Raw genomic sequence first — 112,118 nt, 5'->3', positions numbered from 1 at the left:
ACACGGCCTAGAAGCCGGGCGGCTCCGTGTAGACGCCCCACTCGTCGCGCAGCACATTGCAGATCTCGCCGAGCGTGGCCTCGGCGCGCACCGCGTCGAGCATCGCCGGGATCATGTTCGACCCGTCGCGGGCGGCGGCCAGCATCGCGTCCAGCGAGGACTTCACCCTCGCGTCGTCGCGCCGCTCCTTGCGCGCGGCCAGGTGCTCCACCTGTACGCGCTCCACCTCGTGGCTGACGCGCAGGATCTCCAGGTCCCCGGTCACGGAACCGTGGTGCACGTTGACGCCGACGACCCGCTTGTCGCCCTTCTCCAGGGAGCGCTGGTACTGGAAGGCCGACTCGGCGATCTCGCCGGTGAACCAGCCGTCCTCGATGCCGCGCAGGATGCCCGAGGTGATCGGCCCGATCGGGTGCTGACCGTCCGGGTGGGCGCGCAGGCCGCGCTCCTTGATCTGGTCGAAGATCTTCTCGGCGTCGGCCTCGATGCGGTCGGTGAGCTGCTCCACGTACCAGGAACCGCCCAGCGGGTCGGCCACGTTGGCCACCCCGGTCTCCTCCATCAGGACCTGCTGCGTGCGCAGCGCGATCTCGGCCGCCTGCTCGCTGGGCAGCGCGAGGGTCTCGTCGAGGGCGTTGGTGTGCAGCGAGTTGGTGCCGCCGAGGACGGCCGCGAGGGCCTCGACGGCAGTGCGGACGACGTTGTTGTAGGGCTGCTGCGCGGTCAGCGAGACACCGGCCGTCTGGGTGTGGAAGCGCAGCCACATCGACTTCTCGTTCTGCGCCCCGTACACCTCCTTCATCCAGCGGGCCCAGATCCGGCGGGCGGCGCGGAACTTTGCGATCTCCTCGAAGAAGTCGAGGTGCGCGTCGAAGAAGAAGGAGAGGCCCGACGCGAAGTGGTCCACGTCCAGCCCGCGGGACAGGCCCAGCTCCACGTACCCGAACCCGTCGGCGAGGGTGTACGCGAGCTCCTGCGCGGCCGTCGCCCCGGCCTCGCGGATGTGGTAGCCCGAGACGGACAGCGGCTTGTACGCCGGGATGCCCTTCGCGCAGTACTCCATGAGGTCGCCGATGAGGCGCAGGTGCGGCTCGGGTTCGAAGAGCCACTCCTTCTGGGCGATGTACTCCTTGAAGATGTCCGTCTGGAGCGTGCCGTTGAGGACGGCCGGGTCCACGCCCTGCCGTTCGGCGGCGACCAGGTACATGCAGAAGGCGGGAACGGCCGGCCCCGAGATCGTCATCGAGGTGGTCACGTCGCCCAGCGGGATGTCCTTGAACAGGACTTCCATGTCGGCGGCGGAGTCTATGGCGACGCCGCAGTGGCCGACCTCGCCGAGGGAGCGCGGGTCGTCGGAGTCGCGTCCCATCAAGGTCGGCATGTCGAAGGCCACGGAGAGCCCGCCGCCGCCGGCGGCCAGGATCATCTTGTAGCGCTCGTTGGTCTGCTCGGCGTTGCCGAAGCCGGCGAACTGACGGATGGTCCAGGTCCGGCCGCGGTACCCGGTGGCGTGCAGGCCGCGGGTGTACGGGTACTCCCCCGGCCATCCGATGCGTTCGAATCCCTCGTACGCGTCACCGGGCCGGGGGCCGTAGACGGGATCGACGTCATCCCCGGAGAGCGTGGTGAAGTCGGCCTCGCGCTTGCGGGCCTTGTCATAACGGGCCTGCCAGCGGCGGCGGCCCTCCTCGATGGCGTCTGCGTCCATACCCACGAATTTACTAGGACGTCCTAGTAAATGTCGATGGGAAACCCCGGGGAGTCTCCCCGGGGTTCCTCGGGACGGTCCGGCTCAGGCGTCGCTCTAGGCGTCGACGGTGGCCGCGGCCCCGGCGTCGGCGACGAGCGGCTCGACCTCGGCGCGGACTCCGCGCTCCACGAAGAAGGCGGCCAGCGGGATCGTGCCGGAGACGAGCACCCAGAGCAGCTTCGGGAACGGCCACCGGGCCTTGGAGCCCAGGTCGAAGGCGAACACCAGGTAGATCATGAACAGCACGCCGTGGATCTGCGAGACCGCCAGGGTCAGGTCGGCGCCGGTGTCGAAGCCGTACTTGAAAACCATGCAGGTGCAGAGGATCAACAGCATGACCGCGGTCAGGTAGGCCATGACGCGGTAGCGGGTCAGCACGCTTCGTTTCATGCACACGAGCGTAACCATCCGTTTTGCGCGATCTTGACGGGGGCCCGCGGGTGGCGGCGGGCGCTGCCCCCGGCTACTGCTCCTCGAAGTCCGCCGCGGCGACCCGCAGCGGGCGCAGCAGCGCGAAGATCTCCTGGCACTCCTCGGCGTCGTACGCGCGGAGCCCGAAGTCGATCGCCATCAGGTCCTTCGTCGCCGCCTCGACGACCTCGCGGCCCTTGTCCGTGATGGACGCGAGCGTGCCGCGGCCGTCGTTCGGGTTCGGCCGCTTGGCGACGAGCCCGGAGCGCACCAGCCGGTCCACCGTGTTCGTCACCGACGTCGGGTGGACCATCAGCCTCTCGCCGATCTTCGACATCGGCAGCTCGCCGGCCTTGGAGAAGGTGAGCAGGACCAGCGCCTCGTAGCGGGCGAAGGTCAGACCGTACGGCTTGACCACGGCGTCGACCTCGCCGAGCAGGATCTGCTGCGCGCGCATGATCGAGGTGATGGCTGCCATCGAGGGCACCGGTCCCCAGCGGCGCTGCCAGAGCTCGTCGGCGCGGGCGATGGGGTCGAAGGGGAGGCTGAGCGGCTTGGACACGCATCCGACCCTACCGGGCGGTCATTTGGTGGCGGGGCCCGTCTCATTCTTCGGTCGGCGGCCGGCGGCGGGCGGCGGACGGCACAGGGGGCAGGGGGCAGGGGGCCGCGGACTTCAGTTCGGCGAGGAGGAGCAGGACCACCGTCGTGCCGAGCACCGCGGCGCCGGTGACGACCAGGTGCACCGGCGCGAACTCGGCGGCGAGCCCGGCCAGGGCCATGCCGACGCCCTGGAGGGTCATCAGGCCGGTGCTGAGCAGGGTCATCGCCCGGCCGCGCAGCTCGCCGGGGACGGCCTCGACGTACCACTGGTCGAGACCGAGGGTGTAGGCGTGCGCCAGACCGGCGAGCAGCAGGGCGACGAGGACGGCCGCCACCCCGGGCCGGGCGGCGTACACGAGCAGCGGCAGCATCCCGGCGGCCGCGAGCGGGGCGACGAGCCGGGACCGGGTACGGGGGCCGAGTGCCGAGCCGGCCCACAGTTCACCCGCGATGGTGCCGACGGGCAGGGCGCACATCATCACCCCCAGCGCGACGGTCCCGGCGCCGATGCCGTCGGCGTACGGGGCGAGCAGCGCCTCGGGGGCGATGACGAAGACGGGCGGCAGCCAGAACAGCAGGGTGAGCGCGCGCAGCCGGCGGTCACCGAGGACGGCGCGCAGCCCGGCGAGCGGGGAGGTGCGTGCGGCGGCGGCCCGGGCGGGCCGGGCCGCCGTGCCGAAGCGCAGCAGCAGGGCCGAGCAGAGGAACCCGGCTGCGGTCAGGGCGATGGCCGCGCGCGGGGCGAGGACGGTGAGCAGCAGTCCGCCGAGCCCGAAGCCGATGAGCTGGGCGCTCTGGGCCACCATGCGCATCAGCGAGCGGCCGAGGACGAAGACGTCGCCGGGGCCGAGGATGTCGGCGAGGGAGGCGTTGCGGGTTCCCTGGAACAGCGGGGCGACGAAGGCCATCGCGCAGCGCAGGATGAGGAGCCCGGCGACGGGGGTGCCGGGCAGGACCATGGCCGCGGCGCAGGCGGCGCAGACGAGGTCGCAGCCGACGAGGACCCGGCGGGCGGGCCGGCGGTCGGCGACCCCGGCGAGGAGGGTCCCGCCGAGTGCGTATGGGAGGAAGCCGAGGGCGAAGGTGAGCGCGCTCATCAGGGGCGAGCCGGTGGCGCGGAAGACGAGGACGGTGAGGGCGATCTCGGCGACGACGAGGCCGAGGACGGACAGCAGGTGGGCGGCGAAGACGGCCCGGAACTCCCGGACCCGGAAGACGGAGCGGTAACCGCCGCCGGGACCGGCCGGGGCGGAGACGGCCTGAGGCGCACTGGACATGCGGACACCCTGCGGGGCTACGGTGACCGAACGGCAGTGATTCGCCCTGCACCGAATCACTCCCGCGGCGACGGCGCGGCGGACGGCTGCACGCCGGACGGCGACGCGGCCAGGCCCAACGCGGCGGACGGCTGCACGTCGGCAGTGCTGCGCCGGCGCGGCAGCGCGGTCACGCGGCGCCGAGCGGCGCGGCGGCGCAGGCACGGCCGACGCTGGCGGACGGCTGCATGTCCTCTGCGGGGCCGGCGCGGCAGCGCGGTCACGCGGCGCGCGCCGGTGCGAACCCGGCCGACTCTGGCGGACGGCTGCACGTCGGCAGTGCTGCGCCGGCGCGGCAGCGTGGTCACGCGGCGCGGCGGCGCGGCGGCGCGGGCACGGTCGGCGCGGCAGCGGCGGCGCGGCTCAGGCGGCGGGCGGCGGGCGGTTGCGGCGTTGGTGGGCCGGCGTGGTGGGGCGGGCATGCGGCGTGCCGGGGTGGGGGCTCGGCGCCTGGTGGGGTGGGGTCGCCGGGGCAGGGGGCGGGTGGATCGGTGACAGGAGGATGCGGGTGGCGTTCCACTTTCGGTTCGGGGACGGGGACCTGCTGCGGTGCCGGTTCTCGGTCTCGCCGCGCTGGGAGACGCAGGAGGCGGTGCGGACCCTGTTGCAGCCGGACCGGCAGGCGTACCACCTGCCCTGGCTGCGGCAGATCCGGGCGGCCGCCGCCGGGCTGGACCTGCGGCCGTTGTGGCTGCTGATGCCGCGGGCCGGCCACAACCCGGACTTCCTGAGCCCGCCGCCGGCCGGTCCGTCCGTCACCTTCGAGGAGGAGGTGGCGCGGGTCCGGTCCGCGGCCGCCGATCCGGAGGCGGTGCGGGAGGACCTGCGGCGCGCGCTCCTGTGCACCCCGGGCGCCGCGGGGAGCGACCTCGGGCGGCGGATGCTCGCGGATCCGGCCCGGGCGGTACGGGAGCTGGCCGATCTGTACGAGCAGGCCTGGGCCGCGCTGGTCGCCCCGCACTGGCCGCGGCTGCGCGCCCTGCTGGAGGCGGACGTGCTCTTCCACTCGCGGCGGCTGGCGGCGGGCGGCCTGGAGGCGCTGTTCGAGGGCCTCCACCCGGATCTGCGGTGGTCGGACGGGACGCTCACGATCGACCGCCGCAACCACCATGACCGCTCCCTGGACGGGCAGGGCCTGCTCCTGATGCCGAGCGCGTTCGTGTGGCCCGAGGTGGTCGGCGGGTACGACCCGCCCTGGCAGCCGACGCTGGTGTACCCGGCGCGCGGCATCGGCGCGCTGTGGACGGCGGCGACGCCGGGTGCCACCCCGCGGGCGCTGGCGCGGCTGCTGGGCCGGGGCCGGGCGGACGTGCTGTGCGCGCTCGACGAGCCGGCCTCCACGACCGATCTGGCCCGCCGGCTCGGTCTGGCGCCGGCCACGGTCTCGGCCCACCTGAAGGCCCTGCACGGGGCGGGCCTGCTGATCTCGGCCCGCCACGGCCATCGGATCCTGTACGAGCGCACCCCGCTCGCCATCGCCCTGACGACGGGTCAACCGCCGTAGCCCCCCGGCCGCGCCGCAGCGCCGCAGGACGGACCCGTCTCCCCTCATGCCACGGTGCGCCGGTCTGCGACTGCGCACTCCCGCGCACCGACCCGTCAAAACGTCATATCGGTGACCCGCGCCGCGACGGCTGCCCGCGAAAGCCCGGCCGCTGCGCGGGGGCCCGGTGCCGCGAGGAGGGCGGCGCGCATTCGGGTGCGGAGCTCCTCGCCCGACGGTCGAACGGGCTCCGCCGAACGGGGGTTCCGCGCGGCCGTCCCCGGACAGGGCCGGACAGGGCCGTCCGGGGACGGCCGGGGCCGGATCAGGCCAGGTGCCGCTCCACCGTCTCGACCTTCGACGTCAGCCCGTCGGCCACCCCGGGGCGGATGTCGGCCTTGAGGACCAGCGACACCCGCGGCGCCCGCTCCTCCACGGCCGCCACCGCGCGCTTGACCACGTCCATCACCTCGTCCCACTCCCCCTCGACCGAGGTGAACATGGCGTCCGTGCGGTTCGGCAGCCCCGACTCCCGTACGACGCGCACCGCGTCGGCCACGTACTCGCCGACCTCTTCACCGACCCCCAGCGGGGTCACCGAGAACGCGACGATCATGCGGCGTTCGCCGCCTCGCGCCGGGCGCGGGCCGCCATCACGCTGTCGGCCTCCTCGCGCTTGAGCAGCTTGTCGCCGTACAGGCCGCCGAACGGCAGCAGCGCCAGCAGGAAGAACAGGGCGACCCTCTTGACCGGCCACTTCGCCTTGTTCCACACGTCCAGCAGGAAGACCGCGTAGATGACGAACAGGATCCCGTGCAGGATGCCGAGCGGCATCATCAGGTAGTCGATGTCGGAGATCCGGCTCAGCACCGATCCGAAGATCAGCAGGGCCGGGAACGACAGGGCCTCCGGGACGGAGATGAGGCGCAGCCGGTGCAGGGCGGAGGCGGTCTTGATGTCCACGTGTCAGCCTTCGGGGTGGTGGCCTGGGGGTCCGTCCCAGTGTCTCAGCCGCTTTGCGGGATCTTGACCGGGGGTGTCCGCGACGGTGTGGGAGAGGCCGCAGTCGCCGGATATCGGCCACCGGGCTCTGTTCGCCCCCGCCCGCTGCCGATAACGTCATCCCGTGGCTCAGTTCCGACTCCAAGGCAGCAAGGTGCTCGCCGTCGACCTGACCGGGGATGCCGTGAAAGCGAAGAACGGCTCCATGGTGGCGTACGACGGCCAGATGGCCTTCAAGAAGATGACCGGCGGCGGCGAAGGCCTGCGCGGCATGGTGACCCGTCGGCTGACGGGTGAACAGATGACCGTGATGGAAGTGCAGGGCCACGGCACCTGCTTCTTCGCCGACCGCGCGAGCGAGATCAATCTGGTCAACCTGCGCGGCGAGAAGCTGTACGTGGAGTCCAGCAACCTCCTGTGCACCGACGCCGGCCTGCGCACCGGCACCACCTTCACCGGCCTGCGCGGCGGGGCGACGGGCAACGGCCTGTTCACCACGACCGTCGAGGGCAACGGGCAGGCGGCGATCATGTCCGACGGCCCGGCGGTGGTGCTGCGCGTCAGCGCCCAGTACCCGCTCTCGGTCGACCCGGGGGCGTACATCGCGCACACCGGCAACCTCCAGCAGTCCTTCCAGTCGGGGGTCACCTTCCGCACCCTGATCGGCGAGGGCTCGGGCGAGGCGTTCCAGATCCGCTTCGAGGGCGAGGGCCTGGTCTACGTGCAGCCCAGCGAGCGCAACACCATCGGGGGCGACATCTGATGCCGTTCCGCGAGATCAACTCGAAGATGGTCGAGGCCCAGGTGATCCCGGGGCAGAGGATGTACAGCCAGCGCGGCGCGATGCTCGCGTACCGCGGCGAGGTCTCCTTCACCCCGAGCCTGACGGGCGGTCAGGGCGGGGTGATGGGCATGATCGGGCGCCGGGTGGCGAACGAGCAGACCCCGCTGATGTCGGTCGAGGGCAGCGGCACCGTGATGTTCGGTCACGGCGGCCACCACATCCAGGTGATCAACCTGACCGGCGAGACCCTGTACGTGGAGGCCGACCGGCTGCTCGCCTTCGACGGCACCCTCCAGCAGGGCACGATGTTCATGGGCTCGCAAGGCGGTGTCATGGGCATGGTCCGCGGCCAGGTGACCGGCCAGGGCCTGTTCACCACCACCCTCAAGGGGCACGGCTCGGTCGCCGTGATGGCCCACGGCGGGGTCATCGAGCTCCCCATCACCCCGAACCGGCCGGTCCACGTCGACCCGCAGGCGTACGTGGCCCACCACGGGGACGTCAGGAACAAGCTCTCCACCGCGCTCGGCTGGCGGGACATGGTGGGGCGCGGCTCGGGCGAGGCGTTCCAGCTGGAGCTGTCGGGCCAGGGTGCCGTGTACGTGCAGGCGTCGGAGGAGAAGCTGTGAACTTTGGTCCCGTGACCGGCGGACCCGGCGGTCCGACGGTCTTCGACCCGCACACCCTGCCCTCCGACGACAACGTGAACGCGTACACCTTCTGCGTGGAGCTCAAGGGGAGCCAGTGGTTCCTGCAGAAGGGCAAGATGATCGCCTACTACGGGCGCATGGAGTTCAACGGCATCGGCAACGGCCGCTTCGACCGGCTCCTGCGCACGAGCTTCCACTCGCCGCTGCACGCCAGCGACTGGGTGGTGGCCGAGGGCCAGGGCAAGATGCTGCTGGCCGACCGTGCTTTCGACGTGAACTCGTACGACCTGGACAATGGGAACCTGACCATCCGGTCGGGCAACCTGCTGGCCTACCAGCCCTCGCTCGCCCTCAAGCAGTCGATCGTGCCGGGGTTCCTGACCCTGATCGGCACGGGGAAGTTCGTGGCGGCCTCCAACGGCCCGGTGGTGTTCATGGAGCCGCCGCTGCGGGTGGACCCGCAGGCGCTGGTGGGCTGGGCGGACTGCCCGTCCCCCTGCCACCACTACGACCACGGCTACATGTCCGGCGTCATCGGCGGGCTGCGCTCGCTGACGGGCATCGGCGGCAGCTCCGGCGAGGAGCACCAGTTCGAGTTCGTCGGGGCGGGAACGGTGCTGTTGCAGTCGTCGGAGATGCTGATGGCGGAGCAGGCGGTCGGGGGCGTCGGTGCCGGCGCGGAGTCGGCGGGTGTGCCCGGGGCCGGGTACGGCGGCGGACACGGGCAGCAGGGTCCGCTCGGGCAGCTGGGCGTGCCGCGGATGCCGGGGCAGCTGGGTGATCTCCAGCGGCGCCTCGGACTGTGATCTTCAGCTTTCCGTTTTTGTACGTAATTCAACTTCTTAGGTAGAGTTCACTCATGGAGACCATGGAGACCGAGACGGCCACCCTCCCCCAGACTCCGTCCGGGGGGACGCCCTGGCTGACCGACGCCGAGCAGTGCGCCTGGCGCACCCACCTGGACGTCAGCAGACTGCTGATGCACCAGCTGGAAAAGGATCTCCAGCCCTTCGGACTCACCAACAACGACTACGAGATCCTCGTGAACCTCTCGGAGTCCGCGGACCACCGGATGCGGATGAGCGACCTCGCCACGTCGACGCTCCAGTCCAAGAGCCGGCTGTCCCACCAGATCACCCGGATGGAGACGGCCGGCCTGGTCGTCCGCGTGAACTGCGAGTCCGACCGCCGGGGCCTGTACGCCGTACTCACCGACGAGGGCATGGAGCTCATGCGGAAGGTCGCCCCGCACCACGTGGCGTCCGTCCGCCGGCACTTCATCGACCTGCTGCCCCCGGAGGCCCTGACGGCGCTGCGCACCTCGCTGGAGCCGGTCGCGAACCACCTGCGCGACCAGCGCGGCAAGGCCTGACACCGCAGGCGGCATCCCCTCCGGGGTGCCGTCCCGCGCGGCGGCCGCGGCCGTGGTCCTGCCGGTCGGGGGGCCCGGCGGCGGCCGCCGTCGCACATCCGGCCGACGCGGCGCGGACGGCCCCCGCGGCCGCCCCGGCGCGCGCCTCCGCGGTTCTGGCGCGCGCCTCCGCGGTTCTGATGCGGACGGCAGCGGGCACCCCTAGACTGGCGAGCGCCCGGATTACCCCGATCTTCGAGGGAGTGGCGTCATGGCCAAGCGCGGCAACAAGAAGCGAGCACGCAAGAAGAAGAAGGCGAACCACGGCAAGCGTCCCAACGCCTGACCGTCCGCCCCGCAGACACACGAGAGCCGCGCCCCGCTGACCGGGGCGCGGCTCTCGCGTACGGTCGGCCCTACGCCTCGGTCAGCGTGGCCAGGAGAGTGTCCGCGGCCGCGTACGGGTCCAGCTCGCCGGCCGCGACGCGGGCCGCGAGGGCGTCCAGGTGCGCGTCCCCGCGCACGTCCGCCATCCGGGCCCGCAGCGCTGTCACGGCGATGGTCTCCACCTCGCGCGCGGCCCTGGCCGTACGGCGCTCGGCCAGCACCCCGCGCTCGTCCATCCACGCCCGGTGCTTCTCCAGGGCCTCGACCAGCTCGTCGATGCCCTGGCCGCGGGCCGCGACCGTCTTGACGATCGGCGGCCGCCAGTCGCCCGCGCCCCGGGACTCGCCCAGGCCCAGCATGTGGTTCAGCTCGCGGGCGGTCGCGTCCGCGCCGTCCCGGTCCGCCTTGTTCACCACGTACACGTCGCCGATCTCCAGGATGCCCGCCTTGGCGGCCTGGATGCCGTCGCCCATCCCGGGCGCCAGCAGCACCACGGAGGTGTCGGCCTGCGAGGCGATCTCCACCTCCGACTGGCCCACGCCCACGGTCTCGACCAGGATCACGTCGCAGCCGGCCGCGTCGAGCACCCGGATGGCCTGCGGCGCGGCCCAGGCCAGGCCGCCCAGGTGGCCGCGGGTGGCCATGGAGCGGATGTAGACCCCCGGGTCGGAGGCGTGGTCCGACATCCGTACCCGGTCGCCGAGCAGCGCACCGCCGGAGAACGGCGAGGACGGGTCGACGGCGAGGACGCCGACCCGCTTGCCGGCCTTGCGGTACGCGGAGACCAGCGCCGAGGTGGACGTGGACTTGCCGACGCCCGGGGATCCGGTCAGGCCCACCACGTACGCCCCGCCCGTCAGCGGGGCCAGGGCCGCCATCACCTCGCGCAGCTGCGGGGACGCCCCCTCGACCAGCGAGATCAGCCGGGCCACCGCTCTCGGCCTGCCGTCACGCGCCTGGGCCACCAGCTGGGGGACGTCCACCGTCATGCGTGCTGCGCTCCTCGGTTCTCGCTGTCGGTACGGCTTCGGGTACGGATACGGGGCGGTCCTGCCTCTTCGGACCGAGCCGCTCAGGGCACGCGGATGATCAGGGCGTCGCCCTGGCCGCCGCCACCGCACAGCGCGGCCGCGCCGACCCCGCCGCCACGGCGCTTGAGCTCCAGCGCCAGGTGCAGCACGACGCGGGCGCCGGACATGCCGATCGGGTGGCCCAGGGCAATGGCGCCACCGTTGACGTTCACCCTTTCCGGGGTGACGCCGAGGTCCTTCATTGACTGCACGGCGACCGCCGCGAAGGCCTCGTTGATCTCGATGAGGTCCAGGTCGGAGACCTCCAGGCCCTCCTTCGACAGGGCGTGCAGGATCGCGTTCGAGGGCTGCGACTGGAGGGAATTGTCCGGACCCGCCACGTTGCCGTGGGCGCCGATCTCTGCGATCCACTCCAGGCCCAGCTCCTCGGCCTTCGCCTTGCTCATCACGACGACGGCGGCGGCGCCGTCGCTGATCTGCGAGGAGGTGCCCGCGGTGATCGTGCCGTCCTTGGCGAAGGCGGGGCGCAGCTTGCCGAGGGACTCCACCGTGGTCTCCGGGCGGATGCCCTCGTCCTGGGAGAAGATCACCGGGTCGCCCTTGCGCTGCGGGATCTCGACCGGGGTGATCTCGGCCTCGAAGACGCCGTTCTTCTGCGCGGCGGCGGCCCGCTGGTGCGAGGCGGCGGCGAACTCGTCCTGCGGGGCGCGCTCGATGCCCAGGCGGGTGTTGTGCTTCTCGGTGGACTCGCCCATCGCGATGTTCTCGAAGGCGTCGGTGAGGCCGTCGTAGGCCATCGCGTCCAGCATCTCGATCGCGCCGTACTTGAATCCCTCTCGGGACTTCGGCAGCAGGTGCGGGGCGTTGGTCATGGACTCCTGGCCGCCGGCGACGACGACGTCGAACTCGCCGGCGCGGATCAGCTGGTCGGCGAGGGCGATCGCGTCGAGGCCGGAGAGGCACACCTTGTTGATGGTGAGCGCCGGGACGTTCATCGGGATGCCGGCCTTGACGGCGGCCTGGCGGGCGGGGATCTGGCCCGCGCCGGCCTGCAGCACCTGGCCCATGATCACGTATTGCACCTGGTCACCGGCGATGCCGGCCCGGTCCAGCGCGGACTTGATGGCGAAGCCGCCGAGGTCGGCGCCCGAGAAGGACTTCAGCGAGCCGAGCAGCCGCCCCATGGGCGTGCGGGCCCCGGCGACGATCACTGACGTGGTGTTGTTCGTTCCGGACATGGAGCACAGCCCCTTGAGGATGAGGAGTGAACGAGGGTTTACCTGAATGTACTGAGCGGTACCCGCGCCGTCACCGGGCAGTCGGTGTGATCGCTGGCACGTTGCGTGACCACCCTCCTCGGCGGTGCACTGGTCCCATGCTGACAAGAATCGACCACATCGGGATCGCCTGCTTCGACCTGGACAAGACCGTCGAGTTCTACCGTGCCACGTACGGCTTCGAGGTGTTCCACTCCGAGGTCAACGAGGAGCAGGGCGTCCTCGAGGCCATGCTCAAGATCAACGGGACCTCCGACGGCGGCGCCTCCTACCTCCAGCTCCTCGAACCCACCCGGGAGGACTCCGCGGTGGGCAAGTGGCTGGCCAAGAACGGCGAGGGCGTGCACCACATCGCCTTCGGCACCGAGGACGTCCTGGGCGACTCGGAGGCCATCCGCGGCAAGGGCGTCCGGGTCCTCTACGACCAGCCCCGCACGGGTTCGATGGGCTCCTCCATCACCTTCCTGCACCCCAAGGACTGCCACGGAGTCCTCACCGAACTGGTCACCTCCAACCCCGACCATTGATGGACCACTGATGGCCCGATTCCCCGGCCGGTAGAGTGGCCATGGCTCGGCCGGGGTTCGGTGCGGAGACGGGGTCGGGGCCTGTGACCCCTGCCCCGGTATCTGACACCATTCCCCCGGGGGCGTCGTTCAGCGGGCGAGCGATGCTCAATTGGGAGTGAGCTTGCGACCAGGGGACGGATGGGACCGCGCTGTGCGGGGCTACGAAAGCCAGGAGAGCCATCAGGCTGAAGCCGACCACCTCTCGCGCTTCGAAGCCGAGATGGAGCGGCTGAAGAAGGAGCGCGGGAAGGCCGTCCAGCACGCCGAAGACCTCGGCTACCAGGTCGAGGTGCTGCGCGCCAAGCTCCACGAGGTACGCCGCAACCTGGCGTCCCGGCCCGCCTACGACGGCGCGGACATGGGCTACCAGGCGGAGCAGCTGCTCCGCAACGCCCAGATCCAGGCCGACCAGATGCGCTCGGACGCCGAGCGCGAACTGCGCGACGCCCGGGCGCAGACCCAGCGCATCCTGCAGGAGCACGCCGAGCACCAGGCGCGCCTCCAGGCCGAGCTGCACGCCGAGGCCGTCAACCGCCGCCAGCGGCTGGACCAGGAGCTCAACGAGCGCCGCCAGACCGTCGAGGCGCACGTCAACGAGAACGTCGCCTGGGCCGAGCAGCTGCGCGCCCGTACCGAGGCCCAGGCCCGCCGGCTCATGGACGAGTCCCGCGCCGAGGCCGAGCAGGCCCTGAACGCCGCGCGCGCCGAGGCGGCGCGCGTCGCCGAGGAGACCCGGCGCCGGCTGGCCGCCGACGCCGAGGCCGCCCGTGCGGAGACCGAGGCGACCCTGCTGCGCGCCCGCAAGGAGGCCGAGCGGCTGCTGACCGCCGCCTCCGCGCAGGCCCAGGAGGCCACCGAGCACGCCGAGCGGCTGCGCAGCAGCACCACCGCCGAGGCCGAGCAGACCCGGCAGCAGACCCTCGACCTCGGCCGGGTGGCCGAGCAGCGGGTCCAGGAGGCCGACGGCGCCCTGCGCGCCGCGCGCGCCGAGGCCGAGAAGCTCCTCGCGGACGCCAAGGAGAGCGCGTCCCGGCAGCTGGCGTCGGCGGAGTCCGTCAACGAGCAGCGCACCCGCACCGCCAAGGAACAGGTCGCCCGGCTGGTCGGCGAGGCCACGAAGGAGGCCGAGGCCCTCAAGGCCGAGGCCGAGCAGACCCTCGCCGACGCCCGCGCCGGCGTCGAGCGGCTGCGCGCGGAGGCCGCGGAGCAGGCCCGCGCGGCGGCGGCCGAGGACACGGCCGCGCAGCTGGCGAAGGCCGCCCGCACGGCCGAGGACGTGCTGAACAAGGCCTCGGAGGACGCGCGGGCCACCACCCGTGCTGCGTCCGAGGAGGCTGAGCGGATCCGCCGCGAGGCCGAGGCCGAGGCGGAGCGGCTGCGCGCCCAGGCGGCGGCCACGGCCGACGAGCTCAAGGGCGCGGCGAAGGACGACACCGAGGAGTACCGGGCCCGGACCGTCGAACTCCAGGAGGAGGCCCGGCGGCTGCGCGGCGAGGCGGAGCAGCTGCGCGCCGAGGCCGTCGCCGAGGGCGAGCGGATCCGCGGCGAGGCGCGCCGCGAGGCGGTCCAGCAGATCGAGGAGGCGGCCCGGACCGCCGAGGAGCTGCTCGGCAAGGCCAAGTCGGACGCGGACGAACTGCGCGGCGGGGCCAGGGCCGAGAGCGAGCGGGTCCGCGCCGAGGCCGTCGAGCGGGCCACCACGCTGCGCAAGCAGGCCGAGGAGACGCTGGAGCGGACGCGCGCCGAGGCCGAGCGGCTGCGCGCCGAGGCCGAGGAACAGGCGGAGGCCGTCCGGGCCGAGGCCGACGCGGCGGCGCGTGCGCGGCGCGAGGAGACGGAAGAGGCCCTCGCGGCGAAGCGGGCGGAGGCCGACGAGGAGCTCGTCCGCCTGCACACGGAGGCCGAGGACCGGCTGGGCACGGCCGAGCAGACGCTGCGCGATGCGCGCGGGGCGGCGGAGGGCATCCGCCGGGAGACCGCCGAGGAGGCCGACCGGCTGCGCGCCGAGTCGGCGGAGCGGATCCGCGCCCTCCAGGCGCAGGCTGAGGCGGAGGCCGAGCAGCTGCGCACGGAGGCGGCGCAGGACGCCGGGCGGGTACGCGCGGAGGCCGAGCAGGTCGCCGTACGGCTGCGCAGCGAGGCGGAGTCCGAGGCGGAGCGGGTGCGTTCCGAGGCGCAGGAGACCGCGGACCGGCTGCGCGCGGAGGCGAAGGCCGCCGCCGAGCGGGTCGCCGCGGAGGCCGCGGAGGCGCTGGCCGCCGCGCAGGAGGAGGCCGCCCGGCGCCGCCGGGAGGCCGAGGAGACCCTGGCGTCGGCCCGGACGGACGCCGACAGCGAGCGGGCCCAGGCCCGCGAGCAGAGCGAGGAACTGCTGGCCGCGGCCCGCAAGCGCTCCGAGGAGGCGCAGGCCGAGGCGGCCCGCCTGACCGAGGAGGCGGAGCGGCGCGCCGCGGAGCTGGTGTCGGCGGCCGAGGCCACCGCCCAGCAGGTGCGGGACTCCGTCGCCGGTCTGCACGAGCAGGCCGAGGAGGAGATCGCCGGGCTGCGCAGCGCCGCCGAGCACGTGGCGGAGCGTACGAAGACGGAGGCCGAGGAGGAGGCTTCGCGGGTCCGCGCGGACGCCTACGCCGAGCGCGAGCGGGCCTCCGAGGACGCCAACCGGATCCGCAGCGAGGCGCGGGCCGAGACGGACGCGGCGAAGGCGCTGGCGGAGCGCACGGTCGGCGATGCGATCGCCGAGGCCGAGCAGCTGCGCAGTGACACCGCCGAGTACGCGCAGCGGGTGCGCACGGAGGCGACGGACGCGCTGGCCGCCGCCGAGCGCGACGCGTCCCGTACCCGGGCCGACGCCCGTGCCGATGCGAACCGGATCCGCGGCGAGGCGGCGGAGTCCCTGGAGTCCTCGCGTGCCGAGGGTGCCCGGATCGTCGCCGAGGCGACGGCGGAGGCCGAGCGGGTCACCGAGGAGACCCGGGCGGCGAACGCGGCGACCGTCGGCGAGGCCACCGCGGAGGCGGAGCGGATCACCGCCGAGGCGGCCGAGGCCGCGGAAGCCACCCGGACCGAGGCGGCGGGCACGCTGGACGAGGCCCGCGTGGAGGCGGGCCGGCTGCGCACGGAGGCCGCCGAGCAGGCGGACCGGCTCGTCACCGAGGCCGTGTCCGAGGCGGAGCGGCTCACCGAGGAGACGCGCGCCGCGAACGAGACCGCGGTCGGCGAGGCGACGGCGAAGGCCGAGCGGCTCACCCGGCAGGCGACCGACATGCTGGCGGCGGCGGAGCGCGACGCGACCCGGATCCTGGTCGACGCTCGCAACGAGGGCGACCGGCTGGTCGACGAGACGCGCGCGGCGAACGAGGCCACGGTCGGCGAGGCCGCGGCGGAGGCCGAGCGGCTGCGCCGGGAGGCGGCGCAGACCCTGGAGGACGCCCGTGCGGAGGGCGGCCGGATCATCGGCGAGGCCACCGCGGAGGCGGACCGGGTCACGGTCGCGGCGAACGAGACGCTGGCCGCTGCGGAGCGCGAGTCGGAGCAGACGCTCGACGAGGCGCGCGCGGAGGCGAACCGGCTGCGCAGCGAGGCCGCCGAGCAGGCGGACCGGCTCATCACGGAGGCGGCGTCCGAGGCGGACAAGCTCACCGAGCAGACCCGCAAGGACAACGAGCGCACGGTCGGCGAGGCGCAGGCCGAGGCCGAGCGGCTGCGCGCGGAGGCCTCGGAGGCCCTGGCGTCGGCGCAGGAGCACGCCTCCCGTACCCGTTCGGAGGCCGAGCGGGTCAAGGCCGAGGCGGCGAGGGAGGCGGAGCGCACCCGTACGGAGGCCCGCGAGGAGACCGAGCGGCTGCTGGACGAGGCCCGCGAGGAGGCCAACAAGCGGCGCAGCGAGGCCGCGGAGCAGGTGGACCGGCTCATCACCGAGGCCGCCACGGAGGCGGACCGGCTCACCGCCGACGCGCAGGCCCAGGCGCTGGCCGCCACGACGGCGGCCGAGGAGCAGGCCGACGCGATGGTCGACGCGGCCCGCAAGGAGGCCGCGCGGATCTCCTCGGAGGCGACCGTCGAGGGCAACTCCCTGGTGGAGAAGGCCCGTACGGACGCGGACGAGCTGCTGGTCGGCGCGCGCAGCGACGCGGCCGCCATAAGGGAGCGGGCGGAGGAGCTGCGCTCGCGCGTCGAAAGCGAGGTCGAGGAGCTGCACGAGCGGGCCCGCCGGGAGTCCGCCGAGCAGATGAAGTCGGCCGGCGAGCGCGTGGACAAGCTGGTGCGGGCGGCGACCGAGCAGAGCGTCGAGGCCGAGGCGAAGGCCAAGGCGCTGGTGTCGGACGCGAGCAGCGAGGCGAGCAAGGTCCGCATCGCGGCGGTGCGCAAGGCGGAGGCGCTGCTCAAGGAGGCCGAGCAGAAGAAGGCCGAGGTGGCCCGGGAGGCCGACAGGGCCCTCTCGGAGGCGAAGGCGGAGGCCGAGCGCCTCGTCGACGAGGGCCGCCGTGAGCTGGAGGTCCTGGTGCGCAGGCGCGAGGACATCCAGGCGGAGATCTCCCGTGTCCAGGACGTTCTTGAGGCGTTGGAATCATTCGAGGCGCCTTCGGGCGGCGGAAAGCCGGCGGTCGGCGGTCAGGGCGCGGGGGGCGTGAAGGCCGGAGCCGCTGCCGGCTCCACTCGTTCGGGTGGCAAGGCGTCGGAGGGCTAGCAATCGCTCAAGATGTGTGTTCCTGATGAAGGTTCAGCCGAACGGGTGACAAGCATTCTGTCGTCTTGCCACTCAAAAGGGGTGTCATTGTCCAGATCAAACGTGGATTGACTCGATGACACGCCGGTTCGGCGCCTAGGATTCTCCTAACACCTCACGTAGCACCTCATCGGTCTCATTCGACAGGAACCCCATGAGCGACACTTCCTCCCCCTTCGGCTTCGAGCTCGTGCGGCGTGGTTACGACCGCGGTCAGGTGGACGACCGCATTACCAAGCTGGTCTCCGACCGCGACAGCGCCCTTGGACGTATCAACTCTCTGGAAAAGCGGATCGAGGAGCTGCACCTCGAAACGCAGAACGCCCAGGCCCAGGTGAGCGACGCCGAGCCGTCGTACGCCGGCCTCGGTGCCCGGGTCGAGAAGATCCTGCGCCTGGCCGAGGAGGAGGCGAAGGACCTGCGCGAGGAGGCCCGTCGCGCGGCCGAGCAGCACCGTGAGCTCGCCGAGTCGGCTGCCCAGCAGGTGCGCAACGACGCCGAGTCGTTCGCGGCCGACCGCAAGTCGAAGGCGGAGGACGAGGGCGTCCGCATCGTCGAGAAGGCCAAGGGCGACGCCTCCACCCTGCGTGCCGAGGCCCAGAAGGACGCCGCCTCCAAGCGCGAGGAGGCCGACGCGCTGTTCGAGGAGACGCGCGCCAAGGCCGCCCAGGCCGCCGCGGACTTCGAGACCAACCTGGCCAAGCGCCGCGAGCAGTCCGAGCGCGACCTGGCCTCGCGTCAGGCGAAGGCCGAGAAGCGCCTCGCGGAGATCGAGCACCGCGCCGAGCAGCTGCGCCTGGAGGCCGAGAAGCTGCGCACGGACGCCGAACGCCGCGCCCGCCAGACGGTGGAGACCGCGCAGCGCCAGGCCGAGGACATCGTCGCCGACGCCAACGCCAAGGCGGACCGCATCCGCAGCGAGTCCGAGCGCGAGCTGGCCGCACTCACCAACCGCCGCGACTCGATCAACGCCCAGCTGACCAACGTCCGCGAGATGCTGGCGACGCTGACCGGCGCGGCCGTCGCGGCGGCCAACCCGATCGTCGACGACGAGCCGGTCACCCGCGGCGTTCCGGCGCAGCAGAGCCGCTAGTACGCACGGCAGTTCACCGGCCGTCGACCGGTCGGACCGCCGCCGTCTACCGGCTCGTGGACGAATGTCCTGCCCGAGGGCCCTATGTCACCCTTTTGAGGTGGCGTGGGGCCCTCGGGCGTTCTAGCGTGAACGCCATGATCGAGCTTGAGGGCCTTACGAAACGATTCGGCGCGAAGACCGCCGTGGACCACCTCAGCTTCCAGGTCAGACCGGGGGTGGTGACCGGCTTCCTCGGCCCCAACGGGGCGGGGAAGTCCACGACCATGCGCATGATGCTCGACCTCGACAACCCGACCAGCGGTACGGTCCGGATCGACGGCAAGCACTACCGGGACCTGCCGGAACCGCTGAAGCACATCGGGGCGCTGCTGGACGCCAAAGCCATGAACGGCGGCCGCAGCGCTTACAACAACCTTCTCTGCCTTGCCCAGTCGAACCGGATCCCGGAGAGCCGGGTCGCGGAGGTGCTGGATCTCGTCGGACTGACGCCCGTGGCGAAGAAGAAGTCGAAAGGATTTTCGCTGGGCATGGGCCAGCGGCTGGGAATCGCCTCCGCGCTGCTGGGCGACCCGGAGATCCTCATGTTCGACGAGCCCGTCAATGGTCTGGACCCGGAGGGAATTCTCTGGATCAGGAATCTTATGAAGGGGCTGGCGTCGGAAGGAAGGACGATCTTCGTCTCGTCCCACCTGATGAGCGAAATGGCGCTGACGGCAGACCATTTGATCGTCATCGGCCAGGGAAAGCTGTTGGCTGATATGTCCATGGCTGATTTCATTCACAAGAACTCGCGCAGCTACGTCCGGCTGCGCTCACCGCAGCAGGAGCGGCTCAAGGACGTCCTGCACGAAGCCGGGATCGACGCCATCAGCGTCCCGGCCACGGGCACGCTGGAGATCGACGGGGTGGCCGCGGAGCAGCTCGGCGAGCTGGCCGCCCAGCACCAGATCGTGCTGCACGAGCTCAGCCCGCAACGGGCTTCACTGGAGGAAGCGTTCATGCGCATGACGGCGGACTCCGTCGAGTACCACGCCCACGCACCGGGAGAACCGGGGCTACCCCCGGGACCCGGCCCGGCCGTCGACGCCCCCGCCTGGGGCGCCGGCTACGAGGCGACGCGCAAGGGCGGGCAGTGACCATGTCCTCCTTCCCCGCCGTTCTCCGGTCCGAGTGGACCAAGATCCGCACCGTCGCCTCCACGATCTGGACCCTGGTCGCGGCGCTGGTGGTCACGGTCGGCGTCAGCGCCGGCCTGTGCGCCGTCTTCAGCGCCACCTTCGACGACATGCCGAAGGAGCAGCAGATCACCTTCGACCCGACGCTGGCCAGCTTCGCGGGCATGACCCTCGGCCAGCTCGCCATGATCGTCTTCGGTGTGCTGGTGGTCGGCACCGAGTACAGCTCGGGCATGATCCGCACCTCGCTGGCCGCCGTGCCGCGCCGTGCGAACTTCCTGGCCGGCAAGCTCATCGTGGCCACCGGCCTCGCGCTGGCCGTGGGCCTCGTCACCAGCTTCCTGTCCTTCTTCCTGGGACAGGCCATCCTGGGCGACCGCAGCATCGGCATCGACGCGCCGAACGTGCTGCGCGCCGTGATCGGCGCCGGCCTCTACATGGCCATGATCGCGCTGTTCTCGATGGGCGTGGCGACGATCCTGCGCAGCTCGATGCTGTCCCTCGGCATCCTGATGCCGTTCTTCTTCCTGGTCTCGACGATCCTCGGGGCGGTCAGCGCCACCCGGAAGGTCGCCCAGTACTTCCCGGACCAGGCGGGCTCCAAGATCATGCAGGTGGTCCCGGGCGCGATGGACAGCGGCGAGGCCCCCTACGGCCCGTGGGGCGGCTTCGGGATCATGGCGCTGTGGGTACTGGCCTCGGTACTCGGGGGCTACCTGGTGCTGAAGAAGCGCGACGCCTGACGGACGCACGTGGGCGGACGTCCCTCCTGTGACGGACGTCACCCGGGGTGGACGTCCCTCCTGTGACGGACGCCCCCTGTACTACGGGTCATCCCGGGGTCGGAGTCAGGGACAGCTCAGGGATCCGGTCCGGGATGGAACCGTAGGCGACTCGATATCCTCTTAACCCTTACTCGGACGAAAGCCGTCCGGTCCTGGCAAGGGGCAGAGCAATGATCGAGGCAGTCGGCCTGACCAAGCGCTACGGCGCCAAGACCGCCGTCGACCAGCTGTCCTTCCAGGTCAGGCCGGGTCACGTGACGGGATTCCTGGGGCCCAACGGCTCCGGGAAGTCCACCACCATGCGCATGATCCTCGGCCTGGACCGGCCCACCGCCGGCACCGTGACGATCAACGGCGCGCCCTTCCGGCAGCTGGTCAACGCCCAGCGGCACGTCGGGGCCCTGCTCGACGCGAAGGCCGTGCACGGCGGCCGCCGGGCCCGCAGGCACCTGCTGTCCCTCGCCCAGCTCTCCGGCATCCCCGAGAAGCGGGTGGACGAGGTCCTGGCCGTCGTCGGCCTCCAGGACGTGGCCAAGCAGCGCACGAAGGGCTTCTCGCTCGGCATGGGGCAGCGGCTCGGCATCGCCGCCGCGCTCCTCGGCGACCCCCAGGTGCTGCTCTTCGACGAGCCGGTCAACGGGCTCGACCCCGAGGGCATCCTCTGGGTCCGCACCCTCATGCGCCGGCTCGCCGCCGAGGGCCGCACCGTGTTCGTCTCCTCGCACCTGATGAGCGAGATGGCGCTGACCGCCGACCACCTCATCGTGATCGGCCGCGGCCGACTGCTGGCCGACATGGGCACCCAGGAGTTCATCGCGCACAACTCGGCCGGATTCGCGCGGGTGCGCGTGGCCGCCGGGGGTGCCCACGGACGAAGTCCGGGGGGCGATCAAGATGGCCGGGATGCACTGGGCAAGGCCCTGACCGGAGCGGGCGGCCGGGTGCTCCAGGAGCCCGACGGGGCACTGCGCGTGACCGGCCTGGAGCTGCCCCGGATCTCCGACCTCGCGCACGAGGCCGGCGTACGGCTGTGGGAGCTGTCCCCGCACCGGGCCTCGCTGGAGGAGGCCTACATGCGGATGACCCAGCCCTCCGTGGAGTTCGGCTCCACCGAGGACCCGCGCAACGAACTCTGGGAACCGGATCCGCTGGCCCTGCCCGCCTGGGAGGAGGAGCTCCCCGCGCCCGAGGTGCCGCAGAGCGGCTTCTTCGCTCCCCCGCCGCCCGGCGCGGGCGGGCAGCCCTTCCTGATGCCCGCCAGCCCCGGCGAGCTCGCCGGCAGCGCGCAGACCACCCCGACGGACCCCCGCGAGGACACCCGATGACCGGCCCCACGAACACCGCGGACCAGCCGAAGAACTACAGCTCGCCCCTGCCGACGCCCCGCCCGCACCTCGGGCACGCCGTGGCCTCGGAGTGGACGAAGATGATCTCGGTGCGCTCCACCGTGTGGACGCTCGGCTCGATGGTGCTGCTCGTCGTCGGCATCGGGGTGCTGGCCGTCTCCGAGACCCGGACCACCGACTACCAGGAGGTGCCGCTCACGGCGCCCGCGCTGTTCGGGCTGCTGATCGGGCAGATCTCCGTGATGGTGCTCGGCGTCCTGACGATCACTTCCGAGTACGGCACCGGCATGATCCGTACGACGTTCACCGCCGCCCCCGACCGGGCCCGGGTGCTGACCGCGAAGTACCTCGTCTTCGCCGCCGTCGCGTTCCTGGCCGTCGCGGGCTCGGTGGCCGTGGTGGGGCTGTCCTCCGCGATCCTGCGCGGCGGCACCGCGTCCGGGCATCACGGCAGCGGTGAGTGGCTCCGCGCGCTGACCGGCTGCCTCTACGTCACCGTGCTGGGAGTGCTCGCACTGGCGGTCGGGGCGATGCTGCGGCACTCCGCCGGGGCGATCGCCGTGATGCTGGGCCTGGTCACGCTGCCGCCCGTGATAGGGGGCATGCTCAGCATGTGGGAGAGCATGGCCCCGCTCGGCCGCGCCATCCTGCGGTACAACGCCCCGGTCGCCCTGATGCAGCTGTTCGGCCTGCCGGACGCCGACACCGGGAGCGCGCCCGGCGGCGCCACCCAGCTGCTGCTGCTCCTGCTGGTGACGGGCGCAGCGGTGGCGGGCTCGTACGTGCTGGTCGGCCGCCGCGACGTCTGATCCCGCCTGATCCGCAAGACCGGCGCCGGTACCGAAGACCGGCTCTAGTACTTGGGGGCGTTCCTGGACCGCTGCACCCGCGAGGTGCGGCGGTCCTTCGCGTTCCAGCAGGCCTTGTGCCAGTGCCGGCGGTCGTCCACGCCGCCGTACTCCGGCCAGGCCACCAGGTGCGGGGTGCCCGAGGGGATCTCCTGGTCGCAGCCCGGGCAGCGGTAGCGCTTGCCCGCCGCGCTCGCGCCCGCGACGTGCCGGACCCTCCACTCCTCGCCCTGGTACTCCTCGGTCCGTTCCAGACCGAACCGGTCCAGGCCCCCCGAACCGGTGCCCGAGCCGGGTTCCGGACGATCGGCTGGATTCCCGCCGCCCCTGGGGCGGTTGTGGCGCGGTGACACGTATACCTCACGGATGGGCGGACGGCAGTGACTTTCTCCCAAGACTACGCGCAGCGAGGCCGGGTACCCGCAGGGTGGCTGACAGAGGCCGGCTGACGGAGCCGACGCCGACGCCGTGGCGTCGACTGGCCCGACTATCCCAATAACTTTCCTGTCAGGCCGTGCCTTTGGCACGTGTCAGACGTTGTTGCCAACAGAGGAAACCGGTCCACCTGGGGGAGGCCGCGTCAGCCAAGAGGAGGGTAAAGGCGATGCGCGTAGGAGCGTTTGTACTGGCGGCCCAGTTCCCGGGCCAGGGACAGGGGGAGGCGCTGCACCGGGCGGTGCGGACGGCCGAGGTGGCCGAGGAGTCCGGGCTCGACTCGGCATGGATCGCCGAACACCATTTCGTGCCGTACGGGGTCTGCCCGTCGGCGGTGACCCTGGCGGCCCTGCTGCTGGGACGGACCCGGCGGCTGCGGGTGGGCACGGCGGTGAGCGTGCTGCCGAGCACGCACCCGGTGGCCCTCGGCGAGCAGGCGGCGCTGCTGCACCTGACCTCGGGCGGCCGGTTCACCCTGGGGGTCGGCCGGGGCGGGCCCTGGGTGGACCTGGAGGTGTTCGGCGGGGGCCTGGACGCGTACGAGAAGGAGTTCCCGGAGGGCCTGGACCTGCTGCGGCGCTGGCTCACCGAGCCGCGGGTGGCGGCCGCCGGCGAGCGGTACGGGTTCCGCGAGGTGGCCGTCGTACCGCGCCCGTCGGAGGCGCTGGACGGGGACGGATCAGGGCCGGAAGTGATCGTCGCCTGCACCTCTCCCGCGTCGGTCCGGCTGGCCGCGGAGCGGGGGCTGCCGATGCTGCTGGGCATGCACTGCGGGGACGAGGACAAGGCGGAGATGGTCGCCCTGTACCGGCGTACGGCCGCGGCGGCGGGCCACAGCCCGGACGCCCCGCACGTATCGGCGGGCGTGTGCCAGCTGGCGGACCGTACGGCGGACGCCCGGGAGGCCCTGATGAAGGCGATGCCGGGCTGGCTGAAGCAGGGTCTGGACGCGCACGTGACGGTGGACGGCCGGGAACGCACGATGCGGGACCCCGTCGCCTACACGGAGCTGCTCTGCGATCTGCACCCCGTGGGCACCCCGCGGCTCGCGGCGGACCGGCTGGCGGCCACGGCGGAGCGGACGGGCATCACGCGCTTCGCCCTGCTGGCGGAGGGGTCCGGGGATCTCGCCGCGACGGAGGAGAACGTACGGCGCCTCGGCGCCGAGGTCCTGCCCCGCCTCGGCTGAGGCTGCCGCTCCGGTATCAGTGGCACACACCTCCCGCGATACGGAGCGGCAGCGGAGTACGGTCGTGCGGGCTGGGCCTTTTCATGCAGGACGTACGCGGTCGTACCGGCCTTGCTGGTCGTACGGGTGCTGCTGGTCGTGCGGGTGCTGCCGGTATGACGGGTGCTGCTGGCCGTACGGGTCGTACGGTCAGCAGTCCCGGAGCTCGGGCGACTGGTTGAGCAGCTGGCCGCGGATCGAAGTGAACTTGGCGAGCCGGTCGTCCGAGGAGGGATCCAGGGGGAACACGGCCACTCGGTGGCAGTTCTGGAACGCCAGGCGCACCCCGAAGTGCCGCTGCAGCGCACCCCTTATCGCGTCACTCGCAAGGGCACGCAGCAGCTGGCCACGCGCCTGCTCGTCGGGCGGCGGCGTCTGGTTGTCGGCGAACTCTCCGCCGTCCACCTTCAGCTGGGCCACCAGCGAGCTGATCATCTCCCACGCGAAGGGCAGGGAGGTCCGGACGCAGTCGACGAAAGCGGCTTCGTCGACCTCGCCTCGCTCGGCCTGTTCGAGTAGGGCCGGTGAGACGTCGAGCGACATGGGTTCTCCTCTCGCGACCCCGGCCGATTGGGTTGCCGGAGTCTTACGGGCAGGGAAGGAGGCCGCGACGCAGAGTGCACGCTCCGCCACCTCCCGCTCACCACGGTAGGCGCCCCGTGGGTGGCGCACCAGGAGAATGCGCATACAACGCGCCATCGGCGAACGGGGCTTTCGGGGGCGAATCGCGTGGAGGGCCGTCGGTCGAGTAGCGTTGCCGACCATGCGTCTCGTCATTGCCCGCTGCTCCGTCGACTACGCGGGCCGGCTCACCGCCCACCTGCCCTCGGCACCCCGTCTGATCCTCGTGAAGGCCGACGGCAGTGTCTCGATCCACGCAGACGACCGGGCGTACAAACCGCTCAACTGGATGTCGCCCCCGTGCACCCTCAAGGAGGGGAGCGGCGATGAGGCCGGCGTCTGGACGGTCATCAACAAGGCGGGCGAGAAGCTCATCATCACCATGGAGGAAGTCCTCCACGACTCCTCCCACGAGCTCGGCGTCGACCCCGGTCTGATCAAGGACGGCGTCGAGGCACACCTGCAGGAACTGCTGGCCGACCGGATCGAAACGCTCGGCGACGGCTACACGCTGATCCGGCGCGAGTACATGACGGCGATCGGGCCGGTGGACATCCTGTGCAGGGACGCCTCCGGCGCGACGGTGGCGGTGGAGATCAAGCGGCGCGGCGAGATCGACGGCGTCGAGCAGCTGACCCGCTACCTGGAGCTCCTGAACCGCGACCCGCACCTGGCCCCGGTCCGGGGTGTGTTCGCGGCCCAGGAGATCAAGCCGCAGGCGCGCGTTCTGGCCACGGACCGCGGCATGGACTGCGTGGTCCTGGACTACGACGCCCTCCGCGGCATCGAGGACGACAAGCTCCGCCTGTTCTGACCGGAGGCGACCACGGGGCTCCCGCACGAGCCCCATCGTCCCGCCCCACCGCCCCGCCGCCCCGAACGCCGCGGGGCTCCCCTATGTGCTCGACGGGCTGCCGGCCGGGCTCGCCGTGGGGGTGGGGGTCGGCGTGGGCGTCGGCGTCGAGGGGGGCGTCGGCGTGGGGGGTGTCGGGTCGGGGCCCGGGGACGACGGCTTCGGGTTCGGGCCCGGGTTCGGGTCCGACGTCGGCGGAGTGTGCCCCGGCGAGGTCTGCGGCCTGCGCGTCGGCGTACGGGAGGGCTGGTTCGGGTCCGGGCTGACGCCCCGTTCCGGGGTGTCGGAAGCCGAGGCATCGGGCGCGGTCGTCCCCGGATCCGGTGCAGGATCGTTCCCGCTGGTTCCTGCCACGCCCGTCTCGGGCGTCGGCGTCGACGACACCGCCGGGCCGGTACCGCCCGCGGGGACCTCGGGGTCGTCCGAGCCCGTCATCGTCAGGGCGACCACCGTGCCCAGCACCGCCACCGTCAGCGCTCCCGCCGCCGCCAGCAGCACCGGCTTCCGGCGTGCCTGCGCACGTGCACGCGCCGCAGCGGCGGAGGGGCGCGCGGGCGAGGGCGAAGGCGCAGCCGGCGTCGGCTTCGCGTCGAGGGGGAAGGCGTCCTCGAACACGTCCGACAGGCTCGTCGGCGCCACCGCCGGCCGTCCGATCACCGGCACGACGGGGGCCATCGGGGTCGTGACCGACGCGGACGTCACGGGCGACGCGGGCGACGCGGGCGACGCGGGCGTCGTCGCGGCCGGCAACAGGGTCGTCACCGCCTCCGGCGCGACCGCGGGCGTGGGAGTCGCCGGGGCCGCGGCCACCGGCGCCTCCAGCCGCAGCGGCGGCGACACCTCCACGCCCGCCTTCTCGCGGTCCGTGACGAGGGCGAGTGCCCGACGGCCCGCCACCGTGCCCCGCTTGTCGGCGAGCGCGCCCCGCAGGCCGATGGACGCTTCGAGCTCGGCCCGGGCCCGGTCCAGGCGTCCCTCGCACAGGGCGAGCACGCCGAGTTCGTGGTGGAAGTACGCCTGTTCCGCGACCTCTCCCGCCTTGCGCGCGGCCTCCGCCCCGGAGCGCAGCACCCGCTCCCAGGCCTCCCAGTGCCGGGAGGCCGCGAACGCCGGTGCCGCGGTCCGGGCCAGCAGTACGGCGGCCACGACGTCGGCCCCGGCCAGCGCGGCCAGCACCGCGTCGGCTTCCGCCGCGACCCGCTCCGGGGTCACCGAGGCGTGTCCGGTCCACCAGGCGTAGTGGCGGGCGGCCGTGCGGGCCTCCTCGTCCGCGGTGTCGTCGAACCCGGCCTCCTCCAGCTGCCGTGCGACCCCGGCGGCCAGCCGGAAGCGGCTGCCCACCGGGGTGAGCAGTCCGCAGCCGAGCAGTTCGGCGACGGCCGCGTCGGCGTGGGTGTCCCCCACGAGGGCGGGCAGGTGGGCGTGGTGCGGCAGTTCACCGCCGAGCGCGCACGCGATCCGCAGCGCCGCCCGGGCCGACTCGCTGACCCGGGAGGCCAGCAGCTCGGCGGGGGCGGCGCCCTCCGCCAGGGTCGGGAGGGGGATGAACGCGGCGTCCCGCTGCCGCTCTTCGAAGACGCCGGGTTCCTCGTCCTCGTCGCCGGACGCGGTGAGGTTGCGTTCGTCGCGCTGGCGCAGCAGTGCGGCCGCCTGGACGAAGCGCAGCGGCAGCCCCTCGGACGCGAACCGCAGGTCTCCCGCCCAGGCGGTCTCCTCCTCGGTCAGGGCCCTTCCGATGCCGGTTTCGAGGAGTTCCAGGCACTCGGCCCGGCCGAGTCCGCCGAGGAAGACCTCTTCCAGGTGCGAGTCGTCGGAGGGGGCGCGGGTGTCGGGGGTGGCCGCCAGCAGGTAGGCGCATTCGGGGGTGGCGCGGAGCAGCTCGTCGAGCGGGGCGCCGCCCATCTCCAGGTCGTCGAGAAGCACGATCGCGCCGATGTCCCGTACACGGGTGAGGAGTTGGGTCCGCTCGGGGCGTTCCCGGGAGGCCTCGTACACGGTGGCGTACAGCGCGTGCAGCAGTTCGCCGGGCTGCTGGTGCCCGTATCCGCTGAGCCGTACGACGCCGTCGGGTGCCAGGCCCGCGCAGTCGGCGGCGACCGCGTCGAGGAGGGCCGTGCGTCCGGATCCGGCGGGTCCGGTCAGCCGTATGGAGCGGCCGCGGCTCAGCAGCCGTACGAGCCGCGCCCGTTCCTCCTCGCGCGCGAGGAGCGGCAGGACCGGGGCCGCGGGGCCGGGCAGGGCGGGCGGCCGCGCGGCGGCGTCACGGGCGCTGCGGCCGGCGGCGTCCCGCTTGACGGGGGCGGTGCCGCCCGTGCCGGGCCGGCGCGGTTCGATCTCGCTGCCGTCGACGGGGTTCACGGTCAGGGTGAAGTCCCCGGCGGTGAGGGTCACGATCCGCGCGACGGGGCCGGGAGCGGGAGCGGGGGCCGGGACGGCAGGTACGGAGCCGGCCGGGCTCCCGGACGCCGCAGGAGCCCCGGACGCCCCGGACGTCTCCGCGGGGGGCACGGGCGCCACCGCGGGCCGCTCCACCGGTTCGGACTGCCCCTGCGTGCGGTCCATGTGTTGGTCCCCCCGATCGCGCTCTGCGCCGTCGCCGTCGTGTCGTACCGTCCGGCCTTCGCACATTCCGCTGTCGCTACGGGTCCGGTTACCGCCCGAACCCTAGACGGTGCCCGGTCGCACGGGGAACCGCAGGGGTGCCATCACCACCGGACCGTTACGTTTGCGCAGGAAGCGTGGGCGGTGGACCGCTTCAGACCCGCGGGAGGGATTCCGCTTCCAGGCCGCCCTCGATCGCGAGGATACGGTGCAGCCGGGTGGCGACGAGGAGGCGCTGCATCTGCGGCGGCACTCCGCGCAGGACGAGGCGGCGGCCGGTCCGGCCGGCCCGCCGGTGGGCTCCCATGATCACGCCGAGTCCGGTCGCGTCCCAGGAGTCGAGCCCGGTGAGGTCCAGCACGAGGTCGCCGTGGCCGTCGTCGAGGGCGGAGTGGAGGGCCGTACGGGCGTCCGCCGCGCTGCGCACGTCGAGGCGGCCCCCGACAGCGAGTTCGGCGTGGTCGCCCCTGATGTGCATATGTGCTCCCGGCAGTCCTGGGTATGTGGGGATCCGAGGGAAGGGATCCGACTGGTCCGTGGTCGGCAACTCTCACTGCAACTGACTGCCGCGCGGGCGGGGAAGTTGCCGACCGTGAGCGAACCGATACCTAATTCACCCGTGCGGGTGCAGGTATTCGAACAGGCGCCCGGTGGCCGGGCGCGGTTCGCGGCTCGGCGGCTCAGTGCTTGTAGAAGCCCTGCCCGCTCTTGCGGCCGAAGTCGCCGGCGTCCACCATGCGGCGCATGAGCTCCGGCGGCGCGAACTTCTCGTCCTGGGATTCGGTGTAGATGTTGCTGGTGGCGTGCAGCAGGATGTCGACGCCGGTGAGGTCGGCGGTGGCGAGCGGACCCATGGCGTGGCCGAAGCCGAGCTTGCAGGCGATGTCGATGTCCTCGGCCGAGGCCACGCCCGATTCGTACAGCTTCGCGGCTTCCACGACCAGGGCGGAAATCAGACGGGTCGTCACGAAACCGGCGACGTCGCGGTTGACGACGATGCAGGTCTTGCCGACCGACTCGGCGAACGCCCGCGTGGCCGCGAGGGTCTCGTCGCTCGTCTTGTAACCGCGGACGAGCTCGCAGAGCTGCATCATCGGGACGGGCGAGAAGAAGTGCGCCCCGACGACCCGCTCCGGACGCTCCGTCACGGCCGCGATCTTGGTGATCGGGATGGCGGAGGTGTTGGACGCGAGGATCGCGTCGTCCCGTACAAGCTTGTCGAGCGCGCGGAAGATCTCGTGCTTGACCTCGAGCTTCTCGAAGACGGCCTCGACGACGATGTCGACGTCGGCGACCGCGTCCAGGTCGGTGGTCGTCTTGATGCGGGCGAGCGCGGCCTCGGCGTCCTCGGCCGTCATCCTCCCCTTGGAGACGAACTTGTCGTACGAGGCCTTGATGCCGTCGGTGCCGCGGGTCAGAGCGGCGTCGGTGACATCACGCAGAACGACGTCCCACCCCGCCTGAGCGGAGACCTGAGCGATTCCGGAACCCATAAGTCCGGCACCGATGACGGCGAGCTTCCCAGCCACTGCACACCCCACGTTCTTCCATCCGGCCCAGCTTCGTAGCCTCTCCGGCGGAGACTAGCGCTCGCGGAGGTTCGTGTGACCGCGAAGTAACACGCGTCACGTCTCAACTGACGGACATCACACCGGTACGGCTCAGCCGTCCGCTTGCGCCAACCGGCCCCCGGCGGCCCGCAGTCGCGCCGCCCCGCGGGCGTCCGGACAGGGGAAGCCCGCCAAGCCGTCGATCCGCCCGGCCAGTTCGGCCTGCTGCCAGATTTCGGACATCTCGGTCGAGACATCACCTCTCCACCCGCCTGGGCTCATTTCGGGGCCCGCTGCGGACGGCGCCGGGGACGGGAGCGCCTGCGCGTGCGATTCTCCGGCGGGCCTCACTACGCTGGCCACATGGTGAACCTCACGCGCATCTACACCCGCACCGGCGACAAGGGCACGACCGCGCTCGGCGACATGAGCCGCACGGCCAAGACCGATCTGCGGATCTCCGCCTACGCCGACGCCAACGAGGCCAACGCGGCCATCGGCACGGCGATCGCCCTCGGCAGCCTGCCGGAGGATGTCGTGAAGGTCCTGGTACGGGTGCAGAACGACCTGTTCGACGTCGGCGCCGACCTGTGCACCCCGGTCGTCGAGAACCCCGAGTACCCGCCGCTGCGCGTCGAACAGTTCTACGTCGACAAGCTCGAAGCGGACTGCGACCTCTTCAACGAGCGGCTGGAGAAGCTGCGCAGCTTCATCCTCCCCGGCGGCGCCCCCGGCGCGGCCCTGCTGCACCAGGCGTGCACGGTGGTCAGGCGTGCCGAGCGCTCCACCTGGGCGGCGCTGGAGGTGCACGGCGAGGTGATGAACCCGCTGACCGCCACCTACCTGAACCGCCTCTCCGACCTCCTCTTCATCCTGGCCCGTACGGCCAACAAGGAGGTCGGCGACGTCCTCTGGGTGCCCGGCGGCGAGCGCTAGACGCCCTCCCCCCGCGCCGCAGGGGCCTTGCGCGGCCAGATCGTGTACGTGGCGGCGACGACGGCGTGGATGCCGAGGACCCGCAGGACGGCGAACTGCCAGCCCTGCAGGCCGGCGGTGTCGGCCGCGTCGCCCACGTACCAGATCGCGGCCTGGAGCAGGGCGAGCGCGACGGCCGCGCCGGCCAGGGTGCGGGCCCACAGCTTCCACTCGTGGACGGCCCTGGCCCTCCCGTAGGCCGGGCCCGGCGGTTTCGGGCCGCCGCCGAAGCGGTATGCCGCGTGCCGGTCGAGCCATTGCACCGTGTAGTGGCCGTAGCCGACGGTGTAGCCGATGTACAGCGCGGCCAGGCCGTGCGTCCAGCCCGGTTCTCCCCCGTTCCTGAGGTCCAGGGTGGTGACCACGAGCAGGACGAGCTCCAGCAGCGGCTCGCACAGCAGGACCGCCGCCCCGAGCCGGGGCATCCCGCCGAGGTAGCGCAGCGCCAGTCCGCCGGCCAGCAGCACCCAGAAGCCGATCTCGCAGGTGACGATCAGGGCGACGAGCACCTGGTTCTCCCTTCCGCTCCAGCGGCCGGCGACGGCCGACGACCACTGCCTCCAGGCTCCCCTCCGGTGCGGGCCGCTTCGTCGTCGCCGGTGACGAAGCGTGACTGCATCCTTCGGTGTAGCGCGGGCCGTGCGTCTCCGCCCCGGCGCCGACGAAGCGGACCTGCCGCACCCTGTTGGATGGAACCGTGACCCCGACCCCGACCCCGCCCCGGACCCCGACCGGGCCCCCGGGCACGCCGGAGCCCGTGCCCGTGCCCGCGCCCGCGCCCGCGCCCGGCCGGATCTTCCGCCCCCACCGCGACGACGTCCTGCTCGCGGTGGTCAGCTTGCTCGCGGGCCTGCTGCTCTGGTCGCTCGGCATCTACATGAACGACCGGCACCTCCTCCCCGCCTGGGCGGCCCTGGTCCCGCTCCTGGCGCTCGGCCCGATGGAACTGCTGCGCCGGACCGCGCCCAACACCACGCTGGCCGTCGGCACCGTGGGGGTGATCGCCGACCAGTTCACCGTGGGAAATCTGGCCACCGTCGTGATCTTCACGGACCTGATGTACGCGGCCGTCGTCTACGGCAAACCCGCCATGGCCCGCCGGCTGCCGGTCACCACGGGCCTGATCACCATCGCCGTCACCGTCACCTTCGTGGCCTGGCTGCGCACCCCGCAGTCCCTGATGATCGGCGTGCTCACCGGCATCGTGTGCTTCGGCCCGGCCCTGACCGGCGCCACCCTGCGCAACCACCGCGAGGCCGCCGAGGCCGCCCGGCTGCGCGCCGAGCAGACGGCGCTGCTGGCCGAGATGGACCGCAGTCAGGCCGTGGCCGCCGAGCGGGCCCGGATGGCCCGCGAGCTGCACGACATGGTGGCCAACCACCTGTCCGCCATCGCCATCCACTCCACGGCCGCACTGTCGATCGACTCCCCCGCGACGAGCCGGGAGGCCCTCGGGGTGATCCGGGAGAACAGCGTGCAGGGGCTGGCCGAAATGCGCCGCCTGATCGGGCTGCTGCGGGACGCGGGCGCGGAGCAGGAGGCGGTCGCCACGCCCTCCCTCGACGGGCTCGACGCCCTCCTGGGCCAGGCCCGCGTCAACGGCGCCGCGAGCGGGCTGGATTTCGTACTCCTCGACGAGCGGCCGCCCGGGGAACCGTTGCCGGCCCCGGTGGAGCTGGCCGCGTACCGGATCGTCCAGGAGTCGCTGACGAACGCCCTCAAGCACGCCGTCCCGGGCACGGTCCGGGTCCGCGTGGCGCGCGCGGACGGGCTGCTGACCGTACGGGTGGACTCCCCCTACGGGGACCGGCCGGGCCCCCGCGCCCCCGGCTCGGGAGCCGGGCTGGTCGGCATGCAGGAGCGGACGGAGCTGCTGGGCGGGGAGTTCTCGGCGGGCCGGGCGGGATCGGTTTGGCAGGTGCGGGCGCAGCTGCCCGCCGAGGAGAGGGCGGTGGCCGGATGAGCATCCGGGTCGTGGTGGCCGAGGACCAGAGCGCGGTACGGGCCGGTCTGGTGCTGATCCTGCGCAGCGCGGGCGACATCGAGGTCGTGGGCGAGGCGGCGGACGGCGAGGAGGCGGTGCGGGCGGCCCGGGAGCTGCGGCCGGATCTCGTCCTCATGGACGTGCAGATGCCGCGGCTCGACGGGGTGTCGGCGACCCGCCAGGTGGTGGCGGAGGGACTGGCCGACGTGCTGGTGCTGACCACCTTCGACCTGGACGAGTACGTGTTCGGCGCCCTGCGTGCGGGGGCGGCGGGCTTCCTGCTGAAGGACGCGGACGCGGCGGAGCTGATCGCTGCGGTACGGACGGTCGCCCGCGGGGAGGGCCTGATCGCGCCGGCGGTGACCCGGCGGCTGATCGCCGAGTTCGCGGCTCCGCGGCCGGTGAAGGCCTCGGTGGCGCCGGAGACGGCCGCGGCGGTGGCCTCGCTGACGCGCCGGGAGCGGGAGGTGCTCGGGTGTCTGGGTGAGGGGCTGTCGAACGCGGAGATCGCGGTGCGGCTGGAGATGGCGGAGGCGACGGTGAAGACCCACGTCAGCAGGTTGCTGGGGAAGCTGGAGCTGCGCAGTCGCCTCCAAGCGGCGGTGCTGGCACAGGAGTTGGGCCTCTAGCGGCCCGCTGGAGCGGGGCTGCTGCGCGGGCCGGGGTGAAGGTCTGGACCTCTTGACGGTTGGTCCAGACCTTTCTACGCTCGCGGCAACTGTGGTGAGCGTGCCATGACAAGCGTGCTCACGGGCGGCGCAGGTCCCACCCCCATGTCGCAGCCGGCCCCACGGCGGCGACGGACCTCCGGAGGAGCACCCTTGAGCACAGCACCCCCACCCCGCATCCGTCTGTTCAGAAGGCTCGCCGCGGCCGTGGCCGCCTTCGCCCTGCCCGTCGCCGGGCTCGTGGCCCTGGCCGGGCCCGCCCAGGCCGCCGCCTCCGCGACGGCCACGTACACGAAGGTCTCCGACTGGGGGACCGGCTTCGAGGGCAAGTGGACGGTGAAGAACACCGGCACCACCACCCTCACCGGCTGGACCGTGGAGTGGGACTACCCCTCCGGCACCACGGTCACCTCGGCCTGGGACGCCACCGTCACCAGCTCCGGCACGCACTGGACCGGCAAGAACGTCGGCTGGAACGGCACCCTCGCCCCCGGTGCCACGATCAGCTTCGGCTTCAACGGCGCCGGCCCGGGCGCCCCCAGCGGCTGCAAGGTCAACGGCGGCTCCTGCGACGGCGGCACGAACCCCACCGACAGCCCGCCGTCCGCCCCCGGCACCCCCACCGCGAGCGGGGTCACGGACACCTCGCTGACCCTCGGCTGGGCCGCCGCCACCGACGACAAGGGCGTCAAGAACTACGACGTCTACCGCGGCGGCGCGAAGGTCGCGACCGTCACCGGCACCAGCTGGACCGACTCCGGCCTGACCAAGGGCACGACGTACACGTACAGCGTCACCGCCCGCGACACCGCCGACCAGAGCGGCCCGGCCTCCGGCTCCGTCTCGGTCACCACGACCGGCGGCGGCACCACTCCCCCGGACCCGGGCGGCAAGGTCAAGCTCGGCTACTTCACCGACTGGGGCGTCTACCAGCGCAACTACCACGTGAAGAACCTGGTCACCTCGGGCTCCGCCGCGAAGATCACCCACATCAACTACGCCTTCGGCAACGTCCAGGGCGGCAAGTGCACCGTCGGTGACGCCTACGCCGACTACGACAAGGCCTACACGGCCGACCAGAGCGTCGACGGCGTCGCCGACACCTGGGACCAGCCGCTGCGCGGCAACTTCAACCAGCTGCGCAAGCTCAAGGCCAAGTACCCGAACGTCAAGGTGCTGTGGTCCTTCGGCGGCTGGACCTGGTCCGGCGGCTTCGGCCAGGCCGCCGCCAACCCGGCCGCCTTCGCCGACTCCTGCTACAGCCTGGTCGAGGACCCGCGCTGGGCGGACGTCTTCGACGGCATCGACATCGACTGGGAGTACCCGAACGCCTGCGGCCTGTCCTGCGACACCAGCGGCGCCGCCTCCCTGAAGAACGTTGTGTCCGCGCTGCGCACCAAGTTCGGCGGCAGCAACCTGGTGACCGCCGCGATCTCCGCGGACGGCTCCAACGGCGGCAAGCTCGACCTGGCCGACTACGCGGGCGCCTCCCAGTACGTCGACTTCTACAACGTCATGACGTACGACTTCTTCGGCGCGTGGGACGCCAAGGGCCCGACCGCCCCGCACTCCCCGCTCACCTCGTACGCCGGCATCCCGATCGCCGGATTCAACTCCGAGGCCGCGATCACCAAGCTCAAGGGCAAGGGCGTCCCCGGCTCCAAGCTCAACCTCGGCATCGGCTTCTACGGCCGCGGCTGGACCGGCGTAACCCAGGACGCCCCCGGCGGCGCAGCCACCGGGCCGGCCCCGGGCACGTACGAGCAGGGCATCGAGGACTACAAGGTGCTCAAGGGCAGCTGCCCGGCCACCGGCACCGTCGCCGGCACGGCCTACGCCAAGTGCGGCGGCAACTGGTGGAGCTACGACACCCCGGCCACCATCGCCGGGAAGATGAGCTGGACCAAGCAGCAGGGCCTCAGGGGCGCCTTCTTCTGGGAGTTCAGCGGCGACACCGCGAACGGCGAGCTCGCGGCCGCGATCCACACCGGTCTCCAGTAGCCCCCACGCACTGGACCGGTGAACGACGAAGCCGGGGAGACGGGGTCCGCCCCCCGTCTCCCCGGCTTCCCGGTGTCCTGCGTCCCGCGTCCCGCGTCAGGCCACGTTCACCCTCTGCCCCGGAGGCGCGGCCTCCAGCCAGGCCAGGAAACCGGTCAGCGCGTCCTCGCTCATCGCCAGCTCCAGGCGGGTCCCGCGGTGGAGACAGCAGAGCACGACGGCGTCGGACAGCAGGGCCAGCTCCTCCTCGCCCTCGGGGGCGCGGCGGGCGACCACCTCGATGGAGGCACGCTCCAGCAGTCGGCGCGGCCTCGGGGAGTAGGAGAAGACGCGGAACCACTCGATCCGGTCACCGCTGTAGCGGGCGACCCCGTACACCCAGCCCTTGCCGGAGATGTCGGGTTCCTCGGACACCCCCCACCGCAGACTGCAGTCGAAGGTGCCGCCGGAACGCTGGATCAGTCTGCGGCGCAGCCCGAACACAAACAGCCCGATCACCACCAGGGCTACGACCAGGCCGCTCACAAGCAGAGCGAGGAGCATCTTCACCGACCTCCTCGCTCATCGAATACCTCAAACGAAAAACGACCTGCATCGCCTCAGCCGCGACCCGGTCTGGAAAATTCCAGACCGGACCGCGGCTGAGGTCTCAAACCTGTTCGGTACGGGGCTCAGTGCCCCGTGACCGCGCGCAGCCGGACATCGGCGCGACGCTCGGCGGCCGCATCGGCCTCCGACTTCGCGCGCTCCAGTGCCCGCTCCGCCCGCTGGACGTCAATCTCGTCGGCGAGCTCGGCGATCTCGGCCAGCAGGGACAGCTTGTTGTCCGCGAACGAGATGAATCCGCCGTGCACCGCGGCGACGACAGTGTTGCCCTCGCTGGTACGGATGGTCACCGGGCCCGATTCCAGCACACCGAGAAGCGGCTGGTGACCGGGCATGACGCCGATGTCGCCGGACGTGGTGCGGGCGACGACCAGGGTGGCCTCGCCGGACCAGACATTGCGGTCCGCCGCGACCAGCTCGACGTGCAGCTCAGCAGCCAAGGTGGCTCCTCGGGTCACCACCCGGCGGGTCAGCCGGGTGTTGGGTCAAATTCTAATGGGCGTGGGGAGAGGGACGGGACACACCCGCCCCTCTCCGACGAGACACCAGCCGGCGAACCGGCGGGCCTTCGAACCGGATGCGCTCCGTGCGGAGCGCGCCGGATCAGGAGACGCCCAGCTCCTTGGCGTTGGCCTTGAGGTCCTCAATGCCACCGCACATGAAGAACGCCTGCTCGGGGAAGTGGTCGTAGTCACCGTCGCAGATCGCGTTGAACGCGGTGATCGACTCGTCGAGCGGAACGTCCGAACCGTCCACGCCGGTGAACTGCTTGGCGACGTGGGTGTTCTGCGACAGGAAGCGCTCGACGCGACGGGCACGGTGGACGACGAGCTTGTCCTCCTCGCCCAGCTCGTCGATACCGAGGATCGCGATGATGTCCTGGAGGTCCTTGTACTTCTGGAGGATCCCCTTGACACGCATGGCGGCCGCGTAGTGGTCCGCCGCGATGTACCGCGGGTCGAGGATGCGGGACGTCGAGTCCAGCGGGTCCACGGCCGGGTAGATGCCCTTCTCGGAGATCGGACGGGAGAGAACCGTCGTCGCGTCGAGGTGGGCGAACGTGGTGGCCGGCGCCGGGTCGGTCAGGTCGTCCGCGGGGACGTAGATCGCCTGCATCGAGGTGATCGAGTGACCGCGGGTCGAGGTGATGCGCTCCTGCAGCAGACCCATCTCGTCAGCCAGGTTCGGCTGGTAACCCACGGCGGACGGCATGCGGCCCAGAAGGGTCGACACCTCCGAACCGGCCTGGGTGTAACGGAAGATGTTGTCGATGAAGAAGAGCACGTCCTGCTTCTGAACATCGCGGAAGTACTCCGCCATGGTCAGACCGGCGAGCGCGACGCGAAGACGGGTGCCCGGCGGCTCGTCCATCTGGCCGAAGACGAGGGCCGTCTTGTCGATGACGCCCGAGTCGCCCATTTCCTCGATGAGGTCGTTGCCCTCACGGGTACGCTCACCGACGCCCGCGAACACCGACACACCGTCGTGGTTGTTGGCGACGCGGTAGATCATTTCCTGGATCAGAACGGTCTTGCCGACACCGGCACCACCGAACAGACCGATCTTTCCACCCTTGACGTACGGGGTGAGAAGGTCGATGACCTTGACGCCGGTCTCGAACATCTCGGTCTTCGACTCGAGCTCGTCGAAGGAGGGCGCCTTGCGGTGGATGGGCCAGCGCTCGGTGACCTCGGCGTTCGCCTCGGGGTAGTTGAGCACCTCACCCAGGGTGTTGAACACCTTGCCCTTGGTGAAGTCACCGACGGGGACGGTGATGCCCTCGCCCGTGTCGGTCACCGGGGCCTGGCGGACCAGACCGTCGGTGGGCTGCATGGAGATGGTGCGGACCAGGCCGTCACCCAGGTGCTGGGCGACTTCCAGGGTCAGCGTCTTCAGCTTGCCGTCCTCGGCCGGGTCGGCGACCTGGACCTTGAGGGCGTTGTAGATCTCGGGCATGGCGTCGACGGGGAACTCCACGTCGACGACCGGGCCGATGACCCGGGCGACGCGGCCCGTGGCGGCGGCCGTCTCAACAGTGGTCGTCATTACTTGTCACTCCCCGCGGTCGCGTCAGCCATGGCGCTCGCGCCACCGACGATCTCGCTGATTTCCTGGGTGATTTCGGCCTGGCGGGCCGCGTTGGCAAGCCGGGAGAGGCTCTTGATGAGGTCTCCGGCGTTGTCGGTCGCCGACTTCATCGCGCGGCGACGGGCGGCGTGCTCGGAAGCGGCCGACTGCAGCAGTGCGTTGTAGATGCGGCTCTCGACGTAGCGCGGCAGCAGGGCGTCGAGGACGTCCTCCGCCGACGGCTCGAAGTCGAACAGCGGAAGGATCTCGCCCTTCGTGCCGGTCTCTTCCTGAGCCTTGTCGAGGCTGAGCGGCAGCATCCGGCCGTCCACCGCGTTCTGCGTCATCATCGACACGAATTCCGTGTAGACGATGTGCAGCTCGTCGACGCCGCCCTCGGCCGTTTCCTTCTGGATGGCCTCGATCAGCGGCGCCGCGACGCGCTTGGCGTCGGCGTAGGCCGGGCTGTCGGTGAAGCCGGTCCACGAGTCCGCGACCTTGCGCTCGCGGAAGCCGTAGTAGGCGACACCCTTGCGGCCGACGATGTAGGCATCGACGTCCTTGCCCTCAGCGCGCAGCCGCTCGGTGAGCCGGTCCGCCTGCTTGATGGCGTTCGAGGAGTAGCCGCCGGCCAGACCGCGGTCGCTCGTGATGAGCAGGACCGCGGCGCGGGTCGGCGCCTCGACCTCGGTGGTCAGGGCGTGCTTGGTGTTCGAGCCGGTCGCCACCGCGGTCACCGCACGGGTGAGCTCGGTCGCGTACGGCATCGATGCCGCCACCTTGCGCTGCGCCTTGACGATGCGCGAGGCGGCGATCATCTCCATCGCCTTGGTGATCTTCTTGGTCGCCGTGACGGCACGGATGCGACGCTTGTAGACCCGGAGCTGCGCTCCCATGAGTCAGGTCCCTTCCGTCGTCACTTGGAGACGTTGACGGCCGGAGCGTCCTCGCCCAGGAGCTTGCCGTCAGAGGTCTCGAACTGCTGCTTGAAGGCAGCGATGGCGTCCGCGACCGACGTCAGGGTGTCGTCCGACATCTTGCCGCCCTCCGCGATGGAGGTGAGGAGGTCCTTGCGCTCGCGGCGCAGGTGCTCCAGCAGCTCCGACTCGAAGCGGCGGATGTCGTTGACGGGGACGTCGTCCATCTTGCCGGTGGTGCCGGCCCAGACGGAGACGACCTGCTCCTCGACGGGCATCGGCTGGTACTGGCCCTGCTTCAGCAGCTCGACCATGCGCTTGCCGCGCTCCAGCGAAGCCTTCGACGCGGCGTCCAGGTCGGAACCGAAGGCGGCGAACGCCTCCAGCTCGCGGTACTGGGCGAGGTCCACGCGCAGACGGCCGGAAACCTGCTTCATGGCCTTGTGCTGCGCGGAGCCACCGACGCGGGAGACCGAGATACCGACGTTCAGCGCCGGGCGCTGGCCCGCGTTGAACAGGTCGGACTCCAGGAAGCACTGGCCGTCGGTGATGGAGATGACGTTGGTCGGGATGAACGCCGACACGTCGTTCGCCTTGGTCTCGACGATCGGCAGACCGGTCATCGAACCGGCACCCATCTCGTCGGAGAGCTTGGCGCAGCGCTCCAGCAGACGCGAGTGCAGGTAGAAGACGTCACCCGGGTAGGCCTCACGGCCCGGCGGGCGGCGCAGCAGCAGCGACACGGCGCGGTAGGCGTCGGCCTGCTTCGACAGGTCGTCGAAGATGATCAGGACGTGCTTGCCGGCGTACATCCAGTGCTGGCCGATGGCGGAACCGGTGTACGGCGCCAGGTACTTGAAGCCGGCCGGGTCGGACGCCGGGGCGGCGACGATCGTCGTGTACTCGAGCGCGCCGGCCTCTTCCAGGGCGCCGCGAACGGACGCGATGGTCGAGCCCTTCTGGCCGATGGCGACGTAGATGCAGCGGACCTGCTTGTTCACGTCGCCGGAGCGCCAGTTGTCGCGCTGGTTGATGATCGTGTCGACGGCCAGAGCGGTCTTGCCGGTCTGACGGTCACCAATGATCAGCTGACGCTGGCCACGGCCGATCGGCACCATCGCGTCGACGGCCTTGTAGCCGGTCTGCATGGGCTCGTGCACCGACTTACGGACCATGACGCCCGGGGCCTGCAGCTCGAGGGCGCGGCGGCCTTCGGTCGCGATCTCGCCGAGGCCGTCGATCGGGTTGCCGAGCGGGTCGACAACGCGGCCGAGGTAGCCCTCGCCGACACCTACGGAGAGAACCTCACCGGTGCGCTGCACCGGCTGGCCCTCCTCGATACCGCTGAACTCGCCGAGGACGATCGCACCGATCTCGCGCTCCTCGAGGTTGAGGGCGAGACCGAGGGTGCCGTCCTCGAACTTCAGCAGCTCGTTCGCCATGGCGGAGGGCAGGCCCTCCACCTTCGCGATGCCGTCGCCGGCAACGCTGACCGTTCCGACCTCCTCGCGCGAGGCCGCGTCCGGCTGGTACGACTGGACAAAGTTCTCCAGTGCGTCCCGGATCTCCTCCGGCCGGATCGTGAGCTCCGCCATCTGGGTTCCCTGCTCTCCTTGTTGGGCCTGAAGCTTCTTAGGGGTCTGGGGGCGACCCCCAGGAATCTTCTGCAAGTTCTGCACGGCCCAACCGGGCCGCTAGGAATGCGTTGTTCTATTGGTGGCTGGTCAGCCGGCCATGCGGCGGGACGCCTCGGCGAGGCGGTCCGCGATGGTGCCGTCGATGACCTCGTCGCCGACCCGCACCGAGATCCCGCCGAGGACCGCGGGGTCCACGTCGAGGTTCAGGTGCATCTGGCGGCCGTACAGCTTGGCAAGCACCGCGCCGAGACGCTGCTTCTGCACGTCGCTGAGCGGAACCGCGCTGGTCACGGTGGCGACCATGCGGTCACGGCGCTCGGCGGCGAGCTTGGAGAGGGACTCCAGTCCCGCTTCCAGGCTACGTCCACGCGGGTGCGTGACGAGACGCGTGACCAGACGCTCGGTGACGGCGTTCGCCTTGCCGCCGAGCAGGCTGCGCAGCAGCGTGCTCTTGGCGGAGGCGGTGGCCGCCCGGTCGGTCAGCGCGGCCCGCAGCTCGGTGTTCGAGGCGACGATCCGGCCGAAGCGGAACAGCTCGTCCTCGACGTCGTCCAGCGCGCCGGCCTGCTGGGCCGCCGTGAGGTCGGCGGTGGCCGCCAGCTCCTCCAGCGAGTCCACCAGGTCGCGGGACTGCGACCAGCGGGACCGGGCCATGCCCGACACCAGGTCGAGGGTCTCCCCGCTGACCTGGGCGCCCAGCAGTCGACCCACCAGCTCGGCCTTGGCCTCGCCGGACTGCGCCGGGTCCGTGATGACCCGACGCAGCGAGACCTCACGGTCGAGCAGCGCGGTGACGGCTGCCAGCTCACCGGCGAGCTTCGCCGCGTCGACGGACGTGTTGTCCGTCAGCGCGTCGAGACGCTCGCGCGCGGAGGCCAGCGCCTCGCGGCTCGCTCCGTTCATCGGGCCGCCTCGGCCTTCTCCTCAAGCTCGCTGAGGAAGCGGTCGATCGTGCGGCTCTGCCGGGCGGCGTCCTCGAGGGACTCGCCGACGAGCTTTCCGGCCAGGTCGGTGGCGAGCTTGCCCACGTCCTGGCGCAGCGCCTGAGAGGCGGCCTTGCGGTCGGCCGCGATCTGGGCGTGGCCGGCAGCGATGATCTCCTCACGCTGCCGCTGGCCCTCTGCGCGCAGTTCTTCCTTCAGCGCAGTGCCCTGCTCCAGCGCTTCCTGGCGCAGGCGCGCGGCCTCGTGCCGGGCTTCGGCGAGCTGGGCCTTGTACTGCTCCAGCACGCTCTGGGCCTCGGTCTGAGCGGCCTCAGCCTTCTCGATACCGCCCTCGATCTGCTCGCGGCGCTCGTCCAGAACCTTGTTGATGTTCGGGAGGAGCTTCTTCGCGAGGAAACCGAAGACGATGACGAAGGCGATCAGACCGATGACGAGCTCGGGGATCGGCGGGACGAGCGGGTTTTCCGTCTCGGCCGCGAGAACCAGGAGGTTCACATCAGTGCCTTTCGTCTAATCGGACTAGTGGTCGCGGTTCGTCAGCTGTAGACGAACGGCATGACCAGACCGATGAGGGCGAGCGCCTCACAGAAGGCGAAGCCGAGGATCTGGTTGGCGCGGATCAGACCGGCAGCCTCGGGCTGACGGGCGAGAGCCTGCGTGCCGTTACCGAAGATGATGCCGACGCCGACACCCGGGCCGATGGCCGCGAGACCGTAACCAACGGAGCTGAGGGAGCCGGTGACGCCATCGGCGGCAGCGAGGATCTGGGACATGCCAGTTCTTCCTTCTCTTTCACGGACCGGTGGGGGTTGGCCACCGGACGACAGGGGGTTTGGGGAGGGCCGGACTCAGTGGTGCTCGGCGAGCGCGCCCTGGATGAAGCTGCAGGCCAGGAGGACGAAGACGTAGGCCTGGACAGCCTGGATGAAGAGCTCGAAGGCCGTCATCACGATGACCATGACGAACGAGACGCCCGCGTAGGCGATCCCGATCCCGTTCAGCAGGTACCAGCTGGCGATGGTGAACAGCAGCAGCAGGGTGTGACCGGCGAACATGTTCGCGAACAGTCGGACTGCGTGGGTGAACGGGCGCACCAGGACGTTCGAGAAGAACTCGATGACCATGACGAGGGGCAGGACGCCGCCGAGCGACTTGTCGTAGCCGGTCAGGTTCTTGAGTCCGCCGACGAAGCCGTGACGCTTGAACGTCACCGACATCCAGATGAAGTAGACGATCGCCGCGAGGGCCGCCGGGTACGCGATGATCGCGGTCACCGGGAACTGCGCCACGGGGACGATCGACCAGACGTTGAGGACCCAGACGAAGAAGAACAGCGACACCATGAAGGGGACGTACTTCTCGCCCTCCTTCTTGCCCAGCGTCTCGTACACGATGCCGCGGCGCACGAAGTCGTAGCCGGCCTCGGCGACCATCTGGAGCTTGCCCGGTACGACCTTCGGCTTCCGGAACGCTGCCCAGAAGAAGCCGACGATGATCAGCGAGCCCAGCAGAGCCAGCAGCATCGGCTTGTTGAAGTACACACTGGTGGTGCCGGGCTCGCCCCACAGCGGCTCGAAGAGGAACGAGTGCAGGCCCGGACCGGGGAAGCCACATCCGTCGAAGATGTGACAGTCGGTCTCGAAAGCGAGCACCTGCGTCAGGTCAGCACTCACCGCGGGCTCCTTCAGCGTGGCGCATAGGTACGGCAACCTCGTTGTGTCGGCGCGGCGCACAGCCGCTGTTCGGCACTGGACTGGTGTTACGGGTGTGGGGGCGGCGATCAGGCATCGAGCCTCGCGATGGAACAGGCGTCAGCTCAGATGCCCGCGCCCGCAATGCCGCAGTTGGAACCGGACGATAGCAGCATCTCGAACGCTCGCTTATCCCGGCCCTACCCCTCACGACTTCGGCCCCGGATTTTCGGGCTTGTCGCCCTTGGTCGAGTCCGGTTCGACGTACAGGATCTTGGCCTTCATGTGAGCACGCGTCTGAGCGCCGATCCACACCAGGGTGGTGGCGACGAGCGTGATCGCGAATGCACGGGGGTTGAACAGCGTCGTGTTCTTGAACACGGCGAGAAAGACGAAGAGCAGCAGGATCTGGGCCGTGTAGAGCATCAGCCCCATGGCCTGGAACAAGTGCGGCAGCGATTTCGCGGTGCGTTGCAGAACGACGAATCCGATGCCCATGAACAGCATCACCAGCAGCGTGGCGATGACGGCCCCGAGAGCCCCCTTGCCGCCTGCGACCACGGCGCTGATGACGGCGGCGAGAGCGCCGGCGACAGCTGTGGGTACAGCGGCGTGCAGAAGGGATCGGACGTCATCAGACCGCATGGCGGGTTGCTCCGCGTGGTGGTGGGGGCACGGACTCGTACGGGACTCGTACTACGGGGACTCGTACGGGACGAGCGTAAGCCCGGTCCGAGAGCGAGCCTCGGGCCGATGGACCGTCGCACTACGGTCCTTCGGCTCTGTCGCCGGGTTTAGTGAACGGTATCACAAACTATTTGATGAGAGCTTTACCTGGTGGGTGTGCCGACTGTCACACATGAGAGTGAACCCGCCCGTGTGTGCGCGACAGCCCGTCGTTGTGTGTGCTAAAGGCACGCCATGTCCGACATGCACCGCGGCCGTCAGCGCGTCGACTCGGCCTTACGCCGGTCGGGGAAGCGCGAACGGGGGCCTACGGCGGTCGCTCCGTTGACGCCCGAGACACCGACCCTGATCGGTCCGGCGGGCTCCGGCTCGCGGCCCGAGGCGTCCAGGGCGGCCGCCTCGGCGGCGCGCTCGGCGTGCCGGTAGCGCGGCGGGACCAGACCCTCGGCCCAGCGCGGGGCGCGCGGGGTGAAGCGCGGCAGGAGCAGCAGGACCAGCCCCACCGCGCTCAGGGCGACGATGGCGAGCACGATCCACATCGAGGCGGAGTGCACCGAGTACGCCACCGCGCCGAACGCGATCAGGCCCGACCAGAAGTACATGATCAGGACCGCGCGGCTGTGCGAATGCCCGAGTTCCAGCAGCCGGTGGTGCAGGTGCCCCCGGTCGGCCGCGAAGGGCGACTGGCCCTTCCAGGTGCGCCGCACGATGGCCAGGATCAGGTCCGCCATCGGGATCGCAATGATCGTCAGCGGGAGCAGAAGCGGAATGAAGACCGGCAGCATTGCGTGCGTCGCATTCCGCTCACCGCCGGCGAACAGCGCCATGGTGTCCGGGTCCACCTGCCCGGTGATGGAAATCGCGGAGGCGGCGAGCACCAGGCCGATGAGCATCGATCCGGAATCGCCCATGAAGATCCGCGCCGGATGCATGTTGTGCGGCAGGAAACCGAGGCACATGCCCATCAGGATCGCGGCGAACAGGGTCGCCGGCGCCGCGGCCTCGATGCCGTAGCCGAACCAGATCCGGTACGAGTAGAGGAAGAACGCCGTGGCGGCGATGCAGACCATGCCGGCGGCCAGGCCGTCGAGCCCGTCCACGAAGTTCACCGCGTTGATGGTGATCACGACCAGGGCCACGGTGAGGAGGTTGCCCTGCCACTGGGTCAATGCGACCGTCCCGATGCCCGGGACGGGGATCCACAGCATGGTCAGGCCCTGCATGACCATCACACCGGCGGCGATCATCTGCGCACCGAGCTTGATCAGGGCGTCGATCTCGAACTTGTCGTCGAGCACGCCGATCAGCCAGATCAGGGCGGCTCCGGAGAGCAGCGCCCGCGGTTCGTTCGACAGCTCGAAGACGCCGTTGAGGTTGCGCAGGTGGTCGGCGACCAGCAGTCCCGCGCACAGTCCGCCGAACATGGCGATGCCGCCGAGCCGCGGGGTGGGCTCGCGGTGCACGTCGCGGGCGCGGATCTCCGGCATGGCACCGGCCGCGATCGCGAACTTCCGCACGGGCCCGGTGAGCAGATAGGTCACCGCGACCGTGACGCAAAGCGTCAGCAGATATTCACGCACGGGCTGCCCCAGATGTATCGCCGGCCATCTCAGCCCCACACATTAGCTGCGATGTACCCCTCACCGAGGACGCGAGGGGGCGCTACCCCGGTTGCGGTACGCCCTGTTTGTCCTGATTACTCACCGTACGGGGGAAATCCGCGCGTCAGCTCGGCCACTTCTGCGCGGATACCCGTCCTCGCCCCGCGCAGTACCGCGGTGAACAGCTCGGCGATCCGGGCCATCTCGGGCTCCCGCATGCCCTGGGTCGTTACGGCGGCCGTGCCGAGCCGGATCCCGCGCTGGTCCCCGTACGGGAGGGCGCAGGTGTCCAGCACGATGCCGGCGGCGGCGAGGCGGCCACGGGCCGCCGGGCCGTCGATGCCGAGCGGGGCCGGGTCGGCGGTGATCAGGTGGGTGTCGGTGCCGCCCGTCGTGACCGCGAAACCGTGGGCCTCCAGCTCACCGGCCAGCGCCCGCGCATTGGCCACCACCCGATGGGTGTACGTGGTGAACGCCGGTGCCGCGGCCTCGCCGAAGGCCACCGCCTTGGCGGCGATGGTGTGCATCTGCGCGCCGCCCTGGGTGAAGGGGAACACCGCCCGGTCGATCCGCTCGGCGAACTCGGAGCCGCACAGCACCATCCCGCCGCGCGGGCCGCGCAGCACCTTGTGGGTCGTCGCACAGACGATGTCGGCGTACGGGACGGGGCTGGGCGCCGCCCCGCCGGCGACGAGCCCGATGGGATGCGCGGCGTCCGCGATGAGGTACGCCCCGACCTCGTCGGCGATCTCCCGGAACACCGAGTACTCGGGATGCCGCGGGTACGAGATCGACCCGCAGACGATCGCCTTGGGCCGGTGCATCCGTGCCAGCTCCTGCACCTGCCGGTAGTCGATCAGGCCGCTCTCGGCGTCGACCCCGTACCCGACGAAGTCGAACCACCGCCCGGAGAAGTTGGCGGGCGAGCCGTGCGTGAGGTGCCCCCCGTACGGGAGCCCCATCGCCAGCACGGTGTCCCCGGGCCGCAGCAGCGCGGCGTACGCGGCCAGTACGGCGGCGGAACCGGAATGCGGCTGCACGTTGGCGTGCTCGACGCCGAAGAGCGCCCGGGCCCGCTCGGCGGCCAGCCCCTCGGCGAGGTCGGCGTACTCGCAGCCGCCGTGGTAGCGCGCACCGGGGTAGCCCTCGGCGTACTTGTTGGCCAGTGCCGAGCCGAGCGCCGCGAGCACGGCGGGCGAGGTGAAGTTCTCGGCGGCGATCAGCTGCAGTGTCGTGGCCTGACGCTGCGCCTCGCCCGCGAGCACGTCGGCCATCTGCGGATCCTGCTGCCGCAGCAGGTCCGGCGGCGGGGTGATGACGCTCATGGCGTGACTCCAGTGGGCTGTCCCGGTACTCGCCACTGTAGGCCCGCCCCCCGGATCCCGCCCGCCGGTCCCTCCCGACGGGGTGCGGGTCGCGTCAACGGGAAGCGGTGACGCCCGTCAGGGCCGTGACGACCGGGTCCAGCGCCTGGTTGATCTCGTCGCCGATGGAGCGGAAGAAGGTGATCGGCGCCCCGTACGGGTCGTAGACCTCGTCCGCGTCGGGAGAGGGGGCCAGCAGCCAGCCGCGCAGTGCCGCCGCGGCCCGCACCAAAGCCCGCGCCCGCTCGGCCACCCCGCCGTCCAGCGGCGGCAAAGTGGCCGGATCTATGGCTCGGACCAGTCGGGTGAACTCCTTCAGCGTGAAGGTCCGCAGGCCCGCCGAGTGCCCCATCGAGATGACCTGGGCCCGGTGGTCGCGGGTGGCCGTCAGGACCAGGTCCGCCCGTATGACGTGCTCGTCGAGCAGCTCCCGGCCGGTGAACCCGGAGGCGTCCGCGCCGAAGTCCGCGAGCACGGCCGCCGCGTTCGCCTCCATCGGCGCACCCTCGTGGCCCCAGGTCCCCGCGCTCTCCACGATGAGGTCGCCGGCCGGAATGCCGCCGAGCCGGTGCACCAGCGCATGCCGGGTCAGCCGCTCGGTGATCGGCGAGCGGCAGACGTTGCCGGTGCTGACGTGGAGGATGCGGAACGTGTCCCCTCCGGCGTCCGCCGGGGAGTGCCCGCTTGCTATGCCACGCCCCTCAGGGCTCACGGAGCCACCTCAAGGTCGGGTACGACCTCCCGCAGCTGCTCCGCGGTCAGCGCCCCCTCGCGCAGCAGGACGGGAACCTTCCCGGTGACGTCGACGATCGACGACGGCAACGTGCTCGGGGTCGGCCCGCCGTCCAGGTACACGGACACCGAGTCGCCGAGCATCTCGCGGGCCGCGTCGCAGTCCTCCGGCGCCGGGTGCCCGGTCAGGTTGGCCGAGGACACGGCCATCGGCCCGACCTCGGTGAGCAGCTCGATCGCGACGGGGTGCAGGGGCATGCGGACGGCCACGGTCCCGCGGGTCTCCCCCAGGTCCCACGCCAGCGAGGGCTGGTGCTTGGCGACGAGGGTCAGGCCGCCCGGCCAGAAGGCGTCGACGAGTTCCCAGGCCTGCTCGGAGAAGTCCGTGACGAGGCCGTGGAGGGTGTTCGGGGAGCCGATGAGCACCGGGGTCGGCATGTTGCGGCCGCGCCCCTTGGCGGCGAGCAGGTCGCCGACGGCCTCCGCGCTGAAGGCGTCCGCACCGATCCCGTAGAGCGTGTCGGTGGGCAGCACGACGAGTTCGCCGCGGCGCACGGCGGATGCGGCTTCACGCAGGCCCGTCTTGCGGTCCGTCGCGTCGTTGCAGTCGTATCGCCGGGCCATCAGCGTGACTCCTCGTGCAGCAGGGGGGTGGAGGGGTGGGTCGCGCCCGTCACGGCAGAGCCTTGCGGGCCGTGGCGAAGCGCGGGCGGTTGTTGAGGTCGGGGTGGTCGGCGGCGTCGGCCCAGCCCCGCTCCTCGGCGAAGATCCACGGGACCTGGCCGCCCTGGGTGTCGGCGTGTTCGATGACGACGATGCCGCCGGGCCGCAGCAGCCGGTGCGCGGTGCGCTCGATGCCGCGGATGGTGTCGAGGCCGTCCTCGCCGGAGAACAGGGCCATCTCGGGGTCGTGGTCGCGGGCCTCGGGGGCGACGTACTCCCACTCGGTGAGCGGGATGTACGGCGGGTTCGAGATCACCAGGTCGACCTGGCCGTCCAGCTCGGGCAGGGCGCTCAGCGCGTCGCCCTGGTGGACGGTGACCCGGGAGCCCTCGGCGTTCTTCCGGGTCCACCGCAGGGCCTCCTCGGACAGCTCGACCGCGTGCACGCGCGAGCGCGGCACCTCCTGCGCCATGGCCAGCGCGATGGCGCCGGAGCCCGTGCACAGGTCCACGATCAGCGGCTCGACGACGTCCATCGCCCGGACGGCGTGTATGGCCCAGTCCACGACCGATTCGGTCTCGGGACGGGGCACGAACACCCCGGGTCCGACCTGGAGCTCCAGGTACCGGAAGAAGGCGCGGCCGGTGATGTGCTGGAGCGGCTCGCGCGCCTCGCGGCGGGCGACGGCCTCCCAGTAGCGGGCGTCGAAGTCCGCGTCCTTGACGTGGTGCAGTTCCCCCCGCTTGACGCCGTGCACGAAGGCCGCGAGCTCCTCCGCGTCGAAGCGCGGTGAGGGCACGCCGGCGGCGGCCAGCCGCTGGGTGGCCTGGGCCACCTCGGCAAGCAGCAAGTTCACGCTGGTCCTCCGGGCTGCTGTCGTACGGGGGGTCGAGCAGGGGTCGTACAGGTGCTGCGGGGCGCGCGTCAGGTCGCGGACGCGAGCTTGGCGGCCGAGTCCGCGTCGACGCAGGCCTGGATCATCGGATCGAGGTCGCCGTCGAGCACCTGGTCCAAGTTGTACGCCTTGAAACCGGTCCGGTGGTCCGAGATGCGGTTTTCCGGGAAGTTGTACGTACGGATCTTCTCGGAGCGGTCCACGGAGCGCACCTGGCTGCGGCGCACGTCGGAGGCCTCCTGCTCGGCGGCCTCCTGGGCCGCGGCCAGCAGGCGCGACCGGAGGATGCGCATCGCCTGCTCCTTGTTCTGGAGCTGACTCTTCTCGTTCTGGCAGGAGGCGACCACACCGGTCGGGATGTGCGTGATGCGCACGGCCGAGTCGGTGGTGTTGACGGACTGGCCGCCGGGGCCCGACGAGCGGTACACGTCGATGCGCAGGTCGTTCGGGTTGATCTCGACCTCGACCTCCTCGGCCTCCGGGGTGACGAGCACGCCCGCGGCGGAGGTGTGGATGCGGCCCTGGGACTCGGTGGCCGGAACGCGCTGCACGCGGTGCACGCCGCCCTCGTACTTCAGGCGGGCCCAGACGCCCTGACCGGGCTCGGTGGCACCGTTGCCGCCCTTGGTGCGGACGGAGACCTGGACGTCCTTGTAGCCGCCGAGCTCGGACTCGGTGGCGTCGATGATCTCGGTCTTCCAGCCCACGCGCTCGGCGTAGCGCAGGTACATGCGCAGCAGGTCCCCGGCGAACAGGGCCGACTCGTCGCCGCCCGCGCCCGCCTTGACCTCCAGGAGCACGTCCTTGTCGTCGCTGGGGTCGCGCGGGACGAGCAGCAGGCGCAGCTTCTCGGTGAGCTCCTCGCGCTGCGCGGTGAGCTCCTTCACCTCCGCGGCGAAGTCCGGGTCGTCGGCCGCGAACTCCTTCGCCGTCTCGATGTCCTCGGCGGACTGCTTCCAGGCACGGAAGGTCGCGACGATCGGGGTCAGCTCCGCGTAGCGCTTGTTGAGCTTGCGCGCGTTGGCCTGATCCGAGTGGACCGAAGGGTCGGCGAGCTTCTTCTCAAGGTCGGCGTGCTCGCCGACCAGTTCCTCGACCGCCTCGAACATCGGGGGCTCCTGAAGTGAAAAGTGTGAAAAAGGGCTGCGGGACGACAAAGGCGCCGGTCCGGCTGCCCCCGTGTGGACAGGGTGCAGCCGGGGTCCGGCGCCGGTGGCTCGCTACTTCGAGCCGGCAGCCTTGCCGAAGCGGGCCTCGAAGCGGGCGACGCGGCCACCGGTGTCGAGGATCTTCTGCTTGCCCGTGTAGAACGGGTGGCACTCGGAGCAGACCTCGGCACGGATGGTGCCTTCGGTCAGGGTGCTACGGGTGGTGAACGACGCGCCACAGGTGCAGCTGACCTGGGTCTCGACGTACTCGGGGTGAACATCGCGCTTCAAGGTGTCTCCTAGATTCGGGAGGGCGCCGGGTCGCAGGAGCCGAATTGCGCACTGCGTGAACCGGGGCCGACAGACCAGTCTGCCAGGACCGGGCTGCCTGTCAAAATTCTGAGGACGCCTCCCTCAACGGGGCAGGAGCGGCATCTATTCCGCGTCCGTGCGGCACGCCCCTGAGCAGGCCTTTCACGGACGGCCTGGGCCGCCGGCCCGGCTACGGCTGCTGGACGATCGAGCCGGCCGTGCCCTTGTCGCCCATCGAGTCCTTGGTGGCCTCGGCGGGGACGGGCTGGTCGGCCAGGAGGGCGTCCCAGACCATCTTGCACTCCTTGGTCAGCGGGGCGACCCGGTCTGCGTCGCGGGCGTCCGGGCCCACGGGCAGGGTGATCATCTTCATGTCCTGGGCGTCGATGCCCTGGAGGCTCTGGGCGAAGCCCATCAGGGACTTCACGTCACCGAGCGACTTGTCGGTGGTGAGGGCCTTGGTGCCGGTGTCGGCGAGGTCGAGCAGCCGCTTGGGGTTGTCGAAGACGCCGATGCCCTTGACCTGCTTGATCAGGGCCTTCATGAACGCCTGCTGGAGCTGTATTCGGCCCAGGTCGGAGCCGTCGCCGACGCTCTTGCGGGTGCGTACGAGGCCCAGGGACTGCTCGCCGTTCAGCTTGTTGCGGCCGGCCGGGAGGTCGAGGTGGCTCGATCCGTCCTTGATCGGCTTGCTGGTGGTCAGCTCGACGCCGCCGAGGTTGTCGATGATCTTCTTGAAGCCCGTGAAGTCGACCTCGATGTAGTGGTCCATGCGGATCCCCGACATCTTCTCGACGGTCTTGACCGCGCAGGCGGCCCCGCCGATGGTGAACGACTCGTTGAACTGGGAGCGCGAGCTGCCGCGGTCGGTCTTGCCGTTGCCCAGCGTGCACGGCGGCCGGTTGACCATGGTGTCGCGCGGGATCGACACGACGGTGGCCTTCTTGTGGCCCTCGTACAGGTGGACGATCATCGCCGTGTCGGAGCGCGCCGAGCCGCCGTCGTCGCGGCCGTACTCGGAGTTGGCGCCGCCGCGGGAGTCGGAGCCGAGGACGAGGATGTCCATCGAGCCGTTGTCCACGTTCTGCGGGCGGTCGGTGCCGAGCGCCTGGTCGATGTCGACCGTCTTGAGGTTCCCGTTGAGGTGGAAGTAGAACCAGCCGAGGCCCGCCCCGCCCAGCAGGACCACGCCGGCGGCGCTCCACGCGGCGACGGCCAGGGCCTTGCGGCGCTTCGCGGGTTTCCGTCGGCGCCGGCCCGCGGCACGCCTGCCGCCGCCCCTGCTCTCGTCGCTCATGCTCTCCTCAGTCCTCAGTACGTTTCCGGCCGGGCCCCGGCCCGGTGGCCTCCCGCACCGCCCTCTGACACAGACGGCCGAACGGCCCCCAGGGTTCCACGGCCGGCGGGGCGCCCGGACCGGGCCGCCGCCGCTGCCCGGACGGGAGATGGGCGCCGTGACACGGCGCCCACCTGCGGTTTCCCCGGGGGACGCACGGCGCGCCCGGAAGGTTCACGAAAACGGCAACTGTGGTGAAGCTCGCACGCAAAACGCGTGACCGCCCCCGCCGCGGATGCGGCGGGGGCGGTCACGGTGATGCGCGGCGCGGACGTCAGTCGTCGTTCTTGCCCGACGGGGTCGTCTTGGCGATCTGCATCAGGAACTCGGCGTTCGACTTCGTCTGCTTCATCTTGTCGAGCAGCAGCTCGATGGCCTGCTGCGAGTCGAGCGCGTGCAGCACCCGGCGCAGCTTCCAGACGATGGCGAGCTCCTCGCTGTTGAGGAGGATCTCCTCCTTGCGGGTGCCCGACGGGTCGACGTCGACGGCCGGGAAGATGCGCTTGTCGGCGAGCTTCCGGTCGAGCTTGAGCTCCATGTTGCCGGTGCCCTTGAACTCCTCGAAGATCACCTCGTCCATGCGCGAGCCGGTGTCGACGAGCGCGGTGGCCAGGATGGTCAGCGAGCCGCCGTCCTCGATGTTGCGCGCGGCACCGAAGAAGCGCTTCGGCGGGTACAGCGCGGTCGAGTCGACACCACCGGACAGGATGCGGCCGGAGGCGGGCGCCGCGAGGTTGTACGCGCGGCCCAGACGGGTGATGGAGTCCAGCAGGACGACCACGTCGTGACCCAGCTCGACGAGGCGCTTGGCGCGCTCGATGGCCAGCTCGGCGACGGTGGTGTGGTCCTCGGCCGGGCGGTCGAAGGTCGAGGAGATGACCTCGCCCTTGACCGACCGCTGCATGTCGGTGACCTCTTCCGGACGCTCGTCGACCAGGACGACCATCAGGTGGCACTCGGGGTTGTTCGTGGTGATCGCGTTGGCGATCGCCTGCATGATCATGGTCTTGCCGGTCTTCGGCGGGGCCACGATCAGGCCGCGCTGGCCCTTTCCGATCGGCGACACGAGGTCGATGATGCGGGTCGTCAGCACGCCCGGGTCGGTCTCCAGGCGGAGCCGGTCCTGCGGGTACAGCGGGGTGAGCTTCTGGAACTCCGGGCGTCCGCGGCCGGATTCGGGCGCCATGCCGTTCACCGAGTCCAGACGCACGAGGGCGTTGAACTTCTCGCGGCGCTCGCCGTCCTTGGGCTGGCGCACCGCACCGGTGGTGTGGTCGCCCTTGCGCAGACCCGCCTTGCGGACCTGGGCGAGGGAGACGTACACGTCGTTCGGGCCGGGCAGGTAGCCCGAGGTCCGGATGAACGCGTAGTTGTCGAGGATGTCCAGGATGCCCGCGACGGGGATCAGGACGTCGTCGTCGGCGACCTGCGGCTCGTTCGGCGCGAACTCGTCGCGGCCGCGGCGGCCGCGGCGGTCGCGGTAACGGCCCCGGCGGCCACGGCGGCCGCCCTCGTCGTCGAAGTCGTCCTGCGGGCCGTTGTCCTGGCGGTCCTGGCGACCCTGCTGGCCCTGCTGCTGACGGTCCTGACGGCCGCCCTGCTGCTGGCGGTCCTGACGGCCGCCGCCCTGGCCGCCCTGCCCCTGGCCGCCCTGGCCCTGACCCTGGGCGCCCTGGCCCTGGTCGTCGGCCTTGGCACCCCGGTCACGGCGGTCACGGCGGCCCTCGCCGCGCTCGGCGCGGTCACCGCGGTCGCGGCGGTCACGACGGCCGCGGCCCTCGCCCTCCTGGGCGGGCGCGGAGACGGCGGTGGCGGCCTCGGCCTTGGTCTCGGCCGGAGCGGTCGCGGTGGCGGTCTCGGTCTTCGCCTCGACCTGCACGGCGGCGGGGGCCGCGGACTCCGGGCTGCCGGAGGGGGCCGTGGCCCGACGGCGCCGGCGCTCGCCGGCCGGGGCGTCGTCTGCCCCGCTCTCGACCGCGCTGGTGCGGGAGGGGCCGCCTGCCGGCTGGCCCGGGATCTCGATCTGCGCCTGCGCGGCCGGCTTCTCGGCGGGCGCCTCGGCGGCGGCCTCTCCCGTGCGGGCCTTGCTGGTGGCGCGGCGCTTCGGCTTGGCCTCGGCGGCGTCCGCGGCGGGAGCCGCGGCCTTGGGGGCGCTGCTGCCCGCCTGCGCCTCCTTGATGACCTCGATCAGCTGGCTCTTGCGCATCCGCGCGGTGCCCCTGATGCCGAGGCCCGACGCGACCTGCTGCAGCTCGGCCAGGACCATGCCGTCGAGGCCGGTACCGGAGCGGCGGCGCTTGGGCGCGGCTGCCGCGGCGGGGGCACTGGTGTCGACATTGGTGTCGGCAGCGCCCATCAGATCGGTGGTGTCGCTCACGAAGGGTCCTTCCCTGGAGCGGACGTCGGCCTGTCTGGCTCGGCGACCGGTTGTGCTGTCCGACGGCAGTCCATGACCTGACGGGTTACGGACCGCAGCCGGGGCGGTGGTCCGCCGATAGAAATACGGCGGAGAGAAACGTGCATGGGTGGTTCCGGCGAGAAGCCCCCGAGCTGGAAGCGTGGGAATGTCACGCCGATTCCGGAGCGTGCTCGAAACTGCTGGCAGCGATCAAAGCAGTCGGGGAGGCTCCCGGAAGAAAGGTGGTCCCGAATGGGGACACTGAGCACCGAGCCATGGCGGCTTCGGCTGCGCACTTGAGACTAACACTACCGGATCCAACAGATATTCCCCCTCTCAATCACCGGCAATCGCGCCTTCCGCGCGGGCGGCCTGCCCCGGCCGCCCGCCCCTGGCGGGTGTGCCCGTACGGCCTAGCCGCCCTGGGTGCCCAGCGGAAGCACGCTCGCGCCCGCGGCGTCGAGGGCGAGCCGGTTCGCCGCCCACCCTTCGCCCGCGAGCTGCGCGACCTTGTCGGCCGCGCCGTTGTCGACCAGCGTGAGGACCGTGGGGCCCGCGCCGGAGATGACCGCGGGGATGCCGTCCGCCCGCAGCCGGTTGACGAGTGCGACGCTCTCCGGCATCGCCGGGGACCGGTACTCCTGGTGGAGCCGGTCTTCGGTGGCCGGCAGCAACAACTCGGGACGCCTGGTCAGGGCTTCGACGAGCAGGGCCGCCCGGCCCGCGTTCACGGCCGCGTCCACGTGCGGGACGTTGCGCGGCAGCAGGCCGCGCGCGGTCTCGGTCAGGACCGGCTTGGACGGGACGAAGACCACCGGAACGATGGAATCGGCGGGCTCCATACGGATCGCCCTGGCGCTGCCGCCGTCCATCCACGCGAGGGTGAAGCCGCCGAGGAGACAGGCGGCGACGTTGTCGGGGTGGCCCTCGATCTCGGTGGCCAGTTCGAGCAGCGCCGCGTCGTCGAGCTTCGCCTCGCCGCCTATGGTCACGGCGCGGGCGGCGACGATGCCGGCGCAGATGGCGGCGGAGGAGGACCCGAGGCCGCGGCCGTGCGGGATGCGGTTGGCGCAGACGACCTCGAGGCCGCGCGGCTGCCCGCCCAGCAGGTCGAAGGCGGTGCGCATGGACCGTACGAGCAGGTGGCTCTCGTCCCGCGGGAGGGTGTCGGCACCCTCGCCCGCGATGTCGATGTTCAGCCCCGAGTCGGCCACCCGGACGACGACGTCGTCGTAGAGCCCCAGGGCCAGACCGAGGGCGTCGAAGCCCGGGCCGAGGTTGGCGCTGCTGGCGGGGACGCGCACCCGTACGGCGGCGGCGCGGAAGGCTGGACCGGCCATCGTCCGATGACACTCCTTGTGACTGTGCGAGACGAGATCTTCGCTGGCTCGCTGTGAATGTACTGGAGAACGTACGACACCCGAAGGCCCTCTGGGCAGCACCACGGTCATATGCGCGGTGGCGGATGTAAGTACAGCCTATCGAAGGAAGGTTCTCTCGCGACATAGGGCGCACAGGAGGCGCACGATGCGTGTCGGTGTCTTCCGCTGGGTTCCGCTGAATGCCCTTGCTTTTTGTGCCGTACGACCTGAGTTGCCGGGTTCCGCAGGCGCTGCGGAGCCCGGCAACCCAGGGGTGCTGCTTCCAGGGCCGGCGCCCGGGGCCGGGGCCCCGGGGCCGACGGCCCGGAGGGGGTCAGACCAGGCCGAGCCGGACGGCCGCGGCCTCCGCGTCCACCGGGACGGTGACCGGCTGCGGAGCGCCGGCGACCGCCCAGTCGGGGTCCTTGAGGCCGTTGCCCGTGACGGTGCACACGATCTTCTGGCCCGGGTCGACCAGGCCCAACTCGGCGGCCTTGAGCAGACCGGCCACCGACGCCGCCGAGGCGGGCTCGACGAAGACGCCCTCCTGTGCGGCCAACAGGCGGTAGGCGGCCAGGATCTGGCGGTCCGTCACCTCGTCGATGAAGCCGCCCGACTCGTCGCGCGCGGCGAGCGCGTAGTCCCAGGAGGCCGGGTTGCCGATGCGGATCGCGGTGGCGATGGTGTGCGGCTCCTTGACGACCTCGCCGCGCACGATCGGCGCGGAGCCGGAGGCCTGGAAACCCCACACGCGGGGCGTACGGGAGGCCAGACCGTCGGCCTTGTACTCCTTGAAGCCCTTCCAGTACGCGGTGATGTTGCCGGCGTTGCCGACGGGCAGCACGTGGATGTCGGGAGCGTCGCCCAGCGCGTCGACGATCTCGAACGCGGCCGTCTTCTGGCCCTCGATGCGCACCGGGTTGACGGAATTGACCAGCGCGACCGGGTAGTTGTCGGACAGCGCGCGGGCGAGGTCGAGGCAGTCGTCGAAGTTGCCGTCCACCTGGAGGATCTTGGCGCCGTGCACGAGGGCCTGGCCCATCTTGCCGAGCGCGATCTTGCCGCGGGGCACGAGGACGGCCGAGACCATCCCGGCGCGCACCGCGTACGCGGCGGCCGACGCCGAGGTGTTGCCCGTGGAGGCGCAGATGACGGCCTTGGCGCCGTCCTCCTTGGCCTTGGTGATCGCCATGGTCATGCCGCGGTCCTTGAAGGACCCCGTGGGGTTCGCGCCCTCGACCTTGAGGTGGACCTCGCAGCCGGTGCGCTCGGAGAGCACCTGCGCGGGGACGAGGGGAGTGCCGCCCTCGCGGAGCGTGACCACGGGAGTGGCGTCCGTGACCGGCAGGCGGTCCCGGTACTCCTCGATGATGCCGCGCCACTGGTGGGTGCGATTGCTGCTCATGGGTCCTTACTCCCCTTCAACACGCATGATGCTGGCGACACCGCGCACGGTGTCCAGCTTCCGCAGCGCCTCGACGGTCCCGGACAGGGCGGCGTCGGGTGCGCGGTGGGTGACGACGACGAGGGAGGCTTCGTTGCCCACCCCGTCCGGACGTCCTTGCTGACGTACGGTATCGATCGAGACACCGTGCTCCGCGAACGTCGTCGCCACCTGGGCGAGCACGCCCGGCTTGTCGGCCACATCGAGGCTGATGTGGTACCGCGTGACGACGTCGCCCATGGGGCTGACCGGCAGCTGGGTGTACGCCGACTCACCGGGCCCCGTTGCCTCGGCGAGCTTGTTGCGGCATACGGCGACGAGGTCGCCCAGGACCGCCGACGCGGTCGGCGAACCGCCCGCGCCGGGACCGTAGAACATGAGCCGCCCGGCGGCCTCCGCCTCGACGAAGACGGCGTTGTACGCCTCGCGGACGGAGGCGAGCGGGTGGCTGAGCGGGATCATCGCCGGGTGCACGCGGGCGGTGACGGACTCCCCGTCGGCGGCGCGCTCCAGGATCGCGAGGAGCTTGATGGTGCAGCCCATGCGCTTGGCGGAGGCGAAGTCCGCGGCGCTGACCTCGGTCATGCCCTCGCGGTACACGTCGTCGAGGCGCACCCGGGTGTGGAACGCGATGCCGGCCAGGATCGCGGCCTTGGCTGCGGCGTCGTAGCCCTCGACGTCGGCGGTCGGGTCGGCCTCGGCGTACCCGAGGGCGGTGGCCTCGTCGAGGGCCTCCTGGTACCCGGCGCCGGTGGAGTCCATCTTGTCGAGGATGAAGTTCGTCGTTCCGTTGACGATGCCCATCACGCGGTTGATCTTGTCGCCGGCGAGGGACTCGCGCATCGGGCGGACCAGCGGGATGGCGCCGGCGACGGCGGCCTCGTAGTACAGGTCCAGCCCGTGCTGCTCGGCCGCGGCGTGCAGGGCCGCGCCGTCCTGCGCGAGCAGCGCCTTGTTCGCGGAGACGACGGAGATGCCGTGCTCGAAGGCGGTGGTGATGAGGGTGCGGGCGGGCTCGATGCCGCCGATGACCTCGATGGCCACGTCGATGTCGCCGCGTTTGAGGAGGGCGGTCGCATCGGTGGTGACCAGGGCCGGGTCGATGCCCTCGCGCACCTTGGAGGGGCGGCGCACGGCCACGCCGGCGAGCTCGACGGGCGCGCCGATCCTGGCCGTCAGGTCATCGGCGTGCGTCGTCATGATGCGCGCCACCTCTGAGCCGACCACTCCACAGCCCAGCAGCGCCACCTTCAGCGGACGCGTACGCATCATTCGACCTACGCCTTTCGATCTTCCATCACCGCCCGGCGCGCGGTATTGCGCGCCAGGGTCTCAACCAGTCTCACTCAATGGACAGCACTTTCCATCCCCGGTCCATTGAGTGAGACACGCGTGGGCACCCGGTCACCCGGCGACATCCATTTTGGGGGTCCGGGGGCTTTCCGCAGAAATATGTGGATCATCCCAGGTCGAGGCGCAGGAGATCTTCTTCCGTTTCGCGCCGCACGATCACACGGGCCTGACCGTCGCGCACGGCCACGACGGGCGGGCGCAGCGCGTGGTTGTAGTTGCTGGCCATGGAGCGGCAGTACGCCCCGGTCGCGGGTACGGCCAGGAGGTCCCCGGGGGCCAGGTCGGCCGGCAGGAAGGCGTCCTTCACCACGATGTCGCCGCTCTCGCAGTGCTTGCCGACGACGCGGACGAGCATGGGCTCGGCGTCGGAGACGCGGGAGACGAGGGTGACCGCGTACTCGGCGTCGTAGAGGGCGGTGCGGATGTTGTCGGACATGCCGCCGTCGACGGAGACGTACGTGCGCAGCCCTTCGAGGGGCTTGATCGTCCCGACCTCGTAGAGCGTGAAGGCGGTGGGCCCGACGATGGCCCGGCCCGGCTCGACGGAGATCCGGGGCGCGCGCAGTCCGGCGGACTCGCACTCCCGGGCGACGATCTCGTGCAGGGCCTTGGCGATCTCGTGGGGCTCGCGCGGGTCGTCGGAGGAGGTGTACGCGATGCCGAGGCCGCCGCCGAGGTCGATCTCGGGCAGCTCGACGCCGTGCTCGTCGCGTACGGCGGCCAGCAGCTGCACCACCCGCCTGGCGGACACCTCGAAGCCGGCCATGTCGAAGATCTGCGAGCCGATGTGGGAGTGGACGCCGAGCAGCTCGAGGCTGTCGTGCCCGAGGGCGCGGCGTACGGCCTCGGCGGCCGAGCCGTCGGCGACGGCGATGCCGAACTTCTGGTCCTCGTGCGCGGTGGCGATGAACTCGTGGGTGTGCGCCTCGACGCCCACGGTCACCCGGATCTGCACGGGCTGGCGTACACCCAGCTCGCGGGCGATGTGCGCGACGCGGGCGATCTCCTGGAAGGAGTCGAGCACGATCCGCCCCACGCCGGCGGTGACGGCGCGGCGGATCTCGCCCTCCGACTTGTTGTTCCCGTGGAAGGCGATCCGCTCGGCGGGCATCCCGGCGGCGAGGGCGGTGGCCAGCTCGCCGCCGGAGCACACGTCGAGGTTGAGGCCCTCTTCCCTGAGCCACTTCACGACGGCCTTGGAGAGGAAGGCCTTCCCGGCGTAGAACACGTCCGCGTCGGGCCCGAAAGCGAGCGCCCAGGCCCGGCAGCGCGCCCGGAAGTCCTCTTCGTCCATGAAGTAGGCGGGCGTCCCGAACTCCTCGGCCAGGGCGGTGACGGCGATGCCTCCGACGGTGGCCACCCCGTCGGCGTTCCGGCGTACGGTCCGGGACCAGACCTTCTCGTCGAGCTCGTTGAGGTCGGCGGGCGGCGGGGAGTAGTGCCCCTCGGGCAGGACATCGGCGTGACGGGGCCCGGCGGGGTGCGCGGAACGGCTCATCGGTATCTCTCTTCGCAGATCACAGGCAGTCGGGTGCGGCTATGCCGAGCAGGTCCAGGCCGCCGGCCAGCACCGTCCCGGCGGCTTCGGCAAGTGCCAGCCGGGCGCGGTGGGCGGCCGAGGGTTTCTCGTCGCCCTTGGGCAGGACGCGGTAGTGGAAGGCGAGCAGCTCGTCGGCGGCGCGGACGAGGTAGCGGACGACCTGCTCCGGCGCCCGGTGGTGCGCGGCGGACTCCAGGACGAGGGGGTAGTCGGCGAGGACCTGCGCGAGCGGGCCGCCGTCCGGGACCTCGCCGGGCTCGCTCCCGAACCCCAGCCGGGCGGCGTTGCGTACGAGCGCGCGGCTCCTGGCGTGGGCGTAGCGCACCCGGAAGAACTCGTTGGACTCGTCCTGCACGAGCAGGCGGCCGGAGAACGCGGGGCTCTCGTGCGGTGCCACGCAGAGCATGGCCCAGCGGGCGGCGTCGTTCCCGTACAGACGGACGACGTCGCCGTCGCGCCTGGCGACGGGGGCGGTGTCCGGGACGGGTTCGCCGATGCTCATGCCCTGACCGGCCCGGATGCGCAGCACGGCCTCGGCGACGACGAGCGCACGCGGCCCCAGGTCACCGTCGCCGGACCCGTACGCCGTCCCCCGTTCCCGCACCTCGCGTACGACGCTCTCGACGGAAACGGGGTCCATCACGAAGTTGAGGAACCCGGGACCGGTCACCTCGACCCGCTCGACCCCGGGGACGGAGCCCAGCCGGCGGGCCAGTACCGCGGCGACGTCGCGGGGCGGGAGTCCGACGCTCTTGGCGACGTGGAAGGCCGCCGGAGTGGCGTAGTCGCCCACTCCCCCGGGCCGGGTCCGCTCAACGACGACCCGCGCGGGCACGCCCGCCCCGGCGGGCAGCTCCCCGTCCTCGACGGCGCAGCGCACGGCGCGCACGACGGTACGGGAGAGGTCGGCGGGGGTCACGGGACCAGCCTAGGGGAGAAGCCCACCCATCCCGCGAACGGTTTCGCCATATGAACAGCGGCCGCCGCCACCCCCGCCCGCGGCCGGCGGGGGAACCGCCGCTACCCCCTTCCGCGCCCGGCGGGGGTGCCGCCCTTCCACTCGTGGCCCGGCCGGGGCGCCGCCGCTACCCCCGCCCGCGGCCGGCCGGGGCGCCGCCGCTACCCCCGCCCGCGCCCGGCGGGGGTGCCGCCCTTCCACTCGCGCCGGTCCTTGCGCTCGACGAGCCGGCGTACGACCTGCACGAGCTCGGCGGGCTCGAAGGGCTTGGCGAGGAACGCCTCGACCCCGGCCTCGATCCCGGCCTCCACCTCGTGCTGCGTGCAGGCGCTGACGATGGCGACGGGCACGTGCCGCGTCCGCGGATCGGCGCGCAGCTGCGCGACGGTCCCGAACCCGTCCAGGCGGGGCATGACCACATCAAGGGTGATCACGTCGGGCCGCACGCGGTGCACGACGTCCAGGCATTCGGCACCATCGTTCGCGGTCACTACCTCGAAGCCCTCCAGCTCGAGATTGACCTTGATCAGCTGCCGGATGACCTTGTTGTCGTCGACAACAAGCACCCGGCCCGAGGCGCCTGGCACAACTCGAGAGTAGGTCCGCCTAAGCCCCCGCGTCCGGGTTTTTGCCACTTCCACCCCCTCCGAGCGACCCGGTTCCCCCGGCCCCGCAATCCGTTCCTGATCACCACCCGGAAGCTGGTAGTGTTCAACCCGTCGCCGCAACGCGAACGACACGCCCCCGTAGCTCAGGGGATAGAGCAACGGCCTCCGGAGCCGTGTGCGCAGGTTCGAATCCTGCCGGGGGCACTCCAGCTAGACAGTGTGTAAGTGTCGCTGACCAGCTGAAGTGCCAAGCATGAAGACCTGGACCCAGTCCCACTGAGTCCAGGTCTTTGTCGTTGTTACCCCGTGGTCGCGATAGAGCTGCGATCGCTTGGGGCAGCGTCCTGCTGCGCCAGACCCTCCGGTACCGGGTACCGCTGGTAGCCCACGGGCCGCTCGCGTCCCGTGGCCGTCCGCCGCCCGTGTCCTCCAGGCCCGCCTTCCTCCCCGTTCGCCCCTCACCACGCGCTGCCGTCTGCTGCGGCCAGCCTGTAGACGTATAAGGAACCGTCAGCGCGGCTGGTCCGGCCGGGGCGTGCGATGACAAGGTCATGCCGGTGGCTTGTCGATGGGGGCGTCGCTGCCGGCCCAGAGGTAGATGCGGGTGGTACCGGGCTGGAACTCGTGTGCGTAGATGTCCGTGCAGAACTGGACTGCCTGCCCCTCGGGCGTCTTGGTGTCACCACGGCAGAGGCCGCCGATGCGCATGCCATCGACGAATGTCTCTGGCTCGGGCAGGCCCAGGTGGCTGAAGCCGTCACTGCGGGTGTACCCCGGCGCCTTGGGATGGGTGTTGCGGACCAATTGCGTGCCCTCCGGCTGCAGCGGCTTGAGGAATCGGTCCGCCTCCCTAGTCGTCACGGTGAAGGCGAGCAGCGCGACATCGTACTGAGCGTTGGTGTGGAGCCCGGCTCGCCGGTCAGTGGCCGTCTCCGGTAGCTGGAAGCCCATCGTCTTCGCCATCCACTCGGGCGTGGCGTTCTGCTCCCAGCAGCACTTCTTCGCGTCTTCGGAGGGGTAACGCATTCCCCACGCGAGCATCAGGACCGCGCCCAGGACGGCGAGAGCGCACAAGCCCGAGAACACCCAGGCGGCGGCGAGGCGCCGCCCCCTGGGCCACTTCCGCTTCCCGGGCGCAGGGGGAGCCGCTGAACCGCTCATCGGTCTATCTCCCCGCCGCCGTCTCGAGCGTGGCGCCCCGGGTCACTTCGCTCCCCGGCCCGTCCGGGATCGTCGTCGTCGTTCGTGTGGGCTGCTTGGAGTAGTCGAGGTGGTTGGAGATGTGCGCGTACATCTGCAGCACCGTTTTGACCTGCGCGTCCCAGGTGGAGAGGGTCGCCCACAGCTCCGACCCCATGGCCAGGTTCTTGGCGGAGCACTCGGCCGCGGCCCGGCTGGTCGCCCCTGCGCCGGCAATGTCCGACTTCTTGCGCAGGTCGCCGTGGATGACGAACGCCTCGTGCCCGACCGCCCCCAAGTCGTCCTGGGTGACGACCAGGTCGAACGACGGACCGCCCGCCGTGGCGGTGCTGTGTTTGCGGCTGCCCATTCCTCGTCGAAGGTCACCGAAGCCCTCCCCCAGGTGTACGAATCGGAAGGATCACCCTAACAACGCACGCGTGAAGGGTCGTTGAGTGTGGCAGACCCACTCGGGCGGCGACGGTCTTGCCGACCGGGACCCTGCTGCGGACCTCCCATCGGGCCACGACCCGCCAGGAGGAGGAGCAGCAGCAGACCGCGTCCGACCTCGGTGAGCGGCGGGGGCGCCGCGATCACGCCGGCGTCCGGCGGCCGGCGCTCGCCCCTGGTGTCGGAGACTCTGTCGGGAGCGCGTCCCCGCCGAGCGTGAGCGCTGGTGAGCAGTCCCGGCCCGTTACCCGGCCGTGGGTGACGGCATTGGCGGTGAGCTCGGTGACGACCAGCGCGGCGGCTTCGGAGAGGTTGGTCGGCCTCGTGGAGCTGATCCGTCTGACCGCCCTGGGCACCTGGGCGGTACGCGATCGGCTGTTCGGGGGCCTCGGGCACCGGGTTTCCGTCGAGGCGCAGAGGAGGGGTTCGTCCGTCGGTGAGATCGGAGCATCGCTTGCGCGGCCTCGCGCTGGCTCTCCGGGCGCATCGGGGCGCCGGCCGCTCGAGGGGGGGACGAGTGGGGGTCTACCGGGGTGTGTCATGGTCCGGTCCGCTTATCGGCGTTGACGAGGAGGCGGGATGGTTACGGGGACCGGGCTCGTGGAGCGGGCGGCGGCGTTGGCCCAGCTGGGGCGGCGGCGGGCGCGTGATGCGGAGGAGCAGCGGCGGCTGACTCCCGATGTGGTGGCGCGGATGCTGGAGGCGGGGTTCGCGCGGCACTTCGTGCCGGCCGCGCAGGGCGGTGTGGAGGGTACGTTCGCGGAGTTCGGCGCGGCGGTCGCCGCCGTCGCCGAGGGCTGCGCGGCCACCGCGTGGTGTGCTTCTGTCGCGTCGAGCCTGGCCCGGGTGGCCGCCTGTCTGCCGGCGGACGGGCGCGCGCAGGTGTGGGCCGAGGGGCCCGACGCGTTCGTCGTGGGCTCGCTCTCCCCGCTCGGCAAGGCCACCCCGGCGCCGGGCGGCTGGCGCGTGTCCGGTTCCTGGGCGTACATCAGCGGCGTCGACTACTCCGACTGGGCCGTGGTGTGCGCGATGCTGCCCGGCGACGGGGGTGCGCGGCTGTTCGCGCTGCCGCGCGCCGAGTACGCGATCAAGGACACCTGGACCGGGTCCGGGATGCGCGGGACCGGGAGCAATACGGTCATCGTCGACGACGTGTTCGTGCCCGAGGCGCGCAGCATCAGCCGGCAGTCCCTCTTCGAGGGCCGGCCGGCGGATTCGTCGGCGGCCTGCCACACCGTGCCGGTCCAGGCCGTCAACGGGCTGTCGTGCGCGCCCGCCGCCCTCGGTGCCGCGCGCGGCGCGCTCGGACTGTGGACCGCCGACACCGCGCAGCGGCTGGCGCGGGGCGCCGGCCGGCCGGGGGTTCCCGGCCCTGCCCGGAGCACCTACGAGGCGGTCCTGACCCGCAGCGCCGGTGAGATCGACGCCGCGATGCTGCTGCTGGAGCGGGCCGCGGCCGTCGCGGACCAGGGTGCGGGGATCACGGAGGAGGAGACGGCCCGCAACGTACGCGACTACGCGCTGGCCACCGAGCACCTCGTGAACGCCGTCAACCGGATGTTCGCCACCGCCGGGACCTCCGGGCACACCACGGAGAGCCCGCTGCAGCGCGCCTGGCGCGACGTCAACTCCATCGCGACGCACATCGCGCTGACGTTCGATCCGGCCGCGACGCTCTTCGCGTCCCGGTCGTTCACCCCCTGACCGGTCACGACCCGATCCAGACGAAATACTTCCGTTTGCCTTGGAGTGCACTCCAGCACCTAGCGTCGTGGGCAGACGGTCCCCAGCCCAGGAGGCAGCAGCATGACCAACGTCCCCACCCGGTACTTAGGCGAACTCGCGGTCTCCGCGCAGGGCCTGGGATGCATGGGCATGAGCCACGGGTACGGAGCCACGGACGACACGGAGTCGATCGCGACCCTGCACCGCGCCCTCGACCTCGGGGTGACCTTCCTGGACACCTCCGACTTCTACGGCAGCGGCCACAACGAGGAGCTGATCGGGCGGGCCGTCGCCGGGCGCCGCGACGAAGTCGTGATCGCCACGAAGTTCGGCTTCGCCAACCGTCTCGGCGACCCCACCCTGGTCCGCGGTGACGCCGCATACGTACGGGAGGCGTGCGAGGCGTCGCTGCGCCGCCTCGGGGTCGACCACATCGACCTCTACTACCAGCACCGCGTCGATCCGAAGGTGCCGATCGAGGAGACCGTCGGTGCGATGGCCGAGCTGGTGCAGGCCGGCAAGGTGCGCCACCTCGGCCTGTCGGAGGCCGGCGCGCAGACCATCCGGCGGGCGCACGCCGTGCACCCGATCGCCGCGCTGCAGAGCGAGTGGTCGCTGTGGTCGCGCGACGTGGAGGCGGAGGTCATCCCGGTGTGCCGCGAGCTCGGGGTCGGCGTCGTCCCGTACGCGCCGCTCGGGCGCGGCTTCCTGACCGGCCAGTACCGCTCGGTCGAGGGGCTGGCGGAGACCGACGTACGGCGGGGTCACCCGCGTTTCGCCGACGGCAACCGCGAGCGGAACCTGGCGATCGTCGCGAAGCTGGACGAACTGGCGGCGGCGAAGGGGGTCAAGGCCGGTCAGCTCGCACTGGCCTGGGTGCAGCACCGGGGTGACCACGTGGTGCCGATCCCCGGCACCCGGCGCCAGAGCTATCTCGAGGAGAACCTCGCGGCCTTGGCCGTCGAGCTGTCCCCCGGGGACCTCGCCGCGATCGAGGCCGCCGCTCCGCCGGAGCAGATCGCCGGCACCCGTTACGACGCGACCGGCCTCACCTTCGTGAACGGCTGAGCCGTCACCCGCGCCTCCTCATCGGCGCCCCGTCACCGGCGCCCCGTCACCGGCGCTGCACCACCGGCCCGCCCGTCTGCCTCCGAGCAGGCGGGCGGGCCTGCGTGTATGAGATCTTCATGTCCGCTCGTGCCGCCGTCACTGGTGACTCGCGTGACGGTACTGCGAAGCTGGATTCATGGAATTCGGAGTTCTCGGACCACTCGATGCCCGCATGAACGGCATGTCCATCGTGCCGACCGCCGGAAAACCCCGGCAGATCCTCTCGCTGCTCGCCATTCGCGCGGGTCGCGTCGTACAAGTGGAAACGCTGATGGCCGAGTTGTGGGGCAACGCCATTCCCCGCAGCGCAGCCACGACCCTTCAGACCTACATTCTGCAACTGCGCCGGAAACTGACCCAGGCCGGAGTGCAGCAGCAAACCGGGCGGAGCGCCAAGGATGTTCTGGCGACCTGTTACGGCGGCTACCGGCTCGCCCCCGAGGAGTTCTCCCTCGACCTGCTGAAGTTCCAGCAGCTGGTGCGCGTCGGCGGCCGGACCCTGGCCGAGAACGACCCCCGGACGGCGTCCGATCAGCTCGGCCGCGCCCTGGACCTGTGGCGCGGGCCCGCCCTCACCGACGTCCCCGTCGGAGAGGTCCTCAGCACCGAGGTCATCGGCATGCAGGAGGAACGCGACTGGGCGCTCGAGATGCGTCTGGAGGCCGACCTCAGCCTCGGCCGGCACGCCGAGATCATCGGCGAGCTGCGCATGCTCGTGAGCCAACAGCCCCTGCACGAGACCCTGTCCGCGCAGCTGATGACCGCCCTGTACCGGGCCGGGCACCCCTGGCGCGCACTCGACGCCTTCCAGGCGCTGCGCCACGCGCTCATCAAGGAGCTGGGGGTCGAACCGTCGCCGCGGCTGCAGCGGCTGCACCAGGCCATCCTGGCCAACGACAGCGGACTGCAGGTCCCCTCCCCCACCCTGCATGCCCTCTCCGCCTAGCCGGCGCCCCCCACACCGGCGGGCCGCGCCGTACGGCCACCCCGGCCCTGCGGGCGGCGCGGGCCCTGCGAAACGACGAAGCTCCCGGCAGACACCGCGTCTGCCAGGAGCTTCGTCCGTTGTACGGGGCCGGCCCACAGGCCCCACCGCCCGACCCCGGCCCGCCACCGGCCCTCACCGGCCTGGCCCCGGACCCGTCGGCCCCGCCCCGCCATCGGCCCGCCATCGCCCGGCGCCCGCGTCGCAATCGGGCTCGGTACGGGCTCGGTACGGGCTCGGTGCGGGGTCAGTGCTGGACGGCCAGTCTGCGGCCCGGCTCCCAGGTACCGAACTCGCCCTTGCGGTAGAGGGCGGCCGTGCCCGGGAAGAGCTCGCTCTCCTCCACGCGCCCGATCAGCAGCAGGTGGTCGTCCGCGTCCACGGTCCGTACGAGCGTGCAGCCGGCGTAGGCCACCGCCGCCTCGGTGAGCACCGGGACGCCCGCCAGTCCGCCGCGCCAGGCCACGCCGTCGAACTTGCGCGCCGCCTTCCCGGCGAACAGCCGGGCCGTGTCCTGGCCCTGGTCGGCCACGAAGTTCATCCCGAACGCCCCGGCGGAAAGTATCGCGGGCAGGGTCCGGGACCCCTTGCCCACGCAAAGCAGGAGGTGGGGCGGCTCCGCCGATACGGCGGAGAAGGCATTGCAGGTGAATCCGGTCGGTTCGCCGTCTTCTCCGAGTACGGTGACGATCGCGACAGGGGTCGGAAACGAACCGAAAACCTTACGGAAGGTATCCGCGTCCAGCATGGTGTCCACTCCGTCGAGTCAGTTACGGGACTTTCCCGCTGCATGGGCGGCACTATCGGGGCAGTGGCTAGAAACTGCCTGGAAGGGAACTCGGCCGGTGGACCAGCCGCCCTCGAGCCGGTGCGTCCCCGACGACCGGAGCCAGGTCGTCCGCCGACCGCCCCGTGCCGGCCGCTCCGCTCGCCCGGTCGCCCGGGCGGAGGCGGAGCTGGTGCCTGCGGCCGCCGCCGGACACGTCCGCCCTGGTCAGACTGCCGCTGCCGCCGGCACCGGCTTCCGGCGCGCGGCCGTGCGAGGTCTGCGGCGGGCTTGCGGGACGGATCCGCTACGCCGGCTCGTCGGCCGGAGTGACCAGTCCGGCGGCCGCCAGATATCCGATGATGTCCTCGGTCATCTGGGGCGGCAGCGGCAATGCGGCCGAAACCGCTGTGAGCGTTGTCGGCCACGCGAGCGTCATCGCGACCCATGCCGCCTCCTGCCGGTGCAGGACGACGCGGTGGGGCGACTGGTCGGACTCCAGTACGCATCCGATGCCGGACTCCGGCACGGTGAAGGCCACGTGCCGCGGCAGGCACACCCGCCTCTCTCCGGCCGGGCGGATCAGGACGAACGACGCCGCCGACGACAGCGGAACCACGGACAGCAGCGGCCCCTTCAGGTCGTCCACGCCGAGGGTGCGCACCACGAGGTGTGACAGCTTGCTGAGCGCCGGCAGCGTGAACGGGCACTGGTCCTCGGGTCCGCTCAGGGCGTTGGCCAGCAGTACCGGCCCGAGTTCCATCCTCCGCAGCACCTCGCGCACCGCCGGGCTGGGCCGGTCGAGCCGGTCCTGGCCCCAGCGGCTGGTGAGGAGCAGGACATCCCCGCCCGGCCCCTGGTCGATCATCACGTCCTCGGACAGCGACCAGAGATGGAAGGTCTGGACACCCCCGGTCGTTTGCCGCATGTTGCACCTCTCTTGCCGGGCGGAGGGATTCGTCGAGTATGGACACGGGCCCCGGCCCGGCGACATACGGTGTGCCGGACGGTCACCTGGAATTCCTCACGCCGCCTCTGGAACGCTCCGGGTGGCTCTCGGTCAAGGACGGGCGGGCCGCTCCGCCCCTCCCCCGCTGCGGCCGAAGACCGCGGTCACCAGCATCGCGGCGAGCGCGAAGGCACCGGCCACGGCCATCGCGAGACGGGGCCCGGAGGCGTCGATGATCAGACCGCCGATGAACGAGCCGACGCCGATGGCGCCGTTGAAGGCGGCCACGTACAGCGAGGAGGCGGCCTCGCTCTCCTCGGGGACGAGCCGCATGACCCAGGTCTGCAGGGCGACGGGCAGCGCCGCGTAGAGCACGCCCCAGCACACCAGCATGGTGATGACCAGCGGGCCGCCGGTCCCGCCCGCGTACATGATCAGCATGACGACGGCCAGCAGTCCGGTGCAGCCGATGATGCTCGTCCGCAGGGCCCGGCCGACGACGGCGCCGGCCGCGAAGTTCCCCGCCAGCCCGGCCGCGCCGAAGACCAGCAGCAGCGCACCGATGAGGGACGGGCGGACGACGGTCACCTCCTGGAGGAAGGGGGCCACGTACGTGAAGGCGAGGAAGTGCCCGCTCATGATCAGTGCGGTGACGCCGACCGCGACGCGCAGCGCGCGGTGGCGCAGGACGTGCAGCAGCGCGGACAGGCTGCCGCTGCCGCGGGCGGGCAGGGCGGGCATGAACAGCAGGCTCGCGCCCAGGACGAGGAAGCCGAGGAAGCCGACGCAGACGAAGGCCGCGTGCCAGCCCGCTGACTGGCCGACGGCGGTGCCCAGCGGGGTGCCCGCCACGGAGGCGAGGGAGATGCCGCCGAGGACCACCGAGGTCGCGCGGACGGCGTGCCGCTCGGGGACGAGCCGTACGGCGATCGACACGGCGATGGACCAGAACACCCCGTGGGCCAGGGCGACGATGAGGCGCGCGACCAGCAGCAGTGCGTAGCCGTCGACGACGGCGGCCATGAGGTTGCCGGCGATGTAGAGGACCATCAGGGCGACGAGCAGCCACTTGCGGTCCACGCGCCCGGTGAGCGCGGTCAGGGGCGCGGCGGTCACCGCGGCCAGCGCCGCGAAGCCGGTGACGAGGAAGCCGGCCGTGCCCAGGGAGACCGAGGTGCCGTCCGCGATGGAGGGGAGCAGGCCGATCGGCAGGGTCTCGGTGGTGACGAAGGAGAAGACGCCGAGGGCCAGTCCAACGACGGCCAGCCAGGCGCGCAGGACCGAGCCGGGCGCGGCGGCCTCGGGTCCGCCGGCGGTGGCGGGGGTGGCCGCGGCGGAGGCGGCCGCGGGGGCAGCCGCCGGGGGGCCGGCCTCGGATGCTCCGGCCCGGGTCGGCGCGGAGGGCGGCCCGGGGGCCGGATCCGTGCCTGCGGACCGCTTGCCGCTCTGACGGGTGACACTGGGGGACATCGTTGCTCCCGGGTTGATGGTCCGGCGGGGAAAGGGACGGAAATCCTGTTCGCGGGAATCCCGACGACGCGGAGAATGCGCAGGACAACGCTTCTCGAAAAAGTCCGTCGGTGAATCATCCCGCGCCCGCCCGCGCGGAGGAAGTGCGTACGGGTCGTGGTGGTGAGACCACCAGTCACCGATCAGCCGACTCCCCTGACCTGCTGAAACCCCCGCTGAAACCCGCCTGTTGGCACCCGTGGTGGTGGCGGCACCACCCGGACCGAACAGCCCAGGCAATTCGGCCGCACGTCCGGTAGCTTTCTCGGCATCCCCCACCGCGCACCGCATGTTCGCATCGCAATTCGCTCGCGGATTCCCCCTCTTTCGAAGGAGCAGAAAACGTGTCGACGGACAGAATGCGTACCCGGGTGACCCGACTCGACACGCTGACCGGGTTACGCTTCCCCGCCGCCTTCGTGGTGTTCCTGTACCACGCGGCGCTGCTGGCCTTCCTGGGCGTGCCCTGGCTGAGCAGCAGCTCGGCCGTGACCACGTACTACGACGCGGTCGCCCACGCCGGCGCCCTCGGCGTCACGTTCTTCTTCGTGCTCAGCGGCTTCGTGCTGACCTGGTCGGCCCGGGACACCGACACGGCGCCGCGTTTCTGGCGGCGCCGCTTCCTCAAGATCGCCCCCAACTACGTGGTGGTCTGGGCGCTGGCCATGCTGGTGTTCGCCGCCCCGCTGACGGATATGACGACCGGGCTGCTCAACCTGTTCATGGTGCAGGTCTGGTACCCGGACTTCGCGATCAACTTCGGGGTCAACCCGGCGGGTTGGTCCCTGGGTGTCGAGGCGGTCTTCTACCTCCTCTTCCCGGTCCTGATCCACTGGATCAGGAAGATCCCGGCCCACCGGCTGAACCTGTGGGTCCTGGGCGTGATCGCCGGGATCGTCGCGACGCCGCTGCTCTCGACCCTGCTGGTGCCGGCCGGGGCGATGATGCCCACGGAGCCCGACACGTCGATCAACCAGTACTTCTTCTCGTACATCCTGCCGCTGCCCCGCGTGCTGGACTTCGCGCTCGGCATCCTCGTGGCCCGTTCGGTGATGGCGGGGCGCTGGCGCGACATCGGCATGGTCTGGTCGGGCGTCCTGCTCGCCGCGAGCTACGTGCTGGGCTACTTCACCCCGCCGATCTATGCGACGCGGGCGGTCTGCGTCATCCCGGCGGCCCTGCTGATCGCCGCCGGTGCCATCGCGGACGACGAGGGCCGGTTCACGCTCTTCCGCAACCGCGTCATGGTCTGGCTCGGCGACATCTCGTTCGCCTTCTACCTGGTGCACTACACCGTGATGGTCGGGGTGTGGAAGCTGCTCGGCGGCCACTCGTACTCGGTACCGGGGGCCGTCGGCCTGATGGTGCTGTGCATGGGCGTGGCGATCCTGGCGTCCTGGGCGCTGTACGCCCTGATCGAGCGGCCGATCACCCGGCGCTGGTCGAACCCGAGGAAGAGGCTGGCGGCGGCCGCGGCTCCCGTGGCCCGGCCCCGTCCGGCGACGCAGGAGCTCCCCCTCGCGGCCCGGGGCGCGGGCGAGAAGATCGGCTCCGTTCCCGCCCCGTGACCGGGGGCGCGACGAAGGGGGCCGCCTGCCCCGTCCGGCTCCGGCCGGGTGGGGCAGGCGGCCCCCTTCGTCGTACCGGCGTCCAGGCCGGCGGCCGTGGCGACTTCCGTCAGAGGGCGGCCGCGGCGCGCAGGCCCGCGGGTGTGGAGACGTACCCGAAGAGGACGCCGCCGGGATCCAGGGGGGCCGATTCCCTCAGGCCGCCGAGGTGGACCGGTACGAATCCGGCGTCGTGCACCAGCCGCTCCGTGACCTCCCGGGCGGCGGGGTCGTCGGAGGCGGTGCCCATGCCCCAGAAGTGCCGCTGCTGCGTGCCGCGCGACCACAGCAGTTCGTCGGGGAAGTGGGTGAACGCACGGGCCACGCAGGCGTCCGGCAGCCGTTCGGCGGTCCGGCTGCCCCGGGTGACGCCCGGTCCGAGGAGGGAGACGAAGAGTCCGTCCTCCGAGACGCCGATCGGGCTGGTGGCGTCGATGACGGTCTTGCCGGCCAGCGGGGCCGCGAGCCGGTCCAGCAGTTCGTCGAGGGCCGGGTGCGGTACGGACAGCAGGACGACGTCGCTCGCTCCGACGGCCTCGGCGTACGTGGCGGCCCGCGCCCGGTCGCCCAGCGGTTCGACGAAGGAGGCGAGCCGGCCCGGGTCCCGGGAGCCGAAGGTCACGCGGTGCCCGGCCGCCAGCCAGTGCCGGCCGAGCGGGCGGCCTATGTTGCCCGCGCCCAGGACGCCGATGGCCAGCGGCTCGGCAGGCCGGGGGGTGGTCGTTTCGGTCATGGGGGATCTCCTCGGGTCACACGGACGACGGCCGCCGGTCACACTGACCGGCGGCCGTCCGAAGGGGTGGATGCGGATGTGTCAGTACGCGGCGACGTCGGGCCACACCAGAGCGGTCGAACCCCAGGTCACGCCGCCGCCGAAAGCGCTCATCAGCACGCGGTCGCCCGGCGTGATCCGGCCGGCGGCCACGGCATCGGAGAGGGCCAGCGGAATGGAGGCGGCGGAGGTGTTGCCGACGCGGTCGAGGTTGACGACCGTGCGGTCCCTGGGCATGCCGAGCTGATCGGCCACGGCGTGCAGGATCCGTACGTTCGCCTGGTGGCCCACGAACCAGTCCACCGAGTCCGCCTCCCAGCCGGCCCGGTCGAGCATGGCCTGGGACGAGGCCGCCATCCGGGTCACGGCGTGCCGGAACACCGGCTTGCCCTGCATGCTGAAGTACGCGTCGGCGGGGTCCGGTTCGGGCGCGCCGGGCGCGGCCGCGGCGGAACGCTGCCGTGAGCCGCCGCCCGGGACGATGATGAGGTCCTTCAACGAGCCGTCGCTGCCCAGGTCGTGCCCCAGCAGCGCGCCGGGCTCGGTGGCGTCGCCGGCCCGCAGCACCACGGCTCCGGCGCCGTCGCCGAAGATGACCGAGGTGGTGCGGTCGTCCGGGTTGAGGATCGTGGAGTACGTCTCCGCGCCGATGACCAGTACGCGGTCGGCGATGCCGGCGGCTATGGCGCCCGCGGCGGATGCGAGCCCGTAGACGAATCCGCTGCACACGGCGGCGATGTCGTAGGCGGCCGCGTTCTGCAGGCCCAGCCGGGAGGCGACCTCGGGGGCCGTCGCCGGGCAGGGGTGGTCCGGAGTGGTCGTGGCGAGGACCACCAGGTCGACGGCTTCGGACCCGGCCGACTTCAGCGCCCGCTCGCCGGCCGCCACGGCGAGGTCGCCGGTGGCGGTCCCCGGGTCGGCCCAGTGCCGCTGGGTGATGCCCGTCCGGGTGCGGATCCACTCGTCCGAGGTGTCCATCGTCAGGGACAGGTCCTCGTTGGTGACGACGCGGGGCGGGACGAACGTCCCGAGTCCGGCGAGGACCGCAGCTCGGCCAGGGGGCAACGCATGAGTCAAGGGGGGCCTCCATAGTTGCCGGTGCGGGACGCCGCTACCGGGACACGGTGGAACGGGCCGCTCTCCGCTCGGGGGCGGGCCACCCGACGATTGTCCGGCGGCCGGCGGAGCCCTTCCAGACCGTGCCGACACCATGCGTGCCGCTGGTGGTGGTGGGACCACCACCCTCGGGGGGCGAGGGGCCCGCGGTCTACGGCCAGGCGGCCTCGGGCCCGGAGACGCCCGGCGGCAGGTACACCAGGAGCCGGGTGCGGGCGGCTTCGTCCAGGTCCATGGTGAACAGCACGAACGGGACGGGCCCCTCCTCCGGGTGGTCCAGCTCGACGGTGATCGGCCCGAACTCCTCGACCTCGTGGCGCTCCCACAGCTCGGCGAACCGGGTGTCACCGGCGGCCAGCCGGTCCGCCATCTCCTCGTACCGGGCGTCGTCGGCGCCGTACGAGGACTGGAGGCGGAACCTGGCCGTCATCCGGCGGGCCACCTCGGCCCGGTTCAGGTACCGCTCACCGTGGGAACCGGTGAACAGGCTGGTGAGGAAGTTGCCGTTGCCCTCCCGGCCCAGGCTCAGCACTTCGGCCGCCGGTTCGTTGACCGCGAGGACCTCCCAGTAGCGGTCGATGACGCAGGCGGGGCCCAGCAGCTGGGTGTCGACCATCCGCTGGAACAGGCCCGAGTCCGGCAGGTCCGGATCGGAGAGCGGCAGCGGGGGGTTGGCGTCCGCGAGCCGGTACAGGTGCACCCGTTCGGGTTCGCCGAGGCGCAGGGCGCGGCTGATCGCGTCGAGTATCCCGTCCGAGACCTTGATGGGGCGGCCCTGTTCCAGCCACGCGTACCAGGACGCGCTCACTCCGGCGAGGACCGCGACCTCCTCGCGGCGGAGCCCGACCCGGGCGCGCCGGGCGGAGGTCACCAGTCCGACGTCCTCCGGGGAGAGCGCTGCGCGGCGGCTGCGCAGGAAGTGCGCCAGCTCCGTGCGCTTCTTCTTCGTACGGTCGGTCCGGTCGGTCCCTAAGGGCATGGCGTCCATACCGCCCGAACGTAGGTCACACCGGCACCCGGTGTCAGCGGCGGGAATCACACGCCGGCCCGTTCGGAGGTCGTATACCCGGCCGCCGCGGCAGGTGCACGTACGCCCGTTCACTTCTCCACCGCCCCGAGGATGCTTCCCAACTCGGCGAAGAACAGGTCCTTGTGCTCGCGGTTGAAGAAGTGGCCGCCGGGGAGGGAGCGGAACGAGAAGTGCGCGCTCGTGTGCGAGCGCCACGCCTCGGCGTCCGCCGCGGGGACCAGCGGGTCGTGGCTGCCCAGCAGCACGTGGACCGGGCAGGGCAGGGGGAGCTGGCCCGCCTCCGGATGCCGGTAGGTGCCGCAGACCCGCAGGTCCTCGCGGAGCCGTTCGACGACGGCCTTCATGCGCGCGGGGTTCTCCCGCAGCAGGCGTCCGGCTCCACCCAGGCCCAACAACAGCTCGAGGGACGCTCTATCCGATAGCCCTACGGTCAGGTCGGGCGCAGCCTGGACATGCGGCGCGCGGTGGGCCCCGGCCACGAAACAGGCGGGCGGGCGCCGTCCCGCGGCGATGTGCCGTTGCGCCACGCCGTAGGAGACCAGCGCTCCCATGCTGTGTCCGTAGAACGCGTAGGGCTCGTCGAGGAAGGGGGTCAGCTGCCTTGTCACCTCACGCACCAGGGCGTCCATCGTGCTGACGGCACCGGGGACGCCGGCCGTGGGCACCGACCTGGGGGGCATGGACACGGGCACCACCTCCACGCCGCGGCCGAGCCACTGCCCCCAGCCCGAGAAGGACCAGGCGCTGCCGCCCGCGTGATGGAAACAGAACAGGCGCAGCCGGGCCGCCTCGTTCCTCGCCGGGCCGCTCTTCGCCGTACCCGCCGTCGTGCCTGCCGGGATGTTCGCCGCTGTGTGGAACATGCCGCCAGTGTGGCGCCGGATTCCGGCGGGAGGGAGTGTCTGTCGAACGGGGTGGTGCCACCACCACCGGTGGGCCTGCCGGTCGGGCTTGCTTCGGAAAAATTTCTTCAGTTGGAAAGAGGTCGAGGAATGCAGACGACTGCATCCCCCCCGGAGTCCGGACTTCTACGGCGGGCGCGGCTGCGGCATTTCCTGCGGGCGCGCAGGGAGCGGATCACCCCGGAGGAAGTCGGACTGGTGAACGTGGAGCGCCGGCGCACCCCGGGGCTGCGGCGCGAGGAGGTCGCGGCCCTCGCCGGGGTCGGGGTGTCCTGGTACACCTGGCTCGAACAGGGGCGGGACATCAACGTCTCCGAGGGGATCGTGAACGCGGTCAGCAACGCCCTGCGGCTCGGGGACGTGGAGCGCGACTACTTCTACCGGCTGGCCGGCCACAATCCGCCGCAGCGCATGCAGGGCCACCGCTGGGACAGCGAGTACGCGCGGATGCACGCGCTCGTCGAGGGGTGGTCGCGCAATCCGGCGTACATCACGGACCGGTACGGGCGGATCGAACTGGCCAGCCGTTCGGCCCGCTCCCTGTTCCGCATCGAGGAGCGCGGCGACAACTGCGTGCTGAAGTTCTTCACCGAGCCGTCCACGCGCGAGAAGTATCCGGAGGCGGACGAGGTGGGGCGGGGGCTGGTCGCCCAGTTCCGGGCGCAGTCGGCGCGTTTCCCGGAGGACCGCGAATTCGGCCGGATCGCCGAGCGGCTCGCCGAACGCAGCCCGCGCTTCGCCGCCCTGTGGGACTGTCACGAGGTGGTCGGCCCGAACCAGAGCAGACGCACGATCGCACTTCCGCAGGCCGGGGTGCGGGTCTTCGACCGCGTGGTGATGAGCGTGCCGGAGAGTCCCGAATCGCTGCTGACCCTTTACATTCCGCGGCCCCGGGCGGAGTCGGCCGAGCGGTCGCACGAACTGGCCGGCAGCCGCGCCGAAGCCGCCTGACCGACGGGCCGCCACCGGGTTTCCGCATCCCGTTCTCCACGCCGGTGGTGTTCGCACCACCATGATCAGGAGACACTTCCTCCGCCGGTTCCCGGGATCCATGATGAATCACGTGGGACGGCGAGGAATTCGATCCGCTGAATTCACCCGCTCCGATCCCGCACCGCGAAAGTCGGCGTTCCCAGTGATTCACGGAGGAATCTCATGGATAATTCGATCGTCAGTCGGATGGTCACGGTTCTGGGCGAACTGGACGTGCCGACAGCGGATGTCACCCCGGACACCACGTTCGAGGCGATGGAGATCGACTCGCTGCTGCTGGAGGAACTGGCCCTGCGGCTGCAGAAGACCTTCGGCGTCGAGATCGAGATGGGTGAGCTCGTTCCGGAGCAGACCGTCGCGGAGGCTGCCGCGGTGATCGCTTCCAAGGGCGTCACCGTAGCCTGACGCATTTCCCTCACAGCCGCATTTCCCCCTCTTTCCCCCGCGCTTTCCCCACACCCCCCACTTCTTTTCCGCGACCGGCATTCCGCCGCTCGCGCGGTCCGTCACGCTTTGTCCGAGAGGAAATACCCATGTCTTCCACCCTGCTCGTCCTCAACGAAGTCACCGTGGCCCCCGGCCGGGTGGACCAGGTCCTGGCCGAGTGGAGCCGGCTGAACCAGAAGGAGCCGGTGGCCGGCCGCGCCCTGTACGTCAGCGTGGACGACGGCAACGTCCTGGAGATCACGCCGGTTGAGGACGTCGCGGAGCTGAACGGCCTGAACGCGGGCTGGCACCGGCTCTGGGAGAGCGTTTCCGACGACCTCGTCACCGACTTCCGCCGCCACCTCCTGGAGTTCGTCGAGGCGCCGAAGGACACCGCCGACCCGGTGCCGCAGACGCCGTACGTGCAGCTGCGGTACATCGAGGTGAAGCCCCGCGAGTACGCCGCGTACCGCGAGTGGCGCGAGAACACCATCTTCGACGTCGTCCGCCGCGCGGACGAGGTGAAGACGTTCCTGGCGTACCACTCGCTGATCAGCTCCCAGCCGGGCGTGATGTTCGTGTCCGGTTTCGACTGCGAGCCGGCGGACTACCAGGCGGTCTTCACCTCCCCCGAGTACCAGGAGATCGTCCGGCAGGCCGGCGACCGCTACATCGTGGGCGGCGAGAGCGGCCTGTACACCCGCGTCTACAAGCGCGCCGATGTCTGAGACCGGTACGGCGACCCGCCCGGCGGCGCTCCCGACCCCGGGGCGCAGGCAGACGTACGAGCTCGCGCTCACGACCCAGGGTCCTCTGTACCCGCCGAGCGAGGTCATGGACGCGGACGGCAACTTCGTGGTGGTGGGCCTGATCAACCGGCCCACCGCCGCGGGCGGGGCCGTGCCCGAGTGGGGCGCGGCCGTGGTCTCGCCCGACTCCGAGGTCCCCGAGTTCGGGCGGCTCGCCCCGTACTCGGTGGTGCGCGAGCTGGACGCGGACCCGGACGGGGCGGACCGGGACGTGGTCCTCCACACGCTGCCGCTGCCCCTGCCGTGCAACAACTACCCCATGCTGTTCGCGCCGGAGCAGCTGCCCGACGCCGCCCTGGTCGAGCGGCCGAGCCACGCCTTCCACGAGGTCCCCATCCCGGACCTGCGGGCGCAGGACGGTCCCAAGGTCGTCACGCCGGTGACGTTCGGCCAGTGGATGCGGGCGAGCGGCACCCTGGAGGTCGCCGTCACCGAGGACGGCGGCTCCGGGACGTTCGACTTCGAGTTCTCCCGGCTCGTACCGCACAGCGTCTACACGGTGATGTCGCTGCGTGCCCGGGACCTGGATCCGGCGGGGCCCACCCGGCCGGGCCCGCTCGGGGTGCCGAACGTCTTCGTCACGGACGCGGACGGCTCCGGCCGCTACCACGCCACGATGCCCGACCCGTTCCCGGACCCGGAGCTTCCCGGGGCCAACCGGATCATCAACGTGGTCGTGCTGTGGATGAGCTACCAGCGCAGTTACGGCGGCGCCATCGGCGAGTTCGGGCTCGGCGGCGACATCCACGCCCATCTCAAGCTGCGCGGCCCCTCGTTCCAGGAGCTGCGGACCACCGGGGCCCGCCCCGCGCAGCCCTGACCGCGCCCGCGCACCCGGGCAGTTCACGCAGCGCGTGCGCCCGCACCCGGCAGTTCACGCGGCGCGCCGGCCGGCCGCCGCGGAGGATCCAGACAGACCCGGAGAGGTCCCATGCCCATCATCTCCGTCACCACCTGGGACGGCCAGGACGACACCCAGTGCCAGGAACTCATGGAGGAGCTGACCCGGACCGTCAGGAAGGTCACGGGAGCGCCCCTGGACAAGATCACGGTCTACATCCAGGAGGTGCCGCGCAACCGCTGGGCGGAGGGCGGCTCCCTGGGCAGTGACCCGATGTTCCCGGAGCTGAGCCGCCGCCTGACCGAATGACCCGCCCCCCACCCCCCTCCGAACAGGAAAGGCCGACAGCCATGTCCCATGAATCACCCCAGGTCGACGATGCCAGGCCCGGCACGCTGTTCCTCGTGGGCGATGTGTTCGCCGAGTTCGCCCACCACGAGGGCGTGTTCACCGTCTCCCAGCTGGCCCGCCAGATCAGGAACGGAGGGTTCCCGGACGGCGCCGGCGAGGTCCGCGTGAGCGTGGGGCAGGGCGTCTCCCTGTTCGACGTCCAGTTCGTACGGGACACCCTGGCCCGGCGCGGGCTCTCGGACCTGGTCGTCATCGACGACCAGGCGCTGCACACCCGCGCCGGACGGGAGATCGCGCACAAGCACCGCCCGGAGAACGTGCTGATCTCCCAGCCGCGGCCGGTCGGCGGCGACTGGTACGAGGCGGACCTGCTGGTGGACGGCGACAACGAGGTGATGACCGACCACGTCACCGGCCAGCACATGCAGGGCATGCTGGCCACGGAGGCGGGCCGGCAGATGTTCATCGCGGTGGCCGAGCAGTACTACCTGCCGCCCGAGGCGGTCGGCAGCAGCTACTTCGTCATCGACTCCTTCGCGACCCGGTACCGCAACTTCCTCTTCCCGCTGCCGGCGGTGGTGCGCTGCCACGTGCTGGCCCACCGCACCCCGCACCGCACCCGCATGACGTTCCACTGCGAACTGTCCGTGAGCCAGGGCGGGTCGGAGACGGCGGGCATGGAGGTCCGGTTCACCGCCTTCGACACCCAGGTCTCCCACGCCAAGGAGACGAAGGCCGCGCAGCGTTCGCTCCAGGACGGTGTGGCGCTGGCCGCCGCGGCCGCCGCCGCGGAGGCGGCGGCCCCGGTGCGGACGGAGGTCCGTACGTCATGACCGTCCGCCTGCCGGAGCCGGGCCGGCCCCGCATCGTCTTCAGCGACGTCGACGAGACGCTGATCACGGTCAAGAGCATGTTCGACTTCCTCCACTACCAGCTGGTGCGCCGGCACGGCGCGGCCGGCGAGGAGGAGTACGAGCGGATCATGGCGGTGATCCGCCGGCGCGCCGGTGACGGAACGCCCCGCGAGGACATCAACCGCTTCTACTACAGCCAGTACGCGGGCGAGTCCGTGGACACGGTCCGGCGGCTGGCGGACGACTGGTTCACCGAGCGGACCGCCTCCACCCGGGGTTTCTACATCGACTCCACGCGTGAGGCCCTGCGGGAGCACCGGGCGGCCGGCGCGAGCGTGGTCCTGGTCTCCGGATCGTTCCCGCCCCTGCTGGAGCCGCTGGCGCGCGAGCTGGGGGCCGACGCGGTCCTGTGCACGCGCCCGCTGTCCGCGGACGGCGTCTACACCGGCGAGGTCGCCACCCCGGTCATCGGCGAGGGCAAGCGTGCCGCGGTGCTCGCCCATCTGGCCTCGCGGCCCGATGTGGACCCGCGGGACTGCCACGCCTACGGGGACCACGTCTCCGACCTGCCGATGCTGGAGCTCGTGGGGCACCCGGTGGTCGTGGGCGACGACGCCGAGCTGCGCGAGCGCCTGACGCGGGGCTCCGTCACGGTCGCCGTCCGATGAGCGGGCGTCGGTTCCACGTCCTGCTGGGCCCCGACGGGGCCGGCAAGTCCTCGGTCATGCGACGTCTGGTGACGATGCTGCCCGAGTGGCGGATGGTGTCGACGGACAGCGCGTTCGTCGCACCCGAGCACGCCCTGATCCCGCGGCTGCGGCAGGACGTGCACGACCACCTGCTGCCGGGACTGGGCACCGCGTACTCGGTGGACTTCATGGCCAGCGTGCTGCAGACGGCGGTGGTCCACCTCCGGGACCAGGTGCGGGAGACGGACCCCCGGGTGCCGGTGCTCGTGGACTCGTACTACTACAAGATCCTGGCGAAATGCCGGATGGCCGGGGTCGAGGACAGCCGGATGTACTCCTGGTGGCGTTCGTTCCCGCAGCCGGCCGGGGTGGTCTTCCTCGACGTCTCGGCCGGGTCCGCCTGGCGCCGCAGGGGAGACGGCGCACGGCTCAACGCCCTGGAGTACGACGGGGAGGACGGCACCTGGCCCGAGTTCGAGAGCTATCAGAGGAACCTGCGGAAGATGCTGCTGGAGGAGGTGCGGGAGGTGCCGGTGACGATGCTGGACGAGCAGCCCGACGCCGCCCGCGCGGCCGAGGCCGTACGGGAGGTGCTCACCGCATGAACGTTTCCTCCGTCTGGCACACGCCCGGCCACACCGGCCGCTACCGCGAGCGCGTGTTCGCCGCCCGCGACCGGCTGGCCGCCGAGCACACCGATCTGCGGGGCGTGCAGCAGCGCGTCCTGACCGACCTGGTGGGCTTCAACGCCTCCACCGGCTTCGGCAGGCGCCACGGCCTCGGCCGCGTCCTCACGGTGGACGACTTCCGCGAGTCCGTGCCGGTGCGGACGTACGCCGACCACGCCCCGCTGATCGAGCGGACCGCCGCCGGCGAGCGGAACCTGCTGTCGGCCGACGCGCCCGCGGTCTACTTCACCAGCAGCGGCAGCACCGGGGCGCACAAGAAGGTGCCCGTCACCCCGCGCTTCATGAGCACGACCTTCATGCCGTTCTACTTCGCGGCGTGGGCGCCCCTGATCGAGCACTTCCCGGAGGTGCTGCAGCGGCCCGACGCCGTCCTCAACCTGAAGCACGATCCGCTCGCCGCCCCGCCCGTCACGGGCGACGGCCGGCCCCATGTGGGCGCCAGCCAGGTGGACTTCGGCGCCCGGTTCGGCGAACCCCTCTCCGCCGAGCCCGGCACGGGCGCACCGTGGGCGACGCTCGCGGTGCCCACCGAGCCCGGAGACCACCTGGAGCGGGCGTACCTGCGGCTGAGGCTGGCGGTGCAGAGCGATCTGCGGGCGCTGATCGGCATCAACCCGGCGATGGTCGCCGCCGTCCCGTACCAGCTGAACCTCTGGTGGTCGCGGATCGTGAAGGAGGTGCGGGACGGCACCCTCGGCGGTCTGCCGTACCGGGCGCCGGACCCCGAGCGGGCCGCCGAACTCGAACGGCTCGCGGAGTACTTCGGCACCGTACGGCCAGCGCACGTGTGGCCCCGGCTGCGCGCGCTGTTCTGCTGGACGACCGGCGTGGCCTCGCTGTACCTGCCCGCCCTGCGGGAGGAGTTCGGCCCGGGGGTCGCCGTGCTGCCGGCGCCGGTGGCCGCCTCGGAGGGTCCGGTGGGGGTGGCGCTGGACCGGCACGCGTCGGCCGGCAGCCTCGTCGCGTCGGCGTCGGTGTACGAGTTCGTGCCCGCCGATCAGGACCTCGCCCCCGACAGCGCCACCCTGCTGCCGCACGAGCTCGAAGCGGGCCATGACTACCACGTGATCTTCAGCCACGTTGGCGGGCTGTACCGGTACGCCGTCGGCGACGTGGTCCGGGTCGTGGACACCGTCGGCGGAGTCCCGCGGATGGAGTACGCGGGCCGGGGCGGCCGCTCCGACGCGGCGGGCGAGCGGCTGCGCGACGCGGAGGTGGTCAGGGCCCTGCACATGGCGCTGGACTCCGGCGGCCTCGCGCTGCGCAACGTCGCGTGCCGGGTCGAGCCGGCCGCGGCTCCTGCCGGTGCACCCGCCTCCGCCGCCGCTTCCGCCGCCGGGCGCCCCGCGGCGGCGCCCGCCGCGCCGCGCTACGTCTTCGCGATCGCCCCCCGCACCCCCTGGCACGAGCGCGAGAGCGCCCGTTTCACGGCCGCCCTGGACGGCTCCCTCGCGGCGCAGTCCCCCGGCTACGCACGGGCCCGGTCGGCCGGCCGGCTGGGCGCCCCCGCCGTGCGCCTGCTCGACGCCGAGGCGTTCGACCGCGACTGGCACGAGGCGGTCGCCACGGGCATCCGCCCGACCCAGGTCAAGGACCGCCTCTTCCGGCAGGACGACGCCCTCTGGGACCGCCTGACCACGGCGCCGCGCGGCTGAACTCCCCCACCCGCGACTCTCCCGCCCGCACCCCCCGTCGACCGCCCGGCACCCGCACCCTCCCCCCACCCCAAGGAGCAGCCTTCCATGCCCGTGCTCAACCCCGTCGAACGGACCGCCCTGCTCACCGCGGCGCTGCGGGCCGCCGAGACCCGCCGCGAGGACCGGCTCTACGAGGACCCGTACGCCGCCGGACTGGTCGGTGAGGCCGGGCCGGAGCTGCTGGCCGAGATCCGGGCGGCGACGTTCCCGCCCGACCGGCCGCGGACCCTGCCCAGCACCCCCGACTACAACGCCATCCGCACCCGGTTCTTCGACGACCTGCTCCAGGGGGCGGCCCAGGACCCGGCGACCCCGCAGATCGTGCTGGCCCCGGCGGGCATGGACTCACGGGCCTACCGGCTGACGTGGCCCGGGCACGTCCGCTACTTCGAGGTCGACCGGCCGGCCGTGCTCGACTTCAAGGCCGGGCGGCTGCAGGGCGTCCGGCCCCGCGTCGACCACCGCACGGTCGCCGTCGACCTGACCGCCGACGACTGGGAGGAGCGCCTCGTCGCGTCCGGCTACGACCCCGCCGTGCCCTCGGCCTGGCTGCTGGAAGGGCTCCTCTACTACATCCCCGAGGCCGACGCGCACCGGATGCTGGAACGGGTCGCCGCGATCTGCGCGCCGGGCAGCAGGATCGCCGCCGACATCGTCAACCGGGCCGCCCTGACCCTTCCGCACATGCGCGGTCTGCTGGACGTCTTCGCGGGCTGGGGGTGCCCCTGGGTGTTCGGCACGGACGAGCCGGAGGCCCTGTTCGACGGGTACGGGTTCGACGTGCGCGCCGTCCAGCCGGGCGAGCCCGACGCCGACTACGGGCGGTGGCCCGACCCGGTGCCGCCGCGCGAGGTGAAGGACGTACGGCGGGTGTTCTTCGTGCACGGCAGGCGTCGCTGACCATGACGAGCACCGTGATCGCGGGGGGCGGCACCGCCGGTCTCGCCCTGGCCCTGGCGCTCGGCGCGCGCGGCCACCGGGTGCGGGTCCTGGAGAGCAGCGGCCCGCCACCGCAGGGGCCGGTCGTCAAGAGCGCCGAGCTGTGGGAGCGGCCGACGGTGCCCCAGGCCGCCCACGACCACATCCTGAACGCGCTGGGCGTGCGCATGCTCCGCTCCCACGCGCCGGCCGTCCTCGACGCCGCACTGGCCGAGGGGGCGCGGCTCGCCGACCTCACCGCCGCGGCGCCCCCCGGCCCGGGGTCCGCCGGCCCGGGTCCCGCCGGCTCCGGCCGGGAGCCGGGCGACGAGGAGCTCGTCACGCTGCTCGTCCGCCGGCCCGTGCTGGACCTCGTACTGCACCGGGCCGTCGCGGCCCTGCCCGGGGTGAGCATCCGCCACCGCACCACCGTCGCCGGCCTGCTGACCGCCCCGGCCGGGCGGGCCGGGCACCGGGTGACCGGAGTCGTGACGGCGGACGGCGAGCGGATCCCCGCGCGCCTCGTGGTGGACGCGTCCGGCCGCAGGTCCGCGTCCCGGTCCTGGCTCGCCGCGGCGGGCATTCCGGTGCCGGCCGACCTGACGGGCCCCAGCCGGCTGCACGCCTTCGGCCGCTTCTACCGGCTGCGCAGCCCCTGGGGCCCGCCGCCGGGCCCGCTCAACCGGGGCAACGCGGCCGGCGGCATCTGGGACCACTACTCGGCGGTGCTGCACCCGGCGGACAACGACGTCTTCGCCATCACGTTCGGCGCGCTGCCCGGGGACCGCGCGATGGCGGCGCTGCGGGCACCCGCCGCCTTCACCGCGGCCTGCCGCCTCTCGCCGTTCCTGTCCCCCTGGGTCGAGGAGGACGCGGCGGAACCGCTCGGCCCGGTACGGGCGATCGCCATGCCGCCGAACGTCCTGCGCGGCGCCGCCGGCGGCGGGCAGCGCCCGGTGGCCGGACTCCTGCGGGCCGGGGACGCCGCCTGCGTCACCGATCCGATGTTCGGCCGCGGCATGTCCCTCGCGCTCGCGCACGCCTTCCTGCTCGCGGACCTGATCGGGGAACACCCGGCCGCGGACGACCGGCTGGCCCTGGCCGCGGCGGATCTCGCCGACCGCCTGCTGCGCCCCTGGTTCGAGCTGGGCGTGCACGATTCCCGGTCCCGCGCCGAACGGTGGCGGGCCGCGGCCGGAGCGCCGCCGGCCGGCCCGGGGGCGCCCGAGCCGGCCCTGCCGGCGCCGCCCGTTCCCGGGCCGCTGCGGGCGGCCGCACTCGCGGCGGCGGCCGGCGACCGCACCGTGTGGCGGGGCCTCACCCGGATGGGGACGAGCCTGAGCACGCCCGCGGAGGTCTTCGCCGACGAGGACTTCCTGGCCCGCGTACGGGCGTCGGCCGCCGGCGCCCCCGGGCCCGCCGGGGCGGCCGGGCCGCCCGGCCCCCGCCCGCCCGCACCCGCCGCACTCCGGCACGCCCTCGCCGCCCTGGAGAAAGGATGACGGTGCTCCCCCGCAAGAACGTCCTGCTGGCACCGGTCACGGTCACCCCCACCAAGCCGCTGACCCCCAGCCACCTCAAGGGCCTGCTGTGGACCGACGTGATGTTCCGGGCCACCGCGCCGCTCGCCGCCGTGACCTACCGCTACAGCCACACCACCTACCACGTCACCGAACAGACGGTCGGCTTCTGGGAGTACCTCGACCGCACCCACGGCGCGGCCGACTACGCCCGGCTCTCCGAGGAGGAGATCGGGGACCTCTACGTGCGCTACCGCGCCGACGGGCAGCGCCAGGGCGCCGACGTCCTGCGCCCCTACCGTGACGCCGTCGAGCACGGCGGCTGGGTCCATCCCGCGAGCGAGCGGATGCTGCGGCTGTGGGCGGGGCACTACGAGCGCCTCGGCATGCACGACCCCGGCCTGCGGGAGCACCAGCCCCCCGGCCTCGGGCTGGAGGAGATGCTGGAGCGGCTGGCCGCCGAGGGCCTGGTCCTGGACCAGCGGCACTGCGGAGGCCCCGTCTACCTGGACCTCACCCGGTACGGGATGCCGCTGCGCCGGATCGTCACGGCGGACGGCCGCCCCAACTACCTGGCCTGCGCCCTGCGTGAACTGCTGCCGCTGGTCCCCCGGTACGACGAGGTCGTCCTGCTCTACGACCGCGAACTCGACGCGGACTACCAGCTGCTGAACCGGGTGCTCACCCGGCTGGGGCCGACGGTGCGCCGCGTGCCGATCGGCCGGGTCCCCATCGACGGCAAGATCACCTCGGCCCGGCACGGCGGCTGGCACGACCACACGGCCGGCGCGCTGCTGCGGGCCTCGGCCGAGGCCTGCGGGGACGCCGGCGAGGACGCCGAGGGTGCGCTGCGGCTCGGCATGCGCCTGTACTTCATCGCGACGCTCGGCCCGGGACAGCAGCAGTCCTTCCGCCACGACCTGCTGCGGCACTGCCTGACGGTGGCCGTCCGGCTCCTCAGGCGGTCGGCGGCCGCCGCCACGTCCGGTGCGGGCGGGCTGGCCGCCGCGCTGGAGCGGCACCGGCGGGACCACACGTACGTCGACCCCTACCGGCTGGCCTGTTCGCTGCTGGGCAGGGGCCGGCCCGCTCCCGATCCCGGACTGCTCTCGGCGGTGTTCCTGTGACCGGCTCCCCGGACCTCGTGGCGGCCGCGGCCCTCGCACCGCACCCGCCCTCCTTCCCGCTGTCCTCCGCGGCCCTGCTCGCATCGGCCGCGGACCGCGTGCGCTCGGCTCGCCCGGAGCTCGCGGACCGGCTCGACCTGTCCAGCGCCCAGGCGCTGCGCGCCGTCCGGGCCGCGTTCCACGGCGGGCGTCCCGGTGAGGGCGACGAGCTGCTGGCCGTGGTCGTCGTCGGCCGGCTCGACCTGCCGCGGTGGGTCAGCGAGACGTGCGCCTTCGCCCTCGGCGTGGAACCCGGGGCGCGGGACGCGTGGCGGCGCTCGTTCACCCGTACCGTCTACCTGGCCGGCAGCCCGGCCAACCTGCGGGACCGCTTCGCCTTCGACCACGTCGCCGACGACGGCTCGGCCGCCTGGGCGGGCCCGGCGCCCGCCGCGGCGACGGCCACGCTGCGCCGGCTGCTGAAGTCCTTCGAGGCCCCGCACGAGCTGGCCGGCCGGCCGCCGGCGACGGTGACCGTGCCCGGCCGTCCGGGGCCGCGGACCCCGGTCCACCGCGAGCTGTTCATCGCCACCGCCCGGGTGACGGTCACCGACGCGCTCGTGCACCTCAACCACCTGCTGGCCGAGGCCGTCCTGGACGGTCTGATCGGTCCCGGGGACCGGCTGACGCTGCGGTTCGTGCCGCGCCTGACCGGCCCGGGCGCCCGGCTCGCGCTGCTCCGCGTCGACACCGACGTCCACCGCCCGGACGAACTCCAGGCCTATGCCGCCCTGACCACGGAGGTCTGACATGCCGTCCCCCCGCACCACCACCGCGCTGCGCCCCGTCCGTCTCGGCGTGCACGGCTCCACGCACCTGGCCTCGCGCCTCGTCGAGGCCGCCGGATACCCGCCGACGGCGGTGGAGTACGTCCCCTACGAGGTCACCGAGCCGTTCGGCCCGCTGCGCGCCGGACAGATGGACATCATGATCGTCAAGTACGACCCGCTGGAGCCGGACATCGCCGTGAGCGATCCCGTCGGCTTCGACGGGCGGGCCGTCCTCGTCGCGGACCACCACCCGCTGGCCGGCCGCGCCTCGGTGTCGGTCGAGGAGGTCGCCGCGTACGAGGGCTTCGGGTGCCCCGGCGACTTCCCGCCGCACGTCTGGGACCTGGTGGTGCCGCCCCGGACCCCCGGGGGCCGGACGATCCGCCGGGTCCACCCGATGACGACGCTCACCGCGATGGCCGACCTGCTCCGGAGCACCTCCGCGGTCCACGTGTCGTTCCGGTCCCTGGACGCGGTCGTCCCGCCGGACATCAAGGTGGTCCCGGTGCACGACCTGCCGCCCTCGCCGGTGGCGTTCGGCCGGTTGCGCGCCGCCGAACCGGCGGAGCACGTACGGCGGTTCGTCGCCGATGCGGAACGGGCGGCGCGACGATGAGCGCGCACCGGGCCCCGGCCCGGGTCCCGGACCCCGGCGCCGGCCCCCGCCCGCACGACGCCTCGGGCCCCGCGCACCACGCCTCGGGCCCCGGTCCGCACCGCGGCCCGGACCCCGACGACGGCCGGCTCCCGGTCGTCCTGCTGCACGCCCTGCCCCTCGACTCGTCCATGTGGGAGGGGACGGCCCGGGAGCTGCGTGCCCGCGGCCACCGGGTCCTCACCCCCGACCAGTGCGGTTTCGGCGCCGCGCCGCTCCCGGACCGCGCCCCCTCGCTCGACCTCGTGGCCGACGACCTGGCCCGGGAGCTCGACCGGCAGGGCATCGGCGCCGTCGCCCTCGCCGGCTGCTCGATGGGCGGCTACGCGGCCATGGCCTTCCTGCGCCGCCACCCCCACCGGGTCCGGGCGCTGGCCCTGCTGGCGGCCAGGAGCACGGCCGACACCCCGGAGGCGGCCGCGCAGCGCCTGCGCTTCGCCGGCGCGGTCCTCGACGACGCCGCGCGCGGCCCGCTCGTCACCGCGACCACGCCCTCGCTGCTGGGCGCCACCAGCCGCGCCCGGCGGCCGGGGCTGACGGCCCGGCTCACCGAGCTGGCGCTGGCGGCCCCGCCGCGGGCGGTCGCCTGGGCGCAGCGGGCCATCGCGGCCCGTCCGGACTCCGCCGCCGTCCTGCGCGCGGCCGCGGTGCCCGCCGTGGTCGTCATCGGCGCCGAGGACGAGCTCGTCTCCCTCGACGAGGCCTGCGCGACGGCCGGGGAGCTGCCGGAAGGCCGGCTCGTGGCCCTTCCGGGGGTCGGCCACCTCGCTCCCCTGGAGGCGCCCCGGGCGACGGCGGAGGTCCTCGCGGGCCTGCTCGCCCAGGCGGAGATCACGACGGGGGCGGGGGTGGCGGCATGCTGACGGCGGATCACTCCGCGTGGGGGTACACGACGTCCACCGGGCTGCCCTTCACCCACGAGGAGATCGTGGACCCGCACTTCGAGGCGTGTGCCGCCCACTACCGGGAGGCGCTGGACGGCGTCGGGATCCGGCCCGGCTGGCACGTGCTGGACGCGGGCTGCGGCAGCGGCGCGTTCCTTCCGCTGATCGCGGAGCGCGTCGGCGCCCGGGGCCGGGTCTCGGCCGTCGACCTGGCCCCGGAGAGCGCGGAGCGCGCCGCCGCCCGGATGCGGGAGCATCCCGCGGCCGCACGGGTGGAGGTGCGCCACGGCAGCGTCCTCGACCTGCCGTACGCGGACGGCACGTTCGATGCCGTCTGGTGTGCGAACACGACGCAGTACCTCGACGACGGGGAGCTGGCGCGGGCGCTGGCGGAGCTGCGCCGGGTCACCCGCCCGGGCGGGCTCGTCGCGGTCAAGGACGTGGACGGCACGCTGAGCACCGTGTGCCCGGCGGACCCGTTCCTGATCACCGATTTCCTCCGGGCGTCCGCCGGGGCGCCCGGGTACGCCCGCCAGTTGCTCAGGGGCCGTGAGCTGTACCGCCGGCTGCGCGCGGCCGGGCTGACCGCGGTCCGCCAGCGCACGATCCTCATGGAGCACCACGCTCCGCTGGCGCCGTCCGCCCTGCGGTTCTACGGGAACGCGTGCGCGCGTTTCGCCCGGCAGGCGGCGGCGGAGGGCATCGCGGGGGACTGGGCGCCCTTCCTGGACCCCGAGGGTCCGGCCCACCCGTTGCGCGACCCGGACGGATACATCAGCGAGGGCAATGTCATCGCGGTCGGCACGGTGCCCGCGGGCCCGTGCCCCGCACCTTTCGAATCGACGGACACCAACGGACAGGAACCGGGACGGACACCATGAAGGAAGCACGAAGCACCGCCGAGATGACCCGCCGCGCCACGCTGACCGGGGGCGCCCTCGTCGGCATCGGCCTCGCGGAGGGCCTGCTGACCTCGTCGCCGGTGGCCGCCGCGGCCGTCACCGGCGACGACGCCCGCTACGAGAGGGGACTGGCCGTCCTGCACGAGACCTCGGGCGACCGCGGGGCGGCCGTGATCGAGTCGCTGCGGGACATCGCCCCGGACCTCGGCCGCTACGTCGTCGAGTTCGCGTACGGCGACGTCTACGCCCGGCCGGGACTCGATCTGCGGGAGCGGGAGCTGTCGACGGTCGCCGCACTGACCGCGCAGGGCGACACCGCGCCGCAGCTGAACTTCCACATCGACGCGGCGCTGCACGTCGGCGTGCGCCCCGAGGAGGTCGTCGAGGCCCTGATCCACCTCGTGCCCTTCATGGGCTTCCCCCGCGCGCTCAACGCGGTCGGCGTCGCCCGTACGGTCTTCGCCGACCGGGGCGTCACCTTCGAGCCGCCGGTCGCGAACGACTCCCGCGACCGCTACCAGCGGGGAACCGAGAAGCTGGTGGAGATCGACGGTCACCACGGCCTGGAGGTGATCGAGTCGCTGGGGGACATCGCCCCGGACCTCGGCCGGTACATCGTCGAGTTCACCTTCGGTGACGTCTACCAGCGGCCGTGGCTGACGCCGAGGCGCCGTCAGCTCGTCACCGTCGCCGCACTGACGGCGTTCGGTGACACCGCCCCCCAGCTGCGCGTGCACATCGGGGCCGCCCTGAACGTCGGCCTGAGTCCGGCGCAGGTCGTGGAGACGCTGATCCACGTGGTGCCGTACGTCGGATTCCCGCGGGCCCTGAACGCCATCGCGGTGGCCCGGGAGGTGTTCGAGAAGCGGCGGACGTCGGCGCGCTAGGAGGGACCGTCCGCAACCGTCGAGAGGAATGCAGTCACTGTGGGAACGGACATCGCGTCGGACGTCGTCGTGGACTTCGGGGCGCTCGGGGTGGAATTCACCAGGAATCCCCATCCGGTGTACGCCGCGCTCCGCGCCCGGGGCCCGGTGCACCGGGTCCGGGTGCCCGAGGGCGCCGAGGCCTGGCTGGTCGTCGGCCACGAGGCGTGCCGGGCGGCGCTCACCGAGCCCACCCTGTCGAAGTCCTGGAGGGACGCCTCGCCCGCGCTGCCGCTGGCCCGGCTCTCCGCGGGCGAGAACCTGCTGAGCTCCAACCCGCCGGACCACACCCGGCTGCGGCGGCTCGTGGCGAGGGAGTTCACGCCCCGCCGGGTCGAGGCGCTCGCGCCGAGGGTGCGGGCGCTGACCGGCGAGCTCCTCGACGCCATGCTCGCCCGGCCGGCCGGGGAGGCCGATCTCGTCGAGGCCTTGGCGTTCCCGCTGGCCATGGGCATCATCTGTGAGCTCCTCGGGGTGCCCGCCCTGGACCGCGCCGCGTTCCGCGGCTGGGCCGAAGAGGCGCTGAGCAGCGCGGACCGGGAGACCCGGACGGCCGCGACGGAGGCGATGACCCGGTACCTCGTCGGCATGGTGGACGAGGTGCGCGGGCGGGCGGGCGACGACCTGCTGAGCGCCCTGGTCCGCACCACCGACGAGGACGGGGACCGGCTCTCCCCCGACGAGCTCATCGGTATGGCCTGGCTCCTGCTCGTCACCGGTTTCGAGACCACCGCGCACCTCATCGCGACGGGTGTCCTGGCCCTGCTGCGGCACCCCGGGCAGCTCGCCGCCCTGCGCGCCGACCCCTCGCTCATCGACAACGCGGTGGAGGAGATGCTGCGTTGGGAGGGGCCGGTCGAGACCACCACGTACCGCTTCACCACCGGGCCGGTCGAGATCGCCGGCGCGGTGATCCCGGGGGGCGGCGAGCTGGTGCTGGTCGCCCTGGCCGACGCCGACCGGGATCCGGCGCGCTTCCCGGATCCGGACCGCTTCGACATCCGGCGCCCGGCGGGCGGTCACATCGCGTTCGGCCACGGCATCCACTACTGCCTGGGTGCGCCGCTGGCCCGGCTCCAGACCCGTACGGCGATCACCGCGCTCCTGGAGCGGTGCCCGGCCCTGTGGTTGGCCGGCCACCCCGCAGACCTCTCCTGGCGCACGGGTCTGCTCATCCGGGGCCCCCGGAGCCTGCCGGTCCGGTGGCTGCCGTGAGTCCCGCAAGGTGGGGGAGGCACCGGACCATGTGAAATCTTCACCTTCCGGTGGTGACCGGGGCACTGTCCTGCGATCACCGGATCCTCGCAGAATCGTCGTGAACGGATCGAACCCGCGCCACGACGACGCAGAGGGAACTTCACCGCCATGACCAGCATTTCGGCCAACGCCCGTATCAGCCCCGGCACCGGCCCGGCGCCGCTGCCCGCCCGCTCCTCGAAGCCGGGCCTGGTGATCGAGAACCTCGACGCCCTGCCCGACACCGCGTACGCCCTGTTCACCGTCTGCAGCCAGACGCAGATCGCGGGCCCGGCGGCGCCGATCGCCGGGCGGCTGGGAGCATGAGCGCTGCCGAGCTCGAACGGCCGGCCGCGCTGGTGGGTTTCAAGTCCCATCTGCGGCCGACCGTCGTCCCCGGCGACGCCGCCTACCTGGTGTCCCGACGCGGGGTGACCGCGCTGAGCGGAAGCGAGGCGGAGGTCCTCGTACCGCTGCTCGACGGGACGCGGACCGTCGGGGCGGTCCGGCAGGAGGCCGCCCGGATCCTGGGCGTCCAGGACACCGAGGCGGCCCTGCGCTCCCTGGCCGACGCCGGGCTGATCCGCTCCGCCGCCCCGGCGCCCGCGCCCGCGGCGTCCGGGGCGGCGCTCTCCCTCGGCGCCGGCACCGAGGCGGAGGCGTACTGGGACCTGGCCGGGCTCGACGGCGGACTGGCCGCCGCCGGCCTGGCCCGGGCCCGCATGGCGATCGAGGCGCTCCCCGGGCTGGACCCGGCGCCGGTGGCCGAGGCCTGCCGGGCGTCCGGGATCCCGCTCTCCGGGGACCTGCGGACCGCCGACCTGGTGCTCGTGCTGTGCGACGACTACCTCTCCCCCGAGCTGGCCTCCGTGGACGCCGCCCACCGCGCCGCCGGCCGGCCGTGGGTCCTCGCCAAGCTGTGCGGGACGGACCCCTGGGTGGGCCCGTTCTTCCGGCCCGGCACCGGCCCCTGCTGGCACTGCCTGGCCGTGCGGCTGCGCGGCCACCGCCACTCCGAGGTGCCGGTGCGGCGCGCGCTCGGCCTGGACGGCCCGGTGCCGCGGCCGCCCGCCGGGCTGGCGGCCGGGACGGCGCTCGCGGTGAACCTCGCCGTGCTGGAGAGCGCGAAGTGGCTGGCCGGGCTCCGCGATCCGGAGCAGGGGAACGTCCACACCTTCGACACCCTGCGCCTGCGCACCGCCAGCCACCCGGTGGCCCGGCGCCCGCAGTGCCCGGCCTGCGGGGACCCCGGGCTGGTGGCCCGCCGGGTCCGGGCACCGTTCGTCCCCGTGTCCCGGCCCAAGACGGCGGCGACCGGCGGCGGGGACCGCGCCCTGACGGCGTCGCAGATGCTGCGGACGCACGGGCACCTCGTGGACCCGGTGACCGGGGTGGTCAAGGAGATCCGCAGGGCCCCGGGCGCCCCCGGCTTCGTCCACGCCTTCACCTCCGGGCACAACCTGGCCATGGAGTCGGCGTCCTTCGCGGGCCTGCGCTGCGGTCTGCGGGCGCTCAGCGGCGGAAAGGGCCGCACCGAGGAGGAGGCGCGCACCAGCGCCCTGTGCGAGGCGGTCGAGCGCTACAGCGGTACGCGGCACGGCGACGAGCCGGTGGTCCGCGACTCCCTGCGGGGCCTGGGCAAGGACGCCGTGCACCCCAACGACTGCCAGCTGTACGGCGCGCGCCAGTACGCGGAGCGGGAGCAGTGGAACGCCCGGCACTCCCGGTTCCACCACGTGTCCGCGCCGTTCGACGAGGACCGTCCCATCGAGTGGACGCCGGTGTGGTCGCTCACCGGGGGCGTCCAGCGGCTGCTGCCGACCTCGATGCTGTACTTCGGGCGGGGCGCCGGCTCCCCCGACGAGCCGTGGGCCGACTCCAACGGCAACGCGGCGGGCAGCAGCCCCGAGGACGCGCTGGTGCAGGGCTTCCTGGAGCTGGTGGAGCGGGACGCGGTGGCCCTGTGGTGGTACAACCGCACCCGTCAGCCCGGGGTGGACCTGGCGTCCTTCGGGGACGAGTGGATCGAGCGGTTCCGGCACGGGCTGCGCCGGGCGAACCGCGAGGTGTGGGCGCTGGACGTCAGCTCCGACCTGGGCGTCCCGGTCTTCGCGGCGCTGTCGCGGCGCACCGACAAGCCCGACGAGGACATCGTCTTCGGCTTCGGGGCGCACTTCGACCCCCGGGTGGCGCTGTGCCGGGCCCTGGCGGAGATGGGGCAGCTGCTGCCCGCCGTCGGCGACGTACGGGCCGACGGCACCGGTTACCGGATCACCGACCCGGAGCCGCTGTCGTGGTGGCGCGGGGCCACCGTCGCCAACCAGCCATATCTGGCGCCCGATCCCATGGCGGAGTCCCGGACGGCGGCCCACTGGCCGTCGGTCCGCACCCCGGATCTGCTGGACGACGTCCAAATGATCACGGAGATGGTCCGGACCAAGGGCATGGATCTGCTGGTGCTCGACCAGAGCCGACCTGACCTCAATATTCCCGTGACGAAAGTGGTCGTACCGGGACTGCGGCACTTCTGGGCGCGGTTCGCCCCCGGCCGGCTCTTCGACGTCCCGGTGCGCCTCGGGCGGCTGTCCGAGGCCACTCCGTACGACCAGCTCAACCCCATTCCGCTGTTCGTGTGAGCGATCGATTCACGCCCCCCGGTCACACCCCTCGCCTATGCTCACACCTGGCATGTAACACGGAAACACCAAAGGGGGATTGACATGCCTGGCCGCCTCAAGTCCTCGGATGGACCGTCGGAGGCGGTCCTGGTCGAGGGCATTCTGCGACGGAGCCGGGACTTACCCGCGCCCCGGATGGCCCAGGTCATCCTGATCGCCGCGCTCCTGTGCTATGTCGGCATCACCGCCCTGAACATCCTCAGCGCCGGAGTCGAAGGACCCGCCCTGGCCGCCGCCCTGGGCTGCCTGGGCGCGGTCTTCGCCCTCCAGCTCCTGCACTCCCGGACGAGCACCCAGCACGTGCCCGCGACCCGCCGGGCCCTGACGCTGGGGGCCCAGGCCGCGTTCACCTATCTGCCGCTGTTCGCCCTGAAATCGCAGTGGGGCGCGATGGCCGGCTTCCTCGCCGGCTCCCTGCTGCTGCTCCTGCCCCCGCGCCTGGGCTGGATCCTGTACGGGTGCGTGGGCGTCAGCATGCTCGTGCCCCCGCTGCAGGAGGGGCGGCCCGTGCTCGACAGCATCTACCTCGTGCAGACCACCCTGCTGACCGGGCTGGTGACGTTCGGCCTGACCCGGCTCTCGGAGCTGGTCCGCGTCCTGCACGAGAGCCGCGGCGAACTCACCCGCGCCGCGGTGACCCGCGAACGCCTGCGCTTCGCACGGGACTTGCACGACCTGCTCGGGTACAGCCTGTCCGCGATCCAGCTCAAGGGCGAACTCATCCACCGCCTGATCCCGGCCCATCCGGCCCGGGCCATGGGCGAGATCGAGGACGTCCTGGCCATCTCCCGCCAGTCGCTGGCCGACGTGCGCCGGGTGGCGAGCGGGTACCGGGACATGTCGCTGGAGGAGGAGATCGCCTCGGCCCGGTCGGTCCTGGGCGCCGCCGAGGTCGAAGCGGTGACCGACATCCGCATGGGCGAGGTCAGTTCACCCGTGGACACGGTGCTGGCCACCGTGCTCAGGGAGGCCGTCACGAACGTGCTGCGCCACAGCCGCGCCGCGCACTGCGAGATCACCGCCGTCGAGGAGGGCGGACTGATGACGCTGTCGGTCACCAACGACGGCGTCACCGAGGGGTACCGGGACAGCTCGCCGCACAGCGGCAGCGGCCTGGGCAACCTGGGGCTGCGCGTGCGGGCGGTGGGCGGGGAGCTGACGGTCGACCGGGGCCCCGGCAATGTGTTCCGCCTGGTCGCACGGGTCCCCGCGCACGGGGACGTCGACCCCGACCTGGACGAATCGCCCGAGGGCGAACGCAGCTGGCTCGTGGCCTGAACCGACGGGGCGCCGGGCCGTCCCGGCTCCGGAACCGGGCAGGTTGCTATGATCTGTTGAAAGATCGACCGCGCGAACGGGGGGCTCGTCACGGTGATCAGGATCCTGTTGGCCGAAGACATGAACATGGTGCGCGGAGCGCTCGTCGCCCTGCTCGACCTGGAAGACGACCTGGAGGTCGTCAGCGAACTCTCGCGCGGCGACGAGATCCTGGCCGCGGCCCTGGACGTCCGGCCGGACATCGCGATCATCGACATAGACCTGCCCGGGCTCGACGGGCTGAGCGCCGCCATGCAGATCCACGAGCACCTCCCGGAATGCCGGACGCTGATGCTCACCAGCCTCGGCCGCCCCGGCACCCTGCGCAGGGCCCTGGCGGCCCAGGTCTCCGGCTACCTCCTCAAGGACGACTCCCCCAAGGAACTGGCCACCGCCATCCGCCGGGTGGTGGCCGGCCAGCGGGTCATCGACTCCAAGCTGGCCGTGGCCGCCTGGAACGGCCTGGAGAGTCCGCTGACCGACCGCGAGACCGAGGTGCTGCGCATGGCGGCCCAGGGTTCGGAGGCCACCGAGATCGCCGGGGAACTCCACCTGTCCACCGGGACCGTGCGCAACTACCTGACGACCGTGGTGATGAAGCTCAAGGCACGCAACCGGGTCGACGCCATCCGCATCGCCCGCGACGCGGGCTGGCTGGTCTGACGCCCGCTCTCAGGCCGGGCCGGACGCCGGCCCGTGCGCGGTGAACCACTGTTCGGCGAGCACGGAGACCGCTTCGAGCGTTCCGGGTTCCTCGAAGAGGTGGGTGGCCCCCTCGACGACCTCCAGCCGGTTCTCGCAGCGCAGCCTGGCCTGCGCCTCGCGGTTGAGGGTGAGCACGAGGTGGTCCTCGGAGCCGACGATCAGGAGCGTCGGGGCGCGGACCGCCGGAAGGCGGGGGCCCGCCAGGTCCGGGCGGCCGCCGCGGGAGACCACCGCGAACACCGGTGAGTCCGGGGCCGCCGCCGCTGCCAGGGCGGCCGCCGCGCCCGTACTGGCACCGAAGTAGGCCTGCGGGAGCGGGGTCAGGGCGCCGAGCCAGGCCGTGGCGGCGCCGAGACGGGCGGCGAGGGTCCCGATGTCGAAGACGTTCGAGCGGTCCGCCTCCTCGCCGGGGGTGAGCAGGTCGAACAGCAGGGTGCCCAGGCCCGCCCGGTTCAGGTCGGTGGCGACCCGGCGGTTGCGGGGGCTGTGGCGGCTGCTGCCCGAACCGTGCGCGAAGACGACCACGGCCCGCGCGCCCGGGGGAAGGCTGAGCTCGCCCGGGAGCCGCAGGCCCGACGCCTCCACCACCACCTCCGCGTCGGCCTGCTGCGCCGCGGCCGGCCCGCGCGGCGCTCGCGCCAGGAGGGAGACGACCTCCTCGTCCGGCGTCTGGGAGAAGTCGCGGTACCACTGACCGACCGAGGAGAAGCCCGGCGGCGTGGAGAGGCAGACCACCTCGTCGGCCACCTCGGCCACCCGGTTCAGTGCGTCCGGCGGGGCCACCGGGGCCGCCATCACCACCCTGGCCGCGCCCTGCGCCCGTACGACCTGGCAGGCGGCGGCCGCCGTCGCCCCCGTCGCGATGCCGTCGTCCACCACGATCACCGTGCGGCCGCGGAGGTCCTCCCGGGGCCGGTCCGCGCGGTAGCGGGCGGCCCGGCGCACGAGTTCCGCCTGTTCCGCCCGCTCCACGGACGCGATGTCCTGCGCTGCGAGCCGGCCCCGGCGGACGATGTCGTCGCTGATGACGCGGACGCCGCCCTCGCCGATGGCACCGAACGCCAGCTCGGGCTGGTACGGGACCCCCAGCTTGCGGACGACGATCACGTCGAGGGGGGCGCCGAGGGCGCTGGCCACGTGGAAGGCGACCGGAACCCCGCCCCGCGGCAGTCCCAGGACCACGGGCCGGCCCGCCGCGTACGGGCCCAGTGCCGTGCCGAGCCGCCGTCCCGCGTCGTCGCGGTCTGTGTAGAGCATTTCAGGTCATCCCCAACGTTGCCTGCCGTACTTCGAACCAACCCCTCCCGGCGCCCGGGTGCAACTCGGGTCCGGTGGTCTGTACGAGGGAGGTGGGTCCGGGTCTGTGGGTTTTGGGGGGTGGGTAGGGGTGGGGTGCGTGCGTAGGTTGGCCATGAGGCCGCGTTGCGCCGCTGACCTGGTGCTTTGCGGTGGGCTCTGACGACGAGGATGGGGCGGCGCGATGCGTGAACTGGTGGAGACGGCGCGGCGGTGGACGGCCGAGGGGCGGGCCGCGTTCCTGGCCAGACCGGTGGCCGAGCAGGGGTTCGGGCCGCGGGACCCGGCCGGGGCCCTGCTCGTCGACGCCCGCGGGGAGTGCGTCGGCGCCCTGTACCGGGGGGTCTTCGACGCCGAACTGGCGGCGGAGGCGGCGGCCATGACCGCCGGCGTCACCGCACGGGTGTGCGACGTCTCGGTGGGCGCCGACGAGGCCGCCGAGGCCAAGCTGACCTGCGGCGGGCGCGCCGAGATCCTGCTCCAGCCGCTGTCGGCGGTGCCCGCCGAGTGGTGGGACCTGCTCGGGCAGGGTGCGGGGGTCGCGCTGGTGACCCGGCTCGACGCGCAGGCCGGGCACGCGGCGAGCGAGGTGGTGCGGGCCGTGGACGTGCCCGCCGACGATGCCGGGCGGCGGGCCGGGGAGCTGCTGGCCACCCGACGGCCCGGGCGGGACGCCCTGTACGGGGAGCGCGGGCTGGTGTTCGTCGAGGCGTACCCGTCGGCGCCGTACGTCGTCATCGGCGGGGGCGGCGAACTCGCCGAGATCATCGAGGCGCAGGCCCTGCTGCTGGGCTGGGGGGCCTGCCCGGTCGGCTCCGTCGCGGAGGCCGAGAAGCAGCTGGCGGCGCGCCGGGACGCCGCCTGCCTGGTGATGCTGAGCCACGACCCGGAGTTCGACGTGCCGACCGTGCGCACCGCGCTCGCCCTCGGCATCCCGTACGTGGGCACCCTCGGCTCCCGCAAGACCACCGCACGCCGACGCGAGGGGCTGCTGGCCTCCGGGGTGTCCGAGGCGGACCTCGCGCGGGTGCACGGGCCGATCGGGCTGGACCTCGGGGCCCGGACGCCCGCGGAGACGGCGCTGGCCATCTGCGCCGAGATCCTGGCCGTGCTCGGGGGCCACGAGGTCCGGGGGCTGCGGGACTCCGACGGGCCGCTGCGCTGAGGGGGTGTCCGCCGGGGAGGGATTGCGGGAGGGCCCTCAGTCCTTGCCGAGTGCCCGCCTGAGTTGCGTCTTGTTCATGTCGGAGCGTCCGCGGATGCCCCGGCGCCTGGCCTCCGCGTAGAGCTGCTCGTACGTGGGCCCCTGGGCACCCGTGTGGGAGTGCAGGCCACCGCGTCGGCCGGAGGACATGTCGTCCAGCGACAGCTTGCTCGCGGTCTCGGATTCGCCGGCCCGGGCCCGTTCCTTGTTGACGGTCCGGGCGGCGATCTCCTCCGCCCGCTTCTCGGGCACGCCGCGCTCTTCGGCGCTCTCCTTGATGTGCTCGTACTGGCGTTCTCGTTTGGGTGAAGATCCGCGGGGCATTTTCAGGCTCCCTTCGGAGCGGTCGTCCCGGCGCCTGCCCCGGATCCACCCCGGTAGTCATGTGCAGGCCGGACGGAGGGTCTTCCCGGCTCCACGATGAAACAGCCCTTATCGGGGAAAATAGTACGTATGGAAATGACCCTTAGTCTGGACGCGACCCTGACCCACATCGCGTGGTTCCTGGTCGTCGGGATCGCCGTGGCCGGCTTCCTGCTGGCCGGCTTCAAGCTCGGCCAGCGGGTCCGGGCCAAGGAGCCGCCGCCGCCCACCGCCGAGAGCCAGCCGCACCTGCCGGACGGCGGCGCGGTCTACGAGGTCCGCGAGGAACGCGAGGCGGTGGAGATCCCGGAGGGCGGGCTGCGCCCGCACGAGATGCAGGGCTACGGGAACTTCGGGTCCACGCGCCACCACCAGCAGGAGGAGGCCCGGTCCGAGCGGGAGGCCGGGTACCGCAACCCGCCGTCGTACCCGGGGCCGCAGCAGCCCCCGAAGGGCGAGCCGCCCGCGTTCAAACCGAGCGGGAACGCGTGACGTGTGACCCCCGTCCGACCGACCGGTCACCCGGAGTCTGACCCGCCACCGGGACCCCTCCGACCTGCACCACCCCACGGCGCAGGTCGGAGCTCTGGGCGCGGTCAGAGCTCCGTGCGCAGCCTGAGCACCTCCGGCGGCGGGTGCCGGGTCGAGGCGTACCGGACCTCCGCCGTCAGCGGCGGGTCCAGCACCCGGTACGGGACCTCCCCGAGCCCGATCGCGGTGACCGTGGCCCCGCCCGCCCCTGCGGGGGCCGCCCCGGCTGCGCCCTTGGCGGCCCGGGCCGGGGTTCCGGCCGCGGCCTCCGCGGCCTGCGCCGCCTCCGCCAGCGCCGCCGCCACGTCCGCCCGCAGCGCGGCGGTCAGCGGGCTCGACACCAGCGGGGTCTCGTCCCCGACCGGCAGGACCAGGACCAGGGCGAGGGGGCGCCGCGGGGTGCCGGTGTAGCCGACGACCGCCGCGTCCCGCACCTCCGTGTGCCGCAGCTTCTGCCAGCCGCGCCGGCCCGCCGGGTACGTCTGGTCCAGCCGCTTGACGACCAGGCCCTCGATCCCGCTGGCGGGCAGGGTCTCGTACCAGGTGGCGGCCAGTTCCGGGTCGGTCGTCATCGGGACGGGCTGCAGCGGCGGGCCCAGCGGCGTCAGCAGGTCGACCAGGAGGGTCCGGCGCCGCTCGTAGGGGCGTCCGCGCAGGTCCAGCCCCGCCAGTTCCAGCACGTCGAACGCCGCGTACGAGGCCGGCAGGCTCTGGGCGAGCACGGTGGCCCGGGCCGCCGTGGCCGCGGCCCGCCGCTGGACGAGGGCGAAGTCGGTGCGGCCGCCGCGCCAGACCACCACCTCGCCGTCGAGGACGGTTCCGGCGGGCAACTGCCGGGCCGCGGCCGCCAGATCGGGGAAGGCGGCGGTGACGATGCGGCCGGAGCGCGCCTGCAGCACCACGTCCTCGGCCGTGCGCACGACGACCAGGCGGTGGCCGTCGAACTTCGGCTCGTACGCGAGGCCCGCCCCGCGCGGCAGCGTGCGCACGGCGGCGGCGAGGGCGACGCGGATCACGGCCGGCCTCCGGGGGCTGCGGGCAGCGGGCGAGCCCGGCCGGGGTCGGTCAGCGGGCCGAAGAGGTCCCCGTCGCGGGCGAGCCGGGGCGGGATGTCGTCGGCGAGGAATACCAGGTCGGAGGGGGTGCGGCAGGCGGCGACCTCTTCCCAGGACACGGGTGTGGAGACCGTGGGCCGGGCCCGTGCGCGCAGTGTGTAGGCGGCGGCGGTGGTCTTGGCGGCGGCGTTCTGGCTGTGGTCGACGAAGACCTTGCCGGGCCGCAGGGCCTTGGCCATGCGGTGCAGGGCGAGGTCGGGCAGCGCGCGCTCGGCCTCCTGGGCGAGGTCCTTCGCGTACGCCGACACGACGCCGGACGGGGTCGGCTCCAGGGGCACGGCCAGGTGCATGCCCTTGGAGCCGGAGGTCTTGGCGTACGCCTCCAGGCCGTCGGCGGCGAGGCGCTCGCGCAGCCACAGCGCGACGGCGCAGCACTCGACGACGGAGGCGGGCGCGCCGGGGTCGAGGTCGAGGATCAGCCGGTCGGCGACGGCCGGGCTGCCCGCCGGCCACTGGGGGGTGTGGAACTCGACGACGAGGTTGGCGGCCCACATGAGGGAGGGCAGGTCCGCGACGACCACCTGCTCGGCGGAAAGGTCATCGGAGCGGGGCACCGGGGTGGTTTTCACCCAGGCGGGCGTGCCGGGCGGCGGGTTCTTGGTGAAGAAGAGCTGGCCGTCCGGGCCGTCGGGGTAGCGCAGGAACGACACCGGCCGGTTGTGGACGTGGGCCAGCAGCGAATCGGCGACGGTGGCGTAGTAGTGCAGCACCTCGCCCTTGGTGAATCCGGTCCCGGGGTAGAGGACCTTGTCGAGGTTGCTGAGCGGGATGCGCCGCCCCTCCACCATCGTGATCGGCGTCATACGATGAGACTGCCATGAAACGGGAGGAACCGTGCGATCCATCTGGAATGGTGCAATCTCCTTCGGCTTGGTCAGCATCCCGATCAAGCTGGTGAACGCCACCGAGAGCCACTCGATCTCCTTTCGCCAGATCCACCTGAGCGACGGCGGGCGCATCCGCTACCGCAAGGTGTGCGAGCTGGACGGCGAGGAGGTGCAGGCGGCGGAGATCGGCAAGGGGTACGAGGAGGCGGACGGATCGATCATCCCGATCACGGACGAGGACTTGGCGCAGCTGCCGATCGCCACGGCGAAAACGATCGAGATCGTGTCCTTCGTACCGGCGGAGGAGATCGACCCGCTGCAGATGGACGCGGCGTACTACCTGGCGGCGAACGGGCCGACGGCGGCGAAGCCGTACACGCTGCTGCGGGAGGCGCTGAAGCGGAGCCGGCGGGTCGCGATCGCCAAGTACGCGCTGCGCGGGCGGGAGCGGCTGGGCATGCTGCGGGTCGTGGACGACGTGATCGCGATGCACGGGCTGCTCTGGCCGGATGAGATCCGTGCGCCGGAAGGGGTGGCTCCGGAGGGGAGGGTGTCGGTGCGGGACGCCGAGCTGGATCTCGCGGACGCCCTGATGGCGACGCTGGGCGAGGTGGAGATGGCCTCGCTGAGGGACGAGTACCGGGAGGCCGTGGAGGCGATGATCACGGCGAAGTCGGAGGGCGCGTTCGAGCCCCCGGCGGAGGCGGAGGTCCAGCCGGCTGGTGGAAAGGTCATCGACCTGATGGCGGCGCTGGAGAACAGCGTGCGGGCGGCGAAGGCCTCGCGGGGGGAGGCGGGCGCGGAGGCGGAGGTCACCCCGATCCGGCACAGGACGGGGGCCGCACCGAAGACGGCGGCCGCACCGAAGGCGGTGGGCGGGAAGAAGTCGACGGCCGCGACGAAGAAGACGGCGGCCTCCGGCACGAAGAAGACCACGTCGGCCAAGTCGACTTCGGCCAGGTCCGGTGCCGCCAAGTCGGCGGCCGTGAAGTCCACTTCCAAATCCACCGCCAAATCCACCGCCAGATCCACCGCCAAGTCCACGTCGAAGGCGGCCTCGGCGAAGAAGACCGCCGCCGCGACGAAGAAGGCGAGTCCGCGCAAGCGGGCCTCGGCCTGATCCGGAAGGCGGGGCGGCCTTCAGCGGCCGCTGCGGGGCTTTCGGACCGTGAAGGACCGCGCGCGGGGGCGGTGCGGGAGCGGCGGGAGCCAGGTGCGGGCGTCGCGGGCCTGGGTGAACAGGGCCTCAACGTCCGGGGGCTTGAGGGTGGCCGGGGCCGCCGCGAGGTGCGCCGCGGCCGTGGCCGGTTCGAGGATCCGTATGTCGCGGACCGTCGGGGCCACCTCGACGCGCGAGGCGTCGACCACCGCCAGGGCCGGCAGGACGGGGGCCGCCAGGGCCCGGGTGGCCGCGGCGGCCGCCCGGCGGATCCAGCGCGGGTCCGGGCGCGGCTCGGCGCGGCCCACCGCGAGCAGCAGGTCGCCGACGGCCGCGCGCTGCCGGCGCCCCGGGACCGTACGGACGCCGAAGATCCCCGCCGGGCCCATCACCAGGTGGTCGATGCGGCCCAGGCCCGGGAGCGGGACGCCGTGCAGGACCCGCCAGCCGTCCGGTTCGAGGGAGTCCAGGAGGTCGCCCATGCGCTGCTGCGCGGTCAGGTCCTGGCGCAGCCGGTGCCGCGCCCGGGTGCCGGCCGAACCGAGTTCCAGTTCGCCCAGCAGGTCCTCGCCCGGCCGGTTCGGGGCCAGGTCCTCGTCCGGCGGCAGGGCGAGTCTGCGCAGGTCGGCCGGTGTGGGCACCGGTGGCGGCCCGACCGTGTACGGGCCGGCCAGGTACGGGCGCAACGCCGCCAGGACCGCATCGCGGTGCTGGTCGGCGAGCACGCTGATCCGGTTGGTCTGCCGGTCGTACCAGGCCACGGCCTGGCCGTCGGGCAGGTTGACGTAGAGCCGGCCGCGGCCCGGGCGCCCGCTCGGCAGCACTTTGAGTCCCCGCATGGACCTCACCCCCCGCCGTACATGGGAGCAGCCCGGACGCCCCGCGGCAATCCCTCGGATGTGTAACAGCTTCTACGGGACTCCGCCGGGTGCCTGTTACAAGCCCATCACTGGGCTGCAACAGCGGGTTCCTAGGTTTGTCGCACCTGGACCGGACCGAAGGATCTCCCGTGAGCACCGTCAACCGCAGCACTCTGGTACGAGCCGCCGCAGTGACCGTCTGCGCCGGAACCCTCCTTGCGCTGCCCGCCGCGGCCGCCCTCGCCGACGGGGTGCCCGCCGCGTCGGCGGCGCGTTCCGCCGGCGCGTCCCGGACCCTGGTCAAGAGCCTCGCCCTCGCGGACGGGGTGTCCAGGGCGAACGTCTACCGGGTCGCCGCGGGCGGTTACCAGGCCGACATCCTGACCGCCGACGGCACCAAGGCGGCCACCCTGACCAGCCGTGACGGCGTCGCGGGCTTCGGCGGGTCGGGCCCGCTGCACGCGGCGCTCCAGCCCGACGGCCGGCTGTCCTCCTGGGCCGGCGGGACGGGCGACGGGGGCGACCGCACCGGTACGCCCGCCGGCGACGGGTACAAGACCGGGACCCGGGACGGCAAGGTCGTCCGGGCCTCGGCCGCGCACGCCCGTACGGTCGCCGGCGGGACGCTGGACACGCTGGCCGGCGGGCCGGGGGACGGGGTGCTGCTGCTCGCCGCGGGCGCGGGCATCGCGGCGGTGGGCGCCGCCGGGCTCGGCTTCGCGATGCTGCGTCACGGCCGCACGGAGGGCTGATCCGCCGCTCTTCCCACGGACCCCGTCGGGGCCCCCTGGGACCCCCTCGGGGAAAACGGGCATATCTCCGCATAAGGTTGGTGTGCACGGCGCGGTGTCGTGCCCTGGAGAGGAGGTCCGGTCGGCTGTGCGCGCGCTGCCCGCCCTGCTCTGCCTGACGGCACTCCCCCTGCTCGCGGGCTGCGGCGACACCGGAGGCCTGGTGGGCGCCGGTCCGACCCCGACCGCGAGCGGTCCCGTACACCTGTGGCCGGAGCGCAAGGGGGCTTCCGTACCGCCCGCCGAGCCGGGGGGCGCGCCGCCGGAGTACGTGCCGGGGCTGGCGCCCGTGCACGACCAGAACGTCCACGAGGTCGATCCGCTGGCGCTCGTCCAGGCGGAGCTGCGCGCCCACCCCGGCGCCGACGTCGGCCCCGACGGGATGCCCGCGGAGACCGTCGCCGCGGTCGAGGCGTGCGGGAAGGAGGGGCGGCCGCCGAAGGACTGCCCGGTGCTCGCCCCGTACTACCGGGACCTGACGGGCAACGGCCGCGACGAGCTCATCGTCGGCATCGAGATGCCGGACCGGATGATGTCCGTCCGGGCCTACACCGCCGACGCGGACGGGCGCCTCAACCGGATCATGGCGACCACGCAGACCCTCGTCGCCGTCGAGCTGGCGGGACGCGACGTGATCCTTCGCATGCCGAGCGGCAATCCGGGCTACGAGCTGATCACCGCGTGGTCGTGGGACGAGAAGCAGCGGACGATGCTGCCGACGCGCGAGCAGATCGTCCGGCTCCCGGGGGCCGCCCAGAGCCCGTCCGCGCCGGCGCCCCAGCCGCCGGGGCCGTCCGGTCCGGCGCAGTCGCCGAAGCCGTCCGGGACGTCCGGGACGTCCGCCGGGAGCGCGCCGTGAGGGGCGTCCTGAGGCGGCTGCCTGCGTGGACGGCCACCCTGACGTGGAAGTCGGGGTGCTTCATCGTCGTGATGTGCTGCTCGCTCGCGGCCGTGCTCGGTGCGCTGGTGCACGTGGAGGTGACCCGGCAGACCGTCGCGTCGGCGCGCGACAAGGCCCTGGAGAAGCTGCACGACGTGACCCGCGACTACGAGGCCGGCGACCCCTTGCCGCCGGGCACCGGCATCGACCCGCCGGGGCTGCCGCCCGCGCTGCGGGCGCTGGCGGTGTCCGGGCACCGCGGGACGATGGTGGCCGAGTACGAGGACCGGCCGACGATGTGGGCGGCGGCTCCGGCCGACGGCAAGGCGCTGGCCACGGCCGTCGACTACGCCCAGAGCGCCCGGACGATCACCGGCCTGGACAACGCGATCATCGGGTCGTCGGTGCTGGCGATCGGCGGGACGCTGCTGGTGGGCGCCTTCGCGGTGACCCGGGTGACCCGGAGGCTGCACCAGACGGCGACCGTGGCCCGGCGGATCACGCAGGGCGATCTGGATGCGCGCGTGGACGATCCGCGGACGAAGGACCCTTCACGGCCCCAGGACGAGGTGGCGACGGTGGCGGGGGCCCTGGACACCATGGCCGGGACGCTGCAGGCCAAGCTGCTGAGCGAGCAGCGGTTCACGGCCGACGTCGCGCACGAGCTGCGCACTCCGCTGACGGGGCTGCAGGCGGCGTCGGAGCTGCTGCCGGAGGGGCGGGCGACGCAGCTGGTGCAGGAGCGGGTGCGCACGATGCGCGGGCTGACGGAGGACCTGCTGGAGATCTCGCGGCTGGACTCCGGGCGCGAGGTGGTGGAGACGGACCTGCACCAGCTGGGCCGCCTCGCGCTGCGGGTGGTCCGGGCGTCCGGGACGCAGACGCAGGTGGTGATCGTCCGGGACGCGCACGTGGAGACGGACCGGCGCCGACTGGAGCGGGTGCTGGGCAATCTGGTGGCCAACGCCCACAAGCACGGGCGTCCGCCGGTGGTGCTGACGGTGGACGGGCCGGTGGTGACCGTACGGGACCACGGGGACGGCTTCCCCGGGTACCTGAGGGCGCACGGCCCGCAGCGCTTCCGGACCGGGGGCGCGGGGACGGGCAAGGGGCACGGACTGGGGCTGACGATCGCGGTGGGGCAGGCCGAGGTCATCGGGGCGCGGCTGGAGTTCCGGGCCGCGGAGGGCGGGGGCGCACTGGCCGTCCTGACGCTCCCGGAGCCCCCGCCGCAGCCGTAGCCGTGGCCGTGGCCGTGGCCGGAAAGCCGTAGCCCGGTAGCCGCAGTGGCCCGCAGCCGCCGAGCCCCTGCGCCCCGAGTCCCTGCGCCCCGGGCCCGTTCCCGGGTCAGGCGGGGGGCGGGGTCGGCTTGGTCCAGGGCCAGCGCAGCCGGGGCCGCCGGCCGGACGGGGAGTAGGTGTACTTCCAGCCCTTCTGGAGGTGCAGCCGTTTGCTGTAGCCCGCCGGGACCCGCTCGTACAGCAGGACGGTGGCGGGGCCGCCGTCGGCCGACGGGACCGGAATCTGGTACCACTTCGGCGGGTGCCCGGTCGGGCCGAGCAGGACCGCAAGGACCCGGCCGTCCATCGGGCCGCCCTCGAAGGGGGTGGGTTCGCTTCTCACCCCACCAGTGTCACAGCAGGTGGGCGGCCTCGGAGACCACGGGGATCACACGTCGGGCCAGTACGCCGACCGGTCCGTCCGCCGCTTCCAGGGCCAGCGCCGCCCGCGCCGCGGCGGCGGTCTCCGGGTCGGTGGCGGCCGTGGCCGTCAGGAGGGCTATGAACTGGTCGACCAGCCAGTCGCGCAGCGCGGTGACCTCCGGCTGTTTGCCCTCGTCGATCCAGATCAGGGAGGCAGCCTCGACCGCCGTGATCCAGGTGCGGACCATCATCCGCAGCCGCGGGCCGGGGGACGGGACGGCCAGGTGGTGCAGGATCTGCTGGGCCGCGGCCCGGCGGATGCCGTCCACCGTCGCCGTCGTCCGGGAGGTCTCGACGACGCTGCCGCCCTGCAGGAGCGCCGAGAAGCCCGCGTCGTGCTCGTCCACGAAGGCCAGATAGCGGTCCAGGGCCCGGGACAGGCGCTGGGTGAGCGGGCCGGCCTGCGGTTCGGCGAAGCACTGCTCCAGGAGGTCGGCCGCGGAGCGCAGGGCCGCCTCGTAGAGCTGCTGCTTGCCGCCGGGGAAGTAGCGGTAGACCAGGGGCCGCGAGACGCCCGCCGCCTCGGCGACGTCGTCGAGCGAGACCTCTTCCGGGGCCCGGTGCGCGAACAGCGACAAGGCGGCGTCGAGGAGCTGGGCCCGCCGCTCCTCGACGCTCAGCCTGCGGTACGCGCGTACGGTCGTCATGCCCGCAGGGTAGCCCCGAAACAGCCGGTTCACCCTCGGGTGGCTCAGACGGAGGCGGTCACGCGGCAGCCGGCCGCACCCCGCCTGCGAACCCGGTCCTCCGGGGCCGGTTCACGGCGACGCGAGCAGTCCCGAGCTCTTCCAGAGCCTGCGGCCGACTCCGCGCAGGACGCCGATGTCGTCGAGGAAGTCCGTGAGCCGCCTGGCCCCCGTCTGCATGACCTCGCGGCGGTGGCCGCTCGCCTTGACCTGGGCGACGGCCTCGCGCCGGTCGAGGCCGATGTTCTCGTAGACCTGCGGGTTGACGAAGGCCAGGGAGAAGACGCGGGCGGCCTCGCCGCAGCTGATGCGGGTCAGCTCCTGCTCCCAGCGCGGGGCGGTGAGCATCTGCCGGCGCAGTTCCTCGCGAGCGTACCGGACGTGCCGGGCCTCCTCGATGACGTGGATGCGGGTGACCCCGCGCACCAGCGGCTGGATGCGCTCGTCGGGGAAGGTGAGCCGCTGCATCCAGTCGAGGATCTCCTCGCCGAGCAGGGTGCAGGCGAAGGAACCCGGGGTGGTGGAGACGGTCTTGAGGATGCGGGCGAGGTTGTGGTTGACCCGGGAGACCGGGTAGGCCGGGGCGCCGGCCTTCTGGATCATGCGGGCGAACATCATCGAGTGCCGGCACTCGTCGGCTATCTCGGTCAGTGCGTAGCGGACGTGATTGCTGGTCAGGGACTTGTCGTAGATGTGCCGGACGAGCAGCTGCATCAGGATGATCTCGAACCAGATGCCGAGCGAGCCCAGCGCCGCCGCCTCGTGGCGGGAGAGGTCGATGCGCTGCTCCTCGCCCATCTTCCTCCACAGCGGGGTGTCGTAGAGGGAGAGCAGCTCGGGCGGCCAGTAGTACTTGCCGTCGACCGCCGGGGCGTCCCAGTCGAGTTCCTTGTCGGGGTCGAAGGAGTGCTTGGCCGAGGACTCCAGCAGCCGCGCGGCGATCTGCTCGCGGTCCTTGAGGAGGCCGAGGGCGTCCTGGAGGATTCGGTGATCCGTGCCGTCGGCGCGGTCGGTGGTGGTCGTCATGGCGGGGGCACCTCGCCCGGTTCCGGTGGTGAGTGGGAGGGCACTGCTGCGGTCTCCTGTTATGAGACTGCTTGTCAGCAAGCCCGTCAATCCCCTGCGCACGACTTGTTGACCCCGCGTCTACCAACGTGTGACGCTGCCAACCATCCAGTCCTGTACGGAAGTAAACGAGCCGAGGGGGCGTCAGTGTCGACGCACGAGCTCTACACCAAGGACCCGGGCGCGGACGTCTGGCAGGTTCCGGCCTCCGGCGCGGCCCGCTTCAGCTGGGAGTACGACGAAGGCCGCGAGCGGCTCCTCGCCCTGTACCAGAAGGGCAAGGACAAACAGTGGGACGGCGCCAAGCGCATCGACTGGGAGCTGGAGGTGGACCCGTACAACCCGCTCGGCACCCCGGACGAGGCGCTGACGCTCTACGGCACCCGCCACTGGGCCGGACTCACCGAGAAGGACAAGGGCGAGCTGCGCCGGCACTACGCCGCCTGGAACTTCAGCCAGTTCCTGCACGGCGAGCAGGGCGCGATGGTGTGCGCCGCGCGCATCGTGGAGTCGGTGCCGGACCTGGACGCGAAGTTCTACTCCGCCACCCAGACGATGGACGAGGCCCGGCACGCCGAGGTCTTCGGGCGGTTCCTGCACGAGAAGGTCGGGATGCTGTACCCGATCAACGACAGCCTGCAGGGCCTGCTCGGCGACACCCTGCGCGACTCCCGCTGGGACATGCCGTACCTGGGCATGCAGGTGCTCATCGAGGGGCTGGCGCTGGCCGCCTTCGGGATGATCCGCGACACGACCGACCAGCCGCTGCCCAAGCAGATCCTGGCGTACGTGATGCAGGACGAGGCCCGGCACGTGGCGTTCGGGCGGATGGCGCTGCGCGACTACTACAAGCAGTTGACGGACGCCGAGCTGCGCGAGCGCGAGGAGTTCGTCATCGAGGGCTGCTACCTGATGCGGGACCGGTTGCGCGGGGTGGAGGTGCTGGAGAACTTCGGCATCCCGCGCAAGGAGGCGGAGCAGTTCACCGAGCAGTCCGAGTTCCTGCACCTGTTCCGCAAGCTGCTGTTCAGCCGGATCGTGCCGTGCGTGAAGGACATCGGGCTGTGGGGCGAGCGGCTCCAGAAGGCGTACCTGGACATGGGCGTCTTCGAGATGGGGGACTCCAACCTGGACCTGCTGATGACCCAGGACGAGGAGATCGCCGAGGCCCTCGACCGCGAACGCTTCGCGGCCGAGGAGGCCGCCCGGGTCGCGGAGGTCGCGGCGACCGTCGCCGAAGGCGCGAACGCCACCGCGGACCCCTCCGCGGGCACCACCGCGGGCACCACCGCGGACGGGCCCGCCCGCGAGAGGCCCGGCGCCCCGTAGGGAGTTCAGCGGGTGGAGGGGGGTGGCGGCGCTCCGTACAGCGCGGCCTCCATCACCGCCCGGGCGATCGGGGCCGCCGCGCCGTTGCCGCTGATGTCGCCGCGGCGCGCCTCCGCGTCCTCGACGACCACCGCCACCGCGACTCCCGGGAGCGGCGCGTCCTCGGCCCTGGCCCATCCGATGAACCAGGCGTACGGGGTCCCCGCGTTGCCGACGCCGTGCTGGGCGGTGCCGGTCTTGCCGCCCACCACCGCACCGGGGATCGCGGCGTTGCGCCCGGTCCCGTTCTCCACGACCTCCACCATCAGCTCCTGGAGCCGCAGCGCCGTCGCCGGGTTCATCGCCCGGCCCAGGCTGCGCTGCTGCCCGCGCCGGATCCGGTCCCCGTCGTCCTGGGTGGTCCCGTCGACCAGGTACGGGGACTTGAGGTCGCCGCCGTTCGCGACCGCCGCCGCCACCATCGCCATCTGGAGCGGCGTCGCCGTCGTGTTGAACTGCCCGATCGAGGACAGCGCCAGCTGGTCGGGGCTCATGTCGGTGTCGAAGTTCGACCGGGACACCCAGGCCGGCACCCGCAGCCCCTCGTCGTCGAACCCGAACCGGCGCGCCGCGTCCACCATCGCGCGCAGCCCGACCCGGACCCCGATCTTCGCCATCACCGTGTTGCAGGACCACCGCACCGCTTCCGCCATCGAGGCGTCCTCGCAGCCGGTGATCGCGTTCGGCAGCAGCGTGCTGGTGCCCGGCAGCGGGTACGGGTCCGGCGTCCGGGTGGGCGCGTCCACATCGGTGACCACCCCCGCGTCCAGGGCCGCGGCCGCCGTGACGATCTTGAAGGTGGAGCCGGGCGGGTACGTCTCGCGCAGCGCCCGGTTCAGCATCGGCCGGGCGGGGTCCGCGTTCAGCCGCGCCCAGGCCGCCTTGACCCCCGCGCCGGTGCCGGAGAGCACCGCCGGGTCGTACGAGGGGCTGCTGACCAGCGCGAGGATCCTTCCGGTGGCGGGCTCCAGGGCGACCGCCGCGCCGCGCCGGCCCGCCAGCCCGGTGTACGCGGCCCGCTGGAGGCCGGCCCGGACGGTGGTCTCCGCGTTCCCGCCGGCCGGGCGGCCGCGGGTCAGGTCGTACCAGAGGGGGAAGGCCGAGAGCCCCGGATCGGTGCCGGCGAGGACCGCGTCCTCGGCGCGTTCGACGAGGCTGGTCCCGTACGTCTGCGAGGAGAACCCGGTGACCGGCGCGTACAGCGGGCCGTTCGCGTACGTCCGCTCGTAGCGCAGCAGCTGCCGGCTGTCCCGGGAGCCGGTGACGGGCCGCCCGTCGACCAGGATGTCCCCGCGGGGCCGGGCGTAGCGCTCGATGGCGGGGCGCTTGTTGGCCGGGTTCGCCCCGTACGCGGCGGCCTCCCAGACCTGCACCCG

Annotated in this window: 110 protein-coding genes and 1 tRNA gene (1 of these 111 only partly in view); 53 read left to right on the top strand and 58 right to left on the bottom strand. The window is 72.3% G+C overall.

Annotation, left to right across the window (positions count from 1 at the left end):
- Positions 1 to 7 precede the first annotated feature (7 nt).
- The 4 genes from ACIPK4_RS05305 to ACIPK4_RS05290 form a co-directional block, all read right to left on the bottom strand.
- Positions 8 to 1,708: a methylmalonyl-CoA mutase gene (locus ACIPK4_RS05305; protein ID WP_402309403.1), complete on the bottom strand. Its 1,701-nt coding sequence runs from the start codon at positions 1,706 to 1,708 to the stop codon at positions 8 to 10.
- 96 nt (positions 1,709 to 1,804) lie between these two features.
- The gene (locus tag ACIPK4_RS05300; protein ID WP_402309401.1) at positions 1,805 to 2,140 is read right to left on the bottom strand and encodes a DUF3817 domain-containing protein; all 336 of its coding nucleotides are present in this window, start codon (positions 2,138 to 2,140) and stop codon (positions 1,805 to 1,807) included.
- Positions 2,141 to 2,213: 73 nt separating this feature from the next.
- Positions 2,214 to 2,723, bottom strand: coding sequence for a MarR family winged helix-turn-helix transcriptional regulator (locus tag ACIPK4_RS05295; protein ID WP_054223644.1), 510 nt, complete (start codon positions 2,721 to 2,723; stop codon positions 2,214 to 2,216).
- Between the two features lie 43 nt (positions 2,724 to 2,766).
- On the bottom strand, positions 2,767 to 4,041 hold the full coding sequence (locus tag ACIPK4_RS05290; protein ID WP_402309400.1) for an MFS transporter: 1,275 nt from the start codon (positions 4,039 to 4,041) through the stop codon (positions 2,767 to 2,769).
- 547 nt (positions 4,042 to 4,588) lie between these two features.
- Here ACIPK4_RS05290 and ACIPK4_RS05285 point away from each other — a divergent pair.
- Positions 4,589 to 5,584, top strand: a complete 996-nt coding sequence (locus tag ACIPK4_RS05285) for a DUF5937 family protein (RefSeq protein WP_402309399.1) — start codon at positions 4,589 to 4,591, stop codon at positions 5,582 to 5,584.
- A gap of 304 nt (positions 5,585 to 5,888) precedes the next feature.
- Here ACIPK4_RS05285 and ACIPK4_RS05280 read toward each other — a convergent pair whose 3' ends face one another.
- Together ACIPK4_RS05280 and ACIPK4_RS05275 are read right to left on the bottom strand one after the other, a co-directional pair.
- Complete coding sequence (locus ACIPK4_RS05280) at positions 5,889 to 6,179, bottom strand: MTH1187 family thiamine-binding protein (protein ID WP_099889415.1); 291 nt, start codon at positions 6,177 to 6,179, stop codon at positions 5,889 to 5,891.
- Entirely contained in the window at positions 6,176 to 6,526 is a 351-nt protein-coding gene (locus ACIPK4_RS05275) for a DUF3817 domain-containing protein (protein WP_048476375.1), read from the bottom strand. Before ACIPK4_RS05275 ends, ACIPK4_RS05280 begins: the two co-directional genes overlap by 4 nt.
- A gap of 163 nt (positions 6,527 to 6,689) precedes the next feature.
- On the opposite strand from ACIPK4_RS05275, the gene ACIPK4_RS05270 reads away from it, so the two are divergent.
- The 5 genes from ACIPK4_RS05270 (at position 6,690) to ACIPK4_RS05250 (ending at position 9,696) form a co-directional block, all read left to right on the top strand.
- A complete protein-coding gene (locus tag ACIPK4_RS05270; protein ID WP_054224722.1) occupies positions 6,690 to 7,328 on the top strand; it encodes an AIM24 family protein in 639 nt (212 codons plus the stop codon).
- On the top strand, positions 7,328 to 7,978 hold the full coding sequence (locus ACIPK4_RS05265) for an AIM24 family protein (protein WP_402309398.1): 651 nt from the start codon (positions 7,328 to 7,330) through the stop codon (positions 7,976 to 7,978). The genes ACIPK4_RS05270 and ACIPK4_RS05265 overlap by 1 nt, the downstream gene beginning before the upstream one ends.
- Positions 7,975 to 8,805 (top strand): AIM24 family protein, encoded by an 831-nt coding sequence (locus tag ACIPK4_RS05260; protein WP_402309396.1) that lies wholly within the window; start codon positions 7,975 to 7,977, stop codon positions 8,803 to 8,805. The genes ACIPK4_RS05265 and ACIPK4_RS05260 overlap by 4 nt, the downstream gene beginning before the upstream one ends.
- A gap of 62 nt (positions 8,806 to 8,867) precedes the next feature.
- Positions 8,868 to 9,371 carry a MarR family winged helix-turn-helix transcriptional regulator gene (locus tag ACIPK4_RS05255; protein WP_402309722.1) on the top strand — a complete coding sequence of 168 codons (504 nt, stop codon included), beginning with the start codon at positions 8,868 to 8,870 and terminating at the stop codon, positions 9,369 to 9,371.
- 250 nt (positions 9,372 to 9,621) lie between these two features.
- Positions 9,622 to 9,696, top strand: a complete 75-nt coding sequence (locus ACIPK4_RS05250; protein WP_099895366.1) for a 50S ribosomal protein bL37 — start codon at positions 9,622 to 9,624, stop codon at positions 9,694 to 9,696.
- Between the two features lie 70 nt (positions 9,697 to 9,766).
- On the opposite strand, the gene meaB is transcribed toward ACIPK4_RS05250, so the two are convergent.
- Complete coding sequence (gene meaB / locus ACIPK4_RS05245) at positions 9,767 to 10,726, bottom strand: methylmalonyl Co-A mutase-associated GTPase MeaB (RefSeq protein ID WP_054224719.1); 960 nt, start codon at positions 10,724 to 10,726, stop codon at positions 9,767 to 9,769.
- An 83-nt stretch (positions 10,727 to 10,809) separates the two neighbouring features.
- Entirely contained in the window at positions 10,810 to 12,006 is a 1,197-nt protein-coding gene (locus ACIPK4_RS05240; protein ID WP_054224718.1) for an acetyl-CoA C-acetyltransferase, read from the bottom strand.
- A gap of 137 nt (positions 12,007 to 12,143) precedes the next feature.
- Here ACIPK4_RS05240 and mce point away from each other — a divergent pair, with 137 nt between their 5' ends.
- From mce to ACIPK4_RS05205, 7 genes are all read left to right on the top strand, one after another.
- Positions 12,144 to 12,572 (top strand): methylmalonyl-CoA epimerase, encoded by a 429-nt coding sequence (gene mce / locus ACIPK4_RS05235; protein WP_402309391.1) that lies wholly within the window; start codon positions 12,144 to 12,146, stop codon positions 12,570 to 12,572.
- A gap of 193 nt (positions 12,573 to 12,765) precedes the next feature.
- The gene (scy, locus tag ACIPK4_RS05230; RefSeq protein ID WP_402309389.1) at positions 12,766 to 17,301 is read left to right on the top strand and encodes a polarized growth protein Scy; all 4,536 of its coding nucleotides are present in this window, start codon (positions 12,766 to 12,768) and stop codon (positions 17,299 to 17,301) included.
- Positions 17,302 to 17,494: 193 nt separating this feature from the next.
- Positions 17,495 to 18,433 (top strand): cellulose-binding protein, encoded by a 939-nt coding sequence (locus ACIPK4_RS05225; RefSeq protein ID WP_030153801.1) that lies wholly within the window; start codon positions 17,495 to 17,497, stop codon positions 18,431 to 18,433.
- A gap of 137 nt (positions 18,434 to 18,570) precedes the next feature.
- Positions 18,571 to 19,572, top strand: coding sequence for an ABC transporter ATP-binding protein (locus tag ACIPK4_RS05220; protein WP_402309387.1), 1,002 nt, complete (start codon positions 18,571 to 18,573; stop codon positions 19,570 to 19,572).
- A 2-nt stretch (positions 19,573 to 19,574) separates the two neighbouring features.
- Positions 19,575 to 20,354 (top strand): ABC transporter permease subunit, encoded by a 780-nt coding sequence (locus ACIPK4_RS05215; RefSeq protein WP_376192421.1) that lies wholly within the window; start codon positions 19,575 to 19,577, stop codon positions 20,352 to 20,354.
- Positions 20,355 to 20,566: 212 nt separating this feature from the next.
- The gene (locus ACIPK4_RS05210; RefSeq protein ID WP_402309385.1) at positions 20,567 to 21,721 is read left to right on the top strand and encodes an ABC transporter ATP-binding protein; all 1,155 of its coding nucleotides are present in this window, start codon (positions 20,567 to 20,569) and stop codon (positions 21,719 to 21,721) included.
- Entirely contained in the window at positions 21,718 to 22,551 is an 834-nt protein-coding gene (locus ACIPK4_RS05205) for an ABC transporter permease (protein WP_402309384.1), read from the top strand. Before ACIPK4_RS05210 ends, ACIPK4_RS05205 begins: the two co-directional genes overlap by 4 nt.
- A 44-nt stretch (positions 22,552 to 22,595) precedes the next feature.
- Here the strand turns inward: ACIPK4_RS05205 and ACIPK4_RS05200 are convergent, their stop codons facing one another.
- Positions 22,596 to 22,943 (bottom strand): hypothetical protein, encoded by a 348-nt coding sequence (locus tag ACIPK4_RS05200; protein ID WP_054224713.1) that lies wholly within the window; start codon positions 22,941 to 22,943, stop codon positions 22,596 to 22,598.
- Positions 22,944 to 23,194: 251 nt separating this feature from the next.
- On the opposite strand from ACIPK4_RS05200, the gene ACIPK4_RS05195 reads away from it, so the two are divergent.
- On the top strand, positions 23,195 to 24,214 hold the full coding sequence (locus tag ACIPK4_RS05195; protein WP_402309383.1) for an LLM class flavin-dependent oxidoreductase: 1,020 nt from the start codon (positions 23,195 to 23,197) through the stop codon (positions 24,212 to 24,214).
- Between the two features lie 189 nt (positions 24,215 to 24,403).
- Here ACIPK4_RS05195 and ACIPK4_RS05190 read toward each other — a convergent pair whose 3' ends face one another.
- Positions 24,404 to 24,796 carry an SCO5389 family protein gene (locus ACIPK4_RS05190; protein ID WP_030153794.1) on the bottom strand — a complete coding sequence of 131 codons (393 nt, stop codon included), beginning with the start codon at positions 24,794 to 24,796 and terminating at the stop codon, positions 24,404 to 24,406.
- Between the two features lie 220 nt (positions 24,797 to 25,016).
- Here ACIPK4_RS05190 and nucS point away from each other — a divergent pair, with 220 nt between their 5' ends.
- Positions 25,017 to 25,688, top strand: a complete 672-nt coding sequence (nucS, locus tag ACIPK4_RS05185) for an endonuclease NucS (protein WP_054224711.1) — start codon at positions 25,017 to 25,019, stop codon at positions 25,686 to 25,688.
- 81 nt (positions 25,689 to 25,769) lie between these two features.
- On the opposite strand, the gene ACIPK4_RS05180 is transcribed toward nucS, so the two are convergent.
- The 4 genes from ACIPK4_RS05180 to ACIPK4_RS05165 all read right to left on the bottom strand — a co-directional run bounded on the left by ACIPK4_RS05180 (position 25,770) and on the right by ACIPK4_RS05165 (position 30,121).
- Positions 25,770 to 28,289, bottom strand: coding sequence for an ATP-binding protein (locus ACIPK4_RS05180; RefSeq protein ID WP_402309381.1), 2,520 nt, complete (start codon positions 28,287 to 28,289; stop codon positions 25,770 to 25,772).
- 193 nt (positions 28,290 to 28,482) lie between these two features.
- Positions 28,483 to 28,806 (bottom strand): STAS domain-containing protein, encoded by a 324-nt coding sequence (locus tag ACIPK4_RS05175; protein ID WP_054224709.1) that lies wholly within the window; start codon positions 28,804 to 28,806, stop codon positions 28,483 to 28,485.
- Between the two features lie 202 nt (positions 28,807 to 29,008).
- On the bottom strand, positions 29,009 to 29,857 hold the full coding sequence (locus ACIPK4_RS05170; protein WP_054224708.1) for a 3-hydroxyacyl-CoA dehydrogenase family protein: 849 nt from the start codon (positions 29,855 to 29,857) through the stop codon (positions 29,009 to 29,011).
- Between the two features lie 132 nt (positions 29,858 to 29,989).
- Positions 29,990 to 30,121 (bottom strand): hypothetical protein, encoded by a 132-nt coding sequence (locus ACIPK4_RS05165; protein WP_402309378.1) that lies wholly within the window; start codon positions 30,119 to 30,121, stop codon positions 29,990 to 29,992.
- 120 nt (positions 30,122 to 30,241) lie between these two features.
- On the opposite strand from ACIPK4_RS05165, the gene ACIPK4_RS05160 reads away from it, so the two are divergent.
- On the top strand, positions 30,242 to 30,814 hold the full coding sequence (locus ACIPK4_RS05160; RefSeq protein WP_054224707.1) for a cob(I)yrinic acid a,c-diamide adenosyltransferase: 573 nt from the start codon (positions 30,242 to 30,244) through the stop codon (positions 30,812 to 30,814).
- Here ACIPK4_RS05160 and ACIPK4_RS05155 read toward each other — a convergent pair.
- Entirely contained in the window at positions 30,811 to 31,362 is a 552-nt protein-coding gene (locus ACIPK4_RS05155) for a hypothetical protein (RefSeq protein WP_376192407.1), read from the bottom strand. The two genes, ACIPK4_RS05160 and ACIPK4_RS05155, sit on opposite strands and share 4 nt — an antisense overlap.
- A 254-nt stretch (positions 31,363 to 31,616) precedes the next feature.
- Here ACIPK4_RS05155 and ACIPK4_RS05150 point away from each other — a divergent pair, with 254 nt between their 5' ends.
- From ACIPK4_RS05150 to ACIPK4_RS05140, 3 genes are all read left to right on the top strand, one after another.
- Positions 31,617 to 32,816: a sensor histidine kinase gene (locus ACIPK4_RS05150; protein ID WP_402309720.1), complete on the top strand. Its 1,200-nt coding sequence runs from the start codon at positions 31,617 to 31,619 to the stop codon at positions 32,814 to 32,816.
- On the top strand, positions 32,813 to 33,466 hold the full coding sequence (locus ACIPK4_RS05145) for a response regulator (protein WP_402309377.1): 654 nt from the start codon (positions 32,813 to 32,815) through the stop codon (positions 33,464 to 33,466). Before ACIPK4_RS05150 ends, ACIPK4_RS05145 begins: the two co-directional genes overlap by 4 nt.
- A 144-nt stretch (positions 33,467 to 33,610) precedes the next feature.
- Positions 33,611 to 35,506, top strand: coding sequence for a glycosyl hydrolase family 18 protein (locus ACIPK4_RS05140; RefSeq protein WP_402309718.1), 1,896 nt, complete (start codon positions 33,611 to 33,613; stop codon positions 35,504 to 35,506).
- Positions 35,507 to 35,602: 96 nt separating this feature from the next.
- Here ACIPK4_RS05140 and ACIPK4_RS05135 read toward each other — a convergent pair whose 3' ends face one another.
- From ACIPK4_RS05135 to ACIPK4_RS05015, 25 genes are all read right to left on the bottom strand, one after another.
- A complete protein-coding gene (locus ACIPK4_RS05135; protein WP_054224726.1) occupies positions 35,603 to 36,049 on the bottom strand; it encodes a DUF2550 domain-containing protein in 447 nt (148 codons plus the stop codon).
- A gap of 128 nt (positions 36,050 to 36,177) precedes the next feature.
- Positions 36,178 to 36,552: a F0F1 ATP synthase subunit epsilon gene (locus ACIPK4_RS05130; protein WP_008738187.1), complete on the bottom strand. Its 375-nt coding sequence runs from the start codon at positions 36,550 to 36,552 to the stop codon at positions 36,178 to 36,180.
- 163 nt (positions 36,553 to 36,715) lie between these two features.
- Entirely contained in the window at positions 36,716 to 38,158 is a 1,443-nt protein-coding gene (gene atpD, locus ACIPK4_RS05125; RefSeq protein ID WP_136224964.1) for a F0F1 ATP synthase subunit beta, read from the bottom strand.
- Positions 38,158 to 39,075 (bottom strand): F0F1 ATP synthase subunit gamma, encoded by a 918-nt coding sequence (locus ACIPK4_RS05120; protein ID WP_054224703.1) that lies wholly within the window; start codon positions 39,073 to 39,075, stop codon positions 38,158 to 38,160. Before ACIPK4_RS05120 ends, atpD begins: the two co-directional genes overlap by 1 nt.
- A 20-nt stretch (positions 39,076 to 39,095) precedes the next feature.
- Positions 39,096 to 40,691: a F0F1 ATP synthase subunit alpha gene (atpA, locus tag ACIPK4_RS05115; protein WP_054224702.1), complete on the bottom strand. Its 1,596-nt coding sequence runs from the start codon at positions 40,689 to 40,691 to the stop codon at positions 39,096 to 39,098.
- Positions 40,692 to 40,820: 129 nt separating this feature from the next.
- A complete protein-coding gene (locus ACIPK4_RS05110; RefSeq protein WP_402309374.1) occupies positions 40,821 to 41,636 on the bottom strand; it encodes a F0F1 ATP synthase subunit delta in 816 nt (271 codons plus the stop codon).
- Positions 41,633 to 42,172, bottom strand: a complete 540-nt coding sequence (locus tag ACIPK4_RS05105) for a F0F1 ATP synthase subunit B (protein WP_030295274.1) — start codon at positions 42,170 to 42,172, stop codon at positions 41,633 to 41,635. Before ACIPK4_RS05105 ends, ACIPK4_RS05110 begins: the two co-directional genes overlap by 4 nt.
- Before the next feature lie 41 nt (positions 42,173 to 42,213).
- Positions 42,214 to 42,450, bottom strand: coding sequence for an ATP synthase subunit C (locus ACIPK4_RS05100; RefSeq protein WP_030153776.1), 237 nt, complete (start codon positions 42,448 to 42,450; stop codon positions 42,214 to 42,216).
- Between the two features lie 75 nt (positions 42,451 to 42,525).
- Positions 42,526 to 43,350, bottom strand: coding sequence for a F0F1 ATP synthase subunit A (gene atpB / locus ACIPK4_RS05095; protein WP_376192400.1), 825 nt, complete (start codon positions 43,348 to 43,350; stop codon positions 42,526 to 42,528).
- Positions 43,351 to 43,575: 225 nt separating this feature from the next.
- Entirely contained in the window at positions 43,576 to 44,013 is a 438-nt protein-coding gene (locus ACIPK4_RS05090) for a hypothetical protein (RefSeq protein ID WP_402309372.1), read from the bottom strand.
- Positions 44,014 to 44,312: 299 nt separating this feature from the next.
- A complete protein-coding gene (locus ACIPK4_RS05085; RefSeq protein WP_054224698.1) occupies positions 44,313 to 45,635 on the bottom strand; it encodes an MraY family glycosyltransferase in 1,323 nt (440 codons plus the stop codon).
- A gap of 116 nt (positions 45,636 to 45,751) precedes the next feature.
- Positions 45,752 to 46,981 carry a serine hydroxymethyltransferase gene (gene glyA / locus ACIPK4_RS05080; RefSeq protein WP_402309371.1) on the bottom strand — a complete coding sequence of 410 codons (1,230 nt, stop codon included), beginning with the start codon at positions 46,979 to 46,981 and terminating at the stop codon, positions 45,752 to 45,754.
- A gap of 94 nt (positions 46,982 to 47,075) precedes the next feature.
- The gene (locus ACIPK4_RS05075) at positions 47,076 to 47,732 is read right to left on the bottom strand and encodes a protein-tyrosine-phosphatase (RefSeq protein ID WP_376192393.1); all 657 of its coding nucleotides are present in this window, start codon (positions 47,730 to 47,732) and stop codon (positions 47,076 to 47,078) included.
- Entirely contained in the window at positions 47,729 to 48,376 is a 648-nt protein-coding gene (locus ACIPK4_RS05070) for an L-threonylcarbamoyladenylate synthase (protein ID WP_054224695.1), read from the bottom strand. The genes ACIPK4_RS05075 and ACIPK4_RS05070 overlap by 4 nt, the downstream gene beginning before the upstream one ends.
- A 49-nt stretch (positions 48,377 to 48,425) precedes the next feature.
- Entirely contained in the window at positions 48,426 to 49,271 is an 846-nt protein-coding gene (gene prmC, locus ACIPK4_RS05065) for a peptide chain release factor N(5)-glutamine methyltransferase (protein WP_054224694.1), read from the bottom strand.
- A 68-nt stretch (positions 49,272 to 49,339) separates the two neighbouring features.
- The gene (prfA, locus tag ACIPK4_RS05060; protein WP_054224693.1) at positions 49,340 to 50,419 is read right to left on the bottom strand and encodes a peptide chain release factor 1; all 1,080 of its coding nucleotides are present in this window, start codon (positions 50,417 to 50,419) and stop codon (positions 49,340 to 49,342) included.
- A gap of 111 nt (positions 50,420 to 50,530) precedes the next feature.
- Positions 50,531 to 50,749, bottom strand: coding sequence for a 50S ribosomal protein L31 (gene rpmE, locus ACIPK4_RS05055; protein ID WP_030153765.1), 219 nt, complete (start codon positions 50,747 to 50,749; stop codon positions 50,531 to 50,533).
- A gap of 211 nt (positions 50,750 to 50,960) precedes the next feature.
- On the bottom strand, positions 50,961 to 52,067 hold the full coding sequence (locus ACIPK4_RS05050) for an LCP family protein (protein ID WP_402309369.1): 1,107 nt from the start codon (positions 52,065 to 52,067) through the stop codon (positions 50,961 to 50,963).
- A gap of 313 nt (positions 52,068 to 52,380) precedes the next feature.
- Complete coding sequence (gene rho / locus ACIPK4_RS05045) at positions 52,381 to 54,483, bottom strand: transcription termination factor Rho (RefSeq protein WP_402309368.1); 2,103 nt, start codon at positions 54,481 to 54,483, stop codon at positions 52,381 to 52,383.
- 434 nt (positions 54,484 to 54,917) lie between these two features.
- Positions 54,918 to 55,844 carry a homoserine kinase gene (gene thrB, locus ACIPK4_RS05040; RefSeq protein ID WP_402309366.1) on the bottom strand — a complete coding sequence of 309 codons (927 nt, stop codon included), beginning with the start codon at positions 55,842 to 55,844 and terminating at the stop codon, positions 54,918 to 54,920.
- A gap of 355 nt (positions 55,845 to 56,199) precedes the next feature.
- On the bottom strand, positions 56,200 to 57,270 hold the full coding sequence (gene thrC, locus ACIPK4_RS05035; RefSeq protein WP_365922300.1) for a threonine synthase: 1,071 nt from the start codon (positions 57,268 to 57,270) through the stop codon (positions 56,200 to 56,202).
- A 6-nt stretch (positions 57,271 to 57,276) separates the two neighbouring features.
- The gene (locus ACIPK4_RS05030) at positions 57,277 to 58,581 is read right to left on the bottom strand and encodes a homoserine dehydrogenase (protein ID WP_376198835.1); all 1,305 of its coding nucleotides are present in this window, start codon (positions 58,579 to 58,581) and stop codon (positions 57,277 to 57,279) included.
- A 187-nt stretch (positions 58,582 to 58,768) separates the two neighbouring features.
- On the bottom strand, positions 58,769 to 60,160 hold the full coding sequence (gene lysA, locus ACIPK4_RS05025) for a diaminopimelate decarboxylase (RefSeq protein ID WP_402309364.1): 1,392 nt from the start codon (positions 60,158 to 60,160) through the stop codon (positions 58,769 to 58,771).
- Between the two features lie 19 nt (positions 60,161 to 60,179).
- Positions 60,180 to 61,121, bottom strand: coding sequence for an ArgS-related anticodon-binding protein NrtL (nrtL, locus tag ACIPK4_RS05020; protein WP_402309362.1), 942 nt, complete (start codon positions 61,119 to 61,121; stop codon positions 60,180 to 60,182).
- A 200-nt stretch (positions 61,122 to 61,321) separates the two neighbouring features.
- Entirely contained in the window at positions 61,322 to 61,747 is a 426-nt protein-coding gene (locus tag ACIPK4_RS05015; protein ID WP_402309361.1) for a response regulator, read from the bottom strand.
- Positions 61,748 to 61,900: 153 nt separating this feature from the next.
- Here ACIPK4_RS05015 and ACIPK4_RS05010 point away from each other — a divergent pair.
- Positions 61,901 to 61,972, top strand: a tRNA-Arg gene (locus tag ACIPK4_RS05010).
- Between the two features lie 345 nt (positions 61,973 to 62,317).
- Here ACIPK4_RS05010 and ACIPK4_RS05005 read toward each other — a convergent pair.
- Together ACIPK4_RS05005 and ACIPK4_RS05000 are read right to left on the bottom strand one after the other, a co-directional pair.
- Positions 62,318 to 62,929 (bottom strand): hypothetical protein, encoded by a 612-nt coding sequence (locus ACIPK4_RS05005; protein ID WP_402309359.1) that lies wholly within the window; start codon positions 62,927 to 62,929, stop codon positions 62,318 to 62,320.
- Positions 62,930 to 62,933: 4 nt separating this feature from the next.
- Positions 62,934 to 63,317: a hypothetical protein gene (locus tag ACIPK4_RS05000; protein WP_402309357.1), complete on the bottom strand. Its 384-nt coding sequence runs from the start codon at positions 63,315 to 63,317 to the stop codon at positions 62,934 to 62,936.
- 659 nt (positions 63,318 to 63,976) lie between these two features.
- Between ACIPK4_RS05000 and ACIPK4_RS04995 the strand changes: the two genes are divergently transcribed.
- The 3 genes from ACIPK4_RS04995 to ACIPK4_RS04985 all read left to right on the top strand — a co-directional run bounded on the left by ACIPK4_RS04995 (position 63,977) and on the right by ACIPK4_RS04985 (position 67,178).
- On the top strand, positions 63,977 to 65,101 hold the full coding sequence (locus tag ACIPK4_RS04995) for an acyl-CoA dehydrogenase family protein (RefSeq protein WP_402309355.1): 1,125 nt from the start codon (positions 63,977 to 63,979) through the stop codon (positions 65,099 to 65,101).
- Between the two features lie 102 nt (positions 65,102 to 65,203).
- Entirely contained in the window at positions 65,204 to 66,190 is a 987-nt protein-coding gene (locus ACIPK4_RS04990) for an aldo/keto reductase (protein ID WP_402309353.1), read from the top strand.
- A gap of 178 nt (positions 66,191 to 66,368) precedes the next feature.
- On the top strand, positions 66,369 to 67,178 hold the full coding sequence (locus ACIPK4_RS04985) for a BTAD domain-containing putative transcriptional regulator (protein ID WP_402309351.1): 810 nt from the start codon (positions 66,369 to 66,371) through the stop codon (positions 67,176 to 67,178).
- Positions 67,179 to 67,464: 286 nt separating this feature from the next.
- Here ACIPK4_RS04985 and ACIPK4_RS04980 read toward each other — a convergent pair whose 3' ends face one another.
- The 3 genes from ACIPK4_RS04980 to ACIPK4_RS04970 form a co-directional block, all read right to left on the bottom strand.
- Positions 67,465 to 67,965 (bottom strand): flavin reductase family protein, encoded by a 501-nt coding sequence (locus tag ACIPK4_RS04980; protein WP_402309349.1) that lies wholly within the window; start codon positions 67,963 to 67,965, stop codon positions 67,465 to 67,467.
- Positions 67,966 to 68,290: 325 nt separating this feature from the next.
- Entirely contained in the window at positions 68,291 to 68,911 is a 621-nt protein-coding gene (locus ACIPK4_RS04975) for an NADH oxidase (protein WP_402309347.1), read from the bottom strand.
- A 132-nt stretch (positions 68,912 to 69,043) separates the two neighbouring features.
- Positions 69,044 to 70,402 (bottom strand): MFS transporter, encoded by a 1,359-nt coding sequence (locus ACIPK4_RS04970; RefSeq protein WP_402309346.1) that lies wholly within the window; start codon positions 70,400 to 70,402, stop codon positions 69,044 to 69,046.
- Positions 70,403 to 70,785: 383 nt separating this feature from the next.
- Here ACIPK4_RS04970 and ACIPK4_RS04965 point away from each other — a divergent pair, with 383 nt between their 5' ends.
- Positions 70,786 to 72,009: an acyltransferase family protein gene (locus tag ACIPK4_RS04965; protein WP_402309344.1), complete on the top strand. Its 1,224-nt coding sequence runs from the start codon at positions 70,786 to 70,788 to the stop codon at positions 72,007 to 72,009.
- Between the two features lie 109 nt (positions 72,010 to 72,118).
- Here the strand turns inward: ACIPK4_RS04965 and ACIPK4_RS04960 are convergent, their stop codons facing one another.
- The 4 genes from ACIPK4_RS04960 to ACIPK4_RS04945 form a co-directional block, all read right to left on the bottom strand.
- Complete coding sequence (locus tag ACIPK4_RS04960; RefSeq protein WP_402309342.1) at positions 72,119 to 72,781, bottom strand: NADPH-dependent F420 reductase; 663 nt, start codon at positions 72,779 to 72,781, stop codon at positions 72,119 to 72,121.
- 81 nt (positions 72,782 to 72,862) lie between these two features.
- Entirely contained in the window at positions 72,863 to 73,885 is a 1,023-nt protein-coding gene (locus tag ACIPK4_RS04955) for a beta-ketoacyl-ACP synthase III (RefSeq protein ID WP_402309340.1), read from the bottom strand.
- Positions 73,886 to 74,087: 202 nt separating this feature from the next.
- A complete protein-coding gene (locus tag ACIPK4_RS04950; protein ID WP_402309338.1) occupies positions 74,088 to 74,924 on the bottom strand; it encodes a helix-turn-helix transcriptional regulator in 837 nt (278 codons plus the stop codon).
- 110 nt (positions 74,925 to 75,034) lie between these two features.
- Positions 75,035 to 75,829, bottom strand: a complete 795-nt coding sequence (locus ACIPK4_RS04945) for a thioesterase II family protein (protein ID WP_402309337.1) — start codon at positions 75,827 to 75,829, stop codon at positions 75,035 to 75,037.
- A gap of 129 nt (positions 75,830 to 75,958) precedes the next feature.
- Here ACIPK4_RS04945 and ACIPK4_RS04940 point away from each other — a divergent pair, with 129 nt between their 5' ends.
- The 22 genes from ACIPK4_RS04940 (at position 75,959) to ACIPK4_RS04835 (ending at position 96,852) form a co-directional block, all read left to right on the top strand.
- Positions 75,959 to 76,819 (top strand): helix-turn-helix transcriptional regulator, encoded by an 861-nt coding sequence (locus tag ACIPK4_RS04940; protein WP_054222254.1) that lies wholly within the window; start codon positions 75,959 to 75,961, stop codon positions 76,817 to 76,819.
- A 204-nt stretch (positions 76,820 to 77,023) separates the two neighbouring features.
- Complete coding sequence (locus tag ACIPK4_RS04935; RefSeq protein WP_385188109.1) at positions 77,024 to 77,266, top strand: acyl carrier protein; 243 nt, start codon at positions 77,024 to 77,026, stop codon at positions 77,264 to 77,266.
- Positions 77,267 to 77,394: 128 nt separating this feature from the next.
- The gene (locus ACIPK4_RS04930) at positions 77,395 to 78,015 is read left to right on the top strand and encodes a hypothetical protein (protein WP_054222252.1); all 621 of its coding nucleotides are present in this window, start codon (positions 77,395 to 77,397) and stop codon (positions 78,013 to 78,015) included.
- Positions 78,008 to 78,916, top strand: a complete 909-nt coding sequence (locus ACIPK4_RS04925) for a hypothetical protein (RefSeq protein WP_402309334.1) — start codon at positions 78,008 to 78,010, stop codon at positions 78,914 to 78,916. Before ACIPK4_RS04930 ends, ACIPK4_RS04925 begins: the two co-directional genes overlap by 8 nt.
- 111 nt (positions 78,917 to 79,027) lie before the next feature.
- Positions 79,028 to 79,246: a 4-oxalocrotonate tautomerase family protein gene (locus tag ACIPK4_RS04920; RefSeq protein WP_376194227.1), complete on the top strand. Its 219-nt coding sequence runs from the start codon at positions 79,028 to 79,030 to the stop codon at positions 79,244 to 79,246.
- Positions 79,247 to 79,287: 41 nt separating this feature from the next.
- On the top strand, positions 79,288 to 80,121 hold the full coding sequence (locus ACIPK4_RS04915) for an AfsA-related hotdog domain-containing protein (protein ID WP_054222249.1): 834 nt from the start codon (positions 79,288 to 79,290) through the stop codon (positions 80,119 to 80,121).
- On the top strand, positions 80,118 to 80,810 hold the full coding sequence (locus ACIPK4_RS04910) for an HAD family hydrolase (protein ID WP_402309332.1): 693 nt from the start codon (positions 80,118 to 80,120) through the stop codon (positions 80,808 to 80,810). Before ACIPK4_RS04915 ends, ACIPK4_RS04910 begins: the two co-directional genes overlap by 4 nt.
- Positions 80,807 to 81,436, top strand: coding sequence for a hypothetical protein (locus ACIPK4_RS04905; RefSeq protein WP_402309331.1), 630 nt, complete (start codon positions 80,807 to 80,809; stop codon positions 81,434 to 81,436). Before ACIPK4_RS04910 ends, ACIPK4_RS04905 begins: the two co-directional genes overlap by 4 nt.
- On the top strand, positions 81,433 to 83,175 hold the full coding sequence (locus ACIPK4_RS04900) for a GH3 auxin-responsive promoter family protein (protein WP_402309330.1): 1,743 nt from the start codon (positions 81,433 to 81,435) through the stop codon (positions 83,173 to 83,175). Before ACIPK4_RS04905 ends, ACIPK4_RS04900 begins: the two co-directional genes overlap by 4 nt.
- Positions 83,176 to 83,262: 87 nt before the next feature.
- The gene (locus tag ACIPK4_RS04895) at positions 83,263 to 84,117 is read left to right on the top strand and encodes a class I SAM-dependent methyltransferase (RefSeq protein WP_376194219.1); all 855 of its coding nucleotides are present in this window, start codon (positions 83,263 to 83,265) and stop codon (positions 84,115 to 84,117) included.
- Between the two features lie 2 nt (positions 84,118 to 84,119).
- Entirely contained in the window at positions 84,120 to 85,637 is a 1,518-nt protein-coding gene (locus ACIPK4_RS04890) for a hypothetical protein (protein ID WP_402309329.1), read from the top strand.
- Positions 85,634 to 86,782, top strand: coding sequence for a hypothetical protein (locus tag ACIPK4_RS04885; protein WP_402309328.1), 1,149 nt, complete (start codon positions 85,634 to 85,636; stop codon positions 86,780 to 86,782). Before ACIPK4_RS04890 ends, ACIPK4_RS04885 begins: the two co-directional genes overlap by 4 nt.
- A complete protein-coding gene (locus ACIPK4_RS04880) occupies positions 86,779 to 87,570 on the top strand; it encodes a DUF6182 family protein (protein ID WP_402309327.1) in 792 nt (263 codons plus the stop codon). The genes ACIPK4_RS04885 and ACIPK4_RS04880 overlap by 4 nt, the downstream gene beginning before the upstream one ends.
- 1 nt (position 87,571) lies before the next feature.
- Entirely contained in the window at positions 87,572 to 88,207 is a 636-nt protein-coding gene (locus ACIPK4_RS04875; RefSeq protein WP_402309325.1) for a LysR substrate-binding domain-containing protein, read from the top strand.
- Positions 88,204 to 89,109: an alpha/beta fold hydrolase gene (locus ACIPK4_RS04870; RefSeq protein WP_402309323.1), complete on the top strand. Its 906-nt coding sequence runs from the start codon at positions 88,204 to 88,206 to the stop codon at positions 89,107 to 89,109. Before ACIPK4_RS04875 ends, ACIPK4_RS04870 begins: the two co-directional genes overlap by 4 nt.
- Positions 89,103 to 90,011, top strand: a complete 909-nt coding sequence (locus ACIPK4_RS04865; protein ID WP_402309322.1) for a class I SAM-dependent methyltransferase — start codon at positions 89,103 to 89,105, stop codon at positions 90,009 to 90,011. The genes ACIPK4_RS04870 and ACIPK4_RS04865 overlap by 7 nt, the downstream gene beginning before the upstream one ends.
- The gene (locus ACIPK4_RS04860) at positions 90,008 to 90,919 is read left to right on the top strand and encodes a carboxymuconolactone decarboxylase family protein (protein ID WP_402309320.1); all 912 of its coding nucleotides are present in this window, start codon (positions 90,008 to 90,010) and stop codon (positions 90,917 to 90,919) included. Before ACIPK4_RS04865 ends, ACIPK4_RS04860 begins: the two co-directional genes overlap by 4 nt.
- 39 nt (positions 90,920 to 90,958) lie before the next feature.
- Positions 90,959 to 92,173: a cytochrome P450 gene (locus tag ACIPK4_RS04855; RefSeq protein ID WP_402309319.1), complete on the top strand. Its 1,215-nt coding sequence runs from the start codon at positions 90,959 to 90,961 to the stop codon at positions 92,171 to 92,173.
- Between the two features lie 150 nt (positions 92,174 to 92,323).
- The gene (locus ACIPK4_RS04850) at positions 92,324 to 92,521 is read left to right on the top strand and encodes a hypothetical protein (RefSeq protein ID WP_402309318.1); all 198 of its coding nucleotides are present in this window, start codon (positions 92,324 to 92,326) and stop codon (positions 92,519 to 92,521) included.
- Positions 92,518 to 94,830, top strand: a complete 2,313-nt coding sequence (locus tag ACIPK4_RS04845) for a TOMM precursor leader peptide-binding protein (protein WP_402309316.1) — start codon at positions 92,518 to 92,520, stop codon at positions 94,828 to 94,830. The genes ACIPK4_RS04850 and ACIPK4_RS04845 overlap by 4 nt, the downstream gene beginning before the upstream one ends.
- 177 nt (positions 94,831 to 95,007) lie before the next feature.
- Positions 95,008 to 96,150, top strand: a complete 1,143-nt coding sequence (locus ACIPK4_RS04840; RefSeq protein WP_402309314.1) for a sensor histidine kinase — start codon at positions 95,008 to 95,010, stop codon at positions 96,148 to 96,150.
- Positions 96,151 to 96,243: 93 nt separating this feature from the next.
- Positions 96,244 to 96,852 carry a DNA-binding response regulator gene (locus ACIPK4_RS04835; RefSeq protein WP_376194195.1) on the top strand — a complete coding sequence of 203 codons (609 nt, stop codon included), beginning with the start codon at positions 96,244 to 96,246 and terminating at the stop codon, positions 96,850 to 96,852.
- Positions 96,853 to 96,861: 9 nt separating this feature from the next.
- Here ACIPK4_RS04835 and ACIPK4_RS04830 read toward each other — a convergent pair whose 3' ends face one another.
- Entirely contained in the window at positions 96,862 to 98,151 is a 1,290-nt protein-coding gene (locus ACIPK4_RS04830; RefSeq protein WP_402309312.1) for a phosphoribosyltransferase family protein, read from the bottom strand.
- Between the two features lie 223 nt (positions 98,152 to 98,374).
- On the opposite strand from ACIPK4_RS04830, the gene ACIPK4_RS04825 reads away from it, so the two are divergent.
- Positions 98,375 to 99,355: an XdhC family protein gene (locus ACIPK4_RS04825; protein WP_402309310.1), complete on the top strand. Its 981-nt coding sequence runs from the start codon at positions 98,375 to 98,377 to the stop codon at positions 99,353 to 99,355.
- A 36-nt stretch (positions 99,356 to 99,391) separates the two neighbouring features.
- Here ACIPK4_RS04825 and ACIPK4_RS04820 read toward each other — a convergent pair whose 3' ends face one another.
- Entirely contained in the window at positions 99,392 to 99,718 is a 327-nt protein-coding gene (locus tag ACIPK4_RS04820) for a plasmid stabilization protein (RefSeq protein WP_402309308.1), read from the bottom strand.
- 129 nt (positions 99,719 to 99,847) lie between these two features.
- Here ACIPK4_RS04820 and ACIPK4_RS04815 point away from each other — a divergent pair, with 129 nt between their 5' ends.
- A complete protein-coding gene (locus ACIPK4_RS04815; protein WP_054225512.1) occupies positions 99,848 to 100,249 on the top strand; it encodes a DUF6479 family protein in 402 nt (133 codons plus the stop codon).
- A gap of 104 nt (positions 100,250 to 100,353) precedes the next feature.
- On the opposite strand, the gene ACIPK4_RS04810 is transcribed toward ACIPK4_RS04815, so the two are convergent.
- On the bottom strand, positions 100,354 to 101,301 hold the full coding sequence (locus tag ACIPK4_RS04810) for an ATP-dependent DNA ligase (RefSeq protein WP_402309717.1): 948 nt from the start codon (positions 101,299 to 101,301) through the stop codon (positions 100,354 to 100,356).
- Positions 101,301 to 102,206, bottom strand: coding sequence for a non-homologous end-joining DNA ligase (gene ligD, locus ACIPK4_RS04805; RefSeq protein WP_402309306.1), 906 nt, complete (start codon positions 102,204 to 102,206; stop codon positions 101,301 to 101,303). Before ligD ends, ACIPK4_RS04810 begins: the two co-directional genes overlap by 1 nt.
- Positions 102,207 to 102,237: 31 nt before the next feature.
- On the opposite strand from ligD, the gene ACIPK4_RS04800 reads away from it, so the two are divergent.
- Positions 102,238 to 103,350, top strand: coding sequence for a Ku protein (locus tag ACIPK4_RS04800; protein ID WP_402309305.1), 1,113 nt, complete (start codon positions 102,238 to 102,240; stop codon positions 103,348 to 103,350).
- Positions 103,351 to 103,370: 20 nt separating this feature from the next.
- Here ACIPK4_RS04800 and ACIPK4_RS04795 read toward each other — a convergent pair whose 3' ends face one another.
- Complete coding sequence (locus ACIPK4_RS04795; protein WP_402309303.1) at positions 103,371 to 104,228, bottom strand: nuclease-related domain-containing protein; 858 nt, start codon at positions 104,226 to 104,228, stop codon at positions 103,371 to 103,373.
- Between the two features lie 170 nt (positions 104,229 to 104,398).
- On the opposite strand from ACIPK4_RS04795, the gene ACIPK4_RS04790 reads away from it, so the two are divergent.
- The 3 genes from ACIPK4_RS04790 to ACIPK4_RS04780 all read left to right on the top strand — a co-directional run bounded on the left by ACIPK4_RS04790 (position 104,399) and on the right by ACIPK4_RS04780 (position 107,161).
- Positions 104,399 to 105,001, top strand: coding sequence for a hypothetical protein (locus tag ACIPK4_RS04790; RefSeq protein ID WP_402309302.1), 603 nt, complete (start codon positions 104,399 to 104,401; stop codon positions 104,999 to 105,001).
- Between the two features lie 127 nt (positions 105,002 to 105,128).
- The gene (locus tag ACIPK4_RS04785; RefSeq protein ID WP_402309300.1) at positions 105,129 to 105,899 is read left to right on the top strand and encodes a hypothetical protein; all 771 of its coding nucleotides are present in this window, start codon (positions 105,129 to 105,131) and stop codon (positions 105,897 to 105,899) included.
- Positions 105,896 to 107,161, top strand: coding sequence for a histidine kinase dimerization/phospho-acceptor domain-containing protein (locus ACIPK4_RS04780; protein WP_402309299.1), 1,266 nt, complete (start codon positions 105,896 to 105,898; stop codon positions 107,159 to 107,161). Before ACIPK4_RS04785 ends, ACIPK4_RS04780 begins: the two co-directional genes overlap by 4 nt.
- Positions 107,162 to 107,267: 106 nt before the next feature.
- Here ACIPK4_RS04780 and ACIPK4_RS04775 read toward each other — a convergent pair whose 3' ends face one another.
- The 3 genes from ACIPK4_RS04775 to ACIPK4_RS04765 form a co-directional block, all read right to left on the bottom strand.
- Positions 107,268 to 107,543 carry a hypothetical protein gene (locus ACIPK4_RS04775; protein ID WP_054225508.1) on the bottom strand — a complete coding sequence of 92 codons (276 nt, stop codon included), beginning with the start codon at positions 107,541 to 107,543 and terminating at the stop codon, positions 107,268 to 107,270.
- Positions 107,544 to 107,553: 10 nt separating this feature from the next.
- The gene (locus ACIPK4_RS04770; protein ID WP_402309298.1) at positions 107,554 to 108,270 is read right to left on the bottom strand and encodes a TetR/AcrR family transcriptional regulator; all 717 of its coding nucleotides are present in this window, start codon (positions 108,268 to 108,270) and stop codon (positions 107,554 to 107,556) included.
- A 111-nt stretch (positions 108,271 to 108,381) separates the two neighbouring features.
- The gene (locus ACIPK4_RS04765; RefSeq protein WP_402309296.1) at positions 108,382 to 109,335 is read right to left on the bottom strand and encodes a diiron oxygenase; all 954 of its coding nucleotides are present in this window, start codon (positions 109,333 to 109,335) and stop codon (positions 108,382 to 108,384) included.
- A gap of 186 nt (positions 109,336 to 109,521) precedes the next feature.
- On the opposite strand from ACIPK4_RS04765, the gene ACIPK4_RS04760 reads away from it, so the two are divergent.
- Positions 109,522 to 110,703, top strand: a complete 1,182-nt coding sequence (locus ACIPK4_RS04760) for a ferritin-like domain-containing protein (RefSeq protein WP_402309295.1) — start codon at positions 109,522 to 109,524, stop codon at positions 110,701 to 110,703.
- Between the two features lie 5 nt (positions 110,704 to 110,708).
- Here the strand turns inward: ACIPK4_RS04760 and ACIPK4_RS04755 are convergent, their stop codons facing one another.
- On the bottom strand, positions 110,709 to 112,118 hold the 3' portion of the coding sequence (locus ACIPK4_RS04755; protein WP_402309293.1) for a penicillin-binding transpeptidase domain-containing protein. Its footprint extends 72 nt past the window's final position; only the last 1,410 of its 1,482 coding nucleotides appear in the window; the start codon falls outside the window, past its right edge; it ends in the stop codon at positions 110,709 to 110,711.

The organism is Streptomyces sp. NPDC086989 (genome assembly GCF_044745505.1).
Classification (GTDB): domain Bacteria; phylum Actinomycetota; class Actinomycetes; order Streptomycetales; family Streptomycetaceae; genus Streptomyces.
This window is presented reverse-complemented; position numbering and strand designations above follow the sequence as displayed.

Coding starts and splice junctions, on each gene's coding strand:
- ACIPK4_RS05305 (WP_402309403.1), bottom strand. CDS start 1,708: ATGGACGCAGACGCCATCGAGGAGGGCCGCCGCCGCTGGCAGGCCCGT.
- ACIPK4_RS05300 (WP_402309401.1), bottom strand. CDS start 2,140: ATGAAACGAAGCGTGCTGACCCGCTACCGCGTCATGGCCTACCTGACC.
- ACIPK4_RS05290 (WP_402309400.1), bottom strand. CDS start 4,041: ATGTCCAGTGCGCCTCAGGCCGTCTCCGCCCCGGCCGGTCCCGGCGGC.
- ACIPK4_RS05280 (WP_099889415.1), bottom strand. CDS start 6,179: ATGATCGTCGCGTTCTCGGTGACCCCGCTGGGGGTCGGTGAAGAGGTC.
- ACIPK4_RS05265 (WP_402309398.1), top strand. CDS start 7,328: ATGCCGTTCCGCGAGATCAACTCGAAGATGGTCGAGGCCCAGGTGATC.
- ACIPK4_RS05255 (WP_402309722.1), top strand. CDS start 8,868: ATGGAGACCGAGACGGCCACCCTCCCCCAGACTCCGTCCGGGGGGACG.
- meaB (WP_054224719.1), bottom strand. CDS start 10,726: ATGACGGTGGACGTCCCCCAGCTGGTGGCCCAGGCGCGTGACGGCAGG.
- ACIPK4_RS05240 (WP_054224718.1), bottom strand. CDS start 12,006: ATGTCCGGAACGAACAACACCACGTCAGTGATCGTCGCCGGGGCCCGC.
- mce (WP_402309391.1), top strand. CDS start 12,144: ATGCTGACAAGAATCGACCACATCGGGATCGCCTGCTTCGACCTGGAC.
- ACIPK4_RS05225 (WP_030153801.1), top strand. CDS start 17,495: ATGAGCGACACTTCCTCCCCCTTCGGCTTCGAGCTCGTGCGGCGTGGT.
- ACIPK4_RS05220 (WP_402309387.1), top strand. CDS start 18,571: ATGATCGAGCTTGAGGGCCTTACGAAACGATTCGGCGCGAAGACCGCC.
- ACIPK4_RS05215 (WP_376192421.1), top strand. CDS start 19,575: ATGTCCTCCTTCCCCGCCGTTCTCCGGTCCGAGTGGACCAAGATCCGC.
- ACIPK4_RS05210 (WP_402309385.1), top strand. CDS start 20,567: ATGATCGAGGCAGTCGGCCTGACCAAGCGCTACGGCGCCAAGACCGCC.
- ACIPK4_RS05205 (WP_402309384.1), top strand. CDS start 21,718: ATGACCGGCCCCACGAACACCGCGGACCAGCCGAAGAACTACAGCTCG.
- ACIPK4_RS05195 (WP_402309383.1), top strand. CDS start 23,195: ATGCGCGTAGGAGCGTTTGTACTGGCGGCCCAGTTCCCGGGCCAGGGA.
- ACIPK4_RS05190 (WP_030153794.1), bottom strand. CDS start 24,796: ATGTCGCTCGACGTCTCACCGGCCCTACTCGAACAGGCCGAGCGAGGC.
- nucS (WP_054224711.1), top strand. CDS start 25,017: ATGCGTCTCGTCATTGCCCGCTGCTCCGTCGACTACGCGGGCCGGCTC.
- ACIPK4_RS05180 (WP_402309381.1), bottom strand. CDS start 28,289: ATGGACCGCACGCAGGGGCAGTCCGAACCGGTGGAGCGGCCCGCGGTG.
- ACIPK4_RS05175 (WP_054224709.1), bottom strand. CDS start 28,806: ATGCACATCAGGGGCGACCACGCCGAACTCGCTGTCGGGGGCCGCCTC.
- ACIPK4_RS05165 (WP_402309378.1), bottom strand. CDS start 30,121: ATGTCCGAAATCTGGCAGCAGGCCGAACTGGCCGGGCGGATCGACGGC.
- ACIPK4_RS05160 (WP_054224707.1), top strand. CDS start 30,242: ATGGTGAACCTCACGCGCATCTACACCCGCACCGGCGACAAGGGCACG.
- ACIPK4_RS05145 (WP_402309377.1), top strand. CDS start 32,813: ATGAGCATCCGGGTCGTGGTGGCCGAGGACCAGAGCGCGGTACGGGCC.
- ACIPK4_RS05140 (WP_402309718.1), top strand. CDS start 33,611: ATGTCGCAGCCGGCCCCACGGCGGCGACGGACCTCCGGAGGAGCACCC.
- ACIPK4_RS05135 (WP_054224726.1), bottom strand. CDS start 36,049: ATGCTCCTCGCTCTGCTTGTGAGCGGCCTGGTCGTAGCCCTGGTGGTG.
- atpD (WP_136224964.1), bottom strand. CDS start 38,158: ATGACGACCACTGTTGAGACGGCCGCCGCCACGGGCCGCGTCGCCCGG.
- ACIPK4_RS05120 (WP_054224703.1), bottom strand. CDS start 39,075: ATGGGAGCGCAGCTCCGGGTCTACAAGCGTCGCATCCGTGCCGTCACG.
- atpA (WP_054224702.1), bottom strand. CDS start 40,691: ATGGCGGAGCTCACGATCCGGCCGGAGGAGATCCGGGACGCACTGGAG.
- ACIPK4_RS05110 (WP_402309374.1), bottom strand. CDS start 41,636: ATGAACGGAGCGAGCCGCGAGGCGCTGGCCTCCGCGCGCGAGCGTCTC.
- ACIPK4_RS05100 (WP_030153776.1), bottom strand. CDS start 42,450: ATGTCCCAGATCCTCGCTGCCGCCGATGGCGTCACCGGCTCCCTCAGC.
- ACIPK4_RS05090 (WP_402309372.1), bottom strand. CDS start 44,013: ATGCGGTCTGATGACGTCCGATCCCTTCTGCACGCCGCTGTACCCACA.
- glyA (WP_402309371.1), bottom strand. CDS start 46,981: ATGAGCGTCATCACCCCGCCGCCGGACCTGCTGCGGCAGCAGGATCCG.
- ACIPK4_RS05070 (WP_054224695.1), bottom strand. CDS start 48,376: ATGGCCCGGCGATACGACTGCAACGACGCGACGGACCGCAAGACGGGC.
- prfA (WP_054224693.1), bottom strand. CDS start 50,419: ATGTTCGAGGCGGTCGAGGAACTGGTCGGCGAGCACGCCGACCTTGAG.
- ACIPK4_RS05050 (WP_402309369.1), bottom strand. CDS start 52,067: ATGAGCGACGAGAGCAGGGGCGGCGGCAGGCGTGCCGCGGGCCGGCGC.
- thrB (WP_402309366.1), bottom strand. CDS start 55,844: ATGGCCGGTCCAGCCTTCCGCGCCGCCGCCGTACGGGTGCGCGTCCCC.
- thrC (WP_365922300.1), bottom strand. CDS start 57,270: ATGAGCAGCAATCGCACCCACCAGTGGCGCGGCATCATCGAGGAGTAC.
- ACIPK4_RS05030 (WP_376198835.1), bottom strand. CDS start 58,581: ATGATGCGTACGCGTCCGCTGAAGGTGGCGCTGCTGGGCTGTGGAGTG.
- lysA (WP_402309364.1), bottom strand. CDS start 60,160: ATGAGCCGTTCCGCGCACCCCGCCGGGCCCCGTCACGCCGATGTCCTG.
- ACIPK4_RS05005 (WP_402309359.1), bottom strand. CDS start 62,929: ATGAGCGGTTCAGCGGCTCCCCCTGCGCCCGGGAAGCGGAAGTGGCCC.
- ACIPK4_RS05000 (WP_402309357.1), bottom strand. CDS start 63,317: ATGGGCAGCCGCAAACACAGCACCGCCACGGCGGGCGGTCCGTCGTTC.
- ACIPK4_RS04995 (WP_402309355.1), top strand. CDS start 63,977: ATGGTTACGGGGACCGGGCTCGTGGAGCGGGCGGCGGCGTTGGCCCAG.
- ACIPK4_RS04990 (WP_402309353.1), top strand. CDS start 65,204: ATGACCAACGTCCCCACCCGGTACTTAGGCGAACTCGCGGTCTCCGCG.
- ACIPK4_RS04985 (WP_402309351.1), top strand. CDS start 66,369: ATGGAATTCGGAGTTCTCGGACCACTCGATGCCCGCATGAACGGCATG.
- ACIPK4_RS04980 (WP_402309349.1), bottom strand. CDS start 67,965: ATGCTGGACGCGGATACCTTCCGTAAGGTTTTCGGTTCGTTTCCGACC.
- ACIPK4_RS04975 (WP_402309347.1), bottom strand. CDS start 68,911: ATGCGGCAAACGACCGGGGGTGTCCAGACCTTCCATCTCTGGTCGCTG.
- ACIPK4_RS04970 (WP_402309346.1), bottom strand. CDS start 70,402: ATGTCCCCCAGTGTCACCCGTCAGAGCGGCAAGCGGTCCGCAGGCACG.
- ACIPK4_RS04960 (WP_402309342.1), bottom strand. CDS start 72,781: ATGACCGAAACGACCACCCCCCGGCCTGCCGAGCCGCTGGCCATCGGC.
- ACIPK4_RS04950 (WP_402309338.1), bottom strand. CDS start 74,924: ATGGACGCCATGCCCTTAGGGACCGACCGGACCGACCGTACGAAGAAG.
- ACIPK4_RS04945 (WP_402309337.1), bottom strand. CDS start 75,829: ATGTTCCACACAGCGGCGAACATCCCGGCAGGCACGACGGCGGGTACG.
- ACIPK4_RS04940 (WP_054222254.1), top strand. CDS start 75,959: ATGCAGACGACTGCATCCCCCCCGGAGTCCGGACTTCTACGGCGGGCG.
- ACIPK4_RS04935 (WP_385188109.1), top strand. CDS start 77,024: ATGGATAATTCGATCGTCAGTCGGATGGTCACGGTTCTGGGCGAACTG.
- ACIPK4_RS04930 (WP_054222252.1), top strand. CDS start 77,395: ATGTCTTCCACCCTGCTCGTCCTCAACGAAGTCACCGTGGCCCCCGGC.
- ACIPK4_RS04925 (WP_402309334.1), top strand. CDS start 78,008: ATGTCTGAGACCGGTACGGCGACCCGCCCGGCGGCGCTCCCGACCCCG.
- ACIPK4_RS04920 (WP_376194227.1), top strand. CDS start 79,028: ATGCCCATCATCTCCGTCACCACCTGGGACGGCCAGGACGACACCCAG.
- ACIPK4_RS04915 (WP_054222249.1), top strand. CDS start 79,288: ATGTCCCATGAATCACCCCAGGTCGACGATGCCAGGCCCGGCACGCTG.
- ACIPK4_RS04910 (WP_402309332.1), top strand. CDS start 80,118: ATGACCGTCCGCCTGCCGGAGCCGGGCCGGCCCCGCATCGTCTTCAGC.
- ACIPK4_RS04905 (WP_402309331.1), top strand. CDS start 80,807: ATGAGCGGGCGTCGGTTCCACGTCCTGCTGGGCCCCGACGGGGCCGGC.
- ACIPK4_RS04900 (WP_402309330.1), top strand. CDS start 81,433: ATGAACGTTTCCTCCGTCTGGCACACGCCCGGCCACACCGGCCGCTAC.
- ACIPK4_RS04895 (WP_376194219.1), top strand. CDS start 83,263: ATGCCCGTGCTCAACCCCGTCGAACGGACCGCCCTGCTCACCGCGGCG.
- ACIPK4_RS04890 (WP_402309329.1), top strand. CDS start 84,120: ATGACGAGCACCGTGATCGCGGGGGGCGGCACCGCCGGTCTCGCCCTG.
- ACIPK4_RS04885 (WP_402309328.1), top strand. CDS start 85,634: ATGACGGTGCTCCCCCGCAAGAACGTCCTGCTGGCACCGGTCACGGTC.
- ACIPK4_RS04875 (WP_402309325.1), top strand. CDS start 87,572: ATGCCGTCCCCCCGCACCACCACCGCGCTGCGCCCCGTCCGTCTCGGC.
- ACIPK4_RS04870 (WP_402309323.1), top strand. CDS start 88,204: ATGAGCGCGCACCGGGCCCCGGCCCGGGTCCCGGACCCCGGCGCCGGC.
- ACIPK4_RS04865 (WP_402309322.1), top strand. CDS start 89,103: ATGCTGACGGCGGATCACTCCGCGTGGGGGTACACGACGTCCACCGGG.
- ACIPK4_RS04860 (WP_402309320.1), top strand. CDS start 90,008: ATGAAGGAAGCACGAAGCACCGCCGAGATGACCCGCCGCGCCACGCTG.
- ACIPK4_RS04850 (WP_402309318.1), top strand. CDS start 92,324: ATGACCAGCATTTCGGCCAACGCCCGTATCAGCCCCGGCACCGGCCCG.
- ACIPK4_RS04845 (WP_402309316.1), top strand. CDS start 92,518: ATGAGCGCTGCCGAGCTCGAACGGCCGGCCGCGCTGGTGGGTTTCAAG.
- ACIPK4_RS04840 (WP_402309314.1), top strand. CDS start 95,008: ATGGCCCAGGTCATCCTGATCGCCGCGCTCCTGTGCTATGTCGGCATC.
- ACIPK4_RS04830 (WP_402309312.1), bottom strand. CDS start 98,151: ATGCTCTACACAGACCGCGACGACGCGGGACGGCGGCTCGGCACGGCA.
- ACIPK4_RS04825 (WP_402309310.1), top strand. CDS start 98,375: ATGCGTGAACTGGTGGAGACGGCGCGGCGGTGGACGGCCGAGGGGCGG.
- ACIPK4_RS04820 (WP_402309308.1), bottom strand. CDS start 99,718: ATGCCCCGCGGATCTTCACCCAAACGAGAACGCCAGTACGAGCACATC.
- ACIPK4_RS04815 (WP_054225512.1), top strand. CDS start 99,848: ATGGAAATGACCCTTAGTCTGGACGCGACCCTGACCCACATCGCGTGG.
- ligD (WP_402309306.1), bottom strand. CDS start 102,206: ATGACGCCGATCACGATGGTGGAGGGGCGGCGCATCCCGCTCAGCAAC.
- ACIPK4_RS04795 (WP_402309303.1), bottom strand. CDS start 104,228: ATGCGGGGACTCAAAGTGCTGCCGAGCGGGCGCCCGGGCCGCGGCCGG.
- ACIPK4_RS04770 (WP_402309298.1), bottom strand. CDS start 108,270: ATGACGACCGTACGCGCGTACCGCAGGCTGAGCGTCGAGGAGCGGCGG.
- ACIPK4_RS04765 (WP_402309296.1), bottom strand. CDS start 109,335: ATGACGACCACCACCGACCGCGCCGACGGCACGGATCACCGAATCCTC.